Origin of the sequence: Planotetraspora thailandica (assembly GCF_016863335.1) — a bacterium.
Lineage (GTDB): Bacteria > Actinomycetota > Actinomycetes > Streptosporangiales > Streptosporangiaceae > Planotetraspora > Planotetraspora thailandica.
This window is the reverse complement of the sequence record NZ_BOOR01000008.1, coordinates 1-114,124: the sequence shown is the minus strand read 5'-3', so window position 1 is coordinate 114,124 and position 114,124 is coordinate 1. Positions and strand designations below refer to the sequence as shown.

114 protein-coding genes (1 of these 114 cut by a window edge) are annotated in these 114,124 nt (G+C 69.3%); 28 read left to right on the top strand and 86 right to left on the bottom strand.

Annotated elements, in window-relative coordinates:
- Both purH and purN read right to left on the bottom strand, forming a co-directional pair.
- Positions 1–769, bottom strand: partial view of a bifunctional phosphoribosylaminoimidazolecarboxamide formyltransferase/IMP cyclohydrolase gene (gene purH, locus Pth03_RS07605; protein ID WP_203943419.1) — the 5' end (the start) only. 773 nt of this gene lie to the left of the window's left edge; only the first 769 of its 1,542 coding nucleotides appear in the window; the start codon lies at positions 767–769; its stop codon lies off the left edge, out of view.
- 32 nt (positions 770–801) lie between these two features.
- Positions 802–1,479: a phosphoribosylglycinamide formyltransferase gene (gene purN, locus Pth03_RS07600; protein WP_239118870.1), complete on the bottom strand. Its 678-nt coding sequence runs from the start codon at positions 1,477–1,479 to the stop codon at positions 802–804.
- A 189-nt stretch (positions 1,480–1,668) separates the two neighbouring features.
- On the opposite strand from purN, the gene Pth03_RS07595 reads away from it, so the two are divergent.
- Positions 1,669–2,073 carry a hypothetical protein gene (locus Pth03_RS07595; RefSeq protein ID WP_203943417.1) on the top strand — a complete coding sequence of 135 codons (405 nt, stop codon included), beginning with the start codon at positions 1,669–1,671 and terminating at the stop codon, positions 2,071–2,073.
- Positions 2,074–2,080: 7 nt separating this feature from the next.
- On the opposite strand, the gene Pth03_RS07590 is transcribed toward Pth03_RS07595, so the two are convergent.
- The 5 genes from Pth03_RS07590 to Pth03_RS07570 all read right to left on the bottom strand — a co-directional run bounded on the left by Pth03_RS07590 (position 2,081) and on the right by Pth03_RS07570 (position 7,772).
- Positions 2,081–3,673 carry a cell division protein PerM gene (locus Pth03_RS07590; protein ID WP_203943416.1) on the bottom strand — a complete coding sequence of 531 codons (1,593 nt, stop codon included), beginning with the start codon at positions 3,671–3,673 and terminating at the stop codon, positions 2,081–2,083.
- Positions 3,674–4,166: 493 nt separating this feature from the next.
- A complete protein-coding gene (gene sucD, locus Pth03_RS07585) occupies positions 4,167–5,042 on the bottom strand; it encodes a succinate--CoA ligase subunit alpha (RefSeq protein ID WP_203943415.1) in 876 nt (291 codons plus the stop codon).
- Positions 5,042–6,223, bottom strand: a complete 1,182-nt coding sequence (gene sucC / locus Pth03_RS07580; protein ID WP_203943414.1) for an ADP-forming succinate--CoA ligase subunit beta — start codon at positions 6,221–6,223, stop codon at positions 5,042–5,044. The genes sucD and sucC overlap by 1 nt, the downstream gene beginning before the upstream one ends.
- Positions 6,224–6,380: 157 nt before the next feature.
- A complete protein-coding gene (gene icmB, locus Pth03_RS07575) occupies positions 6,381–6,782 on the bottom strand; it encodes a coenzyme B12-dependent isobutyryl CoA mutase small subunit (protein ID WP_203943413.1) in 402 nt (133 codons plus the stop codon).
- Positions 6,783–7,574: 792 nt separating this feature from the next.
- The gene (locus Pth03_RS07570) at positions 7,575–7,772 is read right to left on the bottom strand and encodes a hypothetical protein (protein ID WP_203943412.1); all 198 of its coding nucleotides are present in this window, start codon (positions 7,770–7,772) and stop codon (positions 7,575–7,577) included.
- 29 nt (positions 7,773–7,801) lie between these two features.
- Here Pth03_RS07570 and Pth03_RS41990 point away from each other — a divergent pair, with 29 nt between their 5' ends.
- Positions 7,802–7,936, top strand: a complete 135-nt coding sequence (locus Pth03_RS41990) for a hypothetical protein (RefSeq protein WP_275413050.1) — start codon at positions 7,802–7,804, stop codon at positions 7,934–7,936.
- Between the two features lie 60 nt (positions 7,937–7,996).
- On the opposite strand, the gene pcrA is transcribed toward Pth03_RS41990, so the two are convergent.
- On the bottom strand, positions 7,997–10,240 hold the full coding sequence (gene pcrA / locus Pth03_RS07565; RefSeq protein WP_446687040.1) for a DNA helicase PcrA: 2,244 nt from the start codon (positions 10,238–10,240) through the stop codon (positions 7,997–7,999).
- Positions 10,241–10,334: 94 nt separating this feature from the next.
- Between pcrA and Pth03_RS07560 the strand changes: the two genes are divergently transcribed.
- On the top strand, positions 10,335–11,051 hold the full coding sequence (locus Pth03_RS07560; protein ID WP_203943411.1) for a PIG-L deacetylase family protein: 717 nt from the start codon (positions 10,335–10,337) through the stop codon (positions 11,049–11,051).
- Between the two features lie 63 nt (positions 11,052–11,114).
- Positions 11,115–11,852: an ABC transporter permease gene (locus Pth03_RS07555; protein ID WP_239118833.1), complete on the top strand. Its 738-nt coding sequence runs from the start codon at positions 11,115–11,117 to the stop codon at positions 11,850–11,852.
- Here the strand turns inward: Pth03_RS07555 and Pth03_RS07550 are convergent.
- The 7 genes from Pth03_RS07550 to Pth03_RS07520 all read right to left on the bottom strand — a co-directional run bounded on the left by Pth03_RS07550 (position 11,837) and on the right by Pth03_RS07520 (position 17,407).
- Complete coding sequence (locus tag Pth03_RS07550) at positions 11,837–12,583, bottom strand: CPBP family intramembrane glutamic endopeptidase (RefSeq protein ID WP_239118832.1); 747 nt, start codon at positions 12,581–12,583, stop codon at positions 11,837–11,839. The genes Pth03_RS07555 and Pth03_RS07550 overlap by 16 nt on opposite strands.
- A gap of 32 nt (positions 12,584–12,615) precedes the next feature.
- Positions 12,616–13,287, bottom strand: a complete 672-nt coding sequence (locus Pth03_RS07545) for a neutral zinc metallopeptidase (protein ID WP_203943410.1) — start codon at positions 13,285–13,287, stop codon at positions 12,616–12,618.
- Between the two features lie 72 nt (positions 13,288–13,359).
- On the bottom strand, positions 13,360–14,016 hold the full coding sequence (locus Pth03_RS07540) for a DJ-1/PfpI family protein (protein WP_203943409.1): 657 nt from the start codon (positions 14,014–14,016) through the stop codon (positions 13,360–13,362).
- A 29-nt stretch (positions 14,017–14,045) separates the two neighbouring features.
- Positions 14,046–15,014: a GlxA family transcriptional regulator gene (locus Pth03_RS07535; RefSeq protein WP_203943408.1), complete on the bottom strand. Its 969-nt coding sequence runs from the start codon at positions 15,012–15,014 to the stop codon at positions 14,046–14,048.
- A gap of 124 nt (positions 15,015–15,138) precedes the next feature.
- The gene (locus Pth03_RS07530) at positions 15,139–15,777 is read right to left on the bottom strand and encodes a response regulator (RefSeq protein WP_203943407.1); all 639 of its coding nucleotides are present in this window, start codon (positions 15,775–15,777) and stop codon (positions 15,139–15,141) included.
- A complete protein-coding gene (locus Pth03_RS07525; protein WP_203943406.1) occupies positions 15,777–16,952 on the bottom strand; it encodes an ATP-binding protein in 1,176 nt (391 codons plus the stop codon). Before Pth03_RS07525 ends, Pth03_RS07530 begins: the two co-directional genes overlap by 1 nt.
- A gap of 194 nt (positions 16,953–17,146) precedes the next feature.
- A complete protein-coding gene (locus tag Pth03_RS07520) occupies positions 17,147–17,407 on the bottom strand; it encodes a hypothetical protein (RefSeq protein WP_203943405.1) in 261 nt (86 codons plus the stop codon).
- Positions 17,408–17,597: 190 nt separating this feature from the next.
- Here Pth03_RS07520 and Pth03_RS07515 point away from each other — a divergent pair, with 190 nt between their 5' ends.
- From Pth03_RS07515 to Pth03_RS07490, 6 genes are all read left to right on the top strand, one after another.
- A complete protein-coding gene (locus Pth03_RS07515) occupies positions 17,598–19,199 on the top strand; it encodes a PspC domain-containing protein (RefSeq protein ID WP_203943404.1) in 1,602 nt (533 codons plus the stop codon).
- Positions 19,189–19,425, top strand: a complete 237-nt coding sequence (locus Pth03_RS07510) for a hypothetical protein (protein WP_239118831.1) — start codon at positions 19,189–19,191, stop codon at positions 19,423–19,425. Before Pth03_RS07515 ends, Pth03_RS07510 begins: the two co-directional genes overlap by 11 nt.
- A gap of 123 nt (positions 19,426–19,548) precedes the next feature.
- Entirely contained in the window at positions 19,549–20,025 is a 477-nt protein-coding gene (locus Pth03_RS07505; protein WP_203943403.1) for a (2Fe-2S)-binding protein, read from the top strand.
- Complete coding sequence (locus tag Pth03_RS07500) at positions 20,022–22,394, top strand: xanthine dehydrogenase family protein molybdopterin-binding subunit (protein WP_203943402.1); 2,373 nt, start codon at positions 20,022–20,024, stop codon at positions 22,392–22,394. The genes Pth03_RS07505 and Pth03_RS07500 overlap by 4 nt, the downstream gene beginning before the upstream one ends.
- Complete coding sequence (locus Pth03_RS07495; RefSeq protein ID WP_203943401.1) at positions 22,391–23,254, top strand: FAD binding domain-containing protein; 864 nt, start codon at positions 22,391–22,393, stop codon at positions 23,252–23,254. The genes Pth03_RS07500 and Pth03_RS07495 overlap by 4 nt, the downstream gene beginning before the upstream one ends.
- Positions 23,255–23,416: 162 nt before the next feature.
- A complete protein-coding gene (locus Pth03_RS07490) occupies positions 23,417–24,235 on the top strand; it encodes an SRPBCC family protein (protein ID WP_203943400.1) in 819 nt (272 codons plus the stop codon).
- Between the two features lie 42 nt (positions 24,236–24,277).
- On the opposite strand, the gene Pth03_RS07485 is transcribed toward Pth03_RS07490, so the two are convergent.
- The gene (locus Pth03_RS07485; protein WP_203943399.1) at positions 24,278–25,321 is read right to left on the bottom strand and encodes a sulfotransferase family protein; all 1,044 of its coding nucleotides are present in this window, start codon (positions 25,319–25,321) and stop codon (positions 24,278–24,280) included.
- A 122-nt stretch (positions 25,322–25,443) separates the two neighbouring features.
- Positions 25,444–26,331, bottom strand: coding sequence for a CDP-alcohol phosphatidyltransferase family protein (locus tag Pth03_RS07480; protein ID WP_203943398.1), 888 nt, complete (start codon positions 26,329–26,331; stop codon positions 25,444–25,446).
- 154 nt (positions 26,332–26,485) lie between these two features.
- On the opposite strand from Pth03_RS07480, the gene Pth03_RS07475 reads away from it, so the two are divergent.
- Positions 26,486–28,066 carry a stealth family protein gene (locus Pth03_RS07475; protein WP_203943397.1) on the top strand — a complete coding sequence of 527 codons (1,581 nt, stop codon included), beginning with the start codon at positions 26,486–26,488 and terminating at the stop codon, positions 28,064–28,066.
- 9 nt (positions 28,067–28,075) lie between these two features.
- Here the strand turns inward: Pth03_RS07475 and Pth03_RS07470 are convergent, their stop codons facing one another.
- From Pth03_RS07470 to Pth03_RS07440, 7 genes are all read right to left on the bottom strand, one after another.
- Positions 28,076–29,656 (bottom strand): glycosyltransferase family 39 protein, encoded by a 1,581-nt coding sequence (locus tag Pth03_RS07470; RefSeq protein WP_203943396.1) that lies wholly within the window; start codon positions 29,654–29,656, stop codon positions 28,076–28,078.
- Between the two features lie 10 nt (positions 29,657–29,666).
- Entirely contained in the window at positions 29,667–33,023 is a 3,357-nt protein-coding gene (locus tag Pth03_RS07465) for a bifunctional glycosyltransferase/CDP-glycerol:glycerophosphate glycerophosphotransferase (protein ID WP_203943395.1), read from the bottom strand.
- Between the two features lie 44 nt (positions 33,024–33,067).
- Positions 33,068–34,558, bottom strand: coding sequence for a glycosyltransferase family 2 protein (locus tag Pth03_RS07460; RefSeq protein ID WP_203943394.1), 1,491 nt, complete (start codon positions 34,556–34,558; stop codon positions 33,068–33,070).
- A 114-nt stretch (positions 34,559–34,672) separates the two neighbouring features.
- Positions 34,673–35,866: an acyltransferase family protein gene (locus tag Pth03_RS07455; protein WP_239118830.1), complete on the bottom strand. Its 1,194-nt coding sequence runs from the start codon at positions 35,864–35,866 to the stop codon at positions 34,673–34,675.
- Between the two features lie 439 nt (positions 35,867–36,305).
- On the bottom strand, positions 36,306–37,868 hold the full coding sequence (guaA, locus tag Pth03_RS07450; protein ID WP_203943392.1) for a glutamine-hydrolyzing GMP synthase: 1,563 nt from the start codon (positions 37,866–37,868) through the stop codon (positions 36,306–36,308).
- A gap of 73 nt (positions 37,869–37,941) precedes the next feature.
- A complete protein-coding gene (locus Pth03_RS07445; protein WP_203943391.1) occupies positions 37,942–39,612 on the bottom strand; it encodes an FAD-dependent oxidoreductase in 1,671 nt (556 codons plus the stop codon).
- Positions 39,613–39,622: 10 nt separating this feature from the next.
- Positions 39,623–41,170 (bottom strand): succinic semialdehyde dehydrogenase, encoded by a 1,548-nt coding sequence (locus Pth03_RS07440; RefSeq protein WP_203943390.1) that lies wholly within the window; start codon positions 41,168–41,170, stop codon positions 39,623–39,625.
- Positions 41,171–41,280: 110 nt separating this feature from the next.
- On the opposite strand from Pth03_RS07440, the gene Pth03_RS07435 reads away from it, so the two are divergent.
- Positions 41,281–43,257 carry a beta-propeller domain-containing protein gene (locus Pth03_RS07435; RefSeq protein WP_203943389.1) on the top strand — a complete coding sequence of 659 codons (1,977 nt, stop codon included), beginning with the start codon at positions 41,281–41,283 and terminating at the stop codon, positions 43,255–43,257.
- A 4-nt stretch (positions 43,258–43,261) separates the two neighbouring features.
- On the opposite strand, the gene Pth03_RS07430 is transcribed toward Pth03_RS07435, so the two are convergent.
- Positions 43,262–45,004 (bottom strand): glycerol-3-phosphate dehydrogenase/oxidase, encoded by a 1,743-nt coding sequence (locus Pth03_RS07430; protein WP_239118829.1) that lies wholly within the window; start codon positions 45,002–45,004, stop codon positions 43,262–43,264.
- Positions 45,005–45,183: 179 nt separating this feature from the next.
- On the opposite strand from Pth03_RS07430, the gene nagA reads away from it, so the two are divergent.
- Entirely contained in the window at positions 45,184–46,320 is a 1,137-nt protein-coding gene (gene nagA / locus Pth03_RS07425) for an N-acetylglucosamine-6-phosphate deacetylase (RefSeq protein ID WP_203943388.1), read from the top strand.
- Between the two features lie 36 nt (positions 46,321–46,356).
- Here the strand turns inward: nagA and Pth03_RS07420 are convergent, their stop codons facing one another.
- Together Pth03_RS07420 and guaB are read right to left on the bottom strand one after the other, a co-directional pair.
- A complete protein-coding gene (locus Pth03_RS07420; protein WP_203943387.1) occupies positions 46,357–47,475 on the bottom strand; it encodes a GuaB3 family IMP dehydrogenase-related protein in 1,119 nt (372 codons plus the stop codon).
- Between the two features lie 68 nt (positions 47,476–47,543).
- Positions 47,544–49,025 carry an IMP dehydrogenase gene (guaB, locus tag Pth03_RS07415; RefSeq protein WP_275413049.1) on the bottom strand — a complete coding sequence of 494 codons (1,482 nt, stop codon included), beginning with the start codon at positions 49,023–49,025 and terminating at the stop codon, positions 47,544–47,546.
- Positions 49,026–49,551: 526 nt separating this feature from the next.
- On the opposite strand from guaB, the gene Pth03_RS07410 reads away from it, so the two are divergent.
- Together Pth03_RS07410 and Pth03_RS07405 are read left to right on the top strand one after the other, a co-directional pair.
- Positions 49,552–50,547 carry a helix-turn-helix transcriptional regulator gene (locus tag Pth03_RS07410; protein ID WP_203943385.1) on the top strand — a complete coding sequence of 332 codons (996 nt, stop codon included), beginning with the start codon at positions 49,552–49,554 and terminating at the stop codon, positions 50,545–50,547.
- 105 nt (positions 50,548–50,652) lie between these two features.
- The gene (locus tag Pth03_RS07405) at positions 50,653–51,030 is read left to right on the top strand and encodes a DUF5319 domain-containing protein (protein ID WP_203943384.1); all 378 of its coding nucleotides are present in this window, start codon (positions 50,653–50,655) and stop codon (positions 51,028–51,030) included.
- Here Pth03_RS07405 and Pth03_RS07400 read toward each other — a convergent pair.
- The 4 genes from Pth03_RS07400 to groES all read right to left on the bottom strand — a co-directional run bounded on the left by Pth03_RS07400 (position 50,991) and on the right by groES (position 54,075).
- On the bottom strand, positions 50,991–51,212 hold the full coding sequence (locus Pth03_RS07400) for a hypothetical protein (protein WP_203943383.1): 222 nt from the start codon (positions 51,210–51,212) through the stop codon (positions 50,991–50,993). The two genes, Pth03_RS07405 and Pth03_RS07400, sit on opposite strands and share 40 nt — an antisense overlap.
- Positions 51,209–51,835 carry a sigma-70 family RNA polymerase sigma factor gene (locus Pth03_RS07395; protein WP_203943382.1) on the bottom strand — a complete coding sequence of 209 codons (627 nt, stop codon included), beginning with the start codon at positions 51,833–51,835 and terminating at the stop codon, positions 51,209–51,211. Before Pth03_RS07395 ends, Pth03_RS07400 begins: the two co-directional genes overlap by 4 nt.
- Before the next feature lie 238 nt (positions 51,836–52,073).
- Positions 52,074–53,693: a chaperonin GroEL gene (groL, locus tag Pth03_RS07390; RefSeq protein WP_203943381.1), complete on the bottom strand. Its 1,620-nt coding sequence runs from the start codon at positions 53,691–53,693 to the stop codon at positions 52,074–52,076.
- Positions 53,694–53,763: 70 nt separating this feature from the next.
- Positions 53,764–54,075 (bottom strand): co-chaperone GroES, encoded by a 312-nt coding sequence (gene groES / locus Pth03_RS07385; protein WP_055482820.1) that lies wholly within the window; start codon positions 54,073–54,075, stop codon positions 53,764–53,766.
- A gap of 272 nt (positions 54,076–54,347) precedes the next feature.
- Here groES and Pth03_RS07380 point away from each other — a divergent pair, with 272 nt between their 5' ends.
- A complete protein-coding gene (locus Pth03_RS07380) occupies positions 54,348–55,538 on the top strand; it encodes a class I SAM-dependent methyltransferase (RefSeq protein ID WP_203943380.1) in 1,191 nt (396 codons plus the stop codon).
- A gap of 163 nt (positions 55,539–55,701) precedes the next feature.
- Positions 55,702–56,514: a hypothetical protein gene (locus Pth03_RS07375; protein WP_203943379.1), complete on the top strand. Its 813-nt coding sequence runs from the start codon at positions 55,702–55,704 to the stop codon at positions 56,512–56,514.
- A 51-nt stretch (positions 56,515–56,565) separates the two neighbouring features.
- On the opposite strand, the gene tsaD is transcribed toward Pth03_RS07375, so the two are convergent.
- The 13 genes from tsaD to Pth03_RS07310 all read right to left on the bottom strand — a co-directional run bounded on the left by tsaD (position 56,566) and on the right by Pth03_RS07310 (position 68,609).
- The gene (gene tsaD / locus Pth03_RS07370) at positions 56,566–57,603 is read right to left on the bottom strand and encodes a tRNA (adenosine(37)-N6)-threonylcarbamoyltransferase complex transferase subunit TsaD (protein WP_203943378.1); all 1,038 of its coding nucleotides are present in this window, start codon (positions 57,601–57,603) and stop codon (positions 56,566–56,568) included.
- Positions 57,604–57,617: 14 nt separating this feature from the next.
- The gene (gene rimI / locus Pth03_RS07365) at positions 57,618–58,070 is read right to left on the bottom strand and encodes a ribosomal protein S18-alanine N-acetyltransferase (RefSeq protein WP_203943377.1); all 453 of its coding nucleotides are present in this window, start codon (positions 58,068–58,070) and stop codon (positions 57,618–57,620) included.
- Positions 58,071–58,104: 34 nt separating this feature from the next.
- The gene (gene tsaB / locus Pth03_RS07360) at positions 58,105–58,827 is read right to left on the bottom strand and encodes a tRNA (adenosine(37)-N6)-threonylcarbamoyltransferase complex dimerization subunit type 1 TsaB (RefSeq protein ID WP_203943376.1); all 723 of its coding nucleotides are present in this window, start codon (positions 58,825–58,827) and stop codon (positions 58,105–58,107) included.
- A gap of 79 nt (positions 58,828–58,906) precedes the next feature.
- Positions 58,907–59,461: a class F sortase gene (locus tag Pth03_RS07355; protein WP_203943375.1), complete on the bottom strand. Its 555-nt coding sequence runs from the start codon at positions 59,459–59,461 to the stop codon at positions 58,907–58,909.
- Between the two features lie 2 nt (positions 59,462–59,463).
- Positions 59,464–60,096, bottom strand: a complete 633-nt coding sequence (locus tag Pth03_RS07350) for a hypothetical protein (RefSeq protein WP_203943374.1) — start codon at positions 60,094–60,096, stop codon at positions 59,464–59,466.
- 151 nt (positions 60,097–60,247) lie between these two features.
- Positions 60,248–62,572: an ABC transporter permease gene (locus tag Pth03_RS07345; RefSeq protein ID WP_203943373.1), complete on the bottom strand. Its 2,325-nt coding sequence runs from the start codon at positions 62,570–62,572 to the stop codon at positions 60,248–60,250.
- Positions 62,569–63,264: an ABC transporter ATP-binding protein gene (locus tag Pth03_RS07340; RefSeq protein ID WP_203943372.1), complete on the bottom strand. Its 696-nt coding sequence runs from the start codon at positions 63,262–63,264 to the stop codon at positions 62,569–62,571. The genes Pth03_RS07345 and Pth03_RS07340 overlap by 4 nt, the downstream gene beginning before the upstream one ends.
- Positions 63,261–63,785, bottom strand: coding sequence for a PadR family transcriptional regulator (locus Pth03_RS07335; protein WP_203943371.1), 525 nt, complete (start codon positions 63,783–63,785; stop codon positions 63,261–63,263). The genes Pth03_RS07340 and Pth03_RS07335 overlap by 4 nt, the downstream gene beginning before the upstream one ends.
- Positions 63,786–63,893: 108 nt before the next feature.
- Positions 63,894–64,313: a tRNA (adenosine(37)-N6)-threonylcarbamoyltransferase complex ATPase subunit type 1 TsaE gene (gene tsaE, locus Pth03_RS07330; protein WP_203943638.1), complete on the bottom strand. Its 420-nt coding sequence runs from the start codon at positions 64,311–64,313 to the stop codon at positions 63,894–63,896.
- Positions 64,314–64,375: 62 nt separating this feature from the next.
- A complete protein-coding gene (locus tag Pth03_RS07325; RefSeq protein ID WP_203943370.1) occupies positions 64,376–65,422 on the bottom strand; it encodes an alpha/beta fold hydrolase in 1,047 nt (348 codons plus the stop codon).
- Between the two features lie 25 nt (positions 65,423–65,447).
- The gene (alr, locus tag Pth03_RS07320) at positions 65,448–66,593 is read right to left on the bottom strand and encodes an alanine racemase (RefSeq protein ID WP_239118828.1); all 1,146 of its coding nucleotides are present in this window, start codon (positions 66,591–66,593) and stop codon (positions 65,448–65,450) included.
- Between the two features lie 98 nt (positions 66,594–66,691).
- Complete coding sequence (locus Pth03_RS07315) at positions 66,692–68,206, bottom strand: NAD(P)H-hydrate dehydratase (RefSeq protein WP_203943369.1); 1,515 nt, start codon at positions 68,204–68,206, stop codon at positions 66,692–66,694.
- A gap of 52 nt (positions 68,207–68,258) precedes the next feature.
- Entirely contained in the window at positions 68,259–68,609 is a 351-nt protein-coding gene (locus Pth03_RS07310; protein ID WP_203943368.1) for a holo-ACP synthase, read from the bottom strand.
- A gap of 124 nt (positions 68,610–68,733) precedes the next feature.
- On the opposite strand from Pth03_RS07310, the gene coaA reads away from it, so the two are divergent.
- From coaA to Pth03_RS07270, 8 genes are all read left to right on the top strand, one after another.
- Entirely contained in the window at positions 68,734–69,675 is a 942-nt protein-coding gene (gene coaA, locus Pth03_RS07305; RefSeq protein WP_373318512.1) for a type I pantothenate kinase, read from the top strand.
- Between the two features lie 46 nt (positions 69,676–69,721).
- Positions 69,722–70,663, top strand: a complete 942-nt coding sequence (locus tag Pth03_RS07300) for a DUF389 domain-containing protein (protein ID WP_203943366.1) — start codon at positions 69,722–69,724, stop codon at positions 70,661–70,663.
- 91 nt (positions 70,664–70,754) lie between these two features.
- A complete protein-coding gene (locus Pth03_RS07295) occupies positions 70,755–71,684 on the top strand; it encodes an ABC transporter ATP-binding protein (protein ID WP_203943365.1) in 930 nt (309 codons plus the stop codon).
- Positions 71,681–72,550, top strand: a complete 870-nt coding sequence (locus Pth03_RS07290) for an ABC transporter permease (protein WP_203943364.1) — start codon at positions 71,681–71,683, stop codon at positions 72,548–72,550. The genes Pth03_RS07295 and Pth03_RS07290 overlap by 4 nt, the downstream gene beginning before the upstream one ends.
- Positions 72,547–73,500, top strand: a complete 954-nt coding sequence (locus Pth03_RS07285; protein ID WP_239118827.1) for an ABC transporter ATP-binding protein — start codon at positions 72,547–72,549, stop codon at positions 73,498–73,500. The genes Pth03_RS07290 and Pth03_RS07285 overlap by 4 nt, the downstream gene beginning before the upstream one ends.
- A gap of 231 nt (positions 73,501–73,731) precedes the next feature.
- On the top strand, positions 73,732–74,448 hold the full coding sequence (locus Pth03_RS07280) for an ABC transporter permease (protein WP_203943363.1): 717 nt from the start codon (positions 73,732–73,734) through the stop codon (positions 74,446–74,448).
- Positions 74,449–74,530: 82 nt separating this feature from the next.
- On the top strand, positions 74,531–75,880 hold the full coding sequence (locus Pth03_RS07275; RefSeq protein ID WP_203943362.1) for an AAA family ATPase: 1,350 nt from the start codon (positions 74,531–74,533) through the stop codon (positions 75,878–75,880).
- Position 75,881: 1 nt separating this feature from the next.
- The gene (locus Pth03_RS07270) at positions 75,882–76,346 is read left to right on the top strand and encodes a hypothetical protein (protein WP_203943361.1); all 465 of its coding nucleotides are present in this window, start codon (positions 75,882–75,884) and stop codon (positions 76,344–76,346) included.
- A gap of 63 nt (positions 76,347–76,409) precedes the next feature.
- Here the strand turns inward: Pth03_RS07270 and glmM are convergent, their stop codons facing one another.
- From glmM to rplM, 3 genes are read right to left on the bottom strand one after another with little or no spacing between them, the layout of a single operon-like run.
- Positions 76,410–77,765: a phosphoglucosamine mutase gene (gene glmM, locus Pth03_RS07265; RefSeq protein ID WP_203943360.1), complete on the bottom strand. Its 1,356-nt coding sequence runs from the start codon at positions 77,763–77,765 to the stop codon at positions 76,410–76,412.
- Between the two features lies 1 nt (position 77,766).
- Positions 77,767–78,288, bottom strand: a complete 522-nt coding sequence (gene rpsI / locus Pth03_RS07260) for a 30S ribosomal protein S9 (RefSeq protein ID WP_203943359.1) — start codon at positions 78,286–78,288, stop codon at positions 77,767–77,769.
- A gap of 29 nt (positions 78,289–78,317) precedes the next feature.
- The gene (rplM, locus tag Pth03_RS07255; protein WP_203943358.1) at positions 78,318–78,761 is read right to left on the bottom strand and encodes a 50S ribosomal protein L13; all 444 of its coding nucleotides are present in this window, start codon (positions 78,759–78,761) and stop codon (positions 78,318–78,320) included.
- A gap of 401 nt (positions 78,762–79,162) precedes the next feature.
- On the opposite strand from rplM, the gene Pth03_RS07250 reads away from it, so the two are divergent.
- From Pth03_RS07250 to Pth03_RS07240, 3 genes are all read left to right on the top strand, one after another.
- Entirely contained in the window at positions 79,163–79,801 is a 639-nt protein-coding gene (locus tag Pth03_RS07250; RefSeq protein ID WP_203943357.1) for a CAP domain-containing protein, read from the top strand.
- A 41-nt stretch (positions 79,802–79,842) separates the two neighbouring features.
- Entirely contained in the window at positions 79,843–81,105 is a 1,263-nt protein-coding gene (locus Pth03_RS07245) for a hypothetical protein (protein ID WP_203943356.1), read from the top strand.
- Positions 81,106–81,223: 118 nt separating this feature from the next.
- Positions 81,224–83,872, top strand: a complete 2,649-nt coding sequence (locus tag Pth03_RS07240; protein WP_203943355.1) for a hypothetical protein — start codon at positions 81,224–81,226, stop codon at positions 83,870–83,872.
- Here the strand turns inward: Pth03_RS07240 and truA are convergent.
- The 39 genes from truA to rpoB form a co-directional block, all read right to left on the bottom strand.
- Positions 83,862–84,758, bottom strand: a complete 897-nt coding sequence (gene truA / locus Pth03_RS07235; RefSeq protein ID WP_203943354.1) for a tRNA pseudouridine(38-40) synthase TruA — start codon at positions 84,756–84,758, stop codon at positions 83,862–83,864. The two genes, Pth03_RS07240 and truA, sit on opposite strands and share 11 nt — an antisense overlap.
- A 152-nt stretch (positions 84,759–84,910) precedes the next feature.
- Positions 84,911–85,450 carry a 50S ribosomal protein L17 gene (gene rplQ, locus Pth03_RS07230; protein ID WP_203943353.1) on the bottom strand — a complete coding sequence of 180 codons (540 nt, stop codon included), beginning with the start codon at positions 85,448–85,450 and terminating at the stop codon, positions 84,911–84,913.
- A gap of 99 nt (positions 85,451–85,549) precedes the next feature.
- Positions 85,550–86,566 carry a DNA-directed RNA polymerase subunit alpha gene (locus Pth03_RS07225; RefSeq protein WP_203943352.1) on the bottom strand — a complete coding sequence of 339 codons (1,017 nt, stop codon included), beginning with the start codon at positions 86,564–86,566 and terminating at the stop codon, positions 85,550–85,552.
- A gap of 158 nt (positions 86,567–86,724) precedes the next feature.
- Complete coding sequence (gene rpsD, locus Pth03_RS07220; RefSeq protein WP_203943351.1) at positions 86,725–87,351, bottom strand: 30S ribosomal protein S4; 627 nt, start codon at positions 87,349–87,351, stop codon at positions 86,725–86,727.
- A gap of 20 nt (positions 87,352–87,371) precedes the next feature.
- A complete protein-coding gene (gene rpsK, locus Pth03_RS07215; RefSeq protein ID WP_203943350.1) occupies positions 87,372–87,776 on the bottom strand; it encodes a 30S ribosomal protein S11 in 405 nt (134 codons plus the stop codon).
- A gap of 34 nt (positions 87,777–87,810) precedes the next feature.
- Positions 87,811–88,191, bottom strand: coding sequence for a 30S ribosomal protein S13 (gene rpsM / locus Pth03_RS07210; RefSeq protein WP_203943349.1), 381 nt, complete (start codon positions 88,189–88,191; stop codon positions 87,811–87,813).
- A gap of 253 nt (positions 88,192–88,444) precedes the next feature.
- Positions 88,445–88,558, bottom strand: a complete 114-nt coding sequence (gene rpmJ / locus Pth03_RS07205) for a 50S ribosomal protein L36 (RefSeq protein WP_003956441.1) — start codon at positions 88,556–88,558, stop codon at positions 88,445–88,447.
- Between the two features lie 49 nt (positions 88,559–88,607).
- A complete protein-coding gene (gene infA, locus Pth03_RS07200; RefSeq protein ID WP_012887858.1) occupies positions 88,608–88,829 on the bottom strand; it encodes a translation initiation factor IF-1 in 222 nt (73 codons plus the stop codon).
- 417 nt (positions 88,830–89,246) lie between these two features.
- Positions 89,247–89,690: a DUF1707 domain-containing protein gene (locus tag Pth03_RS07195; protein ID WP_203943348.1), complete on the bottom strand. Its 444-nt coding sequence runs from the start codon at positions 89,688–89,690 to the stop codon at positions 89,247–89,249.
- 69 nt (positions 89,691–89,759) lie between these two features.
- Positions 89,760–90,587 carry a type I methionyl aminopeptidase gene (gene map, locus Pth03_RS07190; protein ID WP_203943347.1) on the bottom strand — a complete coding sequence of 276 codons (828 nt, stop codon included), beginning with the start codon at positions 90,585–90,587 and terminating at the stop codon, positions 89,760–89,762.
- Between the two features lie 88 nt (positions 90,588–90,675).
- Entirely contained in the window at positions 90,676–91,329 is a 654-nt protein-coding gene (locus Pth03_RS07185) for an adenylate kinase (RefSeq protein WP_203943346.1), read from the bottom strand.
- Complete coding sequence (gene secY, locus Pth03_RS07180; protein WP_203943345.1) at positions 91,329–92,636, bottom strand: preprotein translocase subunit SecY; 1,308 nt, start codon at positions 92,634–92,636, stop codon at positions 91,329–91,331. Before secY ends, Pth03_RS07185 begins: the two co-directional genes overlap by 1 nt.
- Before the next feature lie 179 nt (positions 92,637–92,815).
- Positions 92,816–93,271 (bottom strand): 50S ribosomal protein L15, encoded by a 456-nt coding sequence (gene rplO, locus Pth03_RS07175; RefSeq protein WP_203943344.1) that lies wholly within the window; start codon positions 93,269–93,271, stop codon positions 92,816–92,818.
- A gap of 2 nt (positions 93,272–93,273) precedes the next feature.
- Positions 93,274–93,456 (bottom strand): 50S ribosomal protein L30, encoded by a 183-nt coding sequence (gene rpmD / locus Pth03_RS07170; protein ID WP_093171751.1) that lies wholly within the window; start codon positions 93,454–93,456, stop codon positions 93,274–93,276.
- 2 nt (positions 93,457–93,458) lie between these two features.
- On the bottom strand, positions 93,459–94,088 hold the full coding sequence (gene rpsE / locus Pth03_RS07165) for a 30S ribosomal protein S5 (protein ID WP_203885777.1): 630 nt from the start codon (positions 94,086–94,088) through the stop codon (positions 93,459–93,461).
- Between the two features lie 40 nt (positions 94,089–94,128).
- Entirely contained in the window at positions 94,129–94,512 is a 384-nt protein-coding gene (gene rplR, locus Pth03_RS07160) for a 50S ribosomal protein L18 (protein ID WP_203943343.1), read from the bottom strand.
- A 2-nt stretch (positions 94,513–94,514) separates the two neighbouring features.
- Positions 94,515–95,057, bottom strand: coding sequence for a 50S ribosomal protein L6 (gene rplF / locus Pth03_RS07155; RefSeq protein WP_203943342.1), 543 nt, complete (start codon positions 95,055–95,057; stop codon positions 94,515–94,517).
- An 18-nt stretch (positions 95,058–95,075) separates the two neighbouring features.
- Positions 95,076–95,474, bottom strand: a complete 399-nt coding sequence (gene rpsH, locus Pth03_RS07150; protein ID WP_066933619.1) for a 30S ribosomal protein S8 — start codon at positions 95,472–95,474, stop codon at positions 95,076–95,078.
- A 124-nt stretch (positions 95,475–95,598) separates the two neighbouring features.
- On the bottom strand, positions 95,599–95,784 hold the full coding sequence (locus tag Pth03_RS07145; protein ID WP_030451489.1) for a type Z 30S ribosomal protein S14: 186 nt from the start codon (positions 95,782–95,784) through the stop codon (positions 95,599–95,601).
- Between the two features lie 2 nt (positions 95,785–95,786).
- Positions 95,787–96,356, bottom strand: coding sequence for a 50S ribosomal protein L5 (gene rplE / locus Pth03_RS07140; protein ID WP_203943341.1), 570 nt, complete (start codon positions 96,354–96,356; stop codon positions 95,787–95,789).
- Complete coding sequence (gene rplX, locus Pth03_RS07135) at positions 96,356–96,667, bottom strand: 50S ribosomal protein L24 (RefSeq protein WP_203943635.1); 312 nt, start codon at positions 96,665–96,667, stop codon at positions 96,356–96,358. The genes rplE and rplX overlap by 1 nt, the downstream gene beginning before the upstream one ends.
- 9 nt (positions 96,668–96,676) lie before the next feature.
- On the bottom strand, positions 96,677–97,045 hold the full coding sequence (gene rplN / locus Pth03_RS07130; RefSeq protein ID WP_036328509.1) for a 50S ribosomal protein L14: 369 nt from the start codon (positions 97,043–97,045) through the stop codon (positions 96,677–96,679).
- Positions 97,046–97,227: 182 nt separating this feature from the next.
- Complete coding sequence (gene rpsQ / locus Pth03_RS07125; RefSeq protein ID WP_203943340.1) at positions 97,228–97,512, bottom strand: 30S ribosomal protein S17; 285 nt, start codon at positions 97,510–97,512, stop codon at positions 97,228–97,230.
- Positions 97,505–97,741: a 50S ribosomal protein L29 gene (gene rpmC, locus Pth03_RS07120; protein ID WP_203943339.1), complete on the bottom strand. Its 237-nt coding sequence runs from the start codon at positions 97,739–97,741 to the stop codon at positions 97,505–97,507. The genes rpsQ and rpmC overlap by 8 nt, the downstream gene beginning before the upstream one ends.
- Positions 97,741–98,160, bottom strand: a complete 420-nt coding sequence (gene rplP / locus Pth03_RS07115) for a 50S ribosomal protein L16 (RefSeq protein ID WP_203943338.1) — start codon at positions 98,158–98,160, stop codon at positions 97,741–97,743. Before rplP ends, rpmC begins: the two co-directional genes overlap by 1 nt.
- A 2-nt stretch (positions 98,161–98,162) precedes the next feature.
- Positions 98,163–99,038 carry a 30S ribosomal protein S3 gene (gene rpsC, locus Pth03_RS07110; RefSeq protein WP_203943337.1) on the bottom strand — a complete coding sequence of 292 codons (876 nt, stop codon included), beginning with the start codon at positions 99,036–99,038 and terminating at the stop codon, positions 98,163–98,165.
- Positions 99,038–99,397 (bottom strand): 50S ribosomal protein L22, encoded by a 360-nt coding sequence (gene rplV / locus Pth03_RS07105; RefSeq protein ID WP_203943336.1) that lies wholly within the window; start codon positions 99,395–99,397, stop codon positions 99,038–99,040. The genes rpsC and rplV overlap by 1 nt, the downstream gene beginning before the upstream one ends.
- A 32-nt stretch (positions 99,398–99,429) precedes the next feature.
- The gene (gene rpsS, locus Pth03_RS07100; RefSeq protein ID WP_182898488.1) at positions 99,430–99,708 is read right to left on the bottom strand and encodes a 30S ribosomal protein S19; all 279 of its coding nucleotides are present in this window, start codon (positions 99,706–99,708) and stop codon (positions 99,430–99,432) included.
- 11 nt (positions 99,709–99,719) lie between these two features.
- Complete coding sequence (rplB, locus tag Pth03_RS07095) at positions 99,720–100,556, bottom strand: 50S ribosomal protein L2 (RefSeq protein WP_203943335.1); 837 nt, start codon at positions 100,554–100,556, stop codon at positions 99,720–99,722.
- Between the two features lie 131 nt (positions 100,557–100,687).
- Complete coding sequence (gene rplW, locus Pth03_RS07090) at positions 100,688–100,990, bottom strand: 50S ribosomal protein L23 (RefSeq protein WP_203943334.1); 303 nt, start codon at positions 100,988–100,990, stop codon at positions 100,688–100,690.
- Positions 100,990–101,637 (bottom strand): 50S ribosomal protein L4, encoded by a 648-nt coding sequence (gene rplD, locus Pth03_RS07085; RefSeq protein WP_203943333.1) that lies wholly within the window; start codon positions 101,635–101,637, stop codon positions 100,990–100,992. The genes rplW and rplD overlap by 1 nt, the downstream gene beginning before the upstream one ends.
- A complete protein-coding gene (rplC, locus tag Pth03_RS07080) occupies positions 101,634–102,287 on the bottom strand; it encodes a 50S ribosomal protein L3 (RefSeq protein WP_203943332.1) in 654 nt (217 codons plus the stop codon). Before rplC ends, rplD begins: the two co-directional genes overlap by 4 nt.
- Before the next feature lie 14 nt (positions 102,288–102,301).
- The gene (rpsJ, locus tag Pth03_RS07075; protein ID WP_203943634.1) at positions 102,302–102,610 is read right to left on the bottom strand and encodes a 30S ribosomal protein S10; all 309 of its coding nucleotides are present in this window, start codon (positions 102,608–102,610) and stop codon (positions 102,302–102,304) included.
- 243 nt (positions 102,611–102,853) lie between these two features.
- Complete coding sequence (tuf, locus tag Pth03_RS07070) at positions 102,854–104,047, bottom strand: elongation factor Tu (RefSeq protein WP_203943331.1); 1,194 nt, start codon at positions 104,045–104,047, stop codon at positions 102,854–102,856.
- Positions 104,048–104,196: 149 nt separating this feature from the next.
- Positions 104,197–106,245 carry an elongation factor G gene (gene fusA / locus Pth03_RS07065; RefSeq protein WP_239118869.1) on the bottom strand — a complete coding sequence of 683 codons (2,049 nt, stop codon included), beginning with the start codon at positions 106,243–106,245 and terminating at the stop codon, positions 104,197–104,199.
- A gap of 84 nt (positions 106,246–106,329) precedes the next feature.
- A complete protein-coding gene (gene rpsG / locus Pth03_RS07060) occupies positions 106,330–106,800 on the bottom strand; it encodes a 30S ribosomal protein S7 (protein ID WP_203943329.1) in 471 nt (156 codons plus the stop codon).
- Between the two features lies 1 nt (position 106,801).
- Positions 106,802–107,176: a 30S ribosomal protein S12 gene (rpsL, locus tag Pth03_RS07055; protein WP_061253213.1), complete on the bottom strand. Its 375-nt coding sequence runs from the start codon at positions 107,174–107,176 to the stop codon at positions 106,802–106,804.
- Between the two features lie 852 nt (positions 107,177–108,028).
- Positions 108,029–111,904 carry a DNA-directed RNA polymerase subunit beta' gene (locus Pth03_RS07050; RefSeq protein ID WP_203943328.1) on the bottom strand — a complete coding sequence of 1,292 codons (3,876 nt, stop codon included), beginning with the start codon at positions 111,902–111,904 and terminating at the stop codon, positions 108,029–108,031.
- 23 nt (positions 111,905–111,927) lie between these two features.
- Positions 111,928–114,124 (bottom strand): DNA-directed RNA polymerase subunit beta (rpoB, locus tag Pth03_RS07045; protein WP_203943327.1); only part of this gene is annotated, 2,197 nt, incomplete at its 5' end.

Below are 114,124 nucleotides of genomic sequence, written 5' to 3'. Positions count from 1 at the left end.
CGTCCGCGTCCACGTAGTTGTTGTAGGACATCTCCTTGCCGTGCAGCTGCTCGGCGTTGGCCAGGCCGTCCGTCTGCGCGGAGTACAGCGCCGCCGCCTGGTGGGGGTTCTCCCCGTACCGGAGGGTGGCCGAGCGCCGCCACGTCGCGCCCATGAACGCCGGCCACGGGCCCTCGGGCGCGTACGAGCTCGCGAACCACGAGGCCACGGCCACGTCGTACGACGCGGTGTGCGCGTAGGCGAGCGCGGCGAGCCGCCGCCGCTCCGGCAGCGTGAACCCGCCCTCCTCCACGGCGGCGAGCACCTCGCCGTACGCCGACGGGTCGACCACCACGGCCACCGTGTTGTGGTTCTTGGCCGCCGCGCGGATCATGGCCGGGCCGCCGATGTCGATCTGCTCGACGCACTCGGCCTCCGACGCCCCCGACGCGACCGTCTCGGCGAACGGGTAGAGGTTCACCACCGCGAGTTGGAACGGCTCGATCTCCAGCTCTTCGAGCTGCTTGACGTGGGAGGGATTCTCGCCGTCGGCGAGCAGCCCCGCGTGGACCCGGGGGTGCAGCGTCTTGACCCGGCCGTCCAGACACTCGGGGAAGCCGGTCAGCGACTCCACCTTCGTCACCGGCACGCCGTACGAGGCGATCGCGGCGGCGGTTCCGCCCGTCGAGACGATCTCCACGCCGGCGGCCTCAAGGCCTCTGGCCAGCTGCTCCAGCCCCGTCTTGTCGTAAACCGCGATCAACGCGCGCCGGATGGCGATGCGGGTCACTTCGTGCTCCTCCCTGATCTGCACCGCCGGTGTCACGGGCGGTGGGTGTCTTCCTGGTTTCGGAGGTCTCTTCCGAGGTCGTCGTGGTCGTCGTACTCGCCGCCCTGCTCGCCGCCGAGGCGGACCGTCCTGCCGGAGACCGTCCAGCCGTACCGGGCCATGCGTCCGACGATCTCGACCAGAAGACCCCGCTCGACGTCCTTGATCCGCTCGTGCAGCGAATCCTCGTCGTCGCCCTCCCGTACGGCCACGGCCTCCTGGGCGATCACCGGACCGGTGTCCACACCCGAGTCCACGAGGTGCACCGTGCAGCCGGTGAGGCGCACGCCGTACGACAGCGCGTCGCGGACGGCGTGCGCGCCCGGGAAGGAGGGCAGGAGGGCCGGATGCGTGTTGACCACGGGGAACATCCCGAGAACCCGCGGCCCGAGGATCTTCATGAATCCCGCAGAGACGACGAGGTCGGGCTTGAACTCGGCGATCTGCTCCGCGAGCGCCTCATCCCAGGCCTCACGGCCGGAGTGATCGCTCACTTTTCGCACGAACGTCGGCACTCCCGCACGTTCGGCCCGGGCGAGCCCCTCGATGCCGTCACGGTCGGCGCCGACGGCGACTACGCGCGCGCCGAACGCCTCATCGGCCGTGGCGTCGAGCAGCGCTTGTAGGTTGGTCCCCGAACCGGAGACGAGGACCACGAGTCGGAAGGACAGGGTGGAACTCCTTCGAATACGGGCTTCGTTTTGCGGGTTATGGCGGAGAGATGATTCCGTGGACATGTGCACGCGTGGAGGGTCCGCCACCCTCGGCGCAGCACAAAGGGTATCGGGCGCCGGAAACCACGACCTACGACGGTCGAGGTACGCCGCCCGGAGGCCGGCCGGACAAGAGGCGAGGAGACTGTGACAACACCCGTTCAGATACAGGCCCGGGAGGCAGGAGGCCGCAGGGCGCTCGGCCTCGCCGTCATGGCGCTCGTCTTCGCCTTCATCCTTCCCGCCGCCGGCCTGGCCCTTTCCGTGTTCGCGTTCATCATCTCCGTGCGTGACCTGCGCTCCCTCCACCGGGGGCGCGGCAAGCTGGGGCTCGCCACCAGCGCCGTCGTCGTCTCCGTGGTGACCTTCCTGATCGGCGCCGGCGCGGTCGGCGTCCAGCTGTACTTCTCCAGCGAGATCACGGCGTTCAACGAATGCCACAAGGGTGCGGGCACCGTCGAGGCCCAGCAGGAGTGCGCCGACCAGTTCAAGCGCGGGTTCCAGGACAAGACCGGCATTCCCTGGCCGGACGACGTCCCGGTCATGGGCTGAGCCGGGGTCAGTCGCGGTCCCAGGCGTAGGGATCCACGTAGATCACGTGGCCGCCCCGGTCGTCGGACTCGTCCACGATGTCGGTGCGCGGCCGCTTCTTCCTCATGTCGTCGAAGGTCTCGGCCGCGGCGACCGCGTGATCGTCGGGCGCCCAGTCGTCTTTGACCACCGGAATCGGCTGCGTGTCCGACTCGGTGGCGTCCAGCCAGTGGCCGGGGAGCACCCGCGGGTTCTTCTCGGTCAGGCGCACCCGGCTCGCGGCCTTGGCGATGACGGCGCCCGCCTTGCGCACCGGCTCAGGCGTCGCGGCGGGCCTGCGGGAGATCAGCCACCAGTTGGTGATCCCGGCCGAGATGCCCGCCGCCACGCCGACCTCCAGCGTCACCGACAGTGCCACCTCCCAGGGAGACGGCCCCATGGCCGACAGCCTGGCCGCGCCGAGCGGGCCGCCGGACAACGCGGCCAGCGTCCCCGCCATGGCCCCGGTGCAGAGCCCGCAGACGAACCCCCACAACGGGGCGGCCTCGATCATCGGCGTCGGGGCGGTCCGCGCCACCACGACGCCCGCGACCGCCCCTACGGCGAACGGCACGGCGATCACGGCCATGACCCAGGCGGGCGAGGTGCCCGGGGCCGGCAGAGCTCCCAGCAGGGGCAGCGAGGGCACGGCGCCGAGCTTGACGCCGGTCGGCGCGACCAGCGTGCCCGCACCGATGGCGAATCCCGGGCCGGCGATGTAGGCCATGCCCCAGACCGCCGCGTTCACGAGGTACAACGCCTCGACGAGGGCGAGCAGCAGGCCGCCGACGAATCCCGGGGCCAAGACGCTCGACAGGTCTTTGATCTGCCCGAAGTTGACCACGATCGCGCCCAGCACCAGCAGCGCCCCCGCGACGAGCAGCAACGTGATGGACACCGCCGTACCGGCCACGACCGAACGCGGGCGCTCGGGCAGCAGCCGCAACATCGACCGCCATGGCCCGATGGTGCGCGCGGTGGCCAGCGAGCCCGCCAGGAAGGCGAGCACGAGGTGGCTGACCAGCGCCTCACCCAGGAACGGCTGGGTCACCTCGTTCCTGGCGACCAGGGCGATCATCCCGGCGAGCAGCGAATAGGGCGCGGCGAGCGAGATCCCCGCCTGCGCGACCAGCCTGAGCTGGGCACGCCTGCGGGCGTTCTCCGCATCTCGCGGGGTGCCCTTGGGGAGCCGTGCGGGCATGCGCACCCGCAGGTCGGCGTCGCGGGCCATCCACAGGCCGGCGCGGTAGAGCAGGACGCCGGGGAGGATCGTCAGCCCCAGCGGCAACAGGCCGATCCTGCCGCCGGGGATCGCGAAGCCGGCGTGGTGGGCCACAAGCCAGAACTGGCATGCCGTACGGAAGACACCGGGGAGGCTGTCGCCGAAGGCGCTGAGCGGCGCCGCGATCCAGCCGACGAGGGTGAGGGTGGTGAGGACGGCGAGGCCGGCGCCGAGCGTCCAGACGGCCGCCAGCATGCCGGAGACGGGAAGGGGGCGCCGTGTCTCCTCGTCATCGCCTTGGGAGGCGCGGCCGAGGACGGCACGAGGGGCTGTCCGCAGCTGGTCAAGAAGCGGCGTCACGATACCCCATGCTCCCAGCCGTTCCGGTTATTTCCACGCCGCCACGCCGCCCCCACCCCAACTGGGACCGTCCAACTCGGGGTGGTTCAACTGGAGGTGTTTCCACCTGGGCGTGTCTTCACCTGGGCGTGTCTCCACCTGGGCGTGATCATGCAGAAGGTCGAGGATCTGGCCGCCGACCTGGCACGACACGATGCGTGATCATGCAGAAGTTCGAACATCCCTGCCTTCACCTGCGAAAACTCCAACCGTGATCATGCAGTTGGCGCCCGAAACGTTTGTGACCTTGCCCCGGAAAGGTGCAAGGTCACGAACGACGAAGTCCCACGTCAACCAGGCCGTCCGCGAATTACTGCATGATCACGAACGGCGTCGCCCCTGGTCAGCGGGCATTTCCCCGAACTTCTGCATGATCACGCGCGAAGTCGGGGCCGGTCAGGCGGCCGGCGCCCGAACTTCTGCATGATCACACCCACGTTGCCGGGGGGGAAGGTCAGCGGGACTGCATGACCTCGCGCATGAGGCGGGCGGTCTCGCTGGGGGTCTTGCCGACGCGCACGCCGACCTTCTCCAGGGCCTCCTTCTTGGCCTGGGCCGTACCGGCGGAACCGGACACGATGGCGCCCGCGTGACCCATGGTCTTGCCTTCGGGAGCGGTGAAGCCCGCCACGTAGGCGACGACCGGCTTGGTCACGTGCTGCTCGATGTAGGCCGCGGCCCGCTCCTCGGCGTCGCCGCCGATCTCGCCGATCATCACGATCGCGTCGGTGCCGGGGTCGTCCTGGAACGCCTGCAGGGCGTCGATGTGCGTGGTGCCGATGACCGGGTCGCCGCCGATGCCCACCGCCGTCGAGAAGCCGAAGTCACGCAGCTCGTACATGAGCTGGTAGGTCAGCGTGCCCGACTTCGACACCAGGCCGATACGGCCGGGCGTGGTGATGTCGGCGGGGATGATGCCGGCGTTGGAGGCGCCGGGCGAGGCGATGCCGGGGCAGTTCGGCCCGATGATGCGGGTCTTGTTGCCCTTGGCCACGGCGTAGGCCCAGAACTCGGTGGTGTCGTGGATCGGCACACCCTCGGTGATCACCACGCAGAGCGGGATCTCGGCGTCGATCGCCTCCTTGACGGCGTCCTTGGTGAACGCCGGGGGCACGAAGACCACCGAGACGTCGGCACCCGTCGAGGAGATGGCCTCGGCGACGGTGCCGAAGACGGGCAGGCCCTCGTGCACGGTGCCGGCCTTGCGGGCGTTGACGCCGCCGACGACCTTGGCGCCGGAGGCGAGCATGCGGCGGGTGTGCTTGGTGCCCTCCGCGCCGGTCATGCCCTGAACAATGATCTTGCTGTCGGCTGTGAGCCAGATGGCCATTACGCACCTACCGCGGCGAGCTCGGCGGCACGCTGGGCCGCATCGTCCATCGTGTCGACCAGCTCGACGCCCGGGAGTGCGGCGTCGGCCAGGATCTGCCGCCCGAGAGCGGCGTTGTTGCCGTCCAGGCGGACGACGAGTGGGCGTGTCACGGCCTCGCCCCGGCCCGCGAGGAGCTCGAAGGCGGAGACGATGCCGTTGGCGACGGCGTCGCAGGCGGTGATGCCGCCGAAGACGTTGACGAAGACCGACTTGACCGACGGGTCGGACAGGATGATCTCCAGGCCGTTGGCCATGACCTCGGCCGAGGCGCCGCCGCCGATGTCGAGGAAGTTGGCCGGCTTGGGCTGGCCGGCGAAGCCCTCGCCCGCGTACGCCACCACGTCGAGCGTGGACATGACCAGGCCGGCGCCGTTGCCGATGATGCCGACGGAGCCGTCCAACTTGACGTAGTTGAGGTGCTTCTCCTTGGCCTTGGCCTCCAGCGGGTCCTCGGCGGCCTTGTCGACGTAAGCCGAGTGCTCGGTCTGGCGGAAGTTCGCGTTCTCGTCGAGGGTGACCTTGCCGTCGAGGGCCTTCACCTGGCCGTCGGCCGAAAGGATCATCGGGTTGACCTCGACCAGCGAGGCGTCCTCATCGACGAAGACGGCCCAGAGCTTCTCGATGAGCTCGGCCGCGCCGTCCAGCGCCTGCGGCGGCAGGCCGCCGGCCTCGGCGATCTGGCGCGCCGTGGCGCGGTCGATGCCGTCCAGGGGGCTCACCGGCACCTTGGCGACCTTCTCCGGCGCGGTGTGAGCCACTTCTTCGATGTCCATGCCACCGGACGCGGAGCAGATCGCCAGGAAGGTCCGGTTGGCCCGGTCGAGCAGGAAGGAGAAGTAGTACTCCTCCGCGATCTGGCTGGCCTCCTCGATCAGGACCTTGTGAACCGTGTGGCCCTTGATGTCCATTCCGAGGATCTGCGTCGCCTTCTGGTGCGCGTCGGCGGCGTCGTCAGCCACCTTGACGCCGCCGGCCTTTCCACGCCCGCCGGTCTTGACCTGGGCCTTGACGACAACCTTGCCGGTCAGCTGCTCGGCGGCCGCGCGCGCCTCCTCCGCGGTGTGCGCGACGATGCCGCGCGGCACCGGGATGCCGTACTCCGCGAAGAGCTCCTTCGCCTGATGTTCGAACAGGTCCACGAGGGTCCGTCCCTTTTGATGTCGAGGCCAGGCGCCGTCGTCTCGCCCGGCGATTCCGCCCATGAAGCCTAGCCTTAGCCGCGACCGGGCTACGTCATCGGGTCCTCGACGGTCTATGCCACAGAAAATGAATTACGTCAAGAGCAGGCAAATCATCCTAAACTGACGCGGGCACAGCCGTACGGACCCAGTCGACGATCTCCTGGGTGGTGGCTCCCGGAGTGAAGATCTTCGCGACGCCCATCTTGTGAAGCTCGGGGAGGTCGGCCTCGGGGATGATCCCGCCGCCGAACACGACGATGTCGTCGGCGCCCTTCTCGCGCAGGATCTCGATGACCCTGGCGAACAACGTCATGTGCGCCCCGGACAGGATCGACAGGCCGATCGCCGCCGCGTCCTCCTGGATCGCGGCGTGGACGATCTGTTCCGGCGTCTGGTGCAGCCCGGTGTAGACGACCTCCATGCCCGCGTCGCGCAGCGCCCTGGCCACCAGCTTGACTCCCCGGTCATGCCCGTCGAGGCCGGGTTTGGCGACGACGACGCGGATCCTGGCTTCCATCAAGACCTCCCGAGTGATGCGCGCCAAGGTACGACGCCGAAGGGCGCGGATCGCGCGCCCGGCCGTACCCGAGGCCATGTCGCCTCGATAGCGTGCCCGCTGCCCGAAGCGTAATCACCCGGAGCCGCTCGCGGGGAAACCGGCGGCGCACATGGTGTATGTCAGGCACTCATCCCCCGTACCGCCACTCGTGATCACCACGTGATCATTTGCGAGGAGCATGTGCGGGCTGCCCTTTGTCGAAACAAGGGCGCATACGGGAGGAATACCCATGAGGCGAATTCTCGCCACTGTGGCATGCGCTACGACGGCTGCGGTTCTCGCGTCGGCGCTCGCCACCCCCGCGCAGGCCCAGACCCTGCCGAACCCCGTGACCGTGCTCAAGAAGCAGTTCGTGTCCGGCCGTGGTGCCGCGTTCACCGACCGCACCTCTGTGAAGCAGGCTGGGCGCTCCAATCTCTTGCTGCAGCGGTCCGGCAAGTTCCAGTTCAACAAGAGCGGGCTGGCCGCGTCGGATCTCACCGCCAAGTTCAACCTCTCCGCTCCCCAGGTCAAGGACGTGCCGAAGGAACTGGCGAGCCTTCTCAAGCCGGAGCGGACGATCCGCATCGGCACGACGTCATACATCAAGGGCGGCCTCTTCGCCGACTTCCTGCCCAAGGGCAAGACCTGGCTTAAGTACCCCAAGGGCCCGGTAGGCGGGCTGAACAGCGCCTTCGGGCAGCTCATCGGCGTCACCGAGCCGCGCACGCTTCAGGGGCTGCTGTCACACGGAAAGCGGAAGGGCAGCACCTACAGCGGCACGACCACCTTCGCGGACCTGTGGAACGTCTCCAGCTGGTTCCGGTACTCGGTCGGCGTGCGCCCCACGGGCTCCGAGGCCAAGACCAAGGTCTCCTGGAAGCTGTACGTCACCAGCAAGGGCGTGATCACACGCCTGGTGAGCTCGTACAACGGCGGAGCGGTCGGCATGCCGGGGACGACGTTCACCCTCGTCCTACGCCCACTGGGGTGCCAAGGTGTCGCTGAAGGCTCCGCCGGCCAGCCAGGTCGCCGGGCTCGCCGACCTGACTCCGCCCGACGACCCCACGACTCCCCCCGACCCGACCTCTCGGCTCGCCCAGGCCTCTCGGCTCGCCCAGGCCATCCTCTAGTCCGCGCCTCTCGTGGAACCGGGCCGGCCCCCACCTCGGTGAGGGCCGGCCCGGCCCAGGTCAGAGCTTCTCGACCTTGGCGTAGGCCAGGAGCAGCGTCTTCTCCCCCGAGCTGCCGAAGTCGATCTTCACACGGGTCTTCTCCGCCGCGCCCTCAACGGCGACCACCGTGCCGAGGCCGAATGAGTCGTGCGTGACCCGGTCGCCCGGTGAGAGGTTCGGGATCTCCTTGCCGCCCGTCTGCTTCGCGGGAGCCGTACGGGCGGGTGTGCGAGACGTGGCGGCCGACCAGGCGTTCTTGCCGGGGTCGCCGCGCCAGTCGATGAGATCGCCCGGCACCTCCGACAGGAACCGCGAGGCGGGGTTGAACGAGGGCGCGCCCCAGGAGGTCCGCACGGCCGCCCGGGAGAGGTAGAGCCGCTGCTCGGCCCGGGTGATCCCGACGTACGCGAGACGGCGCTCCTCCTCCAGCTCCTTGGCGTCGCTCAGCGAGCGCATGTGCGGGAAGACGCCGTCCTCCATCGCGGTGAGGAACACAACGGGGAATTCCAGGCCTTTGGCCGTGTGCAGGGTCATCAGCGTGACGACGCCGCCGTGGTCCTCGCCCTCGGGGATCTGGTCGGCGTCGGCGACCAGCGAGACCTGCTCGAGGAAGTCGACCAGCGTGCCCTCCTCGTTGGCCGCCTCGAACTCGGCCGCGACCGAGATCAGCTCGTTGAGGTTCTCCAGGCGGCTCTCGTCCTGCGGGTCGCCGGAGGTCTCCAGCTCGGTGCGGTATCCGGTGCTGTTGAGCACCTCCTCCGCCAGTTCCGACAGCGGCAGCTCCTTGCCGCGCAGGTCGTCGAGCAGCGCGGTGAACTCCTTGACGGCGTTGAGCGAGCGGGTGGCCAGGCCGGGGGCCGCGTCGGCCCGCCGCAGCGCCTCCCAGAAGCTGATCCGCTCGCGCCCGGCGAACGCCTCGATCATCGCCTCGGCCCGGTCGCCGATGCCGCGCTTGGGCACGTTGAGGATGCGCCGCAGGGAGACCGTGTCGCTCGGGTTGGCCAGGACCCGCAGGTAGGCGAGCAGGTCCTTGACCTCCTTGCGCTCGTAGAACCGCACCCCGCCCACGACCTTGTACGGCAGGCCGGTGCGAATGAAGATCTCTTCGAAGACGCGGGAGGCCGCGTTGGTCCGGTAGAAGATCGCCACCTGGCCCGCGGTGACGCCCTCGTCGTCGGAGAGCCTGTCGACCTCCTGGGCGACGAACATGGCCTCGTCGTGCTCGTTGTCGGCCACATAGGCGACGATCTTCGGCCCGGCACCCTGCTCCGACCACAGGTTCTTGGGCTTGCGGCTCTCGTTCCTGGAGATCACGGCATTGGCCGCGTTGAGGATCGTCTGCGTGGAGCGGTAGTTCTGCTCCAGCAGGATCGTCTTCGCGTCCGGGTAGTCGCGCTCGAACTCCAGGATGTTGCGGATCGAGGCGCCGCGGAAGGCGTAGATCGACTGGTCGGCGTCGCCCACCACGACCAGTTCGGCCGGCTCGACGCCCTCCCGCACCACGTCGCCGTCGGCGGTCTTGAGCTCGGGCCTTCCGACCAGCTCGCGGACCAGCACGTACTGCGCGTGGTTGGTGTCCTGGTACTCGTCGACCATCACGTGGCGGAACCGCCGCCGGTAGTGCTCGGCCACCTCGGGGAAGAGCTGGAACAGGGTGACGGTGAGCATGATGAGGTCGTCGAAGTCCATCGCGCCGGCCTCGGTGAGCCGCTGCTGATAGGTCTTGTACGCCTCAGCGAGCGTGCGTTCCAGGTGCGTCTGGGCGCGCTCGGCCGCCGTCTCGTAGTCGATCAGCTCGTTCTTGAAGTTGCTCACCTGGGCCGAGAACGACCTCGGCGGATACCGCTTGGGGTCGAGGTCGAGTTCGCGGCACACCAGCGCCATCAACCGCTGGGAGTCGGCTTGGTCGTAGATCGAGAAGCTGCCGGTGAAGCCCAGCCGCTTGGCCTCACGGCGCAGGATCCGCACGCAGGCGCTGTGGAACGTCATGACCCACATCGCCTTGGAGCGCGGGCCGACGAGCCGGTCCACCCGCTCCTTCATCTCGCGGGCGGCCTTGTTGGTGAAGGTGATCGCAAGGATCTCGGACGGCTGCACGTGGCGCTCGGCCAGCAGATAGGCGATGCGATGCGTGAGCACCCGGGTCTTGCCGGAGCCCGCCCCCGCCACGATCAGCAGGGGGCTGCCCTGATGGATGACGGCTTCGCACTGCTGGGCGTTCAGGCCGTCGAGCAAGGGATGGGTGGCGGTTCCGGTGGACACCTCCTAAGGGTATGACCGTCCACCGACATCCGGTGCCTCGGCGGCTATCACGCCCCCTTTAGGGTGAGTTGCCACAACAAGGAGGCCGCCTGCAATGCTCGACGCCGAGTTCAAGACCGTTCTCGTGGTGACCGCGCACCCTGACGACATCGATTTCGGCGGATCGGGGGCGATCGCCAAGTTCGTCGACGCGGGCGCCGACGTCGTGTACTGCCTGGTCACCGATGGCGACGCCGGCGGATTCGACCGGACGGTCGACAACGGCGGCATGGCGTCGGTGAGGCGGGCCGAGCAGACGGCCGCGGCCGCGTGCGTGGGTGTCACCGACATCCGCTTCCTCGGCTACCCGGACGGCATGGTCGAGCAGTCGATCGGCCTCCGGCGCGACATCGCCCGTGTGATCAGGCAGGTGCGGCCCGGCCTCGTGCTCACCTCGACCCCCGACCGCAACTATGCGCGCCTCGGCCCCAGCCATCCCGACCACCGGGCCGTCGGCGGCGCGACCCTCGACGCCGTCTACCCGGACGCGCGCAACCCGTACGCCTTCCCCGAGTTGCTGGTGGACGAGGGCCTGGAAGCCTGGACGGTGAGCGAGGTGTGGCTGATGGGGTCGATGACGGCGGACCATTACGTCGACGTCACCGCCACCGTGGACCGCAAGATCGCCGCCCTGCGGGCGCACGAGAGCCAGACCGGGCACATGGACGACCTCGACTCCTTCGTGAAGGGCTGGCTGTCGGCGAACGCCGCGAAGGCGGGCCTGCCCGAGGGCTCGTTCGCCGAGGCGTTCCAGCGGGTGGTCACCGCCTGACCTGGGCGAGACCCCTGGGAGGCCCCTGAGAAGCTGCGAGCGGCTGCGGGCAGGATCAAAGGCGTGAACACGCTGCTTCAGGTCACCCCGCAGCTCGGCGTGGTGGTGGCCCTGCTGGTCGTCGCGGCGGCCGCGGTCGCCGCCGTCGGACGGCTCGGCCACACCGCGGCGATCGTCACCGCGGCGATCCGGGCCGCCGTGCAGCTCGCCGTGGTGTCCTTCGTGATCGTCGGGGCGATCCGGTTTCTGCCCGCCGCCGCGCTCTTCCTGCTCCTGATGTACGGCGTGGCCAGTGTCACCGCCGGCCGCAGGATCGCGCGTGACCGTACCGCCCTGTGGGCCGGCCTGCCGATCGCGTGCGGCACGGTGCCGGTGCTCCTCATCATGGTCGTCTCGCGGGTGGTGCCGGTGACGGGCATGGCCCTCATCCCCATCACCGGAATCCTCCTGGGCGGCTGCCTGACCGCCACCTCCCACGCGGGGCGGCGGGCGCGCGACGAGCTGGAAGGGCGCCGCGGCGAGGTCGAGGCGGCCCTGTCCCTGGGGTTCTCCGTACGTGACGCCAGGCTGGAGATCTGCAGGCCGGCGGCCTCCCAGGCGCTGATTCCGGCGCTCGACCAGACACGGACCGTCGGCCTGGTCACGCTGCCCGGCGCGTTCGTCGGCATGATGCTCGCGGGCGCCGGCCCCGTGCAGGCCGGCATCGTCCAGGTGGCCGTCCTGGTCGCGCTGCTCGCCGCGGAGGCCGTGGCGGTGGTCGTGACCATCGAGCTGACCGCGCGGGGCTACTTCACCGCCTGAGCCCCGTCCCTGTCCGCCCCGTCCCTGTCAGCGACGCGCCGGGCGAGGCGGGCCGCGACATAGCCGAACGAGTTCGTCGCGACGTGGAGCAGGGCGGGAGCGAGCAGCCCGCCTCTGCGGCGCAGCCCGTGGAAGAGCATTCCGGCCGCGGCGGTGGACACGACCGTCCCCGCCACGACCCGGGCCAGGCGACCGCCTCGTACGGCACCGGCCAGCGCGGGGTTGGCCCTGGCCATGTCCGCCGCCGGGAGCACGTGCCACAGCCCGAACAACGCCGCGGACACGACGCCTACCGCGCGCGGGGAGGTCCGGCGGGCCAGGAGGGCGGGCAGCACGCCCCGGAAGGCGACCTCCTCCAGAAGCACGGTCCCGAACGGCACCTGGACGAGGACCTCCTCGGCCAGCCGTACGCGGGACAACGCCAGTGCGCGCTCGTCGAGGAACAGGGGGCGGGTCCTCGGCATGGCGACCCCCGCCGTGTACCCGGCCGCGACGGCCGCCGCCAGCAGGCCGCCGGCCCGCGCGCCCCGGCCGGCTTGCTCGAAGCCGAGCTCCTGCCACCCGAGGCCGTCCCGCCGGGCGACGGTGAGTAGGGCCAGGGCGGCGGCTCCGGAGGTGGCCGGCGCCCAGCGTCTCGCAACCCGGTTGTTCAGCACGTTCGCCGCCGCCAGCACGCCCAGCGCGCACGCGATCGGCGTCACGGTGCGCGGAGGTTCCGCCGTCGTGCCCACGCCGTCATGCTGCCACCCGCGGAGCGCCCGCGTCAGCAGGTGCCGGTGCCCCGCTGGTATCCCTCGACGAACGAGGTCTGCCGCTGGGCCGGGGTGCCGTGGGCGTCCGGCGCCCACCAGGCGTCGGTCGGGTCGCCCGCCGCCGCGAGGTTGGCGAGCAGTTCGGTGTCGTCGCCATCGTCGGCCTTGATCATCCCCTCCTGGATCAGGCCGCTGAGCGTGGCCCCCGCATAGCAGTCGGCCTGCAGCTCCCGCTGCACGTTGAATTGGAAGTCACCCGCCAGCTGAGCCTGTACGGCGTGGCCGAACTCGTGCGGGATGACCACGTAGACGGCACCGTCGCCCATGCGGTTGTACATCGCCTCCAGCCAGCGGGCGTCGTAGGCGATGAAGTGCCCGCTGGGGCAGTAGAACGCGTTGTTGGGCACCGAGGGCTGCCCGCCGCAGTCGGGCCCGTCGTCGCCTGCGTAGGCGACGAAACGGTCGACCGGCGTATACGTCCCTCCGCTCTCCTGGAACCGCCGCGCCCAGAACCGTTCGGTGAGGCACCGGGCCAGCTCGACGTCGCCGGCGAAGTCCTCACCTGTCGCGTCGCATTGCCGCCCGGGAGTGGCGCGCGTTTCCGTCTGGTCCGGCGGCCCGCCGGCGCAGGCTGCGATCAGCAGTCCCGCGAGGGCAAGAGGGAGAAGCCGTCGAAGGATCATTCCGTCATAATTGCCGATTTCAGATGCTGATCCCAGAGACGGACCGGCCTGCATGTGCTCCAGGAAACCCGGTCATGCGCCGGCCGACTTGGGCCCAACCGTGCCGCGCGCGTGGCCTGCCAGGTAATCCTTCGCTTCTTGGGACGCCTTGGCGTACGAGCCGGAGTCGAAGGGCGGTTGCGGGTCGTACTCGATGGCGAGCTGGAACGCCTCGGCAGCGACCCTCCCCGCGATCAGCTCGGCCAGCCGCAGTGCCATGTCGATTCCCGAGGAGACTCCCGCGGCGGTCACGATGCCACCAGGCTGCTCCACGACGCGACGTCCCGTGTACGTGGCGCCATACGACTCCAGGGCGTCTACGGCCCCCCAATGTGTGGTGGCCTCCAGGCCGTCGAGCAGGCCGGCCGCGCCAAGCAGCAGGGAGCCGGTGCACACCGACGTCGTCCACTCCGCAGAGGCGTGGACACCGCGGATCCAGTCGAGCAGCGACTCGTCGCCCAGGCTGCGCCAAGCACCGGGACCACCGGGCACCACAAGCACATCGGCTTCTGTGACGGCAGAAAACGTGGCCGTCGCGACGAGCGAGAGCGCGCCGTTGTCGTCCGCGTACGGTCCGGTCGCCGCGCCGACGAAGACGACGTCGGATCCCGGCAGCATGCGAAGAACCTCGTACGGTCCGACGACGTCGAGCGCGGTGAATCCGTCAAGGAGGGGGATGGCGATGCGCATGAGTGAGCCTTTCTGAGATGCCGCAGCCGTCAGACGAGTGCGGTGTGCGCGGAGAAGTACTTGCGATACTCACCAGGGGTGACCTGAACGGTCCGCCTGAAACTGCGGTGCAGGGTCGCGACAGTGCCGAATCCGCAGGCCTGGGCCACCGCTTCCAGGGTGATGGCGGTGGTCTCCAGGAGCCGCCTGGCGGCCTCGATGCGGGCGTTTTCGACGTACGCGGCTGGAGTGTGGCCGGTCTCGGCACGGAAGACGCGCGTGAAGTTCCGTTCGCTCATCGCGGCGCGGGCGGCCAGGGTGGGCACGGTGAGGTCGCTGTCGGGGTGGTCGGCGATCCATCCGAGGACATCGCGCAGCGCCGACCGTTCCGGCCGCTGAGCAGCGAGTTGGGCGCTGAACTGCGCTTGTCCTCCGGGGCGTTGGACGAACATCACCATCTGGCGGGCGACGGCACGGGAGACCTCGGGCCCATGGTCGTCCTCCGTCATGGCGAGCGCGAGGTCCATTCCCGCGGTGATACCGGCCGAGGTCCACACGTCACCATCGCGGACGAAGATCGGATCAGGATCGACTGTGACCTGCGGATACCGCTCGGCCAGTTCGTCGCAGCGCGACCAGTGGGTGACCGCGCGCCGTCCGTCGAGCAGGCCGGCGGCGGCGAGCAGGAAGGCCCCGCTGCACACCGAAGCCGTACGCCGGGCGTTTCGGGCGGTCCGAGCCAACCAGTCGACGAAGCGTGCGTCCTCGCATGCCCTGTGGACGCCTCCACCCCCCACCGCGATGAGCGTGTCCACCGGCCCGGCGGCCTCATCGACGGTCAAGGTGGGGGAGATCGCGAGGCCGCCGCTTGACGACACAGGACCGGATGCGCCGGCCACCGTTTCGATGACGACGCCGCCGGTAATGCGGCCGGCCTGCGTGAACACCTCATGAGGTCCGGTGAGGTCGAGGATCTGGAAATCCGGGAAGACAGCGAATACGATGCGCCGGCTGGTCACCCATTCATCGTGGCCGCGCCTCGTAATGGCGGCAAGGACACGAATATGACGATTCCCGCCACCAGGCCTGCCACCAGATCCATGTGAGTTCCAGGGGCGGGTCGGTGCTGGTGGCGGCCCCTGCCTACACGAGGCGGCGGGCGGTGGCCCAGCGGCTCAGCTCGTGGCGGTTGGACAGCTGGAGCTTCCTCAGCACGCTCGACACGTGCGTCTCCACCGTCTTGACCGAGATGAACAGCTCCTTGGCGATCTCCTTGTAGGCGTAGCCCCGGGCGATCAGCCTCAGCACCTCGCGCTCGCGCTGCGTCAGCGAGTCGAGCTCGGGGTCGATGGGCGGGGCCTCGGTCGAGGCGAACGCGTCCAGCACGAACCCCGCCAGTCGCGGCGAGAAGACCGCGTCGCCGTCGGACACCCGGATGATCGCGTCGGTCAGCTCGGCCCCGCTGATCGTCTTGGTGACGTACCCGCGTGCGCCTCCACGGATCACGCCGATCACGTCCTCTGCCGCGTCCGACACCGACAGGGCGAGGAACCGCACCTGGGAGCCGGACCCGAGCACCCGCTTAAGCACCTCCTGGCCGCCGCCGCCCGGCATGTGCACGTCGAGCAGGACGACGTCGGGCTGCAACTCGGCGATGGCCTGCACGGCGGACTCCACGTCCTCGGCCTCGCCGATGACCTGGATCGACTCGCCCAGCTCGGCCCGGACGCCTGACCGGAACAACCGGTGGTCGTCGACGATCAGCACACGCACGGTCTTCATCAGGTGTCCCTCTTCATGGTCAGCATGACCTCGGTACCGTCACCGGGCTCGGTCCTGACCCGGGCGCTCCCCCCATGGCGCTCCATCCTGCCGATGATCGACTGGCGGATGCCCATCCGGTCCTCTGGAATGTCGTCGAGCACGAATCCCTTCCCCCGGTCCCGCACGAACACGGTCACCTCGTCGGCCTCGACCTCCGCGTAGACCGATATGACCGGCGATTCAGAATATTTCGCCGCGTTCACCATGGCCTGCCTGGCGGCGTGGAGCAAGGCCGAGAGGCCTTCCGTCAGCTCGCAGTCGCCCACGCAGACCACCTCGATCGGCACGCCGTGAGCGTCCTCCTCCTCCGCCGCGATTCTCCGTACGGCGGCCGCGAGGGTGGCGTCGGCGTCCTGCTTGGGCTGGTAGAGCCAGTTGCGCAACTCGCGCTCCTGCGAGCGGGCCAGGCGCGTCACCTCGCGCGGGTCGTGCGCGTTGCGCTGGATGAGGGTCAACGTGTGCAGCACCGAGTCGTGCACGTGCGCGGCGACCTCGGCCCGCTCCTCCTGCCTGATGCGCTCGGTCCGCTCCCTCTGAAGTTCCTTGACGAGGGAGGCGAGGTACGGCGCGGCGATCATCAGGATGCCGCCGACGACAACCGCTGTGAACACCAGACCGGTCCGGGCCTTGGCGAGCTCTCCGCTGGCCGCGAGGAAGCCGACGGCGCCGACCGCGACCAGCAACGCGCCGATGATCGTACGCACCCAGGTCGTCCTGACCTGCTTGACCGCGCCGGTCATCCATCGCTGCCGCCTGCCGGGGTCGGCCTGCTGCCACAGGATGAGCGCGCCGATGCCTCCGACCGCGATCGGCCAGCTGCCGAAACCTCCGCTGGAGGCTCCCGTCACCCAGCCGAAGCCGGCCAGCACCAGCCAAAGCACGCCGTACGCGGCGAACTGCCCCCAGTCGCGGGCCGGCCCGCGGCCCTTGACCTGCTCCTTGGGGGTGAACATCCACAATGCGGCGTAGGCCACGAATCCGAGCCCGTCGATCACGGTGAGCAGCACGAAGGCCAGCCGCAGCACGACCGGGTCGAGCCGCAGCTGGGCGGCGGCCCCCTGGGCCACACCCGCGATCACGCGGCCCTTGACGGGCCTGACGAGCCTCGGATAGGCCTCAGGCGCGTGGGACATTTCGGTTTCCAGCAATCTCGGCCCGGTTTCTGGGACTGGTGAGGACAGGCGACATCTCGGCAAGCATCGTCACACGCCCGTCCATGACGCGCATCAGGGCATGCCCTGGCTCCTCCCCGAGAACGGCCGCCCGCTCTCGGGGTCGTCCCTTCCGACGATAGAGGCACGTTCCGCCGGGTCGCTCGGGCGCGGGATCAGAGTTCGAGCTCGGCGTCACCTCCGGGCTCCGGCTCCCGCCGTCCGACGAGCAACGCGAGCACCTCGAGTGCCCGGTCCCCACGGGACTGTGAGAACACCGCGGTCAGGGCGATGACCACGATCAGTGTCATCGACACCGCCGTCACGCCGACCACGATCGCGAGGATGGGAAGAGGGGTCGGCTGACCGGATGCCAGGACGGCCGATCCGAGCCCGGCGACCGCACTCACCGTGGGCCCCACCCATCTGCCGCTCACAGAACCATGATCGCGCTCCTCCGATCTGGTGATCCTCTGCGTGCCCTTTGGCGCGCATCACCCCGGGCTCACCGCTCTGATCTCTTTGATACCCCGCCGGCCGGTTTTCCGCGAGACTCCGGGCGGGTCGGGGACGAGTCAGGGGTTCCCCCGATGGTGCCGGGGAGAGCCGCGACGACAGGATGGAGCCATGACCGAGGCACAACCCGTCACCGACGAACCCGCTTCCGGGCCCGAGCCCGAGCGGGTGCTCAGCCGTGGCGGCCCCGGCCGAATGCTCACCGGCGTGTGCGCCGGTCTCGGCCGGTACACGGGGATGGACCCGGTCCTGTTCCGGGTGGGTTTCGCCGTACTCGTCCTCGCCTCGGGGATCGGGTTCCTGCTCTACGTGGCGGCATACCTGCTGATGCGCGAGCCCACCGGCGGCGCCGGCCATCTGGAGCGGTGGACGCACCGGATGTTCGACGCCGAAACCGTGCTGGCGCTCATGGCGGCGGTCTTCGCGTTCGGTCTGATCATCAACGTCGCCTCCGGCGGCATCAGCCGGGGCACGATCGTGGTCGGCACGCTGCTCGCCATCGTGCTGCTCGCGGCGCACGCGCGCGGCGTCGACCTGCTGACGATGGCGAAGTCGGTGCCCGACCGGGCGATCGGACGGCGCGGCATGACCCGCACGTCCCCGTCCTCCTCTTCGTACGGCTGGGCGCCGCAGGCCCCCGGACCGTACGGCGGGCGGCCCGCCGGGAGCACCGCGTACGCGGCGTCCCCCCAGCAGGCCCCCGAGCAAGCAGCGGCGCAGACCACAGCACAGACCACAGCCGAAACCACGGCACAGGCGCCCGAGCCGACCACAGCGCAGCCAACCGGGCAGGCGACCGGGGACACCGAGCCCACGAGGGTCGCCGAATCCCCGGAGCCGACGCGCCCGGAAGCGAGCCCCGCGGGCCAGGCCGCCCCGGGAGCCGCATCCCCGGGAACGGAGGCGCCAACCGCCGCGGGCGGCTACCGGCGGCTGTCCGATCTCGCCAGGGAGGCCAGGGCCGGCACGTACGGCTACGCCTCCGGGGAGCCTTTCGCACCACACGGTCCCTACACGGTGCGCGAGCCGTACCGGCCCGCGGAGCCGCCGCCTGTGCCGACTCCACCGCCGGCACCCCCGAAGCGGGTCAAGGCGAAACGTCCCAAGTCATTCGTCGGCGGACTCACCCTCTGGCTGGCGCTCATCGTTGGAGGAGTCATGGCTGCGGTGCAGCAGTCGGGCACCGGCTCGGTCAACCTGCCGATGGTCGGCGGGGCGGTCCTCGTCACGATCGGGGCGGGCCTGCTCGTCGCGACGTGGTTCGGCCGGGGGGCGGGGCTCGTCGTCGCCGGCATATTCGTGTCGCTGGTCCTTGTCGCGGGGTCGACGGTGAACGGAATTCCGAAGAAGATCGGCAGCTTCGTCTGGCGCCCTGTGAGCGTCTCGCAGGCCGGCCAGGACTACACGCTGGGCATGGGCGAAGGGAAGCTCGACCTGACCGACCTCCCGCTCTCACCGGGCACGCAGGTGAGATTCAACGCGTCGGTCTCGGTCGGGCAGCTCACGGTGATCGTGCCCCCGACCGCGCGGGTCGAGGTGTACGGGTACACCCGGCTGGGCGAGGTCAGGATCGACCAAAAGGTCGAAGACGGGGCCGACGTGCAGTTCGACCGCGTGCTCGAGCCCGAGGTGACGGGCACCGGCGACGCGCCGACGATCGAGCTGCACGTGAAGGCCGGGGTCGGCGACGTGGATGTGCGCCGTGGAGCCTGACGTGACGGGCGGCCCCATGGAAGCGCCGCCTGACGCGGCCGGCCGGCCGCGCCGCGTGCACAGGACCGACTGGATGGCCCTGCTGTGCGGGCTGCTCTTCACGGGCGTCGGGGTGACCTACCTGACCGGGGCGGCGCCGAACGCCGTCATCATGGCCCCCCTGCTCGTGGGCGGGCTGGGCTTCGCGGCCTTCGTGGCCATCGTCGCCAAGGCGATCCGCCGATAACACAGACGGCTCCCGGCCCCCGGTGAACATTTCGTACTTCCAGGAACACAGGGGGTTGACCGAGCGGAACAGCGGCGTACGTTCACTCGTATCCGGTCTCACTGCTCTGTTCGGGAGGGTGTTATGACCCGAATCTCCGTCAACGTCGACGGAATCGCCTACCAGGACGACGTCGAGCCGAGACTGCTCCTCGTCCACTACCTGCGAGATCGGTTGGGGAAGACGGGGACCCCGATCGGCTGCGACACCACCAACTGCGGCGCCTGCACCGTCCTCCTGGACGGCAGGAGCGTGAAGAGCTGCTCCGTGCTCGCCGTCCAGGCCGACCAATGCGAGATCACCACGATTGAAGGCGTTTCGAGCGACGGGACCTGGCATCCCGTTCAGAGGGCCTTCCACGAGGAGCACGCGCTCCAGTGCGGGTACTGCACCCCCGGCATGATCATGGCCAGCATCGACCTGCTCAAGGACGACCCCGACCCGTCGGAGGAGGCCGTACGCGACGGCCTGGAGGGCAACCTCTGCCGGTGCACGGGCTACTGCAACATCGTCCGCGCCGTACGGCGGGCCGCGCAGGAGATGCGGGTGACGGCGCCATGACCGAGCAGATCAAGGAGCGAGAGGCGCTCGGCGGAGCCGAAGTGGGCCGGGCGCGCAGGCGCAAGGAGGACGCGCGCCTGATCACCGGCCGCACGCAGTGGACGGACAACATCCAGCTGCCCGGCATGCTCCACGTGGCGTTCCTGCGCAGCCCGATGGCGCACGCCCGGATCACCCGGGTCGACGCCTCCGGCGCGCTGGCCCGGCCGGGGGTCGTGGCCGCGTTCAGCGGCGCCGACCTGGCCGGAGAGCAGGGCAGCCTGCCCTGCGCGTGGCCGGTCACCGAGGACATCGTGATCCCCGATCACCCGCCGATGGCCGTGGACGAGGTGAGGTACGTCGGGGAGGCGGTGGCCTGCGTCGTCGCGATCGACCGCTACGCGGCCGCGGACGCGCTGGAGGCCGTCGAGATCGACTACGAGCCCCTCGACCCCGTCCTCGACATGACCGAGGCGCTGAAGGAGGGCTCGCCCAAGGTCCACGAGGCCGGCAACAAGTCCTTCACCTGGAAGTTCGCCGAGGGCGACATCGACGCGGCCTTCCGCGACGCGCCCGTCGTCATCGACCGCACCTACGTCCAGCAGCGGCTGATCCCCTCGGCGATGGAGCCCCGCGCGGTCGTGGCGCAGACCGACGGCGACCAGTTCACGCTGCACTCCTCGACGCAGATCCCGCACATCCTGCGGGTCATGCTGGCGCTCACCACGGGCATCCCCGAGCACAAGCTCCGGGTGATCGCCCCGGACGTGGGCGGCGGCTTCGGCTCGAAACTGCAGGTCACCGCCGAAGAGGTGCTCTGCCTGCTGCTCACCCGCCGCATGGGCAAGCCGGTCAAGTGGACCGAGTCGCGCTCGGAGGGCAACCTCACCGTGCACCACGGACGCGACCAGCTCCAGCACATCCGCCTCGCCGCCGAGTCCGACGGCCGCGTTCGGGCCGTGCAGGTCGACCTGCTGGCCGACATGGGCGCCTACCTGATGCTGGTCACCCCGGGCATCCCGCTCCTCGGAGCGTTCATGTACAGCGGGATCTACAAGATGGACGCCTACGACTTCACGTGCACCGGCGTCTTCACCACCAAGATGCCGACCGACGCCTACCGCGGCGCGGGCCGGCCCGAGGCGACGTACGCGATCGAGCGCGTCATGGACGAGCTGGCCGCCGAGATCGGCGTCGACCCGATGGAGGTCAGGCGGCGCAACTGGATCGAGCATTCCGAGTTCCCCTACACCACGATCTGCAACCTGACCTACGACTCCGGCAACTACGAGGCGGCCACCGAGCGTGCCCTCGCGTTGTTCGGCTACGACAAGCTCAGGGCCGAGCAGGCGGACCGGCGCGAGCGCCGGGACCCCGTGCAGCTCGGCATCGGGATCTCCACCTACACCGAGATGTGCGGCCTGGCGCCGAGCCGGGTGCTCGGCAGCCTGTCCTACGGCGCGGGCGGCTGGGAGCACGCCGACGTCCGGATGCTTCCCACGGGCAAGGTCGAGGTGGTCACGGGCACGAGCCCGCACGGCCAGGGCCACGAGACCGCGTGGAGCCAGATCGTCGCCGACTCCCTCGGCGTGCCGTACGAGGACGTGGCGGTGCTGCACGGCGACACGGCGACCTCGCACAAGGGCATGGACACCTACGGCTCCCGCTCGCTGGCCGTCGGCGGCATCGCCGTGGTCAGGGCATGCGACAAGGTCAAGGAGAAGGCGCGGCACGTCGCGGCGCACCTGCTCGAGGCCTCTCCGGACGACGTCGAGTTCTCCGAGGGCAGGTTCCAGGTGCGCGGCACCGGGGCCTCGCGGACCATCCAGGAGATCGCCCTGGCGACGTTCGCGGCGCACGACCTCCCGGACGGCTTCGAGCCCCGCCTGGACGCGAGCGCCACCTTCGACCCCGACAGCTTCTCCTTCCCGCACGGCACCCACCTGTGCGCGGTCGAGGTCGACACCGAGACGGGCGCGACGGCGATCCGGTCGTACGTCGCGGTCGACGACGTCGGCGCCGTGGTGAACCCCCTGATCGTCGAAGGACAGGTGCACGGCGGCATCGCCCAGGGCATCGCCCAGGCGTTGTTCGAAGAGGCCGTCTACGACGTGGACGGCAACCTGCTCACCACGACGATGGCCGACTACCTGCTGCCATCGGCGGCCGACCTGCCGTCGTTCGTCACCGACCGCACCGAGACGCCAGCGACCACGAACCCGCTGGGCGTCAAGGGCGTCGGCGAGGCGGGCACGATCGCCTCGACTCCCGCCGTGGTCAACGCCATCGTCGACGCGCTTCGCCCGTACGGCGTGCACGACGTGCGCATGCCGTGCACGCCGGAACGCGTCTGGCGAACTCTGCGGTCGCGAGAGGAGGAGTCCGCATGATCCCCGCGTCCTTCGACTACCTGCGCCCCTCGACGCTCGACGAGGCGCTGACGATGCTCGCCGAGGCCGGAGAGGACGCCAAGGTCCTGGCCGGAGGCCACTCGTTGCTGCCGCTGCTGCGGTTGCGGCTGGCCTATCCCGCGGCTCTGGTCGACGTGGGCCGCGTCGCCGAGTTGCGCGGTGTCGCCGACCGCGGCGACCACGTGTACATCGGGGCGACCACCACGCACGACGAGGTGGTGCACTCGCCGATCGTCAAGGAGCACTGCCCGCTCGTCGCCCTGGCGACCGCGACCGTCGCCGACCCCGCCGTACGGCACCGCGGCACGTTCGGCGGCTCGCTCGCGCACGCCGATCCGGCGGGCGACCTGCCGTCCGTGGCCGTCGCCCTCGACATGGAGTTCGTCGTGCACTCCCCCACGGGCCGGCGCACCGTGCCCGCATCGGGATTCTTCCTCGACTACCTCGAGTCGGCCCTGGAGCCCGGGGAGATCCTCGCCGGGGTCCGGGTGCCCAAGTTGGGCCCGGGCTGGGGCTTCCACTACGAGAAGTTCCACCGTACGGCGCAGGCCTGGGCGACGGTCGGGGTCGCGGTGGCGGTGCGGCGGTCGAACGGGACGGTCGAGGAGGCGCGGGTCGGCCTGACCAACATGGGGCCCATCCCCGTGCGGGCGTCAGGCGTCGAGGAGGCGGTACGCGGCGCCGAGGCCGGCGAGTCGCTCCGCGAGGCGGCCGGCCGGGCCGACGAGGGCACCGATCCCCCGGCCGACCTGCACGCTCAGCCGGACTACCGGCGGCACCTCGCGCGGGTCCTGACGCACCGGGCCCTGCTGTCCGCGGCCGCCCACCCCACAGGATGAGACTGCCTGATATTTCCGGAAAGGCGGGTAATAGCACGTCAGATGGCCTCGTCAAGGTGGCGAAGCCGGATTCACCGGTCGTAGGGTCAGAAATGAGGATGGGACACGGGTCTCATGCCGGCCCGCGAGATCGGTGATCCGTACGGGAATTGGAGTCGAGCCATGGCGATGCGCTTCGAGCACGAGTTCACGGTCCCGGTCCCGGTCGAGGAGGCCTGGCCCGTGCTCCTCGACGTCGAGCGCATCGCCCCCTGCCTGCCCGGCGCGACGCTCGACGCGGTGGAGGGCGGCACGGCGAAGGGCACAGAAAAGGGCACGGCGTTCACCGGCCGGATGCGGGTGAAGGTCGGGCCCATCACCGTCACCTATCGGGGGCAGGCGGCCTTCGACGACGTCGACGAGGACGCCCGCACGCTCTCGCTCAAGGCGTCGGGCAAGGAGGCGCGCGGCGCGGGCACGGCGAACGCCGAGGTCACGGCCCGGCTCGCCGCGGAGGGCGGCCGGACCCGGGTGCGGGTGGAGACCTCGCTCAACGTCACGGGCCGGCCCGCCCAGTTCGGGCGCGGAGTGATGGCGGAGGTCGGCGGAAAGATCATCGATCGCTTCGCCGCCAATCTCGCCGCACTGCTCGAAGGCGGCCGCGAGGAGGCGGCCCACGCGAAGGCGGGTCTCGGGGAAGCGGCCACGGAGGCGGAGCGGGTGGCGAGCGCGGTCGGCGCCGCGACGGGAGAAGCCGCGCAGAACGGCCGGCACGCGCATCCGGATCTCCATGTGGTCCGCTCGCCGTGGCCGGAAGCGGCAGGGAGTGTGGACACGTTGCCCGAGGGCGGCTCCCGGGTCTACCAGACCGCCGAGGAGGAGGCCCTCGACCTGCTGAAGGTCGCCGGCGCGCCGCTCATGCGGCGGATCGCCCCCGTGATGGGCGCATTGGCGGCTCTCGCCGTGGTCCTGTATGTCGTGCGCCGCCTGCTGCGCAGGTGAGGCGGGAGGCACCGGGCCGGATCGTCGGCCCGGTGCCCTGTGTCAGCGGGAGACGAGCTCGCGGGCGGTGCGCTGCTGCGGCAGCCCGGCGAGTTTGCGCTGACCGTCGGTCAGCAGCGCGGCGATGGGCCCGGGCTCGCGGAGGCGGAGGAACCGGTCGCGGTTGTACTTCCGCTGGCGGGCCGAGCGGCGCTTGCTCGCGGCGTCCTTGAACGCGGCGACGTGCTGGCGCTCGGGCTTGGGGGCGCCGCTGAGCTCGTAGCCGTGGACGGCCAGCCGCTCGGCCAGGACGTCCTCGCAGAGCGCGATCTCCCACGGCTCCAGCCGGGAGGCCCAGCTTCCGGTGCGCGCCGTGGTCACCTCCCCGTGGGTGTTGTGGTGCCACACCTTGTGCGCGGGCACGGCCACCTCGGCCATGTGCTGGGGCTCGGACATCGCCGGGTCGTAGTCCTCGCCGATGAAGGCGCACACCTTCTTCAGCTCGGTCTCCGGGTCGGCGGTCAGGTCCTCGTAACGGAGCTGGTAGAAGGTGTCGGCGGGCAGCTTGCGCGCGTGGCGCCGGCCGAAGTCGACGGCCTCCGCCCAGTTGGCCATCGCGCCGATGCTGTCCGGCTTGTACCAGGGCATCTCCTTCAGGGAGGCGACGCAGTCGCGCCCGTCCCTGATCAGGTGGACGAACTGGGCGTCGGGGAACATGCGCATGAGCATCTCGACGTGGCGGTAGTAGCTGGGCCGCTTGTCGCCCCAGCGCGGCTTGCCGAACCGCTCGGCGTACGCCTTGAAGACCATGCCGATGACCGAGCCGAGGCTGCCGGGGCCGAGCATGGCGGCCTGGATGTATTCGGTCGAGTCGAGGCCGAGCTCGCGGAACTTGGTGTTGCGCCCGTTGGCGATCCACTTCGCGAGCTTGCGGCGGTTGTCGGCCAGGCGCATGTCGCCGTACGTCCTGCGCGAGAAATATGCGGGCCCGAGGAAGCGGGTCTCCGGCGGCACGGCGATGCGCTGGTGGGAGTGGAGCATGAGCTGCAGCATCGTGGTGCCCGAACGCGGGCAACCGACCACGAATAGCGGCCTGTCGGACTGCATGAGATCAATCCCCCGTGATGTGAGTTGAAAGGCGTGATGGCGGGCCGCCGCCCCCGTGGAGGCGGCCCGTCCCTCGCGTGCCGGTTATGGGGTTCCGGCCACGCGGTATGGCGATCGGCCGATCAGACGAGGATTTCTTCCTTCTTCGGCACGCTCTTCGGAATCTGGCGTGACGCCAGCCAGACGCGGTAGATGAGGCTTATCTCGAATGCCAGCAGCAGCGCGCCCGCGCCGATCGACGTCGGCACGAACGCCCAGGAGCCGATCACTGGGGCGACGACGAACACCGCCGCCTCGAACTCGATCCCGCTGAAGAAGTGTGTGCGGACGCGGTACTTGACGAGGGTGACGCGGAAGCGGTCGTACCAGGGGAAACGCGCGTTGAACGCCTTCTGCAGATCGACGACCGCTCGCCCCTCCTCGTTGCTCTCCTTGACCTCGCGGGCCGCCGTGTTCACGTCGGTCTGCGGCCGTGCCTTGAGCACGTCCTCGACGAAGACGACCTGCGTCTGAGCCCTCGCCTTGGTCAGTGCGCGAGTGGCGTCCTTCACCTTCTTGAGCTGCGGCCCGTTGATGTAACGGAAGAAGTCGAGGAGGACGACGCCCACGGCCGCCCACAGGAACGACTGGTCTCCGGTGCGCGAGTACTCCCCGACGCCGAGCCCGAAGGCGCAGCAGGCGAATCGGATCCGGTCACCGACGAAGTCGAGCCAGAGGCCGAACGGCGTCCCGGTTCCCTTCAGACGGGCGATCTTCCCGTCCATGCAGTCGACCAGGAAGCTCAGGTAGAACAGCAGCGCTCCGAGAACCAGCTCGCCCGTACCGAACGCCGCCACAGAACCGAAGCCCAAGAGCATCGAAATCGCGGTCAGGCCGTTGGGCGTGATCGAAGTGTGGTTCGCGATGACCAGCGCCAGCCTGCAGGCGATCGGGTCGACCATGAAAACGGTCCACCACGCGTCCCTTGACTTGCGTGTCGCGAGTATGTCGTCCAGCGTGTAGCGCCCCATGCAGGCAAGAATGACTACACGGAGTAGCGAGTCACCCGCACTTCGAGAACAGGTAGGGCATCTCGTTGCCACTTCTTGACCGTTCCGCCGACCTGGGTAAACCGTGCGCCAATAGCCACGACCATCCGTTACAGTCCGTATGCAGGGGGAGATCATGCCGGTTATCACGTTGTACCGGCAGCTGCATGAACGGCTGCCATCTCGGGAGACCACACCGCGCTCCGCTCTGATCCGCGAGGACGCGAGCCCGGTTCAGGCCCAGCGCGAGACTTTGGACGTCGTCTGCTCGCTGCTTTCCGCCGCCAAGGTGCGGTTCTTCTGTGTGCGCCCCATGCCGGGCCATCCGCCGGTCGTCGCCGTGCCGCTGCGGGAGCGCAAGCGCGCTCTGCGCGTGCTCGCCGCGAGCGGAAAGCCGCTGGTCGCCGCCCGCCTGCCATACGGCAAACGCGCGAGAGGCCTGACGCCCGAGGAGGCGGTCGGCCGACTGCGCCCGCTGAAGCGCGCCGCGACGCTCCTGAACGACGCGTGGGCGGTGCGGGTGGGGCTCTACTTCGCCAGCCCGTCACGGACACTGACGCTCGGCCCAGAGTACGGCTGCGATCTGGAGTTCTGGGCCAAGGAGAAGAGCATGCTCGTCGCGCCTCGCGCGAACGTCTCCTGCGACGCCGTACCCGCCAAGGGCGAGAAGGTCGAGGGCGGCGAGGAGCTTTTCAACCCGCTCATATCGGCTGGGCACAGCGTGCGCGCGTATCCGACACGGCCCGAGTTCACCCGGCGGCTGGTCGACGACATCGACTTCCCGATCGACGCGGTCTACACCTGGGTCGACAACAGGGACCCGGCATGGCGCTCCCGGAGGGACCAGGCGCTCGCCGGCGCGGCGGAGATCGGGGAGCCCAACGAGATGGCCACCACGGAAGCCCGGTTCACCAGCAGGGACGAGCTGCGTTTCTCGTTGCGCTCGCTGCTGATGCACGCGCCCTGGATCAACCGGATATGGATCGTGACGGACGGGCAGACGCCACCGTGGCTGGACACGTCGCATCCCATGGTGCGCGTGGTCGACCACAAGGAGATCTTCAGCGACCCGTCGGTGCTCCCGGTGTTCAACTCGCACGCGATCGAGAGCCAGCTCCACCACATCGACGGGCTGGCCGAGCACTTCCTCTACCTGAACGACGACTTCTTCCTGGGCCGCCCGCTCGTGCCCCGGACGTTCTTCGAGGCGAACGGGATCACCCGGTTCTTCCCCAGCCTGGCACACGTGCCCTTCGGCGCGCCCGAGCTGGAGGAGTCTCCCGTGCACGCGGCCGGCATGAACAACCGCCGCATGCTGGAGGACCTCAGCGGGCGCACGCTGACGCAGAAACTCAAGCACGTGCCCTACGCCCTGCGCCGCTCGCTGATGTTCGAGCTGGAGGAGCGGTTCTGCGACGCGTTCGAGGCGACCACGCGCAGCAGGTTCAGGACGTCGTCCGACATCTCCGTCGTCTCGTCGCTGGCCCACTACTACGGCTACCTGAACGGCAAAGCCGTTCCGGGCACCATCGAGTACACCTACGTGGACCTGTCGCTGCGCAAGACGCCGGCCAAGCTGCGCCGCATGCTGGCGCGGCGCAAGCACGACGCGTTCTGCCTCAACGACACCGCGCCCACGACGCCCGACCAGGACGCTCTGTTCGGCAAGTTCCTTGAGGCGTACTTCCCGACGCCGGCGCCGTTCGAGCTGCGGTGATCCCACCGCTCACGGAGCGGTTCTGGTGTAACGAACGAGGTACATGCCCCGTGTGGTCCAGTGGCCGGTGGGGCTGAACGTGCCGCGCAGGGCGTCGAGCTGCCAGTTCGCGGTTCTTCCCGTGTTGCCGAGCGCCCACAGCGTGTGCACGTCCGCAAGGCGGGCCTTCATGACGCGGCGGCCGACGTGGGTTCCGCCGAAGGTGCCGGTCCGCCGGGGCGACCTGGCCAGGGAGACGTCGTCCAGCCTCCCGAGCACCCCGGGATAGACCAGAACGTATTTGCGCACCTTGCCCGGGATGAACAGCACGCCGTCGCCAGGCCGCGCGGCGGAGGCCAGCACGGCCATGACGACGCCGGGGTCGTCCTGGCGGCCGTCGGCGCCGCGTGTCGCGAACTGGCCGGGCACGGACGCCGCGAGCACGACGGCCAGGAGCGCGAGCGCGGCCCTGCGGGGCAGGGCGGCCAGCCCGGCTCCCGCGAGCAGTGCGGCGGCGGGCACGCAGCACAGGACGTACCGGAAGACGTACACGGGATGCCCGGCCCACGAGACCGCCAGCAGCACGATCGGCGGCCCCAGCAGCCAGGGCAGTGCCAGCCGGACGAGCAGCGCCCCGGCGACGGGCCCCCGGTGGGAGCCCACGTGGGAGTCACGCGGGGAGTCGGGAACCCTGCGCGCCACGCGTGCCACCGACGCGAGACCGACGAGGGCGAGGCCGCCCACCACGGGTGCGATGCCCGCCCAGGCGGGGGTCGCCGCCCCGAGGTCGCCGAGAAGCTGGACGACGAGCATTCCGGCGTCCTGCAGGTCGGGCGTGGAGATCCACCCGATCTGCTCGCTCTGCCGCGCGGCCAGCAGCGCGAGCGGCGTGACGGCGGCGGACGCGCAGGCCGCGCTCACGGCCCATCTCATGGCCGGCCCGCGGGACCACACGACGAAGACGCCGTGGGCCGCGGCGATCAGGACGGCGAACAGGTTGACGAAGGCGAGGCCGACGAGGGCCAGGCCGTAGGCAAGGAAGACCCGCCAGGTGGGCCGCCGCATGGCGCGCAGGAGCAGCAGGGTCGCGGCGATCGCCACCGCCATCGTCAGCGGGTACGGCCGGGCCTCCTGCACATACCTGGAGAAGACCGGCATCATGGCCAGCAGGGCTCCGCCGTACAGGCCGGCCCGCGGGTTGCCCAGAGCCCGGCCGAGCGCGCCCACGCCTGCCGCCGCGAGCGCCCCGGCGAGGACCGACGGCAGTCGCAGCGCCACCTCTCCCGTGCCGGCCACCGCGGCGACCACGTGCATCAGCCCGTAGTAGACGCCATGCACGGCGTCGACCGTGCCGAGCAGGTGGGCCAGCTGGGGAAGAGACCTGCTCACGGCGCTGACCGTCGCGGCCTCGTCGCGCCACAGCGGGGGCGAGGTCAGGCCCCACAACCCGGCGGCGAGCGCGAGCAGGGCCGGTACGGCCAGGCAGGGGTCGGGCCGGGGCACCCGCCATCGGCGGCCGGCCGGGAACAGGGACGGCAAACCGGACGGCGCCGGGGGCGGGCGCTCGCGGGTGCGGGCGGAGGACAGGACCCGGGCGACGGCGGCGTTCATCGGCGGCTCCTCACCGGGCGAGCAGCCGGTCGGCCACCCGGGCGGCGGCCTCACCGTCGTCGAGCGGGCAATACCTGGCGACGAACGCCTCCAGCATGCCCGCGTGCTTGTCCGCCACCTCGTCGAGGTTGCCGATCGCCTCGGCCACGTCGCCGGCCGTGTGCAGCAGCGGCCCGGGGGCCTCGGCCTCGAAGTCGAGATGGAGCCCGGTCCGGGTGCGGCCGCCGGTGTGGAACAACATCGGGCGTCCGGTGACGGCGAAGTCGAACACCGCCGGCGAATAGCCGGTGGCCAGGGCGTCCGCGGCCAGATAGAGCTCATGCGGATCGCACTGAGCGGACACGCCGATCACCCCCGGTGCGGTCGCCCTGCCGACCTCTGCCAGCAGCACGGGGGCGTCCCTGAGCGCGGCGGCGACCCGGCCGAGGTCGAGGGTCTGCTCCCCGTCTGGGACATACAGCACCAGCCGCACTTCGTCCGGCACACCCAGCCGCCTCCTGACTCGGGCGGCGACCGCGTCACGGCCGGACGCGCGCAGGATGTCGTTGCGCGGCAGGCCGGTCTCCATGACCTCCCCTCGGAAACCGAACATCTCGCGCAGCCGCGGCGTCCACCACGGGCCGGCCGACAGCAGGTGGCTCCACTGCTCCGCCCGCCTGACCCGTCGTCGCGTGCCCGCCTCCAGCGGAGAGCCGTGCCAGGTCTGCAGGACGGTCTGGCCCGACCGCCGCTCGAACCAGGCGGGCAGATGCCCGTCGCTGACGATGTACCTGCAGCGGGCGAGCGCCTCGTAGTAGTCGCGCCCGCGCGTACGCACCGCCTCGACGTCGCCCGGCAGGGCCACCTGGCCGTCGTGCACGTTCCACAGGAAGGTGAGGTCGGCTCCCCGCCGCCGCAACTCCTGATAGATCGCCCGCGGGCAGCCGCGGAACCCCGTGCCCCCCTCGCAGTCGAAGAAGACCGCGGGCCAGAGCGGCCTGTCGCGCATCGCGGGATAGACGTGGCCGCGCAACTCGCGCTGGGCCCGCACCCCTCGCTCGTCGCCTCCGAGGTCACCGCTCACCGTCAGCACCGCGTGGCCGTCGCCGTCTCCGCCGAGTGTGAACGTGCGGCAGGCCGTCTCGTGCACGAGCGCGAAGTCGGGGGCGAACTCGATCGGCAGGTCCCTGTGCACGCCTTCCGCCCGTACGGCCAGGCCGTACCGGCCGCGGGGCAACGGCAGCCGCCCGGCGGGCGCGTCGACCGCCTCCGGTGTGAGGCGGGCCCTGAACCTCGTGCCGGACCCCTCCGCCCTGGCCAGCCGTACCATCGTGGCTCTCTTCGCGGCGCCGCCGCGCGAACGGACCACCAGGGCGCTCACCTGGTACGGCTCGGCGAACCCGCCTTCGACGAGCAACTCTCCCCCGGGCAGCCACTCGGCCAGGTCGACGAACGCGGCGGCGGTCTGGTCACGCAGGACGAGACGGCCGGACCTGTCGCGGGCCGCCACGATCTCCCGGCCGGCCAGGCCGTGCCGTCCGTCGGGCAGGTCGTCGGACACGGTCACCGGGGTCACCACGCCGTCGGCCGACCTCACGTCGACCCGCCACCGCGTCGGCACGTCGGGGACGCCGGCGGCGGTCCTTCGCGCCGGCAGGATGTCGCGCAGGTCGATCTCGGTGGTGAACGTACGGCCGTCCGTCGTCATCGGGAACGGCAACGGCACACCGCCGGGCTCGCGGGTCACCAGCAGCACCGGCTCGCGTCCCAGACCAGTGCCCTGTTCAACGGCCTCGCCCTCCAGGCGCAGTCGGCCGCCCCACAGGCTCTGCCGGACGACCCTGGCCCTCTCCCGCTCCACCCGCAGGATCAGCCGTCCGCCTTCGGTGAGCTCGGGCACGACATGCCGGCCCGGCCCGGCGGCCCGCGCTCCCGCCTGCGCCGCCGTCTCGGACCGCGCGCCGTCCGGACTGCTCCGCGTGATGCCGCCGCGATGGGCGACGCGCATCTCCAGGCGCCAGACGCCGGCGTCGGCCGCTCCCCCGAGACGGCGCGGGTCGACGGTGAGCCGGAAGCCGCCCCGGCCGCCCTCGCCCGGGACTCGCCAGGACGACGCCGCCACTCGTACATGCCGCGTGGTTTTCACCGGTTCGGTGCTCTCGTGGACGAGGGAGGCGAAGACCAGCGGGCGGATCGCATGCCGCGCACCCGTCCCGCCCTCCATCAGGAGCCTGCCCTCCACCACCAGCCTGCCGTCCTGCCACCGGACCGCGTCAATCCGGTGCCGCGGCGTCTCGCGCACGCGGGAGAGCGCGCCCGGAACCGCGGGGTCGCGCCGCCCGAGCAGCGGACTGGCCAGGTACGAGCGGCCCAGCCGGCTGACGGTCCGCTCTCCCCGGCCGGCGTCGCGATCCCAGGCCACCACCTCGGCCAGGTCGTCCGCACGCCTGAGCGCCACCAGGTGCCACTCCAGCCGCCGAAGAGCGGGCAGGCGCGTGAGTACGGAGGGGGCGACCTCACCGAGGTAGGTGCAGGCGAGGTCCAGGAAACGGGCGCGGAACGCCTCCGGCGCCCGGTCCATGCAGTCGATGAAGGCCGTCAGGTCGCCGTCGAGGACGGCGTGGTCCCACGACGGGATGTGCGCGGCGAGACCGCTCGCGGCCAGGAACTCCCGCACCGACCGCACCGCGGCGAAACGCTCGTCCAGGTGGCCGGCCCGGGTCTGCTCCTGAACGCCCGAGCGGTGGGCGCCGGCCTGTCGCCTCCGCAGGCGGACGGGGGCGGGGAGCACGTCGACGGTGCCCGCGAGGGCATGCCCGCGCACAGCGACCAGCACGTCCCCGCACGACGCCCCGTGCGGAAACCGGAACCCGTGCTCGTCCCAGAACGAGCGACGCCACAGCTTGTTGGTGACCAGGCTGTCCCTCATCAGCACGCTCGCTCTGGTCAGATGCGTGGTGGCGCCCTCGGACATCCCCGAGAAGATCGCCTTGAAGGCCGCCGATGGCCGCGACCGCCGCCCGCCGTATCGGTGGACGTTGCCCGTGGCCAGGTCGGACCCCGATCGCAACAGGCTCGCCAGCTGGTATTCCAGCGCGTACGGCGGAAGCAGGTCGGCGGCGGCGGCGAACGCGAGGAACTCGCCGCTCGCGTGGCGCACCCCGGTGTCGCGGGCCGCGCCGGGCCCCAGGTTGGCCTGGCGGACCAGCCGGAACCGCCCGTCCCGATCGGCGAACCCGGCGGCGACCTCCGCGCTGGAGTCGGGAGCCCCGTCGTCGACCATGACGACCTCGATGTCCTCCCAGGTCTGCGCCGCGACCGACTCCAGGCAGGTGGGAAGGCAGGGCTCCACGTCGTGGATCGGGATGATGACACTGATGCGGGGCACGGCTGGATCCTTAGGACTCGTCCGTCAGATGGGGGCCGCGGCGATCAGCGGCGGACTACACCGCGCATGGCCGCCCCGATCGCCTGCACTTTTGCGACGGCGCTGCGCAACGGGCCCTTCCTGGTGACCACGAGGCTCGGGCCCGCCGAGGAGACCCGCAGCCGCACACGCCTGGTCTCGAGATCGGCCCTGACCCGGCCGTCGCGCATCACGTCGAGCGGAATCGCGACCTCGGCGCCGAACCGGTCGCGGGCGATCAGGCGCAGACGGACCACTCCGTACGGCAGGGCACGCGCGGGCACGTCGCACGACCACGCGAAGAAGCCGGGCCTCGCCTTGGTGACCTGCAGTTCCGCGCGAGCGGCCTCGTCGCCGAATTCGAGCAGCAGGTCGGGGCGCACTTCACCCTGGGTGGCGAGGAATCCGGGCGCCATGACCTGGCCGTGCACCCTGACCTGGGTGGAATGCGCGCTTTCACGCAACCGGGAGACGACCGCCGACAGCGGAGTGACCCGGAGCAGGTCCCCGAAGGCGTCGAGCTCGGGCGCGTCGAGATAGACCCGGCCCGCGAGCACCCGCAGGCGTCCCGTGGAGACCGGCCGCCTGATCGTCTCGGCGTCTCCCCGGCAGGCGCCGACCGCGCGCAGCCCGTCGTCCAGGCGCCCGCGCCGCACGGTCAGAGACTCCGTGAGGATCTCGGTGAGGACGTCGGGAGGCATCTCCTTGAACATGATCGACGTCCGGTGGGCGAAGTCGGCCAGCGCCGCGTCGTCGAGGCAGGCGGCCGCGCCGTCGATGGTGGGCAGATGCGTGGCGCCCACCCAGCGCATGACGGCCCGGCGGACCAGCGGCGATGGAACCGCTTCCCGGTCGGCACAGCGGCTTGCGATGATCTCCGCGAGCGCGAGACGGGTCATGATCTCGGCCTCCGTGTCGGTCATGGAAGGGTCTTCCTCGCCGCCTGCCGTACGGCAGCAGAGCCGGTCGCTGAGCACGAGGCGGCTGGCCCAGATCAGCAGCGGAATGGTGGCCAGGGCGCCCTGAGACAGGTCCGCCCGCGTCACCCTCACCAGGTCACGCCTGAAGATCTTGTTGGAGGTGGCGACGCCGCTGAGGATGTCGGGGACGCCGGCGACCGATTCGACCATCCGGGCGCCGAACGCCAGCTCTCTGCGCCAGGCGAGGCCGGTGGCCGGCGTCGCGCCGTGCATGTCGCCGACGACGAGGTCGGCGGAGTGCCGTACCGCCGCCTCCACCAGCGCATCGAGGCCCTCGGGCACGTACACGTCGCCGGGGGCCAGGTAGGTGAGGTAGCGGCCCCGGGCGAAGCCGATCGCCTCAGCGGCCGTGCCCGCCTGCAGCAGAGTCGGCCTTCCGATCACGACGTCCTGATCGGCGTTCTGCCCTTTTCGCCCGTCACCGACCAGGATCACTTCAGTGCGGGACTCCTGCGCGTCGACGGAGTCGAGGGCGGCACGCAGCCACCCGCCCGTCTCTCGCATCGGCAGGATGACGCTCACTTCGGGCCTTGCCATTCTTCCCCCTGGCGTCGCACGCGACAGCGAGCTGCAACGCTATCGCCACGGTGAGTGACGGCCGTTTTGCTTTACCAGCTCTTCACGCGCACGTCAGCAGGCCGTGGCCTGCGGTCAGCCCTGGGCCTCCTGCGCGGCGCGGCGGCCGATGCGCTTGCCCAGGCGTTGCGCGGGAAACTCGACGAACCGGTAGGTCACCCAACTGAGGGCCAGCAGCGCCGCCACGTAGCCGCACATGAGCGCCGTCCTGGTGACCGGAGAAAGATGCCTCAGGTCTCCGAGGGCCGTGTTCAGGACGCGCAACATCGGGTGGTGCAGAAGGTAGATGGAATAGCTGATCAGGCCGAGCCAGGTCAGGACGCCAGGAACGCGCCGGCCGCGCAGCGCCATCCCCAGCCCGAACGTGATGCCCGCGAGCGCCACCGTGGTGATCCACACGTCCGGCTGCACCCACCACCAGCCCGCCTGGATCGACCAGACCGGGGAGAGCGCCACCAGGACGGCGGAGACCACCACGGGGGCCAGGCCGCCCGTACCCGCCTCCCACCGCTGGATGGCCGTCCCCGTGAACATCACCGCGAGGATCGCCGCGCCGAACCAGGGCACGAAGCTGCCGAACATCAGCAACACGAGCGCCATCGCGCCCAAGGCGTACGCGGCAGCCGTACGGAACCGGCCGCTGATGAGACAGGCAAGGCCGGCGACGAAGATGACGCAGGTCACGATGGCCGGCCATGGGCCCGGCAGAAGCGGCGCGGACAACACGAGCCCGGCCGCGATCGCCACGGCCCCGAAGACGATGGCCAGCGTGCCGCTGCGCGTGTGTACCCCGCCGACGAACAGCGCCGTGACGATCAAGTAGAAGACCATCTCGTACGACAGGGTCCACATCGGGTCGGCGACGCCGCCGATGTGCACGACGTCGAGCAGCATCGTCAGGTGGGCGGCGACGGCGGACGGATCACGCGGCACCTGCTCCCGGACGGGAAACCAGATGGCCAGGACGAGCACGACGACGATGACCAGCAGATAGAGGGGATAGAGCCGGAATATCCGACTGATCCAGAAAGATCTGACATCACCTCGGTGTTCGAGGGACGCCGGGATGATGTAGCCGCTGACCAGAAAGAAGACCAGCACGCCGTACATGCCGAGGTTGAACCAGTACGGGCGCAACGCAGGCATCAGCCAGGGCAGCATGTGCTCGCACACCACGGCCATCGCCCCGATTCCGCGCAATGCGTCCAGCCAAGCGAGGCGGGTGGCATGCGTCCGTGCGGGGGCGATGGCGACCTGTGTGGCAATCACCAGCCACAACTTACCGCCAACACGGATTCCACACCCATATGTACGACTTTTCCCCCGCACCCCCCCTGGGCCGTGATCATGCAGAAGTTCGGTGAACGCCCACCCCACCAGCCCCCACCTTGGGCGTGATCATGCAGAAGTTCGACCATATGCCCGTGAGCAGGCATTCCTCACGCCGTGATCATGCAGAAGTTCGGGAAACACCCCATTGAACAGGCAATTCTTGATTCGTGATCATGCACAGCGCACACGAGTGCATGATCACGAAATGGAAATGCGCAGCTCAGGGGCGACATCCCCGAACTTCTGCATGATCACGGATGGAGTCCGCGCAGCTCACGCCGCCTCCCCGCGAACTTCTGCATGATCACGCGCAGTGGGGAGGCTGCTCAAAGCCCATCCGCCCGAACTTCTGCATGATCACGCACAAGGTTCCGGGTTATTCCCACTCGATTGTGCCGGGGGGCTTGCTGGTGACGTCGACGACGACGCGGTTGATCTCGCGGACCTCATTGGTGATCCGCGTCGAGATCCTCGACAACACGTCGTACGGCACACGCGCCCAGTCGGCCGTCATCGCGTCCTCCGAGGTGACGGGACGCAACACGACCGGGTGCCCGTACGTGCGGCCGTCGCCCTGGACGCCGACCGAGCGCACGTCGGCCAGCAGCACGACCGGGCATTGCCAGATGTCACGGTCGAGCCCGGCCCGCGACAGCTCCTCCCGGGCGATCGCGTCGGCCTCGCGCAGCACGTCGAGACGCTCGGCCGTGACCTCGCCGATGATGCGGATGCCGAGTCCGGGGCCGGGGAACGGCTGCCGCCAGACCATGGCAGGCGGCAGGCCCAGCTGCTCGCCGGCCCGCCGCACCTCGTCCTTGAAGAGCGCCCTGAGCGGCTCGACCAGCTGGAACCGCAGGTCGTCGGGCAGCCCGCCCACGTTGTGGTGGGACTTGATGTTCGCGGTGCCGGTCCCGCCGCCGGACTCGACGACGTCGGGATAGAGAGTGCCCTGCACCAGGAAGTCGGCGGGGCCGTCAGCGACGATGGCCCGCTGCTCGTCTTCGAAGACGCGGATGAACTCACGCCCGATGATCTTGCGCTTCTCCTCGGGGTCGACCACCCCGGCGAGCGCCTTGAGGAACCGCTCGGAGGCGTCCACGACGCGGAGCTTCACCCCAGTGGCGGCGACGAAATCACGCTCCACCTGCTCGGCCTCGCCCTTGCGCAGCAGGCCGTGGTCGACGAAAACGCAGGTCAGACGATCACCGATGGCCTTTTGCACGATCGCGGCGGCCACCGCGGAGTCGACGCCGCCCGACAGCGCGCAGATCGCGCGACCGTCGCCGACCTGGCGGCGCACCGCCTCGACGGCCTCTTCGACGATGTTCAGCATGGTCCACGACGGGCGGCATCCGGCGGCGTCGAGGAACCGCTGGAGAACGGCCTGGCCGTGGTCGCTGTGGAGCACTTCGGGGTGGAACTGCACCCCGTACAGCCCCCTGGCCGGGTTCTCGATCGCGGCGACAGGCGTGGCCTCGGTGGAGGCGGTCACGGCGAAGCCTTCGGGCGCGCCCACCACGGAGTCGCCATGGGACATCCAGACCGACTGTACGGCCGGCAGCCCGGCGAACAGCACGCCGTCGCCGAGCACCTCGAGGCTGGTGCCGCCGAACTCGGCCGCGCCGGTCTTGTCGACGATGCCGCCGAGCGCCTGGGCCATCGCCTGGAAGCCGTAGCAGATGCCGAACGTCGGCACGCCCGTCGCGAACAGGCCCACGGGGACGGCCGGGGCCCCTTCCGCGTAGACCGACGAGGGGCCGCCGGACAGGATGATCGCCTTCGGATTCTTGGCCAGCATCTCCGGCACCGGCATCGTCGAGGGGACGATCTCGGAGTAGACGTGACATTCACGCACCCTGCGGGCGATCAGCTGCGCATATTGCGCGCCGAAGTCGACCACAAGGACCGTGTCGAACTCAGACACCGGAGAAACCCCCAAAGGAAACGGTCGGTGTCGCCAGTCTATCGGCGTGGTTTCCCAGGCCGGCCCGCACGCGTCACCCGTGGAAAGGCTAGGTGATGTCCACGATCGGCAGCCGCAGCGCCCCGGGCGCCGAGGCGGGCACGACGGGACGCCGCGGGACGACCGGCGTAAGCCGCACGTAAGGCGCCCCTATCACCGGACGAGGGTCCGCATCGCCCTTGTTGGGCCACAGGGCCATCGCCCGCTCGGCCTGCGCGGTGATCGTGAGCGAGGGATTGACCCCCAGGTTGGCCGAGACGGCCGAGCCGTCCACGATGTGCAGCCCCTCGTACCCGTAGACCCGGTGATAGGCGTCGATCACGCCCGTCTCGGGAGAGTCGCCGATCACGCATCCGCCGAGGAAGTGGGCGGTCGCCGGAATGTCGAACAGGTCCAGCCACGACCCGCCAGGGACGCCGCCGATCTCCTCCGCAGCCAGCCGTACGGCCTCGTGCCCGGCCGGGATCCACGTGGGGTTGGGCTCCCCGTGGCCGGGGTCGGCCCGCAGCCGGCTCCCCCGCAGCGAGGTCGTCACCGAGTTGTCCTTGGCCTGCATGACCAGGGCGATGATCGCACGCTCCGACCACCTCCGGTGGTTGAAGATCCGCGGCACGAGATGCGGCCGGCGCAGCGCCGCGCCGAGGAACTTGAGCCAGCGGGGGGCTCGCCCGCCTCCGTCCACGAGAAGTGTGCGGAGCATTCCCATCGCGTTGGAGCCGTCGCCGTACCTTACGGGCTCGATGTGCGTCTGCGCGTCGGGGTGGATCGACGAGGTGATCGCCACGCCGCGGTTGAGCTTGTCCCCCTTCGCCCTGACCCGCTCGAAACCGAGCAACGCCTCGGAGTTCGTCCTGGTCAGTGCCCCGAGCCGGGGGGAGATCGCGGGCAGCGTGGTCGCCCTGAGCCGGTGGAGCAGCTGCTGCGTGCCGTACGTGCCGGCGGCGAAGACGACCTGGGCCGCGGTGTAGGACCGGGTTCTGCCCAGCGGCCCGGTCCGCCTGACCGTGATCTCATAGCCGCCGCCGACCGGCCGCACGCCCGTGACCGTGGTCTCGGCATGGACGGTCGCGCCGGCTCGCTCCGCAAGGTGCAGGTAGTTCTTGACCAGCGTGTTCTTGGCACCATGGCGGCAGCCCGTCATGCACTCGCCGCACTCGACGCAGCCCCGCCTGCGCGGCCCGGCCCCGCCGAAGTACGGATCGTCCACCTCGACGCCGGGGGCGCCGAAGAACACCCCGACGGGGGCGAGACGGAAGGTGCCGCCCACGCCCATGCGCTCGGCCACCTTGCGCATGACCTCGTCGGCGGGCGTCGTCGTCGGATTCACGGTGACGCCCAGCATGCGCCGTGCCTGGTCGTAGTACGGCGCGAGCTCGGCCTTCCAGTCGGTGATGTGCCGCCACTGGGGGTCGGCGAAGAAGGGGGCGAGCGGCTCGTAGAGCGTGTTGGCGTAGACGAGGGAGCCGCCGCCGACGCCCGCCCCCGCGAGGACCATGACCCCGCTGCCGCCTCGCAGCACGTGGATGCGCTGGATGCCCTTCAGGCCGAGCGCAGGAGCCCACAGGAAGTCCCTGACCCGCCACGACGTCTTGGGCAGCGCGCCGTCCTCGAATCGCCGACCGGCCTCCATGACGCCGACCGTGTAGCCCTTCTCGGTCAGCCGCAACGCCGTCACGCTGCCGCCGAACCCCGACCCGATGACGACCACGTCGTAGTCCATGGTCTCGCCCCTACTTGAGGTGGAGCCGCTTCATCAGCTTGAGCGCCGTGGCGAGGGTGTCTGCGTAGGTCTCGTACGACATCCCCAGCATGGGCTCGAAGCCGAGCCAGGACGCCTGGGCGGCCACCGTCTGGACGTCGGTGTACCGCAGCAGGCCCTCGGCCCCGTGGCGCCTGCCGAGCCCGGACGCCTTCATGCCGCCCATGGGGGCGTCGTAGGAGCCCCAGGCCGAGCCGTACCCCTCGTTGACGTTGACGGTGCCGGCCTTGACACGGGTGGCGAGCCGGCGCGCCCTCCCCGCGTCGCGCGTCCAGATCGAGGCGTTCAGCCCGTACGAAGACTCGTTGGCCTTGCCGGCGGCCTCGTCCTCGGTGGAGAAGCGGTAGAGCGCGACGACGGGACCGAAGGTCTCGGCGCGGCACACGTCCATGTCCTCGGTGACGCCGTCGAGGATGGTCGGCTCGTAGAAGAACGGGCCGAGATCGGGCCGGGCCCGGCCGCCGGTGAGCACCTTCGCACCCTTGGCCACGGCGTCGGCGACGTGGGCGGTCACCGCCTCGAGCTGCCGCCGGCTGGTGAGCGAGCCCATCTGGGTGTCCCAGTCGTGATCGGCGGCCAGCTTCATGTTCTCCACCACGTGGACGAACTTGTCGCGGAAGGCGTCGGCGACGCCGTCCTGCACGTAGATCCGCTCGATCGAGATGCACAGCTGGCCCGCGTTGGTGAAGCAGGCCCTGATCGCGCCTTGGGCGGCCCGGTCGAGGTCGGCGTCGTCCAGCACGATCATGGGATTCTTGCCGCCGAGCTCCAGCGAGCAGCCGATCAGCCGCCGCGCCGCCGCCTCGGCGATCTTCCTGCCGCCGTTGGTCGACCCGGTGAAGGCCACGTAGTCGGCCCCCTCGATCAGGGCGTCCCCGACGTCTTCGGGGTCGCCCAGCACGACCTGCCAGATGTCACGGGGCATGCCCAGCGACACGAGCAGGTCGATCGTCCACAGCGTCGACAGGGACGTCTGCGTGTCGGGCTTGTGGACGACGGCGTTGCCCGCGATCAGCGCGGGGACGACGTCGGTCACGCCCAGGACCAGAGGGTAGTTCCACGGGCTGATCACCGCGACGGTCCCCTTGGGGTGGCGCACCTCGGCGACCCGGGTCGCGACCGGGAACAGCCCCCGCCTGCGGTGGGACTCAAGCAGCCCGGCCGCCCGTCTGGCGTAGTAGAGCGTGGACCCGGCGACGTCGAGCACCTCTTCCAGCGCGTGCCTGCGGGCCTTCCCGGTCTCCACCTGCACGATGTCGAGGATCTCGGCGCGCCGGTCGATGATGGCGTCGTGGAGCCGCAGGAACGGCTTGACGCGCTCCCTGACGTCCAGCGCGGCCCACGTCTTCTGCGCCGCCCCGGCCTTGCCGTACGCGGCCTGGACGTCCTCGGCGGTCGAGACGGGCACCTCGGCGAGCGGCTCCCCCGTGAACGGCGCCGTGACCTGCCGGGTCTTGCCCTCTGACGTGACGTGCGCGAGAAGCCGGTCGACCATGGCGGTGTCGAGGGTCCGAATCATGGCCGAAGAATATTCCGGCGATCCGGCTAAAGCTACTGATTGGTAAAGGAACCTTCTTGCCATCGCCAACAGCCCTCGAACCGACGCCCGCCGCGATACGTCCTAGGGACATGAAGCCATCGATTCGTACGGCAGGCGTCATCGCCCTCGCCGGGCTCCTCGCCTCGGCGTGCACGGGAAGCCGCGCGGCTCAGGCTCCCAGGAGCGTCGACCTGACCGGGAAGGTCACCCTCGTCTCCTACACGAGCTGCGACGACATGCTGGCCGGCATCCGCCGGGCGGCCGCCAAGAGCGTGACCGCGTGGGGCCTCGGCGGCGTCATGGACGCCCGGGCGCTGGCCGCCTCGGGCGCTCTCCCATCGACGGCGGCCAAAGAGCAGGCCGTACCCGACCAGTCGTACTCCACCACGAACGTGCAGGAGGCCGGGGTCGACGAGCCCGACCTGGTCAAGACCGACGGCCGGCGGCTCGTCACGGTCAGCCAGGGCGTGCTGCGCGTCGTCGACGTCGCGACCCGGAAGGTGACCGGGACGCTGCGCCTCGTCCCGAAGGACCAGGCCTGGGCCGAGGCCGACCTGCTGATCTCGGGCGACCGCGCGCTCGTGCTGTTCGAGGGCTCCGGAGGCATCGTCCCGCTGGGCGCCGTCGCCAAGGTGCGGCCGGGCCCCTCAGGACCGCGTTACGTCCTGGTCGACCTGTCCGGCTCGCCCAGGGCGCTCGGCACGATGACCGCCGAGGGTGCGCAGATCGACGCGCGCCAGGTGGGCTCGACCGTACGGGTCGTGGTGCGGTCGCAGCCGAATATCACTCTCCCTCCGCCGAAACCCGACATGACCGAGGCCCAACTGCTGCGGCGAAACCAGGAGGCCGTCCTCAAGTCCCCCGTCGAAGCCTGGCTGCCCGGCTACGAGATCGAGTCCGGCGGTCAGACTCGGGCCGAGACCGTCAAGTGCGAGCAGGTCAGCCATCCGGCCGAGTTCAGCGGCGCGTCCATGGTCACCGTCCACACGATCGACCTGGCCGCCGACCAGGCGTTCGCCTCCGATTCCCCGATCACCGTGGCCGCCGACGGTGACACCGTGTACGGCACGGCGACCAGCCTCTACGTGACCAGCAACCCGCGCTGGTGGTTCCGGCCGATGCTGATCGACGACGTGGCCCTGCCGACCCCGGCCGACGGGAGCCCGCGCGAGCCCGACCCCACGCCGAGCACGCCGCCGGAGCGCACCGAGGTGCACAGGTTCGACATCGGCGCCCCGGGAGCGCCCCGGTACACGGGCTCGGGCTCGGTGCCCGGACGGCTGCTGAACCAGTACTCCCTGTCGGAGGACAAGGGCAACCTGAGGGTGGCCACCACGTCGGAGGCCGCGAACGTCGGCGCGCCCGCCGGGGGCGGCGAGAGCGGCGTCTACGTGCTCGACGCGAGCACCCTGGCCCAGGTGGGGTCGGTGACCGGGCTGGGCAAGGGCGAGCGGATCTACGCGGTGCGCTTCATGGGCGACCTCGGCTACGTGGTGACCTTCAGGCAGACCGACCCGTTGTACGCGCTGGACCTGCGTAACCCGACCGATCCCAAGGTCACCGGCGAGCTGAAGATCTCCGGCTACTCGGCGTACCTCCACCCTGCGGGCGAAGGACGGCTGCTCGGCGTCGGCCAGGAGGCCAGTGCGAAGGGCCAGGCGCTCGGCACGCAGGTCTCGTTGTTCGACGTGAGCGACCCGGCGAGCCCGCGGATCCTGTCCCGGTTCCACGAGGAGAAGTCGGCTTCAGAGGCCGAGTGGGATCCGCACGCCTTCCTCTACTGGCCGCAGTCGGGCCTGGCGATGGTGCCCCTCCAGAGCTGGAAGAACGACGTCATCACGGGCAGCCGGGCGCTCGTGCTCAACGTGAGCGACGCGCGGATCGGCAAGGTCGGCATGATCAGCCACCCGAGCCCGCGCAGGACCGTAAACGGCTTCGTTCCCGGCGACCCGGGCATCCGCCGCTGTGTCGTCATCGGGGACACCATCTGGACCCTGTCCGACGCGGGACTCAAGGTCAGCGACGCGGCCGGCCTCGCCGACCGCGCGTGGATCCCGTTCAACTGATCGATCAGACGGTGTCACGATCAGGGAGGGCGACGGGGACGATCTCGGGAGCACCGAGTCGGATCGCGTCGGCCTCCCTGTCGGTGTCCTGCTCCTGCGAGGCGCGCTCTGCCTCGACCCGCTTGGTGAAATACTCCACCTCCCGCTTGACCTGCTCAGCGTCCCAGCCGAGCGGCCCGGCCATGAGCTCGGCCGCCTCCCGGGCGACGGCGGCGCCACGGTGGAAGGTCTCGATGGAGATGCGGGTCCGCCGGGTCAGCGTGTCGTTGAGGTGGCGGGCGCCCTCGTGGGTGGCCGCGTAGACGATCTCGGCGCGCAGGTAGTCGTCGGCCCCGGACAGCGGCCGGCCCAGGGACGGATCCCGCTCCACGAGCTCGAGCACTTCGTCGATCATGGACCCGTACCGCTGAAGCAGGTGCTCGATCCTCGCCACGTGCAGGCCGGACGCGCGGGCGAGCCGGTGGCGCGAGTTCCACAGCGCCCGGTAGCCCTCCGCCCCCGCCAGGGGCACCTGGTCGGTGCACGACTCCGGCACACGCTGGTCCAGGCCGTGCGCGACGGCGTCGACCGCGTCGGCGGCCATCACCCGGTAGGTCGTGAACTTGCCTCCGGCGACCATGACGAGCCCCGGCACGGGGTGCGCCACCACGTGCTCGCGCGACAACTTGGAGGTCTCCTCCGATTCCCCGGCGAGCAACGGCCGCAGCCCGGCGTACACGCCCTCCACGTCGTCCCTGGTCAGCGGTACGGACAGCACCGAGTTGACGTGGTCCAGCAGGTAGTCGATGTCTGCCCGGGAGGCGGCTGGGTGCGCCTTGTCGAGCGTCCACTCGGTGTCGGTGGTGCCGATGATCCAGTGCCGCCCCCAGGGGATGACGAACAGCACCGACTTCTCGGTCCGCATGATGATCCCGGTCAGCGAGTGGATGCGGTCGCGCGGCACCACGAGGTGGATGCCCTTGGACGCCTTGACGTGGATCTGCCCGCGCCCGCCGACGAGTTCCTGGATCTCGTCGGTCCACACCCCGGTCGCGTTGACGACCTGGCGGGCCCGCACGTCGAACTCGGCGCCCGACTCCAGGTCGCGCACCCGGACGCCGGTGACGCGCTCGCCCTCTCTGAGCAGGCCGACGGCCTGGGCCCGGGAGGCCACATGGGCGCCGTACGTCGCGGCCGTCCTGAGCATGGTCATCACGTAACGCGCGTCGTCCACCCCGGCGTCCCAGTACTGCACGGCGCCGGTGAACGCCGACCGCTTGAGCGCGGGGGCGATCCGCAGCGCCCGCCGCCGCGACAGGTGCCGGTGGCCCGGCATCCCCCGGCTGAAGCCGAACGAGAAGCCCAGCGTGTCGTAGAGCGCCAGCCCCGCCCCGATGTACGGCCGCTCCCAGGCGGCGTGGGTCAGAGGGAACAGGAACGGCACGGGCTTGACCAGGTGCGGCGCGATCCGCTGGAGCAGCAGGGAGCGCTCCCTCAGGGCTTCGCGCACCAGGTCGAAATTGAGCTGCTCCAGATAACGCAGCCCGCCGTGGATGAGCTTGGACGATCGCGACGAGGTCCCGGAGGCGAAGTCCCGCGCCTCGACGAGCCCCACCGACAGGCCCCGCGTCGATGCGTCCAGGGCGACGCCCGCACCGACCACGCCGCCGCCGATCACGACGACGTCGAGCTCGTGCGACTCCATCATGTTCAGGGCGGCGGAACGCTCTTCGGGACCGAGCCGCGCCGTGCCCATACGCGCCGTCATAGGGCTCCCTCTGTACGGCTTTCGCCGTGGCGATCTTCTTCTACCCGCTGCTGCCGACCAGCAAATCCTAACTCTGCCCCACTCTCCAAATGATCTTGATGGAGGCCCCGGTACCAGGGGGTTCGCCATGAACCGCCCCCCGATCCGCGATACCGCCTCCCGGACGAAAAGATGGGCGCATGAGCCTCACTGTCTCGGATGTCCGCCTCGTGACGCCGGAAGGAACCCACGACGGCTGGCTGACCATCGAAGACGGCCGAATCACCCACGTCGGCCGGGGCCGCGCCCCCGGCAACGGCCTGTCCCTAGGCGGCCGCACCCTCGTCCCCGGGTTCGTCGACGTCCACAGTCACGGCGGCGCGGGCGCCTCCTACCCCGACGGCGACCCGGAGACGGCAGCCGCGGTCGCCTCCTTCCACCTCGGCCACGGCACCACGACCACGATGGCCAGCCTCGTCACCGCCTCGCCCGCCACCCTGGCCCGTACGGCCTCCGCCCTCGCGGACCTGTGCGAGCAGGGCCTGCTCGCCGGCATCCACTTCGAGGGGCCGTACATCTCCAAGGCCCGCTGCGGCGCGCACGACCCGGCGCTGCTGCGCGAACCCGACCGGGACGAGTTCAGGGCCCTGGTCGCCGCCGGGCGTGGCCACGTGCGCATGCTGACCATCGCGGCCGAGCTTCCGGGCGCCCTCGACGTCATCAGGGAGGCCGCGGGTGAGGGCGTCATCGCGGCGCTCGGCCACAGCGACGCCACCTACGAGCAGACCATCGCGGGCATCGAGGCCGGTGCCACCGTGGCCACCCATCTCTACAACGCGATGCCGCCCCTCGGCCACCGCGCCCCCGGGCCCGTGGCGGCGCTGATGCAGGACGAGCGGGTCACGGTCGAACTGGTCAACGACGGCGTGCACGTGCACGCGGCGATGTTGCGCCTCGCCGCGCACGAGGCGGGGCCGGGCCGTACGGCGATGATCACCGATGCGATGGCGGCGGCCGGGATGGGCGACGGCCGTTACCCGCTGGGGCCGATGACCGTCGACGTCGAGAACGGCGTGGCCCGGCTGGCCGAGGGCGGCACGATCGCCGGCAGCACCCTGACCATGGACGTCGCGTTCCGCAGGACCGTCACGGAGATGGGCGCCTCACTCACCGAGGCCGCCGCGATGACCTCGCTCACGCCCGCCCGGGTGCTCGGCCTCGACGCGGAGATCGGCTCGATCGCCGTCGGCAAGCACGCCGATCTCGTCGTGCTCGACGACGACCTGCGGCTCGCCGGCGTCATGAAGCGGGGGGCCTGGGTGCGGGAACCCGCGTGACCACGCGGGTTCCACGGCGGACTCCGTTCCCCGTGATCAGGGCTGCGGCGGTGCGACGACCACCTCGACGCGCTGGAACTCCTTGAGGTCGGAGTAGCCCGCCGTGGCCATGGTCCGGCGCAGCGCGCCCATGAGGTTCATCGAGCCGTCGGCCACCGACGACGGGCCGTGGAGGATCTGCTCCAGCGTCCCGATCGTGCCGAACTCGACGCGCCGGCCGCGCGGCAGGTCGGGGTGGTGGGCCTCCGACCCCCAGTGGAACCCGCGCCCGGGGGCCTCGGCCGCCCGCGCCAGAGGCGAGCCGACCATGACCGCGTCGGCGCCGCACGCGATCGCCTTGGCGATGTCGCCGGAGCCGCCCATGCCGCCGTCGGCGATGACGTGGACGTAACGGCCGCCCGACTCGTCCATGTAGTCGCGGCGGGCGGCGGCCACGTCGGAGATCGCCGTGGCCATCGGGACGACCACGCCGAGGACGTTGCGGGTGGTGTGCGAGGCGCCGCCGCCGAAGCCGACGAGCACACCCGCAGCGCCGGTCCGCATGAGGTGCAACGCGGCGGTGTAGGTGGCGCAGCCGCCCACGATGACGGGCACGTCCAGCTCGTAGATGAACTGCTTGAGGTTGAGCGGCTCGGCCCGGCCCGACACGTGCTCGGCCGAGACCGTGGTCCCGCGGATGACGAAGATGTCCACTCCGGCGTCGATCACGGCCTTGTGGTGCTGCACCGTGCGCTGCGGCGACAGCCGTACGGCCGTGGTCACCCCGGCCGCCCGGATCTCCTCGATGCGGCGGGCGATCAGCTCGTCCTTGATCGGGGCCGTGTAGATCTCCTGGAGCCGGCGGGTGGCGGCGGCCTGGTCGAGGGTCGCCACCTCCTCCAGCAGCGGCGTGGGGTCGTCGTACCGGGTCCACAGGCCTTCGAGGTCGAGCACCGCGAGCCCGCCCAGTCTGCCGATCTCGATCGCGGTCTTCGGCGACACGACGCTGTCCATCGGGCTGACCACGAGGGGCAGCTCGAACCGGTAGGCGTCGATCTGCCAGGAGATCGAGACCTCCTCGGGGTCACGGGTGCGCCGGGAGGGCACGATGCCGATCTCGTCCAGCGCGTACGCACGACGCCCGGTCTTGCCGCGCCCGATCTCCACCTGAGTCATCTCGTCTGCTCTTTCCCGTTCATCTGCGTACGGCTCCCGCGATCGCGAGAGCCGTACCTGGTGGTGCCCTAGCGGCGGTGGTAGTTCGGCGACTCGACCGTCATCTGGATGTCGTGCGGGTGGCTCTCCTTGAGGCCCGCCGCCGTGATGGGCATGAGCTGCGCCTTCTCGTGCATCTCGGCGACCGTGCGGGAGCCGGTGTACCACATGCCCTGGCGCAGGCCGCCGACCAGCTGGTGGGCCACGGCGGCGACGGGGCCGCGGTAGGGAACCTGGCCCTCGATGCCCTCGGGGATGTACTTGTCCTCGCTGGAGACGTCGGCCTGGGCGTAGCGGTCCTTGCTGAAGGAGGCGCCGCCCCGCTCGCGGTTGCGTACCGCGCCGAGCGAGCCCATGCCGCGGTAGGACTTGAACTGCTTGCCGTTGATGAAGATCAGCTCGCCGGGCGACTCCTCGCATCCCGCGAGCAGCGAGCCCAGCATGACCGTGTCCGCGCCGGCGGCGAGCGCCTTGGCGATGTCCCCCGAGTACTGCAGGCCGCCGTCCCCGATGACCGGGATGTTCGCGGGCCCGCAGGCCAGGGACGCCTCGTAGATCGCGGTGAGCTGCGGCGCACCCACACCCGCCACGACCCTGGTGGTGCAGATCGAGCCCGGCCCGACACCCACCTTGACGGCGTCGGCACCCGCGTCGACCAGCATCTGCGCGCCGGCCCTGGTGGCGATGTTGCCGCCGATGACCTGCACCTTGCTGTTGGTCTTGATCTTGGCGATCATCTCGGCCAGGCCCTTGGAGTGGCCGTGGGCCACGTCCACGACCACCACGTCGACCCCGGCCTCGATCAGTGCCTTGGCGCGGATCTCGGCGTCGCTGCCGACGCCGATCGCGGCGCCGACCATCAGGCGCCCGCTCGCGTCCTTGGTGGCCAGCGGATACTGCTCGCTCTTGGTGAAGTCCTTGACCGTGATCAGGCCCTGCAGGCGGCCGGCCTCGTCCACGATCGGCAGCTTCTCCACCTTGTTCTGGCGGAGCAGCCGGAACGCCTCGTCGCGGGAGACCCCGGCGGGGGCGGTCACCAGCGGCATGCGGGTCATGACCTCGTGGACCGGCCTTGCCTGGTCGGTCTCGAAACGCATGTCGCGGTTGGTCACGATGCCGACGAGCACGCCGTCCGCGTCGGTGACGGGCACGCCGGAGATCCGGTAGGTGGCGCACAGCTGTTCGACGTCGGCGAGGGTGTCGTCGGGAGCACAGGTCACGGGATTGGTCACCATGCCCGCCTCGGAGCGCTTGACGAGGTCGACCTGGCCCGCCTGCTCCTCGATCGAGAGGTTGCGGTGCAGGATGCCGATGCCGCCCTGGCGGGCCATCGCGACGGCCATCCTGGCCTCGGTGACCGTGTCCATCGCCGCCGAGATCAGCGGGATCCGCAGCGTGATGTCGCGCGACAGGCGCGTCGTCGTGTCCGCGTCTCCCGGCTGCAGATCCGAATAGGCGGGAACGAGCAGCACGTCATCGAACGTGAGCCCCTGTTCGGTGAACTTGGCCATCTCCAACCCTCCTGCCTGGCAGGTTGTCGCCAGACCCCGAGGTCAGTCTAGTGGCCCCCTTCAGGCGAGCTTCCGCGGTTCCCGCCGGAGCCCGTCGCCGGGGGCACGGACAAAAAGGTGGGGGGACCGGCGCGCGGTCCCCCCACATGTGCGGCGTCGCGGGGTCACGCCATCGAGCCCCCCTCCGCGCCCGAGACACGCCCTTCCGCTAACGCTGAGTCAAGGATGCGTCACGATCCGTCTAAGCGCAATGTCGCAACATGCAATTGCACAAAGTTGCATCCGCCGGCTCCCGGACGCGCCGAATGCCGGAACCCCCGGCACGCCGGAGGAATGCGCGGCTATTCTCGCGACGCGAGGGCCACAGCAGAAAAGCGGGAGGGCACCGTCCGGTGAGGACGCGAGGACGACACGGTCCTGTGCGGGCGTGCGGCGCGGCGACACGCGCCCGCCGGTTCGCGGGGCGCCGGTTCGCGGGGCGCCGGTTCATCCGCACAGCGGGGCGAGACCACCAACGGAGCGAGCCATGAGGACCACCCGCAACTCCGGCGACCCCCTCGAAATGCTCGGCCTCGGCCAGGAGCATCGCGACCTCTACACCGTGGTCCTGCGGCTGCACCGCGCGAGCCTCGCCGAGATCGCCGAGGCCGTCGGCCAGCCCGCCGACGACGTGCTCGACCGGCTCACCCGCCTCGTACGGCTCGGCACGGTGGACGAGCAGCAAGGGGTGTACCTCGCCAAGCACCCCGCCGCGGCCATCGGCAGGCTGGTGGCCGAACGCCTCGACCGGCTGGCCAGGGAGAGCAGGCAGCTCGACGAGGCCCTGGCCTCGGTCGCCCCGCTCACCCACCACTACGACGCCGGGCGCGACTACCAGAACGGGCAGTTCTCCGTCGATCTCGTCAGCGGGGCCGACGAGCTGTACGAGAGCATCGTCGGGCTGGCCCTCCAGGCCCCGCCGGCCGACCTGATCTCCGCGATCCCCGACCGGCGCACGATGGGCGAGTTCGTCGAGAAGTACACCGGCCCCTGGATCCAGGCGATGAGGGACGGCCTCATGTACTCGCGGGCCGTCATCCCCGTGTCCGTGCTGGAGATCCCCGGGATCCGCCAGGAGTGCGTCAGGCTCACCGAGGCCGGCGCACGAATCCGCACCCTCGACAAGGTGCCGAGCTGGTTCTTCGCCCTGGGCGACGACACCGCGGGGCTGCCGGCCGAATGGGGAGACTCGCTGCCCGAGCACGGCTACAACTGCTACCTCGTCCGGGCCCCGATCGTCGTGGCCGCGCTGCGCGCCCTGTTCGAGGAGCTGTGGTCGCGGGCCTCGCCCTTCGCGAGCGGAAACGGCGCCGTCCAGGTGCTCAGGCTCGCCGCGCAGGGGCTCAGCGACGAGGGCATAGCCCGCCGTCTCGGCGTTTCCGTGCGGACCGTCCGCGCCAGGTTCGCCGACGCGATGGCCGAGCTGGGGGCCCAGTCGCGGTTCCACGCGGGCGTGGAGGCCGCACGCCGCGGCTGGTTGTGATCACGCTGGTGAAACGCCTGGCCGTACGGACGTCATGACGCCCCAATAAGCAGATGGGGTCCACTTTCACACGTCATGGTGCGTCCTGGCCATAAGGTGGGATGCGTGCTGGAAGACGTCCCCCGCGACCCGTTCGCGGACGACCCCAACGACCCCGCGTCGGAGATGGGTGAGCCGGACGACCCCGAGCCGCTCAGCCTCGCCGAGCGGGACGAGGCGCTGACGGATCTCGCCGACGTGGAGGTCTTCCGATCCCTGCTTGAGCCGCAGGGAGTGCTCGGGCTGGTCCTCGACTGCCCGGAATGTGGCGAGCAGCATTACTTCGACTGGGATCTCCTGCGCGGGAACCTCCGCCAGATGATCGACAACGGCCGCCCGCAGGTCCACGAGCCTGCTTTCCAGCCCGATCCCTCCGACTACGTCAGCTGGGAGTACGCCAGGGGCTACGTGGACGGTGTGATCGACACCGAGGAGAGCCGCTGACTGTCGACGTCGGCGATGAGCGCTCCGAGCAGCCGGATCGCGGCGTCGGCCCCTGAGGCCACCGGCTCGCGCCGGGCCAGAGCCTCAAGGATCATGTCGGTGCGCTCTACGTCGCTCTCCACGTCGGCGTCGTCGAACGCCCCGAGGAAGCGTGCCGGCCGACGACGACGTCTCGTGGTCACGCAATCGACTCCAGCTCGGCCAGCTGCCTGAGTCTGGCGAGGGCGCGATGCTGGGCGACCCGTACGGCACCTGGTGACATGCCGAGTACATTACCGGTCTCCTCGGCGGAAAGACCCGAGACCACCCGCAGGATGAGGAGCTCCCGCTGGGCGTCCGGCAGGCGCGACAGCAGATCGCGGGCGTGTTGCGCCTCGATGTAGCGCACCACGGTCTCCTCCGGGCCCGGCCCCTCGTCGGGCCCGTCCGGCAGGTCCGGAGTCGGCACGGCGGCGCGGACGGAACTGCGCAACGCGTCCGCCACCTTGTGGGAGGCGATCCCGAACACGAACGACGCGAACGGCCGCCCTATATCCCGATAACGCGGTAACGCGGAAAGGACGGCTATGCACACTTCTTGTGCCACGTCGTCCGCGATGTGGTAATGACCGGCGACTCTGCCGAGCCGGGTTCGGCAATAACGCACCACCATCGGGCGCAGATGCCCCAGAAGCGACTCGATCGCGGTGCGATCCCCTTGTACGGCAAGGCTGGTCAGTTCCCTGAGGTCGGACTCATCCGATCTCGTCGCAAGCCTTACCCCAGTTGCGGCGTCGGCGACGCATCCCTCGGTCACGTTAGGCATGATGCCCGCCACGATCGTGCATGTCCCCATGGTGGACGGCTACGGATTGGTCACATTGACGCGGCGATAACCAGCTGTAATCAGCCGAACACAATAGTGTTGGAACATTCCAACCAAATGGTCGAAATCATCGAAAATTTGTCAGAGGGCCTGACTTCTATAAAGAAGTACGGCTCCCGCCTCAGTGAGGCGGGAGCCGTACTCATTTTCCGAAGCGACGCCCGGGCAGGGACAGCCGTCAGTGGCCGTGGCCGTGCCCGTGGCCGCCCGCGGCGGCGGGCTCCTCGTCCTCGGGCTTGTCGACCACGAGAGCCTCGGTCGTCAGCAGCATGCCCGCGATGGACGCGGCGTTCTGCACGGCCGACCGGGTCACCTTCACCGGGTCGATGACGCCCTGAGCCACCAGGTCGCCGTACTCCCCGGTCGCGGCGTTGAGGCCCTCACCGGCCTTCAGCTCAGCGATCTTGTAGGTGACGACGTAGCCCTCCAGCCCGGCGTTCTCGGCGATCCACCGGGCCGGCTCGATCAGCGCCTTGCGGACGATCGAGACACCGGTGGCCTCGTCGCCGACCAGGCCGAGGTCGTCGAGGTCCTTCGACACGTGCACGAGCGCGGAGCCACCGCCGGAGACGATGCCCTCCTCGATCGCGGCGCGGGTCGCGGAGATCGCGTCCTCGAGGCGGTGCTTCTTCTCCTTGAGCTCCACCTCGGTGGCCGCGCCTACCTTGAGCACGGAGACGCCGCCGGACAGCTTGGCGAGCCGCTCCTGGAGCTTCTCACGGTCCCAGTCGGAGTCCGACTGCTCGATGGCGAGCTTGATCTCGCGGATGCGGTCCTCGATGGCCGAAGCCTCGCCGGCGCCGTCGACGACGGTCGTCGTGTCCTTGGTGACGACCACGCGGCGGGCGGTGCCGAGCACCTCGAGGCCGACGTGCTCCAGCTTGAGGCCGATCTCCTCGCTGACGACCTGGCCGCCGGTGAGGATCGCGATGTCCTGCAGCATGGCCTTGCGGCGGTCACCGAAGCCGGGCGCCTTGACGGCGACCGAGGTGAAGGTGCCGCGGATCTTGTTGGTCACCAGAACGGCCAGGGCCTCGCCCTCGACGTCCTCGGCGATGACCAGCAGCTGCTTCTTGGTCTGCGCGATCTTCTCCAGCAGCGGCAGGAAGTCCGCGATGGAGGAGATCTTGCTCTGGGTGATCAGGATGTAGGGGTCCTCGAGCACGGACTCCATACGGTCCTGGTCGGTCACCATGTAGTGCGACAGGTAACCCTTGTCGAACTGGAGGCCCTCGGTGAACTCCAGCTCCAGGCCCATGGCGTTGGACTCTTCGACGGTGATGACACCGTCCTTGCCGACCTTGTCGAACGCCTCGGCGATCAGCTCGCCGATCTTGGCGTCCTGCGCGGAGATGGTCGCGACGTTGGCGATCTCCTGCTTGTCCTCGACGTGGCGGGCGCTCTCGAGCAGCCGGTCGCTGACAGCCTTGGCGGCCTTGTCGATACCGCGCTTCAGGCCCAGCGGCTGGGCGCCGGCGGCCACGTTGCGCAGGCCCTCGCGGACCATCGCCTGAGCCAGGACCGTCGCGGTCGTGGTGCCGTCACCGGCCACGTCGTTGGTCTTGGTGGCGACTTCCTTGGCGAGCTGCGCGCCGAGGTTCTCGTACGGCGCCTCGAGCTCGACCTCGCGGGCGATGGTCACGCCGTCGTTGGTGATGGTCGGGGCGCCGAACTTCTTGTCGATGACCACGTTGCGGCCACGCGGGCCGAGGGTCACCTTGACGGCGTCCGCGAGGGCGTTCACGCCACGCTCAAGAGCGCGCCGCGCGTCCTCCTCGAACTGCAGGATCTTGGGCATTCACGTCTCCTTATGAGCACACGGGAGCCCCGGGCGCGAACGTCCCGGGGCTCCTCATGTTGGGCGCGGCTTACTTCTCGATGATGGCGAGCACGTCGCGGGCCGAGAGCACCAGGTACTCTTCGCCGCCGTACTTGACCTCGGTGCCGCCGTACTTGCTGTAGAGGACCACGTCGCCCTCCTTGACGTCGAGCGGAATCCGCTTCTCGCCGTCCTCGTCCCAGTTGCCGGGGCCGACAGCGAGGACCTTGCCCTCCTGCGGCTTCTCCTTGGCGGTGTCCGGGATGACCAGACCGGAGGCGGTGGTCTGCTCAGCCTCGAGCGGCTGGACCACGATGCGGTCACCAAGCGGCTTAACGGGAACCTTAGTGGCGGTCGTCACGATCGGACCTCCCCTTCAGATTGCGATGAATGAGCTGAAGAGGCGACCAGCGGCCTGCCGTCGCGGGTGTCAGACCTGCCTCGTCGCGTATTGGCACTCTCACTAGCCGAGTGCCAACACGAAACAGTATGCAAGGGGGCCGTGACAGTCAACACGAACCCACGCCGCAGGTCATCTCGCCTTCCGGCCCATGGCCGGGCCCCGCGGGCCCGGTTCCCACGCGGACGTGAGCCGTCCACCGCCCGTACGGCGAGGCGCTACCGTCGGGAGACGTGGACCTCGACGCTTTTCGCGACCTGCTCGAACCGGCCGGGCAGAAGGCCCTGGCCGAGGCCATGGAACTCGTCGCCGCAGGAACCGACCCGGTCACGGCCGCGACCCGGCTGCGCCGCGATCACTCGCCGGCCCTGACCTCGGCGGCGCTCACCCAGGCCGCCCTGCGGGCCCGCGCGGAGGCGAAGTTCGGCGCGGACGCGCCCGTGATGTATTTCACCCCGCAGGGGCTCGAACAGGCCACGCGTTCGCCCGTCGCGGAACACCGCGCCGCCCGGGCCCAGCGGCTGCTGGGGGGGCCGGCCGCGGCTCCCCGCGTGCTGGACGTGTGCTGCGGGATCGGCGGCGACGTCGTCGCGCTCGCCCGGGCGGGGTTCGCCGTCGACGCGGTCGACCTCGACCCGCTGACCGCGGAGGTCGCCGCCGCCAACGTGTCCGCCCTGGGCCTGACCGGCCGGGCCCGGATCCGTACGGCCGACGCGGTGGAGACCGACCCGTCGGGGTACGACCTGCTCTTCGCCGATCCCGCACGCCGGGGCGCCAGGGGGCGGATCTTCGATCCGATGGCCTACTCCCCAACGTGGCCCGCCGTACTGGATCTGGCCGGGCGGGCGCCGGCGGCCTGCGTCAAGGTGGCCCCCGGCATCCCTCACGAGCTCGTACCCGGCGGCGCGGAGGCCGAGTGGATCTCCCACCGGAGGGAGGTCAAGGAGGCGGCCATCTGGATCGGCACGGCGGCGCACGGGCGGCGCGCGACGATGTTGCCCTCGGGTGCGACGCTCACGCCGTCCGGAGCCGAAGCCGAGATCGGGCCGATCGGCCGATACCTCTACGAGCCCGACGGCGCCGCGATCCGGGCGCACCTGGTGGCCGAGGTGGCCGCGATGGTCGGGGGCCGCCTGATCGACCCGCAGATCGCCTACATCACCGCCGACCACCCGGCTTCCACGGAATGGGCGTCGCGCTACGAGGTCAGCGAGGTCATGCCGTTCTCGCTCAAGCGCCTGCGGGGTGCGCTCAGAGACCGGAGAATCGGGAACGCCACGATCAAGAAACGCGGTTCGGCGGTCGATGTGGAACGGCTCAGAAAGGACCTCCGGCTTTCCGGAGAGAATTCGGCCGTCGTCGTTCTCACCCGTGTCGGCGACCGGCCGTACGCGCTCCTTTGCGACCATTCTGAGCAGCACTGACAGGCCAATTCGGGCAATTCATCGAGAATTGCGACCTTTTACTGTCCACCCGGAAGGCATGCCGTTCAGGGCCTACAGTTGGCCGGACGTTCTGTTTCCCACGTTCGTTCATTTCCTCGAGACCGGGCCGATACCACCGCGTCGGCGAGTGAAGGAGCTTCCGGTGGACCATTCCAGCCACACCCTCCTCCAGGCGGGCAGCCAGACCGCCATCTCCGACCGGATGCGGGAGCTGCTGGCCCGCGCGGCTCAGGACCACGTCTACGAGCAGCGCACGCAGGGAGCCGTGCTCGACGAGATCCAGCAGCGCCTGGAGGGCATGGAGTGGCTGCTGCGGGAGGTGCGCGAACGCGAGCTCGGCGGCCTGAGCGGCGCCGTCGAGACGGTCGTGGGACGGCTCGACGACCTGGCCTCCCGCCCGCCCGCCTGGGCCGAGGACCTGGCCCGCCATGTGGAGGCCCTCAGGGAGCGCATGGACGCCGCGGGGTCGCAGACGCAGGATCTCACCGGCCAGGTCACCGCCCTCAGTCAGAGGGTCGGGCAGATCCACGCCGGCATGGAGGCCGCCGCCGTACGCTTCACCCGGCTCGACAAGGCCCTTGCCGAGCTCGCACAGCGGGCCGAGCGCATGGAGGGCGCGGTCATCGAGCGGCTGGGGGCCGTGGACGAGCGTGTGGGCTGCCTGGACGCACGAGTGGGCGGGCTGGCCGCGGAGCTCGACACCAGCGGCCTGCGTGCGGCCGTCGCCGAACTGGGCGAGGACATGACCGCCGCCGCGAGCTCGATCGCGCCGCTGCTCGACGCGATCAGAAGCAGGCCCGACCGCGACGAGCTGGCGGACGCCGTGTCCGGTGCGGCAGGCCAGGTCGTGGAGCCCGTCCACGCGGACCTGGCCCGGCGGCTGGCCGCGCTGGAGGAGACCATGCTCGCCCTGGCCGAGGCCCTGCTCCGCCCCGCACGTTCCGCCGCCGACTGACCCCGCCGACTGACGCCACCCCTTACGGCAGGCCGCGCCGGGGCCGAAGGATCAGACGTGCACGGCCGTGATCGGAAGAGACGAGTCGGCCGGGATCTCCAGGGTGGAGGGCGCGACGCCGGCGGCGACCAGCTCCGACCCGAGTGCGGCCACCATCGCGCCGTTGTCCGTGCACAACCCCGGCCGAGGCACGCGCAGCCGTACGCCCGCCGCGTCGCACCGCTCCTGGGCCAGGGCGCGCAGGCGCGAGTTGGCGGCCACACCGCCGCCGATCAGCAGGTCCTCCACGCCGTGCCGTGCGCACGCCTGCAGGGCCTTGCGGGTGAGCACGTCCACGACCGCCTCCTGGAACGACGCGGCGACGTCGGGGACCGACACGGTCTCCCCTGCCGCCTGGCGTGCCTCCACCCAGCGGGCGACCGCGGTCTTCAGGCCGGAGAAGGAGAAGTCGAGCGTGCCGTCGTCGTACTTCCCCCGCGGGAAGGCGACGGCCGCGCCCGAGCCCTCGCGGGCGGCCCTGTCGATGTGCGGCCCGCCGGGGAACGGCAGGCCGAGCACGCGGGCCACCTTGTCGAACGCCTCGCCCGCCGCGTCGTCCACGGTCGACCCCAGCGAGACGACCTCCTGGGCGACGTCGGGCACGAGCAGCAGCGAGGAGTGGCCTCCGGAGACCAGCAGCGCGATGGCGGGCTTGGGGAGCGGGCCGTGTTCGAGCTGGTCGACGGCCACGTGCGCGGCCAGGTGGTTCACCCCGTAGAGCGGCACACCGAGCCCGAGGGCGTAGGCCTTGGCGGCGGCGACGCCGACCAGAAGCGCCCCGGCGAGGCCGGGGCCCGCGGTGACGGCGACGGCGTCGATGTCGGAGAAGCGCAGGCCGGCCTTGGCGAGCGCACTCTCGACCGTCGGGGTCATCGCCTCCAGGTGGGCGCGTGAGGCGACCTCGGGCACCACTCCGCCGTATCTGGCGTGCTCCTCCATGCTGGAGGCGATCGTATCCGCGAGCAGCGTGTGACCGCGGACGATGCCCACGCCCGTCTCGTCGCAGGACGTCTCGATCCCCAGGACGATCGGCTCGTCGCGCCCGGTCATGATCATCCCCTCGCTCAGTTGAGTTTCTTCACCATCGTGATGGCGTCGGTTCCGTCGTCGTAGTAGCGCCTGCGCAGGCCGAGCCGTTCGAAGCCGAACCGGTCGTACATGGCCTGGGCGGGACCGTTGTCCGCGCGCACTTCGAGGAACACGGCCTCCGCGCCGCGGCGCACCGCCTCGGCGAGCAGCGTGTCCATCAGTGCGGCTCCGACGCCGGCTCTGCGGTGCCCGGCCAGGACGGCGATCGTCTGGATGTCCGCCTGGTCGGCGGCCGCCGCCAGCCCGCCGTACCCGACGATCTCGTCACCGACGCAGGCGACCACATAGTGCCGGGTACGGGGCTGGTCGCCCAGTTCGCCGCGCATCATGGACTCGCTCCACGCGTCGGAAGGGAACGTGGTGCGCTCGATCTCCATGACCACGGGGAGGTCGTCCATGGTCATCTGGCGGACCTTGACCGTCGTCATCGCCGGGCCCCCGACGGCCTCGGGCCTCGCACGGTCACGCGGTCACCTTCTTGGGCGCGCCGGGCACCTGGGCGTCCGGGCGGCGCAGGTAGATCGGCCGGGGCGGCCCCAGCACGCTCAGCTCCTGCGCCTTCTCCACCGAATCGACCCGGCCCTCGGGCACCCGGGCGAGCTCAGCGGCCTCCTCGGCCGACAGCGGAGCAAGCCGCTCGGCCGCCAGCGCCGCCAGCGCCCCGGCAGAGGGGTGCTCGGGACCGCTGATGCGGCCGGGCCCCACGATGTCGGCGTACATGCGGCCGCCGGCTCCGACCACGGGAAGCTCGCCGGGCAGGTCGTGCGGCTTGTCCACCCTGGGGCCGTCGAGACGCGTACGGGGGTCGCCGTACCTCGCCCAGAAGACCTCCTTGCGGCGCGCGTCGGTCGCGACCAGGAAGGGGCCGGGCAGCTCCGTGGCGTAGGCGAGGGCGTCGAGCGTGCACACGCCGAAGGCCGGGACCCCGGCGGTGGTGGCGAGCGCGGTCGCGGTCATGAGGCCGACCCGGAGTCCCGTGTACGGCCCGGGGCCGGTGCCGGCGACGATCGCGGTGAGGTCGCGCAGCGTCACGCCGGCCTCACGCAGGACCCGCTCGACCGCGGGCGCGAGGAGCTCTCCGTGCCGGCGGGCGTCGATCGTCGTCGACTCGGCCAGCACGCGGCCCCCGTCGTGCAGGGCGGCCGTGACGGCGGGAGTTGCGGTGTCGAAGGCCAAGACAAGCACGAAAGTCAAGGGTAGCCGCAGTGCCGGGGCGGCATGACCGGGCTCACACGACCGGGCCCGGTGGCCCGGCGTCGATGCGTCAGGTCTCCCCCGTGAACGAGGCGTAGACGATGACGTTGTCGCGGTACTGATGGTGCGCCCAGTCGAACGAGCCGCCACACGTGATCAACCGCAGCCCGTCTTCCGTGTAGACGCGCTCGGCGGGGAACTTGGTCTTGGGGATGCGCTCGACCGAGTCGACGCGGTAGTCGGCCGTCTTGCCGTCGCTCCGCACCACCTTGACCAACGCCCCCTTGCGGAGGTCGCGCAGCCGGTAGAACACCGCGGGGGCCGACTTGGTGTCGACGTGCCCGATGATCACGGAGGCCCCGGGGTCGCCGGGCACCGCACTGCCCGTGTACCACCCTGCGGTCGAAGGTTTGTCGAACGGCGGAAGCTGCACGTCGCCGGCCGAGTCGAGCCCGAGCTTCATGAGCGGGGCCTTCAGGCTCAGCGACGGAATGTCGATGCGCTTGGGCACGACGGGATCCGGGCGCTTGACGGATCGTTGCGGCGCGGGGTCGCCGTTCGCCGCGAACAGCGCGAGCCCGGTGACGATCCCGGCCACAAGCACCCACCGGGACGAAACCGCCAAGGTCAGGCTCCCGAACGCCTGCGCGCAGCGTAGACGCCGATCCCGGCCAGGCCCAGCACGACGACGGCGACCGAGACGCCCACGGGCAGTCCGGAGTCGTCGGACGGGCCGTCAGCCGCCGTACCGCCGCCCCCGGCGTGCGGCGCCCGGGTGGGGATGCGCGTGGGCTCCGTCTCGGGAGCCCTGACCCGGTAGGACGCGCTGCCGATGTCGTTGGTGGCCTCGCAGCGCACCTGGACCTTGTAACCTCCCGGCTTCGCGTCCGCGCGGACGGTGGCGCTGCCGGTCAGCTCCGGTACGGCGGGCTCGCCCGACGGTGAAGGGGTCGTCACCGGGGGCACGAGCGAGACCAGCCGGGTGAACCCGTCGGAGCGGGCGGTCGCGCGGTATTCGGGGCCGCCCTGCGGCAACGGGCACCGGGCCGTGATCCGCACGTTCCTGGTGGCGCCCCCCGTGACGGTCGCGGGCTCGACCTCGACGTGGATGTCCTGCCGGGAGATCGTGACCGACGGAGTCGGCAGCCCGGGGCTCAGCGTGATCGAAGCGCTCGGAGAGTCGGTCTGGGCCTGAGCCGTGCAGCCGAGCGCGCCGAAGAACAAAGCGCCCGCGACGGCGGCCTGCGTCACCCTGGTCACTGGCCCACCTCTCCCACGCCGGGTCATTTACCCAGAAAATCTATGCCAATCCATGACTAAGGATCTTCTTTTCGGGATGATCCGCAGCCGTGTCGAGGTGACAAGGGGGTTACTGTCCCGGCTCGGACGCGCTCCGTGCGCGTCCTTGGGATCACTCCATGCGCAGGCCCTCCGGCCGGGTGAGCCGCCACAGCGTCGGCAGGCTCGACGCGGTCACCAGCAGGACCACGGCCGCGCCGATGCCCGCCGAGATCGCGACCGCCGCCCAGTCGATCGACACGGGCACCGACACCATCCTCAGCAGAGCGACGCCGAGCCCCAGCCCGAAGACGACTGCGAGGACGATACCGATCATGACCGGTATGAACGTCTGCCAGAGCACCGACCAGCTCAGCGCGCTGCGCCGCGTGCCGACCGCGACGAGCATGGCGAGCAGCCGGCGCCGGTCGCGCAACTGTTCCACGGTTCCCACCAGCATGCTGGCCCCGATCAGCAGGAGCGTCACCATGACGCCCACGTAAAGGCCGCGACGGATGCCGTCGAACCTGCCTACGGTCTCACTGGCCGCCAGAGTCGCGACCGTCCCGACGGGATCGAGCTGCGCCACCACGTTCCTGACCCGCTCCATCGCGTCGGGATCGCCCGGGTCGACGCTGACGAACGTGTTCGCGATCAACCTCGGCATGGCCCTCGCGTCGATGGCACCCGGCGTGGCGAGGATGACGTCTTGGTAGACCCCGGAGGGGTCCTTGCGCGCGGGGACCTGCCGGGCGTCGCCCGGCACCTTCCACCGTGGCCCGCCCTCTCCGACCGTGACTGTGGCGCCGGGGCGGATGGCCTCCTGCGCGGCCGGGTCGACGGGCGTCGCCCGTGCGATGAAGACGTCACCGCCGGCGCATGATCCCAGGGCCGCGTACTCCGCCAGCGCGGCGCAATCGCCCACCTGCAACAAGGCGAAGACGGGATCCTGCCCGGCCGCTCCGGCATGCGGCTCGGCGGACACGCCGCCGACCAGCGTCTCGGTGGCGCGGGTCACCCCCGGTGTGGCGCGCAGCCTCACCGCGATCAGTCCCGCCGACGCCGGGTCGTGGGTGCGGATCTGCGCCTGCGCCCGGGATGGGTCCTGCCGGGTCTGAACGGTCGACTCCTTCTGCGCGGCCGCGAAGAGCATCTGCAGGGCGATGGCGCCGGCGACCGCGACCGCGATCCCGTTGACCAGGCGCGCCGACATGGCACTGTCGAGCTGCAGCCGCCGGACGGCGAGCTGCCAGCCGACAGGGCCTCCGCCCAAGGGGCGCACGACCAGCTCGATCACCCAGGGGAGCACGGTGACCGCGCCGATCAGCAACAGGACGGCCCCCGCCGCGACCTGGTATTGAACGACGCCGCCCATGGTCTCGGGTAGACCGCCGACCAGTGGGACGAGAAGCGCCAGGCCGATCCCGGGCAGGACCAGCCGCCACCAGAGCCTGCGCCGCGGCGGAGTCGCGCGCCGGGTCACTCCCAGCGGCTCGATCGCCACCCCTCGCAGTGCGATCACGCTCACCGCCACCGACATCGCCGGTACGGCCAGCACGATGACGGCGACAAGCGGAAGGCTCGGCCGTACGTCCGACGCGTAGACGCTGATGTCCCAGAGTGAGACCATCGGCGCGACCTGGCGGCCGACGAGGAACAGCACACCGCCGACCACGAGCCCGAGGCAGGCGCCGGCCATCGTCTCGCCTGCCGCCATCAGGCGGGTCATCCGGCGGTCGGCGCCGATCAGCCGGAGGGCCGCCATCCGCCGGTCACGGCTCTCGCTTCCGAACCGTACGGCCGCGGCCAGGAAGACCGCGATGGGCAGCAACAGCACGACGATGATGATCACGACGAGGATGGTGAGCACCGTCCCCAGCCCCTCCGAGGAAGGGCTGTCGCCGAAGGTTCGCAGCCTGGTGACCTCGTCGGCGGGCAGGGCGTCGACGCCGCGGTAGAAGGCCAGCTCACCCGGGCCGGACAGGCCTTCCTGCCGGATCGTCCCGGTCACCCGGGCGCCGTCGAGGCGTGGGGCGAACAGACGTCCGTCCGGCGAGTCGAGCAGTTCCCTCAGCGCCGGCGAAACCACGACCTCGCCGGGCCGGGGAACGGCCGTGAGTCCGGGCGGGATCGGGGCCCGCGGACCTTCGGGGTGCAGGAGACGCCCGTGCACCGGCGTATGGCGGAATAGGGTGTCGGCCTGCGCCACCAGCATGGTGTCGGCCGCCGCCGGGATCTGCTCCCCCAACCGCAGGTCGCTGCGGGCGGCGGTGCGTTCCTGGCGGGCCTGCAACGCGCCCGGCACCGCGGCGGCAAGCAGGAGCAGAGCGACGCCGATCCCCACGCCCACCGCGGTGAGAACGGTGCGGGTCCAGCCGTCGCGGCCGCCGGCGAAGGCGAACCGCATACCCAGCAGCACGTCGCGCGAGGCGGACGCCCGGCCCCGGCCGACGCTCACAGCGCCCCCTCCATTTCCCGCGCGATGTCGCGGGTGCGGCCGTCGCGCACGACGATTTCACGATCGGAGTATCCGGCGACCCGCGCTTCGTGGGTCACCAGCACCACGGCCGCGCCCGTCTCGCGGGCCGCCTCGGTCAGCAGTCGCATCACCCGTTCACCGTTGAGGGAGTCGAGGGCGCCGGTCGGCTCGTCGGCGAACACCGCACGTGGCCGCGTGACGAGCGCACGGGCCACGGCGACCCGCTGGCCCTGACCTCCTGAGACCTCCCCCGGCCGTTTCCGCCCCACGTCGGCGAGGTCGAGACGATCCAGCCACTCGGCGGCCCGGGCCTCGGCCTCACGGCGGCGGACCCCCTCCATGCGCAGCGGGAGCGCGATGTTCTCCAGGCAGGTCAGCTCCGGCACCAGCTGACCGAACTGGAAGACGAAGCCGAACTGGGTGCGGCGCAACGCACTGCGTTCCCCGTCGGACAACGCCGAGATCTCGGCGCCCTGATAACGCACGTGACCGGAGTCGGGCCGGACGATGCCGGCGAGGCAGTGCAGCAGGGTTGACTTGCCCGATCCCGACGGCCCCATGATGGCGACGATCTCACCGGCCCGGATGGCGATCGAGGCGCCGTCGAGCGCCTTCGTCGGACCGAACGCCTTGTGCAGGCCGTCGGCCTCCAGTAACGGCTGCCCGGTCATGCCCGCACCTGCCTGCGGAGGTCATCGAGCCGGGCCGCGGTCAGCTCCAGCCAGCGCAGGTCGGCGTCGAGGTGGAACAGCGCGTGGTCACAGACGAGGTTGTCAGCGAGGTCGCCGCCTGCCTTGCGCCGGGTGAGCTCCCGCATCAACCGGAGGTGCTCGGCCCGCTGCACGTCGAGCAGGTCGGCGGCGGACCGGCCCGTGAGCAGGGCCAGGATCACCTTGGTGTAGAGGGTGTTCTGCAGATACGGCTCGGGCTTCTCCGCGCTCGCCAGCCACAGCTCGACGTCGCTCACTCCGGCGGAGGTGACGGCGTACCGCTTGCGCTCCGGGCCTTCACCTGGCTCGACGCCGTCGAGTTCGACGAGGCCGTCTTTCAGCAGCCGCGAGAGCGTGGCGTAGACCTGACCGTAGTGCAGGGGGCGGGCATGGCCGAACCGGTCGTCGTACGTCTTCTTCAGGTCGTAGCCATGACGCGGTCCGGACTCGAGGAGGCCGAGGAAAGTCTGTCCAATCGACATGCCAGAGAATATACACACGATGTATACATGCCGTGTGTACGATCTGACGTGTGGTTCTTCACTGCTCGAATGAGGAGACGTGCGAAGAGAAGCGGCGGAGCCGGAGACTCAGAGGACGGCGCCGGTCCACCGGGCGCCGACGCCGCGGAGCCGCACCAGGCGCCGCTCGCCATCGTCGCCGCGCTCGATGTGGATCTCGAGCCGCTCGTCGGAGAGCCCTTCGACGAGACCCTCGCCCCATTCGACGACCGTGACCGACTCGTCGAGCGAGGCGTCCAGATCGAGGTCGTCGACCTCCAGCGAGCCGCCCAGCCGGTAGGCGTCCGCGTGGACGAGGGCGGGGCCGCCGGACAACGACGGATGCACGCGGGCGATGACGAAGGTGGGCGAGGTGATGGGCCCGCGCACGCCGAGCCCGTCGGCGATGCCCTGCACGAGTGTGGTCTTGCCCGCTCCGAGCGGCCCGCTGAGCACGACTAGGTCGCCGGGGCCCAGCAGCGTGGCCAGGCGGGCCCCCACGGCCCGCATCTCCTCCGCGGTCGCCGCGCCGATCTCCTGCTCGACGGCCTGCGGGCCCGATGGTGTCACGCTCACGTCTCGCCCCTTTCCGCCCGCTTCAGCAGCTCGCGCAGCGCGTCGTTGACGACACCCGGCCGTTCGAGCTGCACGAGGTGAGAGGTGGCGGGCACCGTGGTCAGTTCCGCGGCCGGCACCGCCGCCGCGATCGCCTTGCTGTGGTCGAGGGGGGTCAGCCAGTCGCGCTCGCCGACGATGATCGCCGTGGGCACCTTGTTGAGCACGTCGAGCGCGGTCAGCTTGTCGTGCGACATCAGCGCGGGGTAGAAGTCGGCGATCACCTCACTCGGCGTGGCCCTGATCATCGACTCGACGAAGTCGACCACGGTGGGGCTCACGCTCTTGGAGTCGCCGAAGCCGAGGTAGCGCAGCGCGAGAAAGGACAGGTCCGTACCCGCCTCCCGGCCGCGGTCGACGAGGTTTCCGCTCCTGCGCATGACCGACACCGCCGAGGGCACGGCCTTGTGCACGACCTTGGAGACCAGGGCGGGCAGCCCCAGCGTGAGCTCGGCCAGCTTGCCCGCGGAGGTGGAGATGAGCGAGACGCCCCGCACCTTGTCGCCGAACAGCTCAGGCCGCCGGTCGGCCAGCGCCATGATCGTCATGCCGCCCATGGAGTGCCCGACCAGCACGCAAGGGCCGGGGACGAGTTCGTCGAGCACGAGCGCGAGGTCCTCGCCGAGCCGGTCGATCGAGCAGTCCTCCGAGCGTCCCGACTGGCCGTGGCAGCGCTGGTCCCACATCACCAGGCGGTAGGACTCGCGCAGGTCGCGCCACTGGTAATGCCAGGAGTCGAGCGTCAGGCAGTATCCGTGGCACAACACCACGGTGAGCGGTGCGTCGTCCGGCCCGTCGATCTCGGCGTGGATGCGCACCCCGTCGGGGGTCGTGACCGTCTCCCGCCGCCCGCGAAGCTCGCCGAACGGCTCGTTGGCCTCCAGGTCGGGGCGCAGCCGGATGCGGCCGACCGCGTACCGCTTGGCCAGAGCCGCCGCGGCCACGCCGGCCGAAGCCGCACCGACGACGGCCCCGGCGAGGCCGACCTTGCGACGTGTGCTCATTCGTGCTTCTCCTCGCAACCGCTGCTCAGCGTCCGTCCAGGTGGACGCGAGGCACGCGGGACCCGATCCTCGTCACGATCTCATGAGTGATCGTGCCCAGGGAATCCGCCCATTCCTGACATGTCGGCTCACCATGGTCCCCTGGCCCAAAAATGATCACTTCATCGCCCTGCTCCGCGACGTCGTCCCCGAGGTCGATCATGAATTGGTCCATGCAGACCCGACCGGCGATCGTGCGCCTCTTCCCCGAGGCCAGCACCTCGCCGCGGTTGGTCGCGTCGCGCATGATCCCGTCGGCGTACCCGAGGGGGACCAGGCCGAGCGTCGTCTCCCGCTCCGTGACGTACAGGTGGCCGTAGGAGACGCCGGAACCGGCGGGGACCCGCTTGACCTGGGCCAGCCGGGCCGTGAGGGTCATGGCCGGGCGCAGCCCGAAGCCGCCGAGCTCCGGAACGGGGCTCAGGCCGTAGACGGCGATGCCCGTGCGCACCATGTCATATCGGGCGCGGGGCAACGTCATCGTGGCGGCCGAGTTGGCGATGTGCCTGATGACGCCGCTGGAGACGCCCGCCTTGTCGGCGATCGCGAGCGCCTCGTCGAAGGTCGAGACCTGCGCGTCGATCGACGGATGCCCGGGAATGTCGGCGCAGGCGAAATGCGACCAGATGCCCACGATCTCGATGGCTCCCCCGGCCTGTACGGCCAGGGCCCTGTCGAGCAGCGACGGCCATTCCGCCATCGGCGCCCCGCCCCGCGAGATGCCGGTGTCCACCTTCAGATGCACGCGCGCGGTCCTGCCCGTACGGCCGGCCGCCGCCGTGATCTCGTCGATCACCCAGGGCGCGCTCGCCGACAGCTCCACGTCCTGAAGCAGCGCCTCATCCAGCGGCTCACCCGGCGTGATGATCCACGACAGGACGGGCGCGGTCACCCCCGCGGCACGCAGGGCGAGCGCCTCGCGGACGAAGGCGGTGCCGAGCCGGGCGGCGCCCGCCTCCAAGCACGCCCGTGCGACGGGCACGAGGCCGTGACCGTAGGCGTCGGCCTTTACTGCCGCCATCAGCGTGGCACCGGGAGCATGCCCGGCCAGGAGGGCGACGTTGTGACGGATGGCGGCGAGATCAACACGCGCCTCGGCCGGGGTGACCAGGCGCGCCGTCGAGGAACTCATTCCCCCAGTCTGTCAGGTGCCCCCCGGTGCCCGGCACCATGAAAGATCTCGGCTGCACCACGTGTCACGCGGCCTGCCAGGCGTATCGCCGGAGGTCGTCAGAGGCGGCGCAGAGCCTCGGGCAGTGCCAGCGCGACGTCGAGCGCGGCGATCGGAGCCTCACCCGGCCCGTGCCCCTTGGCGGCGATCCTGGCCGCCAGGCCGTGCACGTGCGCCGCGGCGGAGACGGCGTCATAGCCGCTCAGCCCGCCCGCCATGAACGCCCCGGCGATGCCGGACAACACGTCGCCCGTGCCCCCGGTGGCCAGCCACGGCGTGCCGGTGGTGATCGCCCGGACCGGGCGGCCCACCTCGGCGATCAGCGTGGTCGAGCCCTTCAGCAGCACGGTGACGCCCAGCTCCCGCGCGGCCTGCCGTACGTGCTCTAGGCGCCGGGCCTCGATCTGCTTCCTCGGCACTCCCAGGAGCCGGGACAGCTCGCCCGCGTGCGGCGTCATCACCGTCGGCGCCGACCGGCGCAGGAGGTCGCGGTCGGCGGCCACGATGGTGAGCCCGTCGGCGTCCACGAGCACGGGGACGTCGGACGCGAGCACGGCCGCCGCGAGGGCATGGGCTTCGGGGCCCGTCCCCATCCCCGGGCCGAGCACCCACGCCTGCACCCGGCCGACCTCCTCGATCGACGCCCGCCCGGGCTCGGCGCCCAGAACGGTGGTCACCACCTCGGGCCAGCGTGCCCGGACGAGGGCGACCGGCTCGGCGGAGCTCGCGAAACGCACCATGCCCGCTCCCGCGCGCACGGCTCCCCCTGCCGACAGCACAGCCGCGCCGGTGTATCTGTCGCTTCCCGCGATGATCCCCACGACCCCCCGCCGGTATTTGTCCGACTCGGCAGCGGGCCGCGGCAGCATCCCCGCCACGTCCTCGTCGGTGAGCGCGACGACGTCGGGATCGGGCAGATGGGGGCCGAGCCCGATGTCCACCAGCTCGACGGCGCCCGCGTGCGTGGCGCCGGGGTGGATCAGCAGGCCGCTCTTGTACGCGCCGAACGTCACCGTCATGTGGGCCCGCACGGCCGGGCCGTCGACCTGCCCGGTGTTCCCGCCGACCTGACCCGTGCTCGCGTCGACCCCGCTCGGCACGTCGACCGCCACCACGACCGCCCGCGTCCCCGCGAGCATCCCGGCGAGCGTGCCGTACGGCTCTCGCAGCGCGCCGCTGCCGCCGATGCCGACGAGCCCGTCCATCACGAGGTCGGCGTCGGCGATGTGTTCCTCTGCGGCCTGCGGCGTGTAGGCGGTCGCGCGTCCGCCGGCCTTCAGCAGCGCGTCAAGACCCGCCTGATGGGTGCGCGACCCGGCGAGCACGGCCACGACCCTGGCTCCCCTGCGCGCGAGCCGGGCCCCGGCGAACAGGGCGTCGCCCCCGTTGTCCCCGCTGCCGGTGAGCACCGTGACGCGGGAGCCGTACACCCGGCCGTGCACTCCGGTGAGCAGGCGGGCGCACACGACGGCCAGGCCCGCCGCCGCCCGCTGCATGAGCGTGCCCTCGGGCAGTTCGGCCATGAGCGCCTGCTCGGCGGCCCGGATCTGGTCGGAGGTGTAGGCGGTCCGCATGCGTCCGACGGTAACCCTCGGCCGTCCCGGCCGCGATCAGCGCCCCCGGGGGTCAGGACTCGGCGACCACATAGGCGATCGCCACTCCGCCGTCGTGCGAGAGCGACACGTGCCAGCGGGTGACCCCGAGTTCGCCGGCCACCTCCGCGGCCCGGCCGGTCACCTGTACGGCAGGCCGTCCGTCGGCGTCCTTGACCACCTCGGCCTCCCGGTGGCTGAGGCCGGGCGGCCCGCCCAGAGCCTTGGCCACGGCCTCCTTCGCGGCGAACCTCGCCGCCAGCGAGGCCGGCGGCAACGTCTGCTCGGCCTCGGTGAACAGGCGCGTCCGGAGCGCGGGGGTGCGCTCGAGCGCCGCACGGAAACGCGCCACGTCGACCACGTCAACCCCGATGCCCACGATCACTCGGCCAGCGTACGCCGCAAAGAATGAGGGGTGTCGGGGCATCTTTCCCACTTCATCACATAAGTAATCCATCGATTTTTGTCCACAGGCTGTGCACGACCCGGCCTCGGTCCTCCGCAAAGCGATCGAATACTCTTCCGACGTGGCAGATGGAGACGCATATGTCGAGCTCAGCCGGAACCAGTGGCGCGACCTTCGCAAGAACACGCCGCTGACCCTGACTGAGGCGGAGCTGGAAGAGCTGCGGGGCGTGGATGACCCGATCGACCTCGCCGAGGTGACCGACATCTATCTGCCGCTCACCCGCCTGCTCAACCTGCACTTCACCGGCTCGCGCCAGCGCAGCGCCGCCGTGGGCGCCTTCCTCGGCGAGCCCGAGGAGCGCGTGCCGTACGTGCTGGGGATCGCGGGGAGCGTGGCCGTCGGCAAGTCGACGACCGCCCGGCTCCTGCACACCCTGCTGGCCCGCTGGCCGGAACACCCCCGGGTCGACCTGGTGACGACCGACAGCTTCCTCTACCCCAACAAGGTGCTGGAAGAGCGCGGGATCATGCACCGCAAGGGCTTCCCGGAAAGCTACGACAGGCGGGCGCTGGTGGGCTTCGTCGCCGACGTCAAGTCCGGCCGCGCCTCGGTCGACGCCCCGGTCTACAGCCACCTCGAATACGACATCGTGCCGGGCGCGGCCCAGACGGTCCGGCGGCCCGACATCCTGATCGTCGAAGGGCTCAACGTGCTCCAGCCCGCCCCGCCCACGGCGCTGGCGGTCTGCGACTACTTCGACTTCTCCATCTATGTGGACGCCGCCGTCGAGGACATCAGGAACTGGTACGTCGACCGGTTCCACAAGCTTCGCCGCACCGCGTTCTCCGATCCCCGGTCGTACTTCAAGAACATCGCGGAACTGTCCGACGAGGACGCCACCGAGTTCGCCAGGAACGTGTGGCGCGACATCAACGAGGTCAACCTCGTGGAGAACATCGCCCCCACCCGCGCCCGGGCAGGCCTGATCCTCAGCAAGGGGCCGGACCACTCCGTCCGGCAGGTGCGGCTGCGCCGCACCTGAGTTTTCACGCCGCTCCCGGCGCGGTTCCGCCGTACATAATCGGGGAGTGCTGCATCTACGGGTGATCACCCCGCCCGACCGGACGGACAAGGTCGTGGAGCTGCTCGAGCGGGGCACCGGCGTGACCAACGTCGTGCTCCTGCCCTCGGCGGCCCGTCGCCCTCCCGGCGACGTGGTGCTCGCGGACGTGGCGCGGGAGGCCGCCGACGACCTGATCGCCGACCTGAAGAATCTCGGCCTGGCCGACGACGGCTCGATCGCCCTCGAGGACATCGCGGTGTCGATCTCGCGGGGCGCCGTCGAAGCGGAGGAGAAGGCGCCGGGCGAGGGCGACGACGCGGTCATCTGGGACCAGCTCGCCCAGAAGGTCGTCGCCGACTCACGCGGCACGTGGGCGTTCCTCGCCTTCCTCGCCATCGCCACCCAGATCGCGGCCATCGGCGTGCTCATCCCCTCCCAGATCCTGATCGTCGGCGCCATGGTGCTCGGCCCCGAGTTCGGTGCCGTCTCCGCGATCTGCTTCGGGTTGCTGACGGTGAGGTGGGCCCTGGTCGGTACGGCCGTCCGCACGTTGCTCGCGGGTTTCGCGACCGCCGTAGCCGTGACGTTCGCCTGCGCCTTCGTCTCGCGCGGGCTCGGCTGGGTCGAGCCCGACATGTTGCGACACAACGACGAGGTGCATTTCATCGTGATGCCCGACCGGTGGTCGTTCATCGTGGCGCTGCTCGCGGGCGCCGCCGGGGTGCTGTCCGTCACGGCGGGCAAGTCGTCGGCGCTGGTCGGCGTGTTCATCTCGGTCACGACCGTGCCCGCGGCCGGATACATGGCGGTCGCCCTGGCTCTGGGACGGTGGCCCGAGGTCGGCGGCTCCGCGCTGCAACTCGTCGTGAACATCGCCGGCATGGTCGTGGCGGGGACGGCGACGCTGCTGGTGCAGCGCGGCCTGTGGCGGAGGTACGGCCCCCGCCTACCCGCGACCCGGGCATGACGCCCGGCGATCTCGGTACACCTGAGGCTGAGGTGCGATTCGTCCCAACGAAGGAGGCCCGCCGGCAGCCCCGCCAAGTAGGGTGCCGGTCATGACACCGAGCGTCACCGCCTGCATCTCGACCGAGGGGCTGACCAAACAATTCCCCCGGGTCACCGCGCTCGAGAACCTCACGGTCACGACCGAGGCCGGGGTGACCGGCCTGGTCGGCGCCAACGGAGCGGGCAAGTCCACCCTGATCAAGATCCTGCTCGGCCTGCAGCCGGCCACCTCCGGCCGCGCCCACGTGCTGGGCATGGACACCGCCACGCAGGGGGTGGACATCCGCCGGGTCGTGGGCTACATGCCCGAGCACGACTGCCTCCCGCCCGACGTGTCCGCCACCGAGTTCGTGGTGCACATGGCCCAGATGTCGGGCCTGCCCCGCACGGCGGCCCGGGAGCGGGCGGCCGACACGCTGCGGCACGTCGGCCTCTACGAGGAGCGCTACCGCCCCATCGGCGGTTACTCCACGGGCATGCGCCAGCGGGTCAAGCTCGCCCAGGCCCTCGTCCACGACCCCCGCCTGGTCTTCCTCGACGAGCCGACCAACGGCCTCGACCCGCAGGGGCGCGACGAGATGCTGGCGCTGATCCGGCGCATCGGCGCCGACTTCGGCATCAGCGTGCTCGTCACCTCCCACCTGCTGGGCGAGCTGGAACGCGTCTGCGACCACGTCATCGTGATCGACTCCGGCCGGTTGCTGCGCTCGTCGTCCATCGGAGAGTTCACCCAGGCCACCCAGGCGATCGCCGTCGAAGTCGAGGACGGCTTGCAGTCCCTCGCCGAGCGCCTGACCGCCGCAGGCGAGGCCGTGGCCGTACAGGGGAGACTGCTGACCGTCCAGGTGCCCGCCCACGACGAGGCCGGGCGCACCTACGACGCGGTGCGTGACGCCGTCTGCGATCTCAACCTCAACCTCGTACGGCTGGAGCAGCGGCGCGGCCACATCGAGGACGTGTTCAAGGAGCCGGCAGCATGACGATCCAGCCGACCGGGGTCATCCACGACATCGGATACCGCCACTACGAGGGTGAACGGCTCGGCCGCGGTCACGTGGTCGCCGCGCTCACCCGCCACAGCCTCAGGGGCGTCTTCGGGCTCGGCCGTACGGCCAAGGCCAAGATCATGCCGTTCCTGCTGGCGATGATCATGTTGCTCCCGGCCGTGGTGTCGATCGCCATCATGGCGCTGGTCAAACAGCAGGGCCTGCAGTATCACGACTACGCGACGATCATGCAGCCCGTGCTCGCCATCTTCCTCGCCGCGCAGGCGCCCTACCTCGTCGCGCCCGACCTGCGCTTCCAGGTGCTCCCGTTGTATCTGTCCCGTCCGGTGACCGTGCTCGACTACCTCGGGGCCAAGCTCGCCGCGATGACGTCCGCCATGTTCCTGGTGCTCGCGACGCCGCTCACCCTCCTGTTCATCGGCGAACTCCTGGTGGACCTGCCGGGACCGCCGCACACGACCGACTACGTCGCCTCGATGGTGAGCGCCGCCGTACTCGCCGTGCTGCTCGCCTCGCTCGGCCTCGCCCTCGCTTCCTTCACGCCGCGGCGCGGGCTCGGCGTCGCCTCGGTGATCGCGTTCTACCTGTTCGCCTCGACCGTCTCGTTGGTGTTCTACGGCGCGTTCGAGTCGATGGGCCAGGACGACACAGCCAAATGGGCGATGCTGATCAATCCGTTCTTCCTGGTCGACGCCGTACAGGTGTCGCTGTTCGGTACCCCGCCGTCCAACGGGACGGGCTATCCCCCGGGCCCGTGGGCGTGCCTGATCGTGATCGGCGTGATCGCCGCCGCCCTGTCCGGCCTCGTGCTCCGCTACCGGAAGGCGACGTCGTCATGACCATGACCTCCGCTCAGACCGCCACGCGGCACAGCGTCGTCGAGCTCACCCAGGTGTCCCGGTGGTACGGCAACGTCGTCGCCGTCAACGACGTCACGATGACGATCGGCCCTGGCGTCACCGGCCTGCTGGGCCCCAACGGCGCGGGCAAGTCCACGCTGCTCCACATGATGGCCGGGTTCCTCGCGCCCTCGGGCGGCACGGCCACACTCAACGGGCAGCGCATCTGGCGCAACCACGAGATCTACCGGCTCATCGGGCTCGTTCCTGAGAAGGAGGCCGTCTACGGCTTCCTCACCGGCTGGCAGTTCGTTTTGTCGGCCGCGCGGCTGCACGGGCTGCCCTCCCCTGAGGAGGCCGCGGCGCAGGCCCTCGATCTCGTGGACATGAAAAAGCCCAAGGACCGCAGGATCGAGACCTACTCCAAGGGCATGCGCCAGCGGGTCAAGGTGGCGGCGGCGCTGGTGCACAAGCCCCAGGTGCTGCTGCTCGACGAGCCGTTCAACGGTATGGACCCCCGCCAGCGGCTGCACCTCATGGAGCTCATCCGCGAGCTCGGGGCCGCCGGCCGTACGATCCTCTTCAGCTCGCACATCCTCGAAGAGGTCGAGCGGGTCGCCCAGCAGATCGAAGTCCTCGTCGCCGGACGGCATGCCGCATCGGGCGACTACCGGGAGATCCGCCGGCGGATGACCGACCGGCCCCACCTGTTCCGGGTGCGGTCGAGCGACGACAGGCGGCTGGCCGCGGCGCTGATCGCCGACCCATCGTCCAGCGCGGTGTCGATGACCGAGCAGGGGATTGAAGTGCAGGCCACGGACTTCCGCCGCTTCACCTGGCTGCTGCCCCGGCTCGCCCGTGACATCGACGTCCACCTGTGGCAGGTCTCCCCCACCGACGAGGACCTGGAAAGCGTCTTCGCCTACCTGATCTCCAGGAGCTCGACATGAGCATCCCTGCCCACCCGCGAGTCGGCCGGGCGAGGCACGAGCCCCGAGCGCCGAAGGAAGGCAGCGCCTCAGGCGCGCCGATGACCAGTCGAGCGGAGCGAGACCGATGAACCCGCGAATCGGCGCGGCGCTGCCTGGACAGAGAAGCGAGCGGGCGAGGCACGAGCCCCGAGCGCCGAAGGAAGGCAGCGCCTCAGGCGCGCCGATGAGCAGTCGAGCGGAGCGAGACCGATGAACGCAGTCGTGGCGGATATCACCTATCGGGCGATGCTGGGGCGCAAGCGCATCTGGCTGCTCGTGCTGCTGCCGGTGGCTTTGATCGGCATGGCGGCGCTGCTGAGGCTGATCGGCGGGTGGGATGAGCACACCGCGGTCATCCTGATGCGGACCTTCTCGATCAGCACGATGTTGCCGCTTCTCGGGCTCATCGCCGGGACGGGGGTGATCGGGCCGGAGATCGAGGACGGCACGATCATGCACCTGCTGGCCAAGCCGATCTCCCGCCCGGTGATCGTGCTGACGAAGTTCATGGTGGCGGCGTCGCTGGTCGCGGCGTTCGGGGCGGTGTCCACGTTCGTGGCGGGCTACATCATGGTCCGCGACGAGTCGGGAGTGGCCTACGGCTTCGCCCTCGGCTCCCTGGCCGGCGGCGTGGCGTATGCGGCGGTCTTCCTGCTGCTGGGGGTGCTCACCCGCCACGCGGTCACGATCGGCATCATCTACGCCCTGGTGTGGGAGGGCCTGGTGGGCGGATACGTGCCCGGGGCGCGGACGTTGTCCATCCAGCAGTGGGCCACGTCGATCGCCGACCAGATCTCGTCGTCGGCCTTCTTCTCCACGGACGTCAAGCTGAGCTTCGCCGTACCCGCGTTGATCGTCGTGACGATCGGCTCAGTCCTGTGGGCCGGGCAGCGCCTGCGCTCCCTGTCCCTCACCGGCGAGGAGTGACCTTCCGGCCAGCGACCATGTGGTGTGGCACAGCCCGCGAACTCCTCATTCTTGGCATTGGACGTGAGGATACGCTGAGCCCATGAATCCGCGGCTTCTTGAACTTCACCTCGCGTCGTTCAAGACGTTCCAGGGCGCAACTCTGGATTTGTCAGACATGACCGTTCTTATCGGACGGAACAGCAGCGGGAAATCTAATGCACTTGATGGGCTTGAAGTTCTCTCCCGCCTGGCCTCCGGTGGTGACATCGTCGATGCCCTCGACAGCCGTCGAGGTGACGAAGGACCTCTACGGGGAGGCATGGAGGGATGTCCGCCACACGGCTCCGACGAGTTTCGTCTCGGCTGCAGGGTTACCTCTGAGCGCCTGAACACCGGATACATAGTCGTCGATCTCGACGTCACAGTGCGTGTGCGTCCTGAGCCTGAAATCGTGAGCGAGACGCTGCGCGGATTTTCAGGATCGCATCGCCGGACTCGGGACGCCGAAGAACGAGCGTGGCACACTTTGCTGAACACCAACGGTCCGTCACCGGGTCCCGGAAGCATTGGCGCGACATGGTATCGAGGAACGCGGGGCCGTGATCCGCGAGCCGCCTTCAGATCGAACAGACTACTGACGACGCAACTTCCTCTGCGACTTGCGCGGGACACGAAGGTCGAACAGCATGTTGCTCAAGCAGCCGAGGACGTCTTGGAGGCGTTGCGAGGCGTGTTCCATCTCGACCCCATTCCGCATCTCATGCGTCAGTACGTTCCTGGGCGGGACGTGCGGCTGCGCCGTACCGCGGAGAACCTCTCGGCGGTCATCGGGCAGATGGCGGAGCGCGACCCCGAGCAGTTCACCGAACTTGTGCGCCTCGTCCAGGCCCTTGTCGAGCATGAGGTCACTGGCGTCGAGGTCATCAGATCCGAACTGAACGACGTGATGCTCGCCCTCAGGGAAGGAACAGCGACGACTCCGGCGCGCGAGATGAGCGACGGCCTCCTGCGTTTCATGGCGATCGCCGCCGCCCTGTTGCGCAAGGGTCGCGACCTCGACCTCGGGGGACGCGACCTCGCCGATGAGGGCCGTCCCGTGACCATCGTGATCGAAGAGCTCGAAAACGGGCTCCATCCTTCGCAGGCGGCCCGCTCACTCGATCTTGTGAAACGTTCGAGCTCCGCGCAGGACACACAAGTGATCTTCACGACTCACAGCCCGGCTCTCCTGTCCGCATTGGACGCCAAGGATCACCAGAGCGTCGTTGTCTGTACGCGTGACCGTGACACCGGTCTTTCCCGGCTCGATCGACTGCCAGAGGTTCACGGATATCCGAGTCTCATGGCCAAGGGTTCACTGGGTGACATCGCGACATCCGGAATGCTCGAACACAGCCAAGAACCGCAGCGCGACTTCACCGCCTTCGACCGGCTCATGGGATTGGGTTGACATGCGCCGAGTGGAGTTCGTGGACACCTCGATCCTCTGCAACCTCCGTGACGTCCCGGGAAAGAACCAGGACCGGGAGCAGGTCCAGCGCGAGCTGCGGCACAGGAAGACGGCCTGCGACCTGATCCTGCCGGTCACCAGCGTCATCGAGACAGGTAATCACATCGCCCAACTTCCGCGCGGGCACGAGCGACGCGACCGGGCCGACCGCCTCTCGCAACTGCTCGAACTGGTCATCAGCGGTCAGGCCCCTTGGGTCCTCCACACAGTCGAGTGGGGAGAAGGCTTCTTACGCGAACTCCTGACTGGAGCGGGAACGCACACGAGCCTGACCGACCACGCGACGACAGGCCTCGGCCTCGGCGATCTCTGCATACTCGCCGAAAGGCAGCTCTATCTGCAGCGAGTCACCGGAGTAGAGGTCGGAATCTGGACCCTTGACGGGCAGCTCAGCGCGCATTCGTAGCGGTGCGCCGGAAACGCGAAGGGCCTCCCCGCACCCGAGTGCGGGGAGGCCCTGGCGAAACGGTCAGGCGCAGACCGTGCGGACGACGTCCGCCAGGTGCTGTGCCACGGACGACGCCTTGTCGTGCGACTCGGCCTCGACCATCACGCGGATCATGGGTTCGGTGCCGCTCGGCCGGATCAGCACCCGGCCGGAGTCGCCGAGATCCGCCTCGGCCTTGGCGACGGCGGCCAGCAGCTCGGGCGCGGACGCCTTCGCCTTGGCGACGTCGCGCACGTTGATCAGCACCTGGGGCAGCTTGGTCATCGCCGAGGCGAGCTCGGACAGCGAGAGCTTCGACTTCGCCACCTCGGCCATCAGATGCAGTGAGGTGAGGAGCCCGTCACCGGTCGTGGCGTGATCGAGCATGATCACATGACCGGACTGTTCCCCGCCGAAGTTGAACCCGCCCTCCTGCATCGCCTCCAGGACGTACCGGTCACCCACGGCGGTCTCCACCATGGTCAGCCCGGCGTTCCGGAGAGCGATCTTGAATCCGAGGTTGGACATCACGGTGGCGACCACGGTGTTCTCGACCAGTCGGCCGGCGTCCCGCATCGCGAGCGCGAGGATCGTCATGATCTGGTCGCCGTCGATCTCGTCGCCCTCGGCGGTCACCGCGAGACAACGGTCGGCGTCGCCGTCGTAGGCGACTCCGAGATCGGCGCCGCGCTCGACGACGGCCTGCTTGAGGCCGTCCAGGTGGGTCGATCCGACACCATCGTTGATGTTGAGACCGTCCGGGCTGGCGCCGATGGTCTCCACCACCGCGCCCGACCGCAGCAACGCCTCGGGGGCGACCATGTGGGCCGCGCCGTGCGCGCAGTCCACGACCACCTGCAAACCGTCGAGACGGTGGGGCAGGGCGCCCAGAAGGTGGGTCACATACCGGTCGGCCTCGCCGTACGCCTCCCGGACCCGGCCCACGGAGGAGCCGACCGGGCGTTCCCACTTCTCACCGAGACGGTTCTCGATCTCGTTCTCCACCGCGTCGGGCAACTTGAAGCCGCCGCGGGTGAAGAACTTGATCCCGTTGTCCGGGGCCGGGTTGTGGGACGCGGACAGCATGACGCCGAGGTCGGCTCCCAGTGCGGATGTCAAATAAGCGACCGCCGGGGTGGGCAGCACGCCGAGCCGGAGCACGTCCACGCCAGACGACGCGAGGCCGGCGACCACAGAAGCCTCCAGGAACTCTCCTGAGGCTCGAGGGTCCCGGCCTACGACGGCGATCGGGCGGCCGCGCCGCCCGACGCTGGCGTGGAACGCCCCAGCATCGCCGAGGACATGCGCGGCGGCCACGGACAGATCCATGGCCAGTTCCGCGGTGAGGTCGCGACCCGCGACCCCACGTACCCCGTCGGTGCCGAAAAGGCGCCCCAACTTAACGCTTGCTGTACTGCGGAGCCTTGCGGGCCTTCTTGAGGCCGTACTTCTTCCGCTCCGTGGCGCGGGCGTCACGGGTGAGGAAGCCGGCCTTCTTCAGCGGCGGGCGGTTGACCTCGGCGTCCAGAATGGCGAGCGCGCGGGACAGGCCCATGCGCAGCGCACCGGCCTGGCCGGTCACGCCGCCGCCGTCGATGCGGGCGATGACGTCGAACTGGTCCTCAGCGCCGAGCACGACGAACGGCTCGTTCACGATCTGCTGGTGGACCTTGTTCGGGAAGTAGACGTCCAGCGGACGGCCGTTGATCGTCCACTTGCCGGTGCCCGGCACGATGCGGACACGGGCGACGGCCTCCTTGCGGCGGCCGGTGCCGTACGAGTTGCCCGTGGTGACGGGCTTGCGCACGGGGGCGTCGCTCGCAGGGGTGGACTCGGTGGTGTACTCGGACGGGAACTCCTCCGCGGAGAAGTCTTCCAGCTCGCCCTCGACGAGCGTCTCGGTACCGGTGGGCTCGGCCACGGTTCTCCTCTTACTTTCCTGGCTCGGCGTTACTGGGCGATCTGGGTGATCTCGAAGGGCACCGGCCTCTGGGCCTGGTGCGGGTGCTCGGCTCCGGCGTAGACCTTCAGCTTCTTCGCCATCCGCCGGCCGAGGGCGTTCTTGGGCAGCATGCCCTTGACCGCCTTCTCCACGGCTCGGTCCGGGCGCTTCTCCATGAGCTCGCCGTAGGACACGGCGCGCAGACCGCCGGGGTAACCCGAGTGACGGTATGCCTTCTTCTGCTCGAGCTTGTTGCCGGTCAGGGCGACCTTGTCCGCGTTGATGACGATGACGAAGTCACCGGTGTCGACGTGGGGCGCGAAGATCGGCTTGTGCTTGCCGCGAAGGAGGGTGGCGACGTGGCTGGCCAGCCGGCCGAGCACGACGTCGGTGGCGTCGATGACGTACCACTGACGTTCGACGTCGTTGGGCTTCGGTGAGAACGTGCGCACGGCAGTGCCTTCTGTCGGGATGTGAACTCTCGGTAGGTTGCGCAGGCACGGCGACAACCTCCGTCTCCACAAGAACGGGAGAAGACGCCGGACGCGCCGTGTACCGGTCGTCTCTGAGACCGGTCCACACACAACGAACTAGCAGACTAACCGACCTCTCACGGCCGGGTCAAAACGACGAGCCGCCACCCGCCGGTACGGCCAGGCAAAAGGGGCGGCGGGGCCCGGCTCCGATAAACATTTGAAAGCTCAGCAAATACTTTCCCGCTGTCCCCTTCTACCACATGCCATAGATCCCTATATTTAACTGCGCTATGTGGCAGACCCCTCACACCCGGCATAACCGGTGGACGGCCCGGCGCGGGACCCGCGTTGGCGCACTGGCGTGTGTGATGGCCGTGATGCTCGTCGGCATCGTGATCGGCAGGCTGTCGATGAACGGCGACGACGTCGACCACGTCTACCTGCGCAATTCCCAGCCTTCACCGACCGGGACAGCGAAATCCCCCCGGGACCGCCCGCCGCTGCAGCATGCCTCCCGGGCCGCGTCGCCTCCCTCGCGTTCATCGGCGCCGATCGCCCAGCCGTCCCCTCAAGCCAAGGGGACCCCAGGCCGGCAGCGCGGCCCCGGCGGCAACCGCGGGAACGGCCGGATGGTCAAGGGCTTCGCGAGCAAGAAGGTCGTGGACCTCGTCAACGCCGCACGCCGCAAGGCGGGGTGCGGCCCGCTGCGCGTGGATCCGCGGCTCGTCAAGTCGGCGATGATGCACTCGCTGGAGATGGCGCGAAGCAACGACTTCGACCACGACTCCCCCGGCGGGGAGACCCCCTGGTCGCGCATGGCCGATGCGGGCTACAAGGACGGCGGCGCGGAGAACATCGCCCGCGGCTACCAGAGTGCCGAAGCAGCCGTCCGTGGCTGGATGGCCAGCCCCGGCCACAGCCGCAACATTCTCAACTGCAGGCTGGAGGCGACGGGGGTCTGGGTGGCCCTCGGTCCGGGCGGCCCGTGGTGGACCCAGGACTTCGGGTATTCGTGACCCTTCCTCATGTGCCCTGATACCCGGCTAATCTCGGGCGCATGGGTTATCCGGGCGACCAGCAACCACATCGCCAGCCGTACACGCCGTCCGACTCGCCGCTCAGGCGGGACGCTCCCCCGTACCAGGACGACGAGATCGCCTCGCCGTTCGGCGCGCCGCCACGGGAGCCCTCGCCCTACAGCACCGGCGACATGCCCGGGCCGTTCGGCGCGGCAGGCGGGCCCCGGCAGGACCCCTCGTACGGCTCGGCGTCGCCCTACGGCACAGGTGACCCGTACGGCTCCACCCGGCAGGAGACCTCGCCGTACGACGTGCAAGGAGGGTTCGGGCAGGGGCCCGGCTACGAGCAGGACCCGTACGGCGGCCAGGCCGGCCATTGGCCCGGCACCTCGGGACAGGCCCCGGCGTACACGGCGAACACGGATGACCCGTTCGGCAACGGCCCCAATTCGGGCGGTCCCTACGGCCAGACTCCCCCGGAGGGATACGGCACCGGCCAGAACCCGGCCATGCCCCCCGCCCCGCCGTCGCCTCAGGACGGACCGGGCAACGACTGGGACCCGTACGCCCCCAAGCCGCTTTGGCGGCGCCCCGCCGTGCTGGGCGTCGGACTGGTGGCGTTGATCGCCGCCCTGTTCCTGGGGTTGTGGGTCGCCTCCAAGGGCGACTCCGCGCCGGTGCGCACCCAGGTCATGCCGACGCCGACGATCAGCGTGCCGAAGGCCCCTCCGGGCAAGTACGGCTACGCCGAGTCGAGGGCGACGGATAAAACCCCCTTGTCGATCAAGGAGTTGTTCGGCAAGAAGCAGGTGACCCAGAGCCGCCGCACTTACGCCATGACCATCTACCACAAGGACAAGACCTGTGCCGACGGCATCTCCGGCACGAACTCCGGGTCGAAGCTCAAGGCGGCGCTGAAGTCCGGCGGCTGCACCCAGATGATCCGTGCCAGCTTCCGGGATGCCAAGGGCAACATCATCGGAACGATCGGCGTCGCGAATCTGAAGACTTCGGCCGCCGCGAAGAAGGTCGCCTCGGCGGGTGGCGGCAAGGAGCGGACCGACTGGCTCAAGCCGCTTCCCGGCAAGGACACGGTCACCAAGAAGCTCGGTGACGGCGACGCGTACGCGGGCGGCTGGACGCACGGCCACTACGCCGTTTTGTTGTGGTTCCAGTTCAAGGACGGGCACAAGCCGAGCAACGCAGGGCTGAAGCAGCTCTATCAGGCCGCGGTCGACATCACCGACGCCACGGTCTTCCCGGCCCTCGAGACCCGGTCGCTCACCGGAGGGCACGCCTGAGCAGCGTGGTCACCAGTGCCTTCATAAGGTGATCTATTCGGACGAACGCGCACCTGCGCCCATGCGGAAACGCCCATAGCGACACGGCGATCTCGTGCACGCCGATACGCTTCCGGCTATGCGTGGCCAGGATTCCGGTTCCGAGCACGAAAACGACGTGGCATGGACCCACCGGGAGGCGGAGGCCCCGGGCTCGGCGGCAGCGGCTACGCCACCGCCGAGCTTCGGCCAGTCGCCCGTCGCCGCGGACCCGCCCGCGTGGGCCCCTCAGGATGCGCCGGCCTACAGCTGGTCGTCGCCGCCGGCGGACCTTCCCGATCTCGACGTCCCCGACGAGTCGGAGGAGACCAACGAGTTCCGGGCCATCACGCCGTTCGACACCCGGCCTCCGGGGCTGACCCGCGCCGCTCCGGCCTCGCCGTACGCGACGGCCGCTCCGGGGCCCTCGATACCGGCAGACGCTCCGCGAAGCGGGGACGACCACGGACGGCACGGATCGGCGGAGCAGCCCGGAGGCTCCCCCGAAGGGTTCCCGCCGCCGGGCCAGGCCGCCGGACATCCGGTGCAGACTCCGGAGGGCGAGCGTCCCTCTCCGGCCTTCCAGGACGCCGAGCACGGCAACTGGCCTCCGCCGTGGACTCCGCCGCCCAACCTTGAGGATCGGGCCCGGCCATGGGGGCCGATGCCCGGAACCGACGCCCCGTGGCAGACGGCGTTCAGCGGCGCCGACCAGCCGGGCCAGCATGCCCGGCCCGACTTCGACGCCTCGTCCGCGTACGGCTCCGCCGACACGCCGTCCCCCTCGGGCGCTCCGGACCCGGCCCCCCACACTCCGGCGCATGCGGCGCCCTCTCATGCGGACCCGGCAGGGGAACCGGCCGCCCGGGAGTCCTACACCCCCGCCCACGCCGTCTACGGTGCGCCCGTCTACGGTGCACCCGTCTTCGAGGCGCCCGTCGACGAGACGGCCTCCCCCGGCGCATCCGCCCCGTACGGAGATCCGCCCGCGTACGGCGGCCCCGCTTCATACGGCGAACAGCCCACCCACGCCGAACCACCCGCATACGCAGACCGGCCCGCATACGGCGAGCCCGCATACGGCGAGCCCGCGTACGGCGATGCCCCGGCGCAACCGAACGCATCGGCGCAAGCGGAGGCTTCCGCGAAAGCGGAAGAGCCGGTGAGCGGCCGTCCCGCCGAGCCCGGCGACGTTCCCGTCTGGCCGCCACTGCGTTCCGGCGGCGAGGAGACGCCGGCGCCCGACGACAGGCATATCCAGCACGACGTGCCGTCCGTCGACCACGAGGTCGCGGCCGTCGAGGTCACCGGCGCCGGCGCCGGATGGCCGACGCGCCCCGGCGCCCCCGCGTTTGAGGACTCTCAGGGCTCCGCGGGCCTCGTGCCGCCTCCGCCGATCGCCGACCCGACACCGGCCGGCCCGACGGCCGCGGATCCCCAGCCGTTCGCGGGCTACAACGACCGCCTGCCTGACGGGATCGGCGCCGGGCCTGTGATCACCGGAACGGTGGTCCCGAACTCCGCCGTGCCCGCCGAGTTCCCCGCGGGACCGGCGGCCATGGGCGACGAGACCCCCTCCGGCGCCGGAGGCGTGCTCGACCGGTGGCCGGCGGCGGACGGGCGATCACACGACGCGGGAGCCGTACCATGGTCACGACCCGAGGGCACGCCCGGCGGACCCGTCCAGGCTGACGACGACGCCATCGCGGCCGCGATCACGCCGACATCGGGCTTCGCCCAAACGGGCGGCCATCCCCCGTTGCGGATCGAGGAGCCCTCTGGCGCGGAACCTCCGATGCCCTCATCGTCCCCCCACCCGACACCAGGACAGATGCCCAAAGCTCCGACACCGCAGGACCCCGCCCAAGCGCCTACGACGCCGTTCGCCTTCACGCCGGTGACGCCGCCCCGCGCGGCGGCCAAGACGCCCGCCTCCGGATTCGACTCGCTGGGATCTCCGGGCCCGGTCACGAGCCCGCAGGCGGTCATCACGCTCCCACCTGCTCCCCCCGGCGACCCCGCGAAGAGCCCGTCGGGCATGGTCAAGAAAACGTTCCTCGGCGCCGTAGCCGTGATCGCCATCGGAGCCATCGGCACCGCGGCCTTCTACGCCTACGCCGGCCAGCCGCCCACCGCCGTTCCCACCGCCGCTCCCTCGGCATCCAGGGCCGCCACGGAGGCGACTCCCACGGCTTCGCCGTCCGCCACCAGGGCGGCGGCCACGATCCTCGACTCCGAGAAGACCGACCCCCGCAAGCTGACGCTGAAGGAGGCCTTCCCCGTCTCCAAGATCACGCTTGGCGGCAGGACATACCGGGCGGTCAAGGTCAACATCACCGGCGATTGCAGCCAGGCGGCCGCCGGGGCGTTCGCGACCGCGCTGAAGAAGGGCAAGTGCAGCCGGGTCCTGCGGGCGACCTACGTGGATTCCAAGAAGCAGTACGCGGTCACGACCGGCATCGCCGTCCTGCCCACCAAGGCGGCGGCGCTCACGGCCGACCAGAGCAAGAGCCTCGGCAGCAACCAGTGGTTCCGCGGGCTGAACGGCACTCCCGACACGGCGAGCGACCGGGTGACGATCTCGGGAGGCTACGCGGCCGGGATGGTCTGGGGGCGTTACATCGTCTTCAGCTATGCCACCTATGCCGACGGTCACACCCCGGACGCCAAGGACCGGAGCCTCGGGCCGATCAGCAGCGCCTTCCGCGACCACACCGCCGAGGTGATCGAAAAGCGCGTCACGGGCTGAGTGTGCGCACCCGGCGTGTCGACGCGGCGCGCCGGGCCAGTTCCTCCGCCGCGGGATAGCGGACCTCTTCCAGCGTCAGCCCGTGCGCGGGGGCGACGTGCACGCCGGAGTCCCGCACACCCGTGACCAGCACCTGGCGGGGCCATTCGACCGGCCTCCTGCCCTCCCCGACGGCGAGCAGCGACCCCACCAGGGCGCGCACCATGGAGTGGCAGAACGCGTCGGCGATCACGGTCGCCCTGATGATCTGGTCCTCGCCTCTGACCCAGTCGAGCCGCTGGAGCTCCCGGATCGTGGTGGCTCCCTCCCGGCTTCTGCAGAACGCCGCGAAGTCGTGCTCCCCGAGAAGGCTCGCGGACGCCGCATTCAGGAGAGCCACATCAACCGGCCGGTTGCGCCAGACCACGTCGTGCCTCCGCAGCGGGTCGACGCCCCCCGGCGCGTCACCCACCTGGTACACGTATCGCCGTGACAGCGCGGAGAATCGTGCGTCGAAGCCTTCAGGGGCCACGCAGACGGCGTTGACCCTGACATCGAGGGGCAGAACGCCTGACAGCCTCCTGATGAGCGCAGAAAGCCATTCAGGCCCCTTGCCGTCCCATAGCTCCTCGGCGTCCCCCGGCTGGGGACCCCGGCGGGCCGCCGCGTCGAGCACCGCCAGTGAGGCGATCGGGAGATCGACGTGCGCCACCTGGCCGCGGGCATGGACCCCCGCGTCGGTACGGCCGGCCACGGTCAGCGCGGGGGCCGCCTCCAACCGGAGCACACGGCCGAGAGCGTCTTCCAGTTCGCCCTGGACGGTCCTCCTGCCCGGCTGGCGCGCCCATCCGGAGAAGTCGGTCCCGTCATACGACAGGTCCAGCCGCAGCCGCACGTCCCGATCCACGTCATCCCTCCCGTACGGCCAAGCCGTACCACGCCGTACCGAAAACGCATGCCGGTGAAAACGAAGAGCGGGCCCAGGATCCCGCAAGGGAACCGAGCCCGCTCTCCGGCCTGCGCTCGACCAGACCGATCACATCGGTCAGGCCTGCTTGATCAGGCCTCGTCCTTCTTGGCGTCGTCCTTCGCCTCGGCGGCCGTCTCCGTGGCCTCGGCGGACTCCGTCGCCTCCGCGGCGGCCTCCGGAGCCTCGGCGGTCTCCACGGCCTCCTCCACGTCCGCCTGGGGCGCCTCGGCCGCGGGAGCGGGCGTGGTGCGCGAGACGGTGACCGGGTTCAGCTGCTCGCTCACCAGCTCGATGACCGCCATGGGAGCGTTGTCTCCCTTACGCGGGCCGATCTTGGTGATCCGGGTGTAACCACCGGGACGCTCGGCGAACGTCGGCGCGATCTCGGTGAAGAGGTGGTGCACGACGCTCTTGTCGCGGACGACGGTCAGCACCTGGCGACGGTTGTGCATGTCGCCCTTCTTCGCCTTGGTGATCAGCCTCTCCGCCAGCGGCCGAAGGCGCTTGGCCTTGGCCTCGGTGGTGCGGATCCGGCCGTGCTGGAACAGCTGCGTCGCAAGGTTCGACAGGATCAGCCGCTCGTGCGCCGGGCTGCCGCCCAGGCGGGCGCCCTTGGTGGGCTTGGGCATGTGATGCTCCTCATGGATAACCCGCCCCGGCCGTATCAGGTACCGGGGTCGGGCCGACCGGCGGACCGGTCGTCAACTGTCAGGGCCGTGCAGTACCGATCAGTACTGCTCGGTCTCGATGAAACCGCCGTCCTCGTCGTCGTACCCTCCGCCGGCGACCGCGGTGGGGTCGAATCCGGGCGGGGAATCCTTCAGAGCGAGGCCCATCTCGTGCAGCTTCTGCTTGACCTCTTCGATCGACTTGGCGCCGAAGTTGCGGATGTCCAGCAGGTCCTGCTCACTGCGAGCCACGAGCTCACCCACAGTGTGGATGCCCTCGCGCTTGAGGCAGTTGTAGGAGCGAACCGTGAGGTTGAGCTCCTCGATCGGCAGCGCCAGGTCGGCGGCCAGGGCCGCGTCCGTCGGCGACGGGCCGATGTCGATGCCCTCGGCCTCGACGTTGAGCTCACGGGCCAGGCCGAAGAGCTCGACGAGGGTCTTGCCCGCCGAGGCCACCGCGTCGCGGGGCTTCATGGAGGGCTTGGTCTCGACGTCGAGGATCAGGCGGTCGAAGTCCGTGCGCTGCTCGACACGGGTGGCCTCGACCTTGTAGGTGACCTTGAGAACCGGGGAGTAGATCGAGTCGATCGGAATCCGGCCGATCTCCTGTCCCGGCTGCTTGTTCTGCGCGGCGGAGACGTAGCCGCGGCCACGCTCGACGGTCAGCTCCATCTCGAGCTTGGCCTTGCCGTTCAGCGTGGCGATGTGCAGGTCCGGGTTGTGGACCTCCACCCCTGCCGGAGGCGCGATGTCGGCGGCCGTGACCTCACCGGGGCCCTGCTTGCGCAGGTACATCACCACGGGCTCGTCGTGCTCGGACGAGACGACCAGTGCCTTGAGGTTGAGGATGATGTCGGTGACGTCTTCCTTGACCCCGGGGATGGTCGTGAACTCGTGCAGCACGCCCTCGATCCGGATGCTGGTGACCGCCGCCCCCGGGATGGAGGACAGCAGCGTGCGGCGGACCGAGTTGCCGATGGTGTAGCCGAAGCCCGGCTCCAGCGGCTCGATGACGAACCGGGACCGGTGCTCCTCGAGCGACTCCTCCTGGAGGCTCGGGCGCTGGGCAATCAGCATTTTGTAACTCCTGAATCCGGGACAACCGGCGCCACTCCTTGCCGGCCTGCCCCATTCGTACGGCGACGCCCGCTATTTGACGCCACTCGCTAACAACCATGATGCCGTACGGCTCGCAATGTGCGGGCCGTACGGCGTCATCGTCCGATCCAGCGCTACTACTTGGAGTAGAGCTCGACGATCAGCTGCTCCTGAACCAGCGTGTCGATCTGCTGGCGGACCGGGAGCTGGTGCACCAGGATGCGCAGGTTCTCCGACGCGACGCCCAGCCAGGCCGGGACGGTCTTGTCACCGGCGGTGGCGCGGGCGACCTCGTACGGAAGCAGGTTGCGCGACTTCTCGCGGACCTCGACGATGTCGTGCTCGCGGACCCGGTACGACGGGATGTCGACCTTCTTGCCGTTCACCAGGATGTGCCCGTGACGGACCTGCTGGCGGGCGGCGTCACGCGACTCGGCGAAGCCGGCGCGGTAGACCACGTTGTCGAGCCTGCTCTCCAGGATCTGGAGGAGGTTCTCACCGGTCTTACCGGCCTTGCGGTTGGCTTCCTCGTAGTAGTTGCGGAACTGCTTCTCGAGGACGCCGTAGATGCGGCGGGTCTTCTGCTTCTCACGAAGCTGGAGCTGGTACTCCGACTCCTTGGGACGGCCGCGGCCGTGCTCACCCGGCGGGTAAGGACGGATCTCGATGGGGCACTTCGCGGACTCGCACTTCTTGCCCTTGAGGAAGAGCTTGGTCTTCTCCCGCCGGCACAGCTTGCAGTCCGCACCCGTGTAACGAGCCATTTTCTCTGTATCTCCTGGACTCAGACGCGACGGCGCTTGGGCGGACGGCAGCCGTTGTGCGGAACCGGGGTCACGTCCTGGATGGACCCGACCTCGAGGCCGGTCGCCTGCAGCGAACGGATCGCGGTCTCACGGCCGGAGCCGGGGCCCTTGACGAAGACGTCGACCTTGCGCATGCCGTGCTCCATGGCGCGGCGAGCGGCGTTCTCCGCGGCCATCTGCGCGGCGTACGGGGTGGACTTACGGGAGCCCTTGAACCCGACGTGGCCGGCGCTGGCCCAGGAGATCACGTTCCCGTTCGGGTCGGTGATCGAAACGATCGTGTTGTTGAACGTGCTCTTGATGTGGGCGTGCCCGTGAGCGACGTTCTTCTTTTCCTTACGGCGCACCTTCTTCGGCGCGCCTTGGCGGCTCTTCGGCGGCATTTAAGCGCTTCTCCTGAAATGTGGCTGCTAAGGACTACTTCTTGCCCGGCTTCTTCTTGCCGGCCACGGTCTTCTTCTTGCCCTTGCGGGTGCGCGCGTTCGTCTGCGTCCGCTGACCGTGGACAGGCAGCCCCTTGCGGTGCCGAATGCCCTGGTAGCAACCGATCTCGATCTTGCGCCGGATGTCGGCCTGAACCTCGCGGCGGAGGTCACCCTCGATCTTGTAGTTCGCCTCGATGAAGTCACGCATCGGCACGAGCTCGGTGTCGCTGAGCTGGTGGACGCGAAGGTCCGGGTCGATGCCCGTGGCCTTCAGGATCTCGTGGGCGCGGGTGCGGCCGATTCCGAAAATGTAGGTGAGAGCGATCTCCAGCCGCTTTTCGCGGGGGAGGTCGACGCCAACCAGGCGAGCCATGGTCGGGCATTCTCCTTCGTTGTGGCGGAGGTCTTGCGCCTCACTTCCCCTCCCCATGCCCGGGGTGAGGGCCCCGGCCTCCGACCGGGGGTCTCCCGCGTGGTCCGGCTCCCCTGCGGGAACCGCCTGCGCGGGTGTGACACGCGATTATCGTCGCCGGCCCGGATCCACCCGTGGGATGGTTCCGCCCCGGCGGGCCCTCGCACATATCGAGTCCGCTACGGGAGCGGACTCCAGGCGGGGCCGTTCGCGACTAGCCCTGGCGCTGCTTGTGGCGCAGGTTGTCGCAGATCACCATGACGCGACCGTGCCGGCGGATCACCTTGCACTTGTCGCAGATCTTCTTGACGCTCGGCTTGACCTTCATAGTCCTTATTCGTTCCGCGTACGGCCGGCCTCCATCACCGGAGGATGGCCTACTTGTACCGATAGACGATCCGCCCACGACTGAGGTCGTAGGGGCTCAGTTCGACGACCACCCGGTCGTCGGGGAGGATTCGGATGTAGTGCATCCGCATCCGCCCACTGATATGGGCAAGGACCTTATGGCCGTTGTCGAGTTGCACCCGGAACATGGCGTTCGGGAGCGACTCCACCACAGTGCCCTCAATCTCGATGGCGCCGTCTTTCTTGGCCATGGCCCTCGCGTTTCACTGATCGGTCGTCTGAGGTTTCGGAACACTAAGCAGCCGCGACCTTCACACCATTCGGAGAGCGCGGTCGGCCAAGACCGCCCATGCGCAAAAGGTCATAGTGAACCGACAAAGTAGTGTACGACAACCCCCCACCAAATGCGAAACGGAGCGGGGTGTCCCTACACAACAGGGTCAAAGGGTACCGCAGATCCGGGCGTGTCAAGGGGGAGATCGCGCCCGCCCGTCCGGCACCGCCGAAATGCCGATCCGGGCGGGCACGACTCGATCATCGCCGCGAAGGGCACAGCGGAACTGCTCCAGATCGCGCGATAAAGATCACCTACCCCGCGGAAAACCGGGCGACGGTGACTCACCGGCAAAGACTGCGTCTAACCGGAGAGCCACCCAAACCCACCGGTTTCAGCGGCGGCGGTTCCGCCCGTGCCCGGGGCCCGTACCGAAGACGGTGTTCATCAGCAGGCCGACCCCCCAGATGGCGGTCACCCACACCGGCCACGGATAGAGCAGCTGCCCGGAGCCGATGGACGACACGAGCCAGATCGTCCAGAGGACGGCGCTCGTGGCGGCCCAGCTCACCCAGGCGGCCTTCAGTTGCCCGTTGCGCGGCCGCGCAGGCTGCTTGGCGGCCGGCGCAGGCGCGGCGGGCAGTCTGTGCAGATCGATCTCCGGCAGGTCCGAGGTCAGCTTGGCCAATTCGCCGTACGTCCGGCTCTGGTAGACGCCCTCGAGCCGCTCGTTGAACTCGTCGACGGTGAGCCTGCCCTCGGCCACGTGCTCACGCAGTGCCGCCGCGACCCGGTCCCGGTCGCCGTCGGAGGCACGCATTTCCGGGGTTGCCGCCATCTTCATCTCCCGCAGATCCGCGCAATACCCTCATTATGGTCCAGGCATTCGTACGGCAAGCCGTACGAATCACGGGTTTTGCGGCCGGTCGCCCAGGAGCTCCTTGAGGCGGGACTCGCCACCGTCGAGCGCCGTCAGCACCAGCGGGCCGTCCGGAGTCACCGCGACGCTGTGCTCGAAGTGAGCCGAAGACTTGCCGTCGATGGTGACGACCGTCCAGTCGTCGTCGAGCACCTTCGTGCGCTCGGTGCCGAGATTGACCATGGGCTCCACGGCGAAGCACATCCCGGCCTCGAACCGGGGCCCCCGGCCGGGACGGCCGTGGTTGGCCACCCAGGGATCCATGTGCATCGCGGTGCCGATCCCGTGCCCGCCGTACTCGGGGGGAATGCCGAACCTGCCCTGGGAGCGGACGTAGGTCTCGACGCGGTGGCCGATGTCGGACAGGTGGCCGCCGACCGTCAGCGCGGTGATGCCCCGCCACATGGACTCCTCGGTGACCCGCATGAGCTCGGTGAGCTCGGGGGCGACCTCCCCCACGGGGACGGTGATCGCCGAGTCGCCGTGCCAGCCGTCGAGGATCGCGCCGCAGTCGAGGGAGATGATGTCGCCTTCACGAAGCTTGCGGCGGTCCGTGGGGATGCCGTGGACGACCTCTTCGTTCACGGAGGCGCAGATGGTCGCGGGGAAGCCTTGATAGCCCTTGAACGACGGGATGGCGCCCTCGCCCCTGATCGCCTTCTCGGCGATGGCGTCGAGTTCGAGAGGGGTGATGCCCGGCTGGACCGACGCCCGCAGCAGTTCGAGCGTCCTGCCGACGACCAGACCGGCCTCGCGCATCTTGTCCACTTGTTCGGGCGACTTGATCTGAATACCGTGCTTGCTCTTCTTGAACACTAAATGCACCCCCTTTCGTGATTGTCCCATAAATGGCTGAACGCCACCCCATGGATAGGGATGGCGTTCATAGCCTGGGTAAACAGCGTCAGCCTGCGAACCTTCGCAGAGCGGCCATCGCCCGCTGGGTGACCTCCTCGACCGGGCCGGTCGCGTCCACCCCGACGAGGATGCCCTCGTCCGTGTAGAAGGAGATCAGGGGCTCGGTCTGCTCCTGATAGACCTCCAGGCGGTGCCGGATCGTCTCCTCGCGGTCGTCGTCGCGCTGGAACAGCTCTCCGCCGCAGACGTCGCAGACCCCGGGTACGGCAGGCGGGTCGAAGTCCACGTGCCACACCTTGCCGCACGAGCGGCAGGTGCGCCGACCGGCCAAGCGCCGGACGACCTCTTCGTCATCCACGACGAGCTCCAGCACCAGATCGAGCCCGGTACCGAACTCGGCCAGCATCTTCTTCAGGATCTCGGCCTGGGGGACGTTGCGGGGGAACCCGTCGAGCAGGAAGCCGTCCTGCGCGTCCTTCTCCGACAGGCGGTCACGCACCATGGCCACCGTGACCTCGTCGGGGACGAGGTCACCCCGATCCATGTACTCCTTGGCGAGCTTGCCCAGCTCCGTGCCGCCGGAGACGTTGGCACGGAAGATGTCACCTGTCGAGATTTTCGGGATCGACAGGTGCGATGCGATGAACTGGGCCTGCGTCCCCTTACCCGCTCCGGGGGGCCCAACCAGGACGAGGCGCACTATCTCAGGAAGCCCTCGTAGTTGCGCTGCTGAAGCTGGCTCTCGATCTGCTTGACCGTGTCAAGTCCGACACCCACCATGATCAGAATGCTCGTCCCTCCGAACGGGAAGTTCTGGCTGGCACCCGCCACCGCGAGCGCGATGATCGGGATGAGCGAGATGACACCCAGATACGGAGCGCCCGCGGCCGTGAGCCTGTTGAGCACGAAGCTCAGGTACTCGGCGGTCGGCCGGCCCGGACGGATGCCCGGGATGAACCCACCGTACTTCTTCATGTTGTCGGCGACTTCAACGGGGTTGAAGATGATGGACACGTAGAAGTAGGTGAAGAAGATGATGAGGAGGAAGAACGTGGCCATGTAGACCGGGTGGTCACCGCGGACCAGGTTCTGCGCCAGCCAGTCGATCACCACGTTCGGCGTCTGGCTGTTGCCGAAGATCGTGACCAGCAGCTGGGGCAGGTAGAGCAGCGACGACGCGAAGATGACCGGGATGATGCTGGCCTGGTTGACCTTCAGCGGAATGTAGGTCGAGGTCCCGCCGTACATCCGCCGGCCGACCATCCGCTTGGCGTACTGCACAGGGATGCGGCGCTGTGCCTGCTCGATGAAGACGACCACGGCGATCATCACGACGCCGACGACCATGACCACGGCGAACTTGAAGGCGTCCTGGCGGAAGATGCTCAGCAGCTCGGCCGGGAAGACCGCGATCACCTGGGTGAAGATCAGGATCGACATGCCGTTACCCACGCCGCGGTCGGTCACGAGCTCGCCCAGCCACATGATCACCGCGGTACCGGCGGTCATGGTGATGACCATGGTGACGATCGTGAAGACGTCCTGGTTGAGCAGGATCTCCTGGTTACAGCTCGGGAACAGCTGCCCGCTGCGCGCCAGGGCGACGAAGGCCGTCGACTGGAGAATGCCCAGACCGATGGTCAGGTAACGCGTGTACTGTGTGATCTTGGCGTTGCCCGCCTGGCCCTCCTTCTTGAGAGCCTCGAGCCGCGGGATCACCACCGTGAGCAGCTGCAGGATGATGCTCGCCGTGATGTACGGCATGATGCCGAGGGCGAACACCGACAGCTTCAGCAGCGCACCGCCGCTGAACAGCTGCACCATTCCGTAGATGTTGTTGGAGTCGCCCGCCTGCGCCTGATCAAGGCAGAGCCGGACGTTCGCGGCGTTGACGCCGGGAGTAGGAAGCACCGAGCCGAGCCGGAACAGCACAATGATGCCCAGAGTAAAGAGCAACTTATTGCGCAGGTCCGGAGTCCGGAATGCCCGGGTAATCGCGGTTAGCACGGTCCCTCCAGCGCGCCCAAGACGCGGTTTCGGTCGGCGATGGTCCGAGGGCGTCCATCGACATGTCTTCTTGCCAGTGAGTCAGGTGGGACGCGAACGAGCCCACTGCCCAGCGAACTCTAACGCACTACGGGCGCGGAGGCTCATATCGAACCCCCGCGCCTCGTACAGCATCATGCCTAAAGCTCGGAAACCGAGCCTCCGGCCGCGGCGATCTTCTCCTTGGCGCTGGTGGAGAAGGCGTGCGCCTGCACGTTCAACGCCACGGAGATCTCGCCGGTTCCCAGCACCTTGACGGGCTGGTTCTTGCGCACCGCGCCCTTGGCGACCAGGTCGCGGAGGGCGACGTCGCCGCCCTCCGGGAAGAGCTCACCGAGCTTGTCCAGGTTGACGACCTGGTAGGTCGTCTTGAACAGAGCGTTGGAGAAGCCCTTCAGCTTCGGCAGCCGCCGCTGGAGCGGGATCTGGCCACCCTCGAAGCCGAGCGGAACGTTGTTACGGCTCTTGGTGCCCTTGGTTCCGCGACCGGCGGTCTTGCCCTTGGAGCCCTCGCCACGGCCCTTGCGGACCTTGGCCTTGTTCGAGCCGGGAGCGGGCCGCAGGTCGTGAATCTTGAGCGGAGCGTTCTCAGTCATGACTAGTCCACCTCTTCGACATCGACGAGGTGCGTCACAACGGCGACCATGCCCCGGATCTCCGGGCGGTCCTCCTTGACGACGACGTCGCCGATTCGCTTCAGGCCCAGCGAGCGAAGCGAGTCACGCTGGTTCTGCTTGCCGCCGATCTTCGACCGGACCTGAGTGATCTTCAGACGAGCCATCGCTAGCTCACCGCCTTCGCCGCCGCAGCCTCCGCGAGGCCCTCGGCGCGAGCCTTGAGCATCGCCTTGGGGGCGACGTCCTCGATCGGCAGGCCACGGCGGGCGGCGATCTCCTCGGGCCTGCTGAGGCCCTTCAGAGCCGCCACGGTGGCGTGCACGATGTTGATCGGGTTGTCCGAGCCGAGCGACTTGGACAGCACGTCGTGGATCCCGGCGCACTCCAGGACCGCGCGCACCGGGCCACCCGCGATGACACCGGTACCGGCGGAGGCCGGACGCAGCAGGACGACGCCCGCGGCGTCCTCACCCTGCACGGTGTGCGGGATGGTGCCCTGGATGCGCGGCACCTTGAAGAAGTGCTTCTTGGCCTCCTCGACGCCCTTGGCGATCGCCGCGGGCACCTCCTTGGCCTTGCCGTACCCGACCCCGACGAGGCCGTTGCCGTCACCGACGATGACCAGCGCGGTGAAGCTGAAGCGCCGGCCGCCCTTGACGACCTTGGCCACTCGGTTGATCTTTACGACGCGCTCGATGTACGAGACGCCCTTGTCGGCGGCGCCGCCGCGGCGATCGTCACGACGGTCCCGCCGCTCGCCACCGCCGCCTGCGCCGCGACGCGGAGCTGCAGCCATCAGTGGTTCCTCTTCTCGTTGCTCATGGGACGGGCTGACATCAGAACTCCAGCCCGCCTTCCCGGGCGCTGTCCGCGAGCGCGGCCAGGCGGCCGGCGTAGCGGTTGCCACCGCGGTCGAAGACGACGGCGGTGATCCCGGCGGTCTTGGCCCGCTGAGCGAGAAGCTCGCCGACCTTCTTCGCCTTCTCAGTCTTGTCACCCTCGGCGCCGCGCAGGGAGACGTCCATGGTGGACGCGCTCACCAGCGTGTGGCCCTTGGTGTCGTCGACGATCTGCACGAACAGGTGCCGCGTGGACCGGTTGACGACCAGACGCGGACGCTCGGTGGTGCCGAAGACGTTCTTGCGGACTCGGTTGTGCCGGCGGGCCCGCGAGACAGCGCGGGCGGCCGTGTGCTTGCCGAACGCAGTCTTGCCAGCCATGACTACCTACCAGCCTTTCCGACCTTGCGGCGGACAACTTCGCCTTGGTAGCGCACGCCCTTGCCCTTGTACGGGTCCGGCTTGCGCAGCTTCCTGATGTTGGCGGCGACCTCGCCGACCTTCTGCTTGTCGATGCCGTCCACGTGGAAAAGCGTGGGCCGCTCGACGCGGAAGGTGATGCCCTCGGGAGCGTCGACGATCACCGGGTGGCTGAAGCCCAGCGAGAACTCCAGCTGCGTCGGGCCCTTGGCCTGGACGCGGTAACCGACGCCGACGATCTCCAGCGTCTTCGTGTACCCCTGCGTCACGCCCGACACCATGTTGGCGATCAGCGTGCGCGACAAGCCGTGCAGCGCACGGATCTTGTTCTCGTCGTTGGGGCGACTGACGGCGATCGTGCCGTCCTCGGCCCGAGCAACCTCGATGGGCTCGGCGACCGTGTGACTGAGCGTGCCCTTGGGCCCCTTGACCTGGACGTCCCGACCACTGATGGTGACGTCGACACCTGCCGGTACGGGGATGGGCAGCCGTCCGATTCTCGACATGCTGTGGTTCCTCCCCTCTTACCAGACGTAGGCGAGGACTTCCCCGCCCACTCCACGCTTGCCGGCCTGCTTGTCCGTCATCAGGCCGCCGGACGTCGAAATAATCGCAACGCCCAGACCGCCGAGAACGCGGGGCAGGTTGTCCTTCTTTGCATAGACCCGCAGGCCGGGCTTGGAAACCCGGCGCAGGCCCGCGAGCGAACGCTCACGGCTGGGGCCGAACTTCAGCTCCACCACGAGGTTCTTGCCGACCTTGGCGTCCTCGACGCTCCAGGCCTGGATGTAGCCCTCCTGCTGAAGGATCTCGGCGATGTGCGCCTTGATCTTCGAGTAGGGCATGGTGACGGTGTCGTGATAGGCCGAATTCGCGTTACGCAGACGCGTCAGCATGTCTGCGATCGGGTCGGTCATCGTCATGGCCGGTGGCCTTCCTCACCGCGGTTTCCACAGAGGTGGACCTACGGTGCGGTCATGGGCGCCGACATGGCCGGCGCCCGGTTTACATGACTTCTGGTGTACGGCGGGCAACCCCGGACGGGGGCTACCAGCTCGACTTGGTGATGCCGGGCAGCTCGCCCCGGTGCGCCATCTCACGGAAGCACACGCGGCACAGGCCGAACTTGCGGTAGACGGCGCGCGGACGGCCGCAGCGCGAGCACCGAGTGTACGCCCGGACCTCGAACTTCTGCTTCCGCGCTGCCTTGACCTTGAGCGATGTCTTCGCCATGATCAGGCCTCCTTGAAGGGGAATCCGAGGTGCTTCAGCAGCGCCCGTCCCTGCTCGTCGTTCTTCGCGGTCGTCACGACCGTGATGTCCATGCCCCGCTGCCGGTCGACCTTGTCCTGGTCGACCTCGTGGAACATGACCTGCTCGGTGAGACCGAAGGTGTAGTTGCCGTTGCCGTCGAACTGCTTCGGCGACAGGCCGCGGAAGTCACGGATACGCGGGAGCGCCAGCGACAGCAGACGGTCGAGGAACTCCCACATGCGGTCGCCGCGCAGGGTCACGTGGGCGCCGATCGGCATGCCCTCGCGGAGCTTGAACTGCGCGATGGACTTGCGGGCGCGGGCGACGGCCGGCTTCTGACCGGTGATCGCGGTGAGGTCGCGGACGGCGCCCTCGATGAGCTTCGAGTCGCGGGCGGCCTCGCCGACACCCATGTTCACCTTGATCTTGGTGACCCCGGGAACCAGCATGATGTTCTCGATGCCGAACTCCTCGCGCAGCTTCGCGATGATCTCCTCGCGGTAGCGCTGCTTGAGGCGCGGAACGGTGCGCTCTTCAGTGGTGGCGGTCATCAGTTGTCCTCACCCGTCTCGCCGGCCTCGTCGCTCTTGGCGTCGGCCTTCTTAGCGGGCTTCTCCTTGGGCTTGTCTTCATCCTTGAGCTTCTTGACGTTGCTCACGTGGATGGGGGCCTCCATGGTCTGCACGCCGCCTTCCTTGGCGCCGCGCGGACCCTGGTGGGTCACCTTGGAGTGCTTCTTGATCAGGTTGACGCCCTCGACCACCACGCGGTCCTCGCGCGGGTAGGCGGCGATGATACGGCCCTCGCGACCCTTGTCCTTGCCGGCGATGACCTTGACGAGGTCACCCTTCTTCACATGCAGCTTCGGCATTTACAACACCTCCGGGGCGAGCGAGATGATGCGCATGAACTTCTTGTCGCGCAGCTCGCGGCCCACCGGGCCGAAGATGCGGGTGCCCCGGGGGTCGCCGCTGTCCTTGATGATGACTGCGGCGTTCTCGTCGAAGCGGATGTAGGAGCCGTCGGGGCGGCGGCGCTCCTTCACGGTGCGCACCACGACAGCCTTGACAACGTCGCCTTTCTTCACGCCTCCGCCGGGGATGGCGTCCTTCACCGTCGCAACGATGACATCGCCGATACCCGCGTAGCGCCGACCCGAGCCGCCGAGCACGCGGATGCAGAGAATCTCCTTGGCACCCGTGTTGTCGGCGACCTTGAGCCGCGACTCCTGCTGGATCACGTCAACTCCTGTGTGTCTCGCCGGTTCTCACCGGTGCGGTGAGCCTGGCGGAACCTGATGTGGTCTTGTTCCCCCGGCGACAGCCGTACGACCGCCGCCGCGGGCGGACCGGGCCTGACGGCCCTGTCCCTTGGACACCGTCATGGGGGATGGTCACCCATCCCCCACGAGGCGCGTATTTGTTACTTGGCCTTCTCGAGGATCTCGACGACCCGCCAGCGCTTGCTGGCCGACAGCGGCCGGGTCTCCATCAGGAGGACGCGGTCGCCGACGCCGCACGAGTTCTGCTCGTCGTGAGCCTTGTACTTCGTCGTACGGCGGATGACCTTGCCGTACAGCGGGTGCTTGACGCGGTCTTCGACGGCGACGACGACGGTCTTGTCCATCTTGTCGCTGACGACCAGGCCCTCGCGGGTCTTGCGGTAGTTCCGCGTCGTCTTCTCGGTTGTCTCAGTTGCTTCAGCCATCGCTCGTCTCCTTCTCGACCGTGACGATTCCGAGCTCGCGCTCACGCATCACGGTGTAGATACGGGCGATCTCCTGGCGGACGGCCCGCAGCCGCCCGTGGCTCTCCAACTGCCCGGTCGCCGACTGGAAGCGGAGGTTGAACAGCTCCTCTTTGGCTTCCTTAAGCTTCTGGACCAGGACGTCCTGGTCTTCAAGCCGCAGCTCACCGGCGGTCAGGCCCTTAGCCATCACGCCTCACCCACTTCACGCTTCACAAAACGGCACTTCATGGGGAGCTTGTGCATCGCACGGCGCATGGCCTCACGGGCCACGGGCTCGGCGACACCGGACAGCTCGAACATGATGCGGCCGGGCTTGACATTGGCGATCCACCACTCCGGAGAACCCTTACCGGAACCCATGCGGGTCTCGGCAGGCTTCTTGGTGAGGGGACGGTCCGGGTAGATGTTGATCCACACCTTGCCACCACGGCGGATGTGCCGGGTCATGGCGATACGTGCGGCCTCGATCTGGCGGTTGGTCACGTAGGAGTGCTCAAGCGCCTGGATGCCGAACTCGCCGAAGACGACCCTCGTGCCGCCCTTGGCGGCACCGTGACGGTCGGGCCGGTGCTGCTTACGGTGCTTGACCCTGCGAGGGATCAGCATGGTCAGCTCCCTTCGGCACCCGGCTGCTCCGCCGGGCCGGTCTCGGGGGCAGCCTGCGCGGCGGCCTCGGTTCTGGGTGCGCGGTCGGAACGGCCGGCCGCTCCGCCACCACGACGCGGACGGTCACCACCGCCGCCACGACGCGGACGGTCGCCACCGCCACCGCCACCGCCACGACGGTCGTCGCGCTCACGGCGCTGACCCGCACGCGCGCCCGCCGCCGCAGCGGCCGCGGCCTCGCGCTCGGCGCGGCTGGTGGGAGCCTCGCCCTTGTAGATCCACACCTTCACGCCGATGCGGCCGAAGGTGGTGCGGGCCTCGTAGAAGCCGTAGTCGATGTCCGCACGGAGCGTGTGCAGGGGCACGCGGCCCTCGCGGTAGAACTCCGAGCGGGACATCTCCGCGCCGCCGAGACGGCCGGAGCACTGGACCCGGATGCCCTTGGCGCCGCTCTTCATGGCGGACTGCATGGCCTTACGCATCGCCCGGCGGAACGAGACGCGGCTGGAGAGCTGCTCGGCCACGCCCTGCGCGACGAGCTGCGCGTCGATCTCGGGGTTCTTCACCTCGAGGATGTTCAGCTGGACCTGCTTCTTGGTCAGCTTCTCCAGGTCGCCGCGGATGCGGTCGGCCTCCGCGCCGCGACGGCCGATGACGATGCCCGGCCGGGCGGTGTGGATGTCGACCTGCACGCGGTCGGTCGTGCGCTCGATCTCGACCTTGGAGATGCCGGCCCGCTCCATGCCCTTCTGCAGCATGCGACGGATAGACACGTCCTCGGCGACGTACGACTTGTACAGCTTGTCGGCGTACCACCGGCTCTTGAAGTCGGTCGTGATGCCGAGGCGGAACCCGTGCGGGTTAACCTTCTGGCCCACTATCGGGTCCTTCCCTTCGGCTTCGGCTCGCGAGATTCCACGATCACCGTGATGTGGCTCGTCCGCTTGTTGATCCGGTAGGCGCGACCCTGGGCACGCGGACGGAACCGCTTGAGCGTCGGGCCCTCGTCGACCCACGCGCGGCTCACGACGAGCGTGTCACGGTCGAGCTTGAAGTTGTGCTCGGCGTTCGCGATCGCGCTCGAGAGCACCTTGTATACGGTCTCGCTCGCCGACTGGGGAGCGAACTGCAGCACGGCCTGCGCCTCCGAAGCGGGCAGCCCGCGAATGAGGTCCACCACACGGCGGGCCTTCCGGGGCGTGTGGCGCGCGAACCGCGCCTGTGCCCTGGCTTCCATCGCTGTCTCCTCTGATGCTTGCTGGAAGGCGCTTACCGCCGGCTGCGGCGGTCTTCCTTGACGTGGCTCCGGAACGTCCGCGTGGGCGCGAACTCTCCGAGCTTGTGACCGATCATCGAGTCGGTGATGAACACCGGGACGTGCTTGCGGCCGTCGTGCACGGCGATCGTGTGACCGATCATGTCCGGCACGATCATGGAGCGCCGCGACCACGTCTTGATGACGTTCTTGGTGCCCTTCTCGTTCTGCGCGTCCACCTTCTTCTGAAGGTGGTCGTCCACGAAGGGGCCCTTCTTAAGGCTACGTGGCATTTTGGCTGCTCCTACCGCTTCTTCCGCTTGCTCCGACGACGGATGATCAGCCGGTCGCTCGGCTTGTTCGCCTGCCGGGTGCGGCCCTCGGGCTTGCCCTTCGGGTTCACCGGGTGGCGACCGCCGGAGGTCTTGCCCTCACCACCACCGTGCGGGTGGTCGACCGGGTTCATGGCGACACCGCGGACCGTGGGGCGCTTGCCCTTCCAACGGTTACGGCCGGCCTTACCGAGGTTGATGTTGGCCTGCTCGGCGTTGCCCACCTGACCGACGGAGGCGCGGCAGCGAATGTCGACCTGGCGCATTTCACCGGACGGCATACGCAGCGTGGCGTAGGTGCCCTCCTTGGCGAGCAGCTGGATCTGCGCGCCGGCGCTGCGGCCGAGCTTGGCGCCACCACCCGGACGGAGCTCCACCGCGTGGATGAAGGTACCGGTCGGGATGTTGCGCAGCGGCAGGCAGTTGCCCGGCTTGATGTCGGCTGCGGGGCCGTTCTCGACGCGGTCCCCCTGCTTGAGACCGGCGGGCGCGAGAATGTAGCGCTTCTCGCCGTCGGCGTAGTGCAGCAGCGCGATGCGGGAGGTCCGGTTCGGGTCGTACTCGATGTGAGCGACCTTGGCCGGGATCCCGTCCTTGTCGTGGCGGCGGAAGTCGATGATCCGGTAGGCGCGCTTGTGCCCGCCTCCCTGGTGCCGGGCGGTCACCCGGCCGTGGACGTTACGGCCGCCCTTGCTGTGCAGGGGGGCAAGCAGCGACTTCTCCGGGGTGCTGCGCGTGATCTCGGAGAAATCCGAGACGCTCGCGCCGCGGCGACCCGGGGTCGTCGGCTTGTATTTACGGATGCCCATCTTATTCGTTCATCCTTCGTCGGTTCATACCGGTAGGGGTCCGCCTCACGGCGGTCCCCCCGGTGCTGACTTACCGGGAGCGGCCGTCCCGCCTCACGGCGAGGCGGCCGATTCCCTTGTGTGGCGGAGGCTCAGCCGATCTGACCGAAGATGTCGATGCGGTCGCCCTCAGCCAGGCTCACGATCGCGCGCTTGGTGTCAGGGCGCTGGCCGAAGCCGGTCCTGGTGCGCTTGCGCTTCCCATGGCGGTTGATCGTGTTAACGCTGGTGACCTTGACGTTGAAGATCTGCTCGATGGCGATCTTCACCTGCGTCTTGTTGGCACCCTTGCGCACCAGGAAGGTGTACTTGTTGTGCTCATCGATCAGGCCGTAGCTCTTCTCAGAGACGACCGGCTTGAGGATGATGTCCCGAGGGTCGGCGATCTTCTGCATCAGCCCTCATCCTTCCCGCTGCTCGCCAGCCGGGCCACGACCTGCTCGTAGGCCTCCTGAGTGAAGACCACGTCGTCATGGACCAGCACGTCATAGGTGTTGAGCTGCCCGGCGTCCAGCAGGTGGACCTCGGGAGCGTTGCGCAGGCTCAGCCAGGTGTTCTCGTCGTTCTCATCGACCACGACGAGCACGCTGCGAGCCTCAGTGATCTTCCGGAGCGCCTGCAGCGCCGCCTTGGTCTTGGGCGTGTCGCCGTCGACCAGGGAGGTCACCACGTGGACGCGGCCGCCGACGGCCCGGTCCGACAGGGCGCCGCGGAGAGCGGCGGCCTTCATCTTCTTGGGCGTCCGCTGCTCGTACGAGCGCGGCTGCGGGCCGTGGACGACGCCACCACCGGTGAACTGCGGGGCGCGGGTCGAACCCTGGCGGGCGCGGCCGGTGCCCTTCTGGCGGTACGGCTTCTTGCCGCCACCGCTGACCTCACCACGGGTCTTGGTCTTGTGCGTGCCCTGCCGACGAGCGGCGAGCTGCGCGACCACGACCTGGTGGATCAGCGGGATGTTGACCTTGGCGCCGAAGACGGCCTCCGGCAGGTCGACGGTGCCCGTCTTCGCTCCGCTGGCGTCGAGGACGTCAATGGTGCTCACTTGGCAACCCCCTTCTTGGCAGCGGTGCGGAGGAGAACCAGGCTGCCGTTGGCGCCGGGGATCGCACCCTTGATCAGGATGAGGCCCTTCTCGGCGTCCACGGCATGGACCTTCAGGCTCTGGATGGTCACGCGGACGTTGCCCATCCGGCCGGCCATGCGCAGGCCCTTGAAGACGCGGCCCGGAGTGGCGCAGCCGCCGATGGAGCCCGGCGAGCGGTGCTTGCGCTGCGTACCGTGCGAGGCGCCGAGACCACGGAAGTTGTGGCGCTTCATGACACCGGCGAAGCCCTTACCCTTGCTCTTGCCGGTGACGTCGATGTACTGCCCGGCCTCGAAGGTGTCCGCGAGGACTTCCTGGCCGATGGCGTACTCGGAGGCGTCGTCGGTGCGGACCTCGGTGAAGTAGCGGCGCGGTGTGATGTCGTGCTTGCGCAGGTAGTCGCCCAGCGGCTTGTTGACCTTGCGCGGGTCCACCTGGCCGTAGCCGAGCTGGACGGCGGAGTAGCCGTCCTTCTCCGGCGTGCGCACCCGGGTCACCACGCACGGACCGGCCTCGACGACGGTCACCGGAACGAGCCGGTTGCCCTCGTCGAAGACCTGGGTCATGCCGAGCTTCTTGCCCAGGACGCCCTTGATCTGCTTAGCCATGTCAGTGCGTTCCCTCAGAGCTTGATCGAGATGTCGACGCCGGCAGGAAGGTCGAGCCGCATGAGCGAGTCGACGGTCTTCGGCGTCGGGTCGAGGATGTCAATCAGCCGCTTGTGCGTACGCATCTCAAAGTGCTCGCGGCTGTCCTTGTACTTGTGCGGCGACCGGATGACGCAGTACACGTTCTTCTCGGTCGGCAGCGGCACCGGGCCAGCGACCTTGGCGCCGGTCCGCGTCACCGTCTCGACGATCTTCTTGGCCGAGCTGTCGATGACCTCGTGGTCATACGCCTTGAGCCGGATGCGGATCTTCTGTCCCGCCATAATGGCCTCGGTGTCCTTCGCTGTCGTCGTATAAAGCTTCATGCGGCCTGTTGCCGCTGTGGTTTCCCTACGATCGGCGTTCCGGATCTCGTCCGGTTCTCCGTGATCTGGCAGTCGTTTCGGTCATCACCTGCCGAAACCACTGCGAGATCACGGTCTCGTCGTTCGTGGGGCAGGGCCTCTCGGCCCCTCCGCGGTGCGGCGGCCAGGTCCTCGCGGGCCTGACCGCCACTCCTCGGTGTACTACTTGAGGATCTTCGTCACACGACCGGCGCCGACGGTGCGGCCGCCCTCGCGGATCGCGAACTTGAGGCCTTCCTCCATCGCGATCGGCTGGATCAGCTGGACGGTCATCTCGGTGTTGTCACCGGGCATGACCATCTCGGTGCCCTCGGGCAGGTTCACAACACCGGTCACGTCAGTCGTACGGAAGTAGAACTGCGGACGGTAGTTGTTGAAGAACGGCGTGTGGCGGCCGCCCTCGTCCTTGGACAGGATGTAGACCTGCGCCTCGAACTCGGTGTGCGGGGTGGTCGTGCCCGGCTTGATGACACACTGGCCGCGCTCGACGTCCTCGCGCTTGATACCACGCAGGAGCAGACCGACGTTGTCACCGGCCTGGCCCTCGTCGAGGAGCTTGCGGAACATCTCGACACCGGTGACGGTGGTCGAGGTGCTCTTCTCCTTGATGCCGATGATGTCGACGGTCTCGTTGACCTTGACGATACCGCGCTCGATACGGCCGGTGACGACGGTGCCACGGCCGGTGATCGAGAAGACGTCCTCGATCGGCATCAGGAACGGCTTCTCGGTGTCACGAACCGGCTCGGGAACGTTGTCGTCCACCGCGGTCATGAGCTCGATGATGCTGTCGGCCCACTTCTCATCGCCCTCGAGCGCCTTCAGCGCAGAGACGCGGATGACCGGCAGGTCGTCGCCCGGGAACTCCTGGGCGGACAGCAGCTCGCGGACCTCGAGCTCGACGAGCTCCAGGATCTCCTCGTCGTCCACCATGTCGGCCTTGTTCAGCGCGACGACGATGTACGGAACACCGACCTGGCGGGCCAGGAGCACGTGCTCCTTGGTCTGCGGCATCGGGCCGTCGGTGGCGGCGACCACGAGGATCGCGCCGTCCATCTGCGCGGCACCCGTGATCATGTTCTTCACGTAGTCGGCGTGACCGGGGCAGTCCACGTGGGCGTAGTGGCGCTTCTCGGTCTGGTACTCGACGTGCGCGATCGAGATGGTGATACCGCGAGCCTTCTCCTCGGGCGCCTTGTCGATCTTGTCGAACGGGGTCGCCTCGTTGAGCTGCGGGAAACGGTCGTGGAGCACCTTGGTGATCGCCGCGGTCAGAGTGGTCTTGCCGTGGTCGATGTGCCCAATGGTGCCGATGTTCACGTGCGGCTTGTTCCGCTCGAACTTGGCCTTGGCCACTGCTCTGTCTCCTTAGAGATTCTGACTTGACTTGCTTCCAACTCAGGCCCCGTACGGCACAGCCGTACGCGAGGGGACGTGCGCCCCGAGCCTCTCCGGCACGGGGGCGTCGATGGTCATCGGCGCCCCCGTCCAGAGCGACACGGAACTTATTCGCCCCGAGCCTTCGCGACGATCTCCTTGGCGATGCCCGGGGGCACCTCCGCGTAGGAGTCGAACTGCATGCTGTAGCTCGCCCGGCCCTGAGTGCGGCTGCGCAGGTCACCCACGTAGCCGAACATCTCAGAGAGCGGGACGAGCGCCTGGATGACCCGGGCGCCGGACCGTTCGTCCATCGCCTGGATCTGTCCGCGGCGACCGTTGAGGTCACCGATGACGTCACCCATGTAGTCCTCGGGCGTGGTGACCTCGACGGCCATCATCGGCTCGAGAAGCACGGCGTCCGCCTTGCGCGCGGCCTCCTTGAAGGCCATCGAGCCGGCGATTTTGAAGGCCATTTCCGACGAGTCCACCTCGTGGAAGGCACCGTCCCGGAGCGTGACCTTGACACCGACCATCGGGTAGCCGGCGAGGACGCCGAACTCGGCAGCCTCCTGGGCGCCCGCGTCCACCGACGGGATGTACTCCCGAGGGATGCGGCCACCGGTCACGCTGTTGTTGAACTCGTAGCCGTCGTTGCCCTCGCCCAGCGGCTCCAGGTCGATGATCACGCGCGCGAACTGGCCGGAACCACCGGTCTGCTTCTTGTGCGTGTACTCGACCTTCTCCACCTTGCGGCGGATGGTCTCGCGGTAGGCGACCTGCGGGCGGCCGACGTTCGCCTCGACCTTGAACTCGCGGCGCATCCGGTCGACGAGGATCTCCAGGTGGAGTTCACCCATACCCCAGATGACGGTCTGGCCGGTCTCCTCGTCGCGGCGGACCTGGAAGGACGGGTCCTCCTCGGCCAGCCGCTGGATCGCGGTACCCAGCTTCTCCTGGTCGCCCTTGGTCTTGGGCTCGATCGCGACGTTGATGACCGGAGCCGGGAACGTCATCGACTCGAGCACGACCTGGTTGGACGGGTCGGACAGCGTGTCACCGGTGGTGGTGTCCTTCAGGCCCATCACGGCGACGATCTGACCAGCGGTCGCGACCGGGCGCTCTTCGCGCTTGTTCGCGTGCATCTGGTAGATCTTGCCGATCCGCTCCTTCTTCCCCTTCACCGAGTTGATCACGGTGGTGCCGGAGTCGAGCGTGCCGGAGTAGATGCGGATGTAGGTCAGCTTGCCCAGGTGCGGGTCGCTCATGATCTTGAACGCAAGCGCGGCGAACGGCTCCGCCGGGTCCGCGTGACGCTCGATGACCTGGTCCTCGTGCCCGACCGCGTGGCCCTTGAAGGCCGGGATGTCGGTGGGCGCGGGGAGGTAGGCGACGATTGCGTCGAGCAGGGGCTGCACGCCCTTGTTCTTGAACGCCGTACCGCACAGGACCGGGTTGATGGCGCTGGACACCGTCGCCCGGCGGATGGCGGCGACGAGCTGCTCCTCGGTGGGCTCGACGCCCTCCAGGAAGAGCTCCATGAGCTCGTCGTCGTTCTCGGCGACCGTCTCGACGAGCTTGTCGCGCCACTCACGGGCGACGTCCGCGTGATCGGCCGGGATGTCGACGGTGTCGTACATCTCGCCCTTGGCGGCCTCGGCGCTCCAGATGAGGCCCTTCATCTTCACCAGGTCGATGACGCCCTTGAAGTCGGCCTCGACGCCCCAGGGAAGCTGAATGACCGCGGGGGTCGCGTTCAGCCGGCTGATCATCATGTCGACGCAGCGGTGGAACTCCGCGCCGACTCTGTCCATCTTGTTGACGAAACAGATGCGGGGCACGCCGTAGCGGTCGGCCTGGCGCCACACCGTCTCCGACTGCGGCTCCACACCGGCGACACCGTCGAACACGGCGACGGCGCCGTCGAGGACGCGCAGCGAGCGCTCCACCTCGATGGTGAAGTCGACGTGACCGGGCGTGTCGATGATGTTGATGGTGTGGCCGAGCCACTCACAGGTCGTCGCGGCAGACGTGATCGTGATGCCGCGCTCCTGCTCCTGCTCCATCCAGTCCATCGTGGCAGCGCCCTCGTGGACCTCACCGATCTTGTAGTTGATACCGGTGTAGAACAGGATGCGCTCGGTCGTGGTGGTTTTGCCCGCGTCGATGTGCGCCATGATCCCGATGTTGCGGACCTTGGCCAGTTCAAGAGCGGTCGTGGTGGCCACTTCTCTCGCGTCCTTAACTCGTCTCGGTGCCGACTACCAGCGGTAGTGGGCGAAGGCCTTGTTGGAGTCGGCCATCTTGTGCGTGTCCTCGCGCCGCTTGACGCTGGCTCCGAGGCCGTTGCTCGCGTCGAGCAGCTCGTTCATGAGCCGCTCGGTCATGGTCTTCTCGCGGCGGGCCCGGGAGTACTGCACGAGCCACCGCAGGGCCAGCGTGGTGCTGCGCGCAGCGCGCACCTCAACCGGCACCTGGTAGGTCGCGCCACCGACACGGCGGCTGCGCACCTCGAGAGTGGGCTTGACGTTGTCCAGGGCGCGCTTGAGGGTGACGACCGGGTCGTTGCCGGTCTTCTCCTTGCAACCCTCGAGAGCGCCGTAAACGATCGACTGCGCGATCGAGCGCTTGCCGTCCAGGAGGACCTTGTTGATCAGAGCGGTGACCAACGGGGAGTTGTGCACCGGGTCGGCGACAAGCTGGCGGCGACCAGGAGAACCCTTACGCGGCATGTCAGCTCTTCTCCTTCTTCGCGCCGTAGCGGCTGCGGGCCTGCTTGCGGTTGCGGACACCCTGGGTGTCCAGCGAGCCGCGGATGATCTTGTAACGAACACCCGGCAGGTCCTTCACACGGCCTCCACGGACGAGCACGATCGAGTGCTCCTGGAGGTTGTGACCCACACCCGGGATGTACGCCGTGACCTCGATGCCGTTGGTGAGCCGAACACGGGCCACCTTGCGCAGCGCCGAGTTGGGCTTCTTGGGGGTCGTCGTGTACACGCGGGTGCAAACGCCACGCCGCTGCGGGCTCCCCTTGAGGGCAGGAGTCTTGGTCTTACTGACCTTGTCCTGCCGGCCCTTTCGGACCAACTGCTGAATGGTGGGCACCGCGTCTCCGTTTCGTGCCTTGGCCGGTGATACGTACATTCCTGATCAGGGCCGCCGTGGCTTCCCGTCTCAGGCCGTGCATTTCGCAGGCACTGCCGGTGTCATGACCTGCTGGTTTTGAGTCTCCTCCGGCCCACGCGCTCGGGCGTGTCGCGCTTTTAGCACGACCACATCCGGTTGAGCCCGGCCGATTGAGGAGTCACGCGACGCTCCACCGTTCCCTTGGGGATCGGCCTCCGAGCGCACGCATGCGAGCCCATGGAGTCCACGGGCACGAAGACAAAGATTACCCAGCACAACGCAACGAGTCAAAACCGTCGCCACTGGGTCGTTGTAATTCGCGCCATGGTCCCCGCGACCTGCCTTCCTCACAGGCCGCCACTGGGCTCAGGGGGATTCTATCGGTACCCGGTGAGTCCCCTGGCCATTTCAGTGTCTACTTGTCCTCGCTCCGCTCGGACGGGGCTCGGGACGCCTTGAGGCGATGCCTTCCCTCGTCGTTCGGGGTCGCTCGTACCTCGCTCCCCGCTCACTCCTCAGTCCAGGCACCGCCGCGTCCCTCGCAAACAAGCTTGGCCCGAACGAAGTCGCTTACCTCACGCAAACCAGGCATTCCCGCATTCCCCAATTCAACCCTCGCTCCGCTCGGGCAACTCGGGGCGCCTTGAGGCGACGCCTTCCCTCGTCGTTCGGGGTCGCTCGTACCTCGCTCCCCGCTCACTCCTCAGTCCAGGCATCGAAGGCCCTCGTAGTCCGGCATCGCCGATGACCATGAATGTCTGGCGAACAAAGCAAAACGCCCGGAGTGGCGGACCACCCCGGGCGTTTCGTCTGTGACCTACGAGCTAGGACTTACCGGCCGTACTGCCCGAAGTCGTACTCCTCCAGCGGGACGGCTTCGCCGCTGCCGGAGCCGAACGTGTAGTCCGCAGCGGAGCCGTCGTACCCGCCGACCGTGTACATCGCGGCCTTGGCCTCCTCGGTGGGCTCCACCCGGATGTTGCGGTACTGGGGCATACCCGTACCGGCCGGGATGAGCTTACCGATGATGACGTTCTCCTTGAGTCCGAGCAGGGAGTCCGACTTGGCGTGGATCGCCGCGTCGGTGAGGACCCGCGTGGTCTCCTGGAACGACGCCGCCGACAGCCACGACTCGGTCGCGAGCGACGCCTTCGTGATACCCATGAGCACCGGACGTCCGGAGGCCGGCTGGCCGCCCTCCGCCACGGTCTCCCGGTTGAGCACCTCGAACCGCGGACGCTCGACCAGCTCACCGGGCAGCAGTTCGGTGTCGCCCGACTCGAGCACGTTCACGCGCTTGAGCATCTGCCGGACGATGACCTCGATGTGCTTGTCGTGGATCGACACACCCTGCGAACGGTAGACCTGCTGCACCTCGTCGACCAGGTGGAGCTGCACCGCGCGGGGGCCGAGGATGCGCAGGACCTCGTTGGGGTTGCGCGCGCCGGCGATCAGCAGCTGGCCGACCTCCACGTGCTGCCCCTCGGAGACCAGCAGCCTCGACCTCATCGACACCGGGTAGGCGATCTCCTCGGAGCCGTCGTCCGGAGTGATGACGATCTTGCGGGTCTTGTCCGTCTCGTCGATCCGCACCCGGCCGGTGACCTCGCTGATCGGGGCGACACCCTTGGGGATGCGCGCCTCGAACAGCTCCTGGACACGGGGCAGACCGTGGGTGATGTCAGCACCCGCCACACCACCGGTGTGGAAGGTACGCATCGTCAGCTGGGTGCCGGGCTCACCGATCGACTGGGCCGCGATGATGCCGACGGCCTCGCCGACGTCCACGAGCTTGCCGGTGGCCAGCGAGCGGCCGTAGCACGTGGCGCAGACACCGATCTTGGCCTCGCACACCAGGGTGCTGCGGGTCCTGACGGTCTCGACCCCGGCCTCGACCAGCGCCGTGACAATGGCGTCGTTGATGTCGACGCCCTTGGAGGCGACGAGCTTGCCGTCCACCTCGACGTCCTCGGCCAGGATGCGGCCGTGCACGTTGCTCTCGGCGTTCTCCGCCTTGACCAGGTTGCCCTGCGGGTCGCGCTCGCCGACGTGCAGCGGGACCGCGCGGTCGGTGCCGCAGTCGATCTCGCGGACGATGACGTCCTGGGCCACGTCGACCAGACGACGGGTCAGGTAACCGGAGTCGGCGGTCCGCAGAGCGGTGTCCGCCAGACCCTTCCGCTGGCCGTGGGTGGAGATGAAGTACTCCAGCACCGACAGGCCCTCACGGAACGAGGACTTGATCGGCCGCGGGATCGTCTCACCCTTGGTGTTGGACACCAGGCCGCGGATGCCGGCGATCTGCCGCACCTGCATCTTGTTACCGCGGGCGCCGGAGTTGACCATCATCCAGACCGGGTTCGTCGCGGGGAACGCGTTGACCATGTCGGTCTCGACGTCCGCCGTGGCGTGGGTCCAGATCTCGATGAGCTCCTGACGACGCTCCTCGTCGGTGATCAGACCGCGGTCGTACTCGCGCTGGACCTTGTCGGCCCTCTTCTCGTACGACTCCATGATCGCCGCCTTGTTCGGCGGCGCCACGACGTCCTCGATCGAGATCGTCACACCGGCGCGGGTCGCCCAGTGGAAGCCCGCGTCCTTGAGCGAGTCGAGCGCGTTGGCGACGTCGACCTTCGGGTACCGCTCGGCCAGCTCGTTGACGATTGCGGAGAGCTGCTTCTTGCCGACCTGGTAGTTCACGAAGGGGTAGTTGTCCGGCAGCGTCTGGTTGAACAGGCACCGGCCCAGCGTGGTCTCCAGCCGGATCGGGTCACCCGCCTCCCAGCCCTCCGGAGCCTCCCAGCCGCGCGGCGGCGGGACGTCCTTGAGCCGGACCTGGATCGTCGCCTGCATGTCCAGCTCGTGGCGGTCGTGGGCCATGAGGGCCTCCGACACCGTCGCGAACACACGGCCGGTGCCCGGGGCGTCTTCCTTGTCCGTGGTCAGCCAGTAGAGACCGATGACCATGTCCTGGGTGGGCATCGTCACCGGCTTGCCGTCCGCCGGCTTGAGGATGTTGTTGGTGGACAGCATCAGGATGCGCGCCTCGGCCTGAGCCTCGGCCGACAGCGGCAGGTGCACGGCCATCTGGTCACCGTCGAAGTCGGCGTTGAACGCCGTGCAGACGAGCGGGTGGATCTGGATCGCCTTGCCCTCGACCAGCTGCGGCTCGAACGCCTGGATGCCCAGACGGTGCAGCGTGGGCGCACGGTTGAGCAGCACCGGGTGCTCGGTGATGACCTCTTCGAGCACGTCCCACACGACGGGACGGGCACGCTCGACCATCCGCTTGGCCGACTTGATGTTCTGCGCGTGGTTCAGGTCGACCAGGCGCTTCATCACGAACGGCTTGAACAGCTCCAGCGCCATCTGCTTGGGCAGGCCGCACTGGTGCAGCTTGAGCTGCGGGCCGACGACGATGACCGAACGGCCGGAGTAGTCGACACGCTTGCCCAGCAGGTTCTGGCGGAACCGGCCCTGCTTGCCCTTCAGCATGTCGCTGAGGGACTTCAGGGGCCGGTTGCCGGGGCCGGTGACCGGACGTCCGCGACGGCCGTTGTCGAACAGAGCGTCGACGGCCTCCTGGAGCATCCGCTTCTCGTTGTTCACGATGATCTCGGGCGCGCCGAGGTCGAGCAGACGCTTGAGCCGGTTGTTCCGGTTGATCACGCGGCGGTAGAGGTCGTTCAGGTCGGAGGTCGCGAAGCGGCCACCGTCCAGCTGGACCATCGGGCGAAGGTCCGGCGGGATCACCGGAATGCAGTCGAGCACCATGCCGCTGGGCGAGTTCCTCGTGTTGAGGAACGCCGCGACGACCTTCAGCCGCTTGAGGGCGCGGGCCTTCTTCTGGCCCTTGCCGCTGCGGATGGTCTCGCGCAGGTTCTCCGCCTCGGCCTCCAGGTCGAAGCTGTTCAGCCGTTCCTGGATCGCCTGGGCGCCCATGCCGCCGCGGAAGTAGCGGCCGAAACGGTCGCGCATCTCGCGGTAGAGCAGCTCGTCGCCCTCGAGGTCCTGGACCTTGAGCGCCTTGAAGCGGCTCCAGACCTCATCGAGACGGTCCAGCTCGCGCTGGGCGCGGTCGCGCAGCTGCCGCATCTCGCGGTCGGCGCCCTCACGCACCTTGCGCCGCTGGTCGCCCTTGGCGCCGGCGGCCTCCAGCTCGGCCAGGTCGGCCTCGAGCTTCTTCTGGCGGGCCTCGATGTCGGCGTCACGGCGCTGCTCGACGTGCTGCCGCTCGACGGAGATCTTGGCCTCCAGCGACGGCAGGTCACGGTCACGCATCTCGTTGTCGACATGCGTGATCATGTAGGCCGCGAAGTAGATGACCTTCTCCAGGTCCTTCGGGGCCAGGTCGAGCAGGTACCCGAGGCGCGAAGGAACGCCCTTGAAGTACCAGATGTGGGTGACCGGCGCGGCCAGCTCGATGTGGCCCATCCGCTCACGGCGCACCTTGGCGCGCGTGACCTCGACGCCACAACGCTCACAGATGATGCCCTTGAAACGGACGCGCTTGTACTTGCCGCAGTAGCACTCCCAGTCGCGGGTCGGACCGAAGATCTTCTCGCAGAAGAGCCCGTCCTTTTCCGGCTTGAGAGTCCGGTAGTTGATCGTCTCCGGCTTCTTCACCTCGCCGTGCGACCACTGGCGGATGTCGTCAGCGGTCGCCAGGCCGATTCGGAGTTCGTCGAAGAAGTTGACGTCGAGCACTTTTGATCCCCTCAGCTTCTAGATCAGACCTCTTCGACGCTGCTCGGCTCACGCCGGGACAGGTCGATGCCGAGCTCCTCCGCAGCGCGGAAGACATCCTCGTCCGTGTCTCTCATCTCGATGGACATGCCGTCGCTGGACAGCACCTCGACGTTGAGGCACAGCGACTGCATTTCCTTGATAAGGACCTTGAAGGACTCCGGAATGCCCGGCTCGGGGATGTTCTCGCCCTTGACGATGGCCTCGTAGACCTTCACGCGGCCGAGCACGTCGTCGGACTTGATCGTGAGCAGCTCCTGCAGCGCGTAGGCCGCGCCGTACGCCTCAAGGGCCCACACCTCCATCTCACCGAAGCGCTGGCCACCGAACTGGGCCTTACCGCCGAGCGGCTGCTGGGTGATCATGGAGTACGGACCGGTCGACCGTGCGTGGATCTTGTCGTCGACCAGGTGAAGCAGCTTGAGGATGTAGATGTAGCCGACCGAGATCGGGTGCGGGAACGGTTCGCCGGAGCGGCCGTCGAACAGCCGCGCCTTGCCGTTCTCACCGACCATGCGGGAGCCGTCCCTGTTGACCAGGGTGTTGCTCAGCAGGCCGACGATCTCCTCCTCGTGGGCGCCGTCGAAGACGGGCGTCGCCACCTTGGTGCGCGGCTCGACGGAGGTCAGGCCCTTGTCGCGCAGGCGCTCGGCCCAGGCCTCCTCCACACCGCTGACGTCCCATCCTCGGGCGGCGATCCAGCCGAGGTGGGTCTCCAGGACCTGGCCGACGTTCATTCGCCCGGGAACGCCCAGCGGGTTCAGGACGATGTCGACCGGCGTGCCGTCCTCAAGGAACGGCATGTCCTCCACAGGGAGGATCTTGGAGATGACGCCCTTGTTGCCGTGACGGCCGGCCAGCTTGTCACCATCGGTGATCTTGCGCTTCTGAGCCACGTAGACGCGGACCAGCTCGTTCACACCCGGAGGAAGCTCGTCGCCCTCCTCGCGGCTGAACACGCGCACACCGATGACCTTGCCGGACTCGCCGTGCGGCACCTTCAGCGAGGTGTCGCGAACCTCACGCGCCTTCTCACCGAAGATCGCGCGGAGCAGGCGCTCCTCGGGGGTCAGCTCGGTCTCACCCTTGGGCGTGACCTTGCCGACCAGGATGTCGCCGGTGGTCACCTCGGCGCCGATCCGGATGATGCCGCGCTCGTCGAGGTCGGCCAGGACCTCTTCGGAGACGTTCGGGATGTCCCGGGTGATCTCCTCGGGGCCCAGCTTGGTGTCGCGGGCGTCGACCTCGTGCTCCTCGATGTGGATCGAGGAGAGCACGTCGTCCTGCACCAGACGCTGGGACAGGATGATCGCGTCTTCGTAGTTGTGGCCCTCCCACGGCATGAACGCCACGAGCAGGTTCTTGCCGAGCGCCATCTCGCCGTTGTCGGTGCAGGGACCGTCGGCGATGACCTGGTTGACCTCAACGCGGTCGCCCTCGGCCACGATCGGCTTCTGGTTGAACGAGGTGCCCTGGTTCGAGCGCTTGAACTTGGCCACCCGGTACGTCGTCCGCGTGCCGTCGTCGTTCATGACGGTGACGTAGTCGGCGGAGACCTCCTCGACCACACCGGCCTTCTCAGCGCTGATGACGTCACCGGCGTCGGTCGCGGCACGGTACTCCATGCCGGTGCCGACCAGCGGAGCCTCGCTCTTGAGCAGGGGCACCGACTGGCGCTGCATGTTCGAGCCCATGAGCGCGCGGTTGGCATCGTCGTGCTCGAGGAACGGGATCATCGCGGTCGCGACCGACACCATCTGGCGCGGAGACACGTCCATGTAGTCCACGTCGGACGGATGGACGGCCTCGAACTCACCGCCCTTACGTCGGGCCAGGACGCGCGACTCGACGAAGCCGCCGTCGGAGCTCAGGGACGTGTTGGCCTGAGCCACGACGTGCCGGTCCTCCTCGTCGGCGGTCAGGTAGTCGATCTGGTCGGTGACCTTCCCGTCCACGACCTTGCGGTACGGCGTCTCGACGAACCCGAAGGAGTTGACCCGGCCGAAGGACGACAGCGAGCCGATGAGGCCGATGTTCGGGCCTTCCGGCGTCTCGATCGGGCACATGCGACCGTAGTGGGACGGGTGCACGTCACGGACCTCGAAGCCGGCCCGCTCACGGGACAGACCGCCGGGGCCGAGGGCCGACAGACGCCGCTTGTGCGTCAGGCCCGCCAGCGGG

Excerpts from the sequence above, each read along its gene's own strand:
- Pth03_RS07445 (WP_203943391.1), bottom strand. The coding sequence starts at position 39,612 with ATGGACTACGACGTGGTCGTCATCGGGTCGGGGTTCGGCGGCAGCGTG.
- rplW (WP_203943334.1), bottom strand. The coding sequence starts at position 100,990 with ATGCAGAAGATCGCCGACCCTCGGGACATCATCCTCAAGCCGGTCGTC.
- rpsH (WP_066933619.1), bottom strand. The coding sequence starts at position 95,474 with ATGACGATGACCGACCCGATCGCAGACATGCTGACGCGTCTGCGTAAC.
- rpsD (WP_203943351.1), bottom strand. The coding sequence starts at position 87,351 with ATGGCTCGTTACACGGGTGCGGACTGCAAGCTGTGCCGGCGGGAGAAG.
- Pth03_RS07560 (WP_203943411.1), top strand. The coding sequence starts at position 10,335 with ATGCTCGACGCCGAGTTCAAGACCGTTCTCGTGGTGACCGCGCACCCT.
- Pth03_RS07485 (WP_203943399.1), bottom strand. The coding sequence starts at position 25,321 with ATGCAGTCCGACAGGCCGCTATTCGTGGTCGGTTGCCCGCGTTCGGGC.
- sucD (WP_203943415.1), bottom strand. The coding sequence starts at position 5,042 with ATGGCCATCTGGCTCACAGCCGACAGCAAGATCATTGTTCAGGGCATG.
- groL (WP_203943381.1), bottom strand. The coding sequence starts at position 53,693 with ATGCCCAAGATCCTGCAGTTCGAGGAGGACGCGCGGCGCGCTCTTGAG.
- rplB (WP_203943335.1), bottom strand. The coding sequence starts at position 100,556 with ATGGGCATCCGTAAATACAAGCCGACGACCCCGGGTCGCCGCGGCGCG.
- Pth03_RS07395 (WP_203943382.1), bottom strand. The coding sequence starts at position 51,835 with ATGCCTAACGTGACCGAGGGATGCGTCGCCGACGCCGCAACTGGGGTA.
- Pth03_RS07435 (WP_203943389.1), top strand. The coding sequence starts at position 41,281 with ATGAAGCCATCGATTCGTACGGCAGGCGTCATCGCCCTCGCCGGGCTC.
- rpmD (WP_093171751.1), bottom strand. The coding sequence starts at position 93,456 with ATGGCTCGTCTGAAGATCACTCAGGTCCGGTCGAAGATCGGCGGCAAG.
- Pth03_RS07410 (WP_203943385.1), top strand. The coding sequence starts at position 49,552 with ATGAGGACCACCCGCAACTCCGGCGACCCCCTCGAAATGCTCGGCCTC.
- Pth03_RS07245 (WP_203943356.1), top strand. The coding sequence starts at position 79,843 with ATGGGTTATCCGGGCGACCAGCAACCACATCGCCAGCCGTACACGCCG.
- Pth03_RS07275 (WP_203943362.1), top strand. The coding sequence starts at position 74,531 with ATGAATCCGCGGCTTCTTGAACTTCACCTCGCGTCGTTCAAGACGTTC.
- Pth03_RS07325 (WP_203943370.1), bottom strand. The coding sequence starts at position 65,422 with ATGAGCACACGTCGCAAGGTCGGCCTCGCCGGGGCCGTCGTCGGTGCG.
- Pth03_RS07280 (WP_203943363.1), top strand. The coding sequence starts at position 73,732 with ATGAACGCAGTCGTGGCGGATATCACCTATCGGGCGATGCTGGGGCGC.
- rplE (WP_203943341.1), bottom strand. The coding sequence starts at position 96,356 with ATGACCGCCACCACTGAAGAGCGCACCGTTCCGCGCCTCAAGCAGCGC.
- Pth03_RS07470 (WP_203943396.1), bottom strand. The coding sequence starts at position 29,656 with ATGAACGCCGCCGTCGCCCGGGTCCTGTCCTCCGCCCGCACCCGCGAG.
- rplV (WP_203943336.1), bottom strand. The coding sequence starts at position 99,397 with ATGGAAGCCAGGGCACAGGCGCGGTTCGCGCGCCACACGCCCCGGAAG.
- Pth03_RS07495 (WP_203943401.1), top strand. The coding sequence starts at position 22,391 with ATGATCCCCGCGTCCTTCGACTACCTGCGCCCCTCGACGCTCGACGAG.
- Pth03_RS07250 (WP_203943357.1), top strand. The coding sequence starts at position 79,163 with ATGCTCGTCGGCATCGTGATCGGCAGGCTGTCGATGAACGGCGACGAC.
- Pth03_RS07290 (WP_203943364.1), top strand. The coding sequence starts at position 71,681 with ATGACGATCCAGCCGACCGGGGTCATCCACGACATCGGATACCGCCAC.
- Pth03_RS07530 (WP_203943407.1), bottom strand. The coding sequence starts at position 15,777 with ATGAAGACCGTGCGTGTGCTGATCGTCGACGACCACCGGTTGTTCCGG.
- rpmC (WP_203943339.1), bottom strand. The coding sequence starts at position 97,741 with ATGGCTAAGGGCCTGACCGCCGGTGAGCTGCGGCTTGAAGACCAGGAC.
- icmB (WP_203943413.1), bottom strand. The coding sequence starts at position 6,782 with ATGGAAGCCAGGATCCGCGTCGTCGTCGCCAAACCCGGCCTCGACGGG.
- Pth03_RS07440 (WP_203943390.1), bottom strand. The coding sequence starts at position 41,170 with ATGATTCGGACCCTCGACACCGCCATGGTCGACCGGCTTCTCGCGCAC.
- rpsG (WP_203943329.1), bottom strand. The coding sequence starts at position 106,800 with ATGCCGCGTAAGGGTTCTCCTGGTCGCCGCCAGCTTGTCGCCGACCCG.
- Pth03_RS07145 (WP_030451489.1), bottom strand. The coding sequence starts at position 95,784 with ATGGCGAAGACATCGCTCAAGGTCAAGGCAGCGCGGAAGCAGAAGTTC.
- Pth03_RS07195 (WP_203943348.1), bottom strand. The coding sequence starts at position 89,690 with ATGGCGGCAACCCCGGAAATGCGTGCCTCCGACGGCGACCGGGACCGG.
- rpmJ (WP_003956441.1), bottom strand. The coding sequence starts at position 88,558 with ATGAAGGTCAAGCCGAGCGTCAAGAAGATCTGCGACAAGTGCAAGGTG.
- rplF (WP_203943342.1), bottom strand. The coding sequence starts at position 95,057 with ATGTCGAGAATCGGACGGCTGCCCATCCCCGTACCGGCAGGTGTCGAC.
- infA (WP_012887858.1), bottom strand. The coding sequence starts at position 88,829 with ATGGCCAAGAAAGACGGCGCCATCGAGATTGAGGGCACTGTGGTGGAG.
- tsaE (WP_203943638.1), bottom strand. The coding sequence starts at position 64,313 with ATGCGGGCCGTGGGGGCCCGCCTGGCCACGCTGCTGGGCCCCGGCGAC.
- rimI (WP_203943377.1), bottom strand. The coding sequence starts at position 58,070 with ATGACGACGGTCAAGGTCCGCCAGATGACCATGGACGACCTCCCCGTG.
- guaB (WP_275413049.1), bottom strand. The coding sequence starts at position 49,025 with ATGGCCAAGTTCACCGAACAGGGGCTCACGTTCGATGACGTGCTGCTC.
- alr (WP_239118828.1), bottom strand. The coding sequence starts at position 66,593 with ATGAGTTCCTCGACGGCGCGCCTGGTCACCCCGGCCGAGGCGCGTGTT.
- Pth03_RS07505 (WP_203943403.1), top strand. The coding sequence starts at position 19,549 with ATGACCCGAATCTCCGTCAACGTCGACGGAATCGCCTACCAGGACGAC.
- tsaD (WP_203943378.1), bottom strand. The coding sequence starts at position 57,603 with ATGACCGGGCGCGACGAGCCGATCGTCCTGGGGATCGAGACGTCCTGC.
- rplP (WP_203943338.1), bottom strand. The coding sequence starts at position 98,160 with ATGCTGATCCCTCGCAGGGTCAAGCACCGTAAGCAGCACCGGCCCGAC.
- rpsS (WP_182898488.1), bottom strand. The coding sequence starts at position 99,708 with ATGCCACGTAGCCTTAAGAAGGGCCCCTTCGTGGACGACCACCTTCAG.
- Pth03_RS07340 (WP_203943372.1), bottom strand. The coding sequence starts at position 63,264 with ATGACCGGGCAGCCGTTACTGGAGGCCGACGGCCTGCACAAGGCGTTC.
- Pth03_RS07490 (WP_203943400.1), top strand. The coding sequence starts at position 23,417 with ATGGCGATGCGCTTCGAGCACGAGTTCACGGTCCCGGTCCCGGTCGAG.
- Pth03_RS07295 (WP_203943365.1), top strand. The coding sequence starts at position 70,755 with ATGACACCGAGCGTCACCGCCTGCATCTCGACCGAGGGGCTGACCAAA.
- rpsM (WP_203943349.1), bottom strand. The coding sequence starts at position 88,191 with ATGGCTCGCCTGGTTGGCGTCGACCTCCCCCGCGAAAAGCGGCTGGAG.
- rplC (WP_203943332.1), bottom strand. The coding sequence starts at position 102,287 with ATGGCTAAGCAGATCAAGGGCGTCCTGGGCAAGAAGCTCGGCATGACC.
- Pth03_RS07225 (WP_203943352.1), bottom strand. The coding sequence starts at position 86,566 with ATGCTGATTGCCCAGCGCCCGAGCCTCCAGGAGGAGTCGCTCGAGGAG.
- rplQ (WP_203943353.1), bottom strand. The coding sequence starts at position 85,450 with ATGCCCAAGCCCACCAAGGGCGCCCGCCTGGGCGGCAGCCCGGCGCAC.
- Pth03_RS07270 (WP_203943361.1), top strand. The coding sequence starts at position 75,882 with ATGCGCCGAGTGGAGTTCGTGGACACCTCGATCCTCTGCAACCTCCGT.
- nagA (WP_203943388.1), top strand. The coding sequence starts at position 45,184 with ATGAGCCTCACTGTCTCGGATGTCCGCCTCGTGACGCCGGAAGGAACC.
- rpsE (WP_203885777.1), bottom strand. The coding sequence starts at position 94,088 with ATGGCTGCAGCTCCGCGTCGCGGCGCAGGCGGCGGTGGCGAGCGGCGG.
- Pth03_RS07515 (WP_203943404.1), top strand. The coding sequence starts at position 17,598 with ATGACCGAGGCACAACCCGTCACCGACGAACCCGCTTCCGGGCCCGAG.
- rplR (WP_203943343.1), bottom strand. The coding sequence starts at position 94,512 with ATGGCTGGCAAGACTGCGTTCGGCAAGCACACGGCCGCCCGCGCTGTC.
- rplO (WP_203943344.1), bottom strand. The coding sequence starts at position 93,271 with ATGACTGAGAACGCTCCGCTCAAGATTCACGACCTGCGGCCCGCTCCC.
- Pth03_RS07335 (WP_203943371.1), bottom strand. The coding sequence starts at position 63,785 with ATGTCGATTGGACAGACTTTCCTCGGCCTCCTCGAGTCCGGACCGCGT.
- rpsQ (WP_203943340.1), bottom strand. The coding sequence starts at position 97,512 with ATGGCTGAAGCAACTGAGACAACCGAGAAGACGACGCGGAACTACCGC.
- Pth03_RS07540 (WP_203943409.1), bottom strand. The coding sequence starts at position 14,016 with ATGCGCATCGCCATCCCCCTCCTTGACGGATTCACCGCGCTCGACGTC.
- Pth03_RS07460 (WP_203943394.1), bottom strand. The coding sequence starts at position 34,558 with ATGGCAAGGCCCGAAGTGAGCGTCATCCTGCCGATGCGAGAGACGGGC.
- Pth03_RS07480 (WP_203943398.1), bottom strand. The coding sequence starts at position 26,331 with ATGGGGCGCTACACGCTGGACGACATACTCGCGACACGCAAGTCAAGG.
- rpsK (WP_203943350.1), bottom strand. The coding sequence starts at position 87,776 with ATGCCGCCGAAGAGCCGCCAAGGCGCGCCGAAGAAGGTGCGCCGTAAG.
- Pth03_RS07525 (WP_203943406.1), bottom strand. The coding sequence starts at position 16,952 with ATGTCCCACGCGCCTGAGGCCTATCCGAGGCTCGTCAGGCCCGTCAAG.
- fusA (WP_239118869.1), bottom strand. The coding sequence starts at position 106,245 with ATGGCGCACATCGACGCGGGCAAAACCACCACGACCGAGCGCATCCTG.
- Pth03_RS07430 (WP_239118829.1), bottom strand. The coding sequence starts at position 45,004 with ATGACGGCGCGTATGGGCACGGCGCGGCTCGGTCCCGAAGAGCGTTCC.
- Pth03_RS07545 (WP_203943410.1), bottom strand. The coding sequence starts at position 13,287 with ATGATCCTTCGACGGCTTCTCCCTCTTGCCCTCGCGGGACTGCTGATC.
- rpsJ (WP_203943634.1), bottom strand. The coding sequence starts at position 102,610 with ATGGCGGGACAGAAGATCCGCATCCGGCTCAAGGCGTATGACCACGAG.
- Pth03_RS07420 (WP_203943387.1), bottom strand. The coding sequence starts at position 47,475 with ATGACTCAGGTGGAGATCGGGCGCGGCAAGACCGGGCGTCGTGCGTAC.
- Pth03_RS07500 (WP_203943402.1), top strand. The coding sequence starts at position 20,022 with ATGACCGAGCAGATCAAGGAGCGAGAGGCGCTCGGCGGAGCCGAAGTG.
- Pth03_RS07475 (WP_203943397.1), top strand. The coding sequence starts at position 26,486 with ATGCCGGTTATCACGTTGTACCGGCAGCTGCATGAACGGCTGCCATCT.
- Pth03_RS07240 (WP_203943355.1), top strand. The coding sequence starts at position 81,224 with ATGCGTGGCCAGGATTCCGGTTCCGAGCACGAAAACGACGTGGCATGG.
- Pth03_RS07315 (WP_203943369.1), bottom strand. The coding sequence starts at position 68,206 with ATGCGGACCGCCTACACCTCCGACCAGATCCGGGCCGCCGAGCAGGCG.
- Pth03_RS07285 (WP_239118827.1), top strand. The coding sequence starts at position 72,547 with ATGACCATGACCTCCGCTCAGACCGCCACGCGGCACAGCGTCGTCGAG.